Genomic DNA, 115,343 nt, shown 5'->3' with positions numbered 1-115,343 from the left:
ACCAGCAAGGGAAAAACGTAACACCATATTGTCGAGACCGAACAGCAAACGGAAAAGTAAACCGATTACCAACATCAAACCGACATGCAAGCCACTCAGCCACGCTGCGTTTAAATCATGCGCCATCAACCAGCCCAGCCCAAGTCCAATCAGCATCCCTAACCATTGACGCCCGGAAACGGGTAAGCGTGATAAAAGCTGCATTAGCCCGACCACCAACCCAGCTACACAGATAAACACCAGAGTCACTTCAGAAAAACTGGCATACAACGGTAAAAATGTCTCACTGACTGTTTCACGTTGCATCAACCCGGCTGTTGGAAACCACCGCCAATATTGTTCTGAAGCAAAAAAACCAATAAATAGCACCCCGGCCAACATGCTGGGTACCGACCACAAGCCCAATAGGAAAATATTGGAACCCACATCAAAGCGACCGCCTCGCTGTCTGGCCGCCTGAACGCCAATACCAACAGCCAGCGCATAGATCAAGGGGATTGAGATAACATTTAACAACAAGGTGATGGGTAATCGTTCCTCGAGCATCGTGGTCACCGGCCGACCATATCGAAAACTGGTGCCCAGATCGACGCCTTTCCATAATGAAAAACTGCCCAAGGAACCATCTGCTTGTTGCTCAAAACCAATTGGCGAAATGCTATTTAACCACCGCAGATATTGCACCGGTGCGGGTTGATCAAGGCCATAAAGCTTATTGTAATAGGCCTCTAAAGCCTGTCGACTTTCTGGCTCCAACTCCATGCCATCAACCAGCGTTTGGGCAGTAATGCCGCCAGGTGCGGCTGCCATCACCACAAACACAACCAGTGTGATCCCGAACAAGGTCGGAATCATTAACAACAAACGCCGTATTAGATAATTCAGCATTATTGTTAACGTTGTTGTTGCATAGCGGTAGGCACGTAGATTTCCACTGGCACCGACATCAGATTCAAACCAAGGCTGGTTTTTTCAAGATTATGGATACGCTTATCCACAAAGGCCATGGTGTTGCGACGGAACAAGAAAGTATATGGCTGATCCTCAACCAACATCTTCTCAGCTTGATGCCAGTATTGCATACGCTTCTGTTCATCCACCTCGGCGCGGGCTTTATCAATCACCGCATCTAATGCTGGATTTTCATAATTGATAAAGTTATCGCCTCCTTCTACTGTCTGACTTGAATGAAACATCTGATAAATGTCGATCTCAACTCCGGAAGTCCAGGCAAGCGTAATGGCATCAAAATTCTTGTTCTGAATATTTTCGACCATGATCGACCATTCGGTTGGTTTCGGTTCCAGCACTATCCCTGCGCGCGCATAAATGTCACGCAAAAAGAGCACCATGCGCCGCGTGTCATCACTGTCCTGAAAAAACGTCAGTTCAAATTCGAATGGCTCTCCATCCGCTGACTCCAGCACCCCGTCACCATCCCGATCGGCATATCCAGCTTCTGATAACAGCGTTTTAGCTCGTTCTACATCATGGGGGATACGTACATTTTGCGGATCATGCTGACCGGAGCCCTCCATAAAGGGGCTGATAGCAGGTTGGCCATAGCCCAGAAAAATTTCACCGAGAATACGATCCACATCCGTCAGCAATGACATTGCCATTCGCACCCGTTTATCGGCAAATCGCGTCGCTTCACCTTGACGTGCTTGATTCCAGGCAATAAAGCTGTAACCCGCCGTTGGACTCAGGTATTCAAAATCCTGACTGCGCTCAGTGATAGCCGCGTCCTTAAGCAAGGTTTCATATTCACGTGGCAACGCACTGTAAACATCAATATCGCCATTACGAAACGTCGTTAACCGCGCACTGTCATTTTCGATGATCCGCCAGATAATCCGATCAAACGACGCATCGACTGGCGCCCAATATCGTGGATTTCTGACTAATTCGACCACACCTTGATCAGGCGTCCACGTTGTCGGATCTGCCAACCGATATGGCCCGGACCCCATCAAAATTCCCCGGCTTTCATTAAACTTTTGGGGTGCGTCAAGATAAGGGCCATAGAAATGGGCTGGCAAAATATCAATACTGCCGGCAAGTTGCAGGCTGTTGAAATAGGGTTCACTGAACACAAATTCGACGGTGAGTTCATCAATCGCAGTCACACTGGCAATACGTGATAAATAGGCGCGAGATCTGGGCGCCGCGATCTGTTCATTCATGATGAAGTCGTAGGTAAACACGACATCTTCAGCGGTCAGGGGCTCACCATCAGAAAAGGTGATGCCAGAACGCAATTTGAAAGTGATGATCAAACCATCATCAGAAATCTGCCAGTTCTTGGCCAGCAGGCCACTCCACTCAAGCGTATCTGGATCTCGGGTAAGCAAAGATTCCAGTACAAAACTTTGCACATCAGCCGAATAGGCATCCGCAGAAACCAGTGGTGTTAAGGTTTTTAGTCCGGTTGCAAATGCCAATCGTAACCAGTCACCCTGAGCGTAATCAGGTTGTTGCATCGCCGCATAAGCACGCGAAAATGCTTTGTCAGGGCCACTTTCTGCATTGATATTTTCAGCTTGTCCGACGGCAAACTGACCACTGCGTAATGTTTGTTCTAATTGCCGTAATACCTGCCGACTGTTACGAATATCGGTCGCTTGTTCGGTCATGATGCGCTGCATGGCATCCATTCGCGTCCATTGCCTGTCTACCTGAACCATCAATAAAATGAGTAATACCACTAAAAAACTGACCGCAGACCAAAAAGCGAATCGGCTGATGCCGGTTTGTCGGTTTTGCATGTTTTCTTCTTCCTGCAATGAAAATACAGCGTCTTAAGTCCGGACTCATAGACCGTTAGTGACGCGTTCAGGTTCACGTAAAGTTATTGTCAATTGAATCCTTGTTCGTACGATCGTACCGAACAGGGTGTTTAAGTCAGGGACTTGCTCCCACAAAAACGTTATCTGAGAACGATGCTAATTCCGGTTTATTGTAATGCTACCGGTGCTGGTGCTGGTGCCGCGATATTAGTAAAGATCCGGACAATTTCACCGTTTTTGAATAACACATGAGTTCCGGGCTGATCTACTGGGTAAATAAGCCACTTGTGATAAGTATCTGAACTACCATCACGGCGACTTCGAATATGTTCGCTGATATAGGCCGGCTTCCAATTTGGCGTGCAGCCCGCCATCACTTCATCAAGTGTCATCCCCACCAGAATTTTATTGTCACCACAAGCCACATCGGGTACATCACGACTGCCGCCAGCCTGGGTGACTGTGCTGGTCAGGATCAGGCTAATTCCAAGCATCAGTAATCGTCCCATCCCAGTTCTCCCTTTACAAAACCGTTAATATGCGTTGTGCTGTCTGCTATCGTCAACAGGCAACCGTGACGATCCCGCAAAATTTTACGTTACAGGCAATTTTCAGAGGTGCTGTATGTCAGCCAAATCACGCCGGCCGATTTATCTGTCTTATAGTGGTCCGCAATTATTGGCAACGTCACTGCTCAATAAAGGAACCGCATTCAGCGCAACTGAGCGTCGTGATTTTAACCTCGATGGTCTGCTACCCGCCCGCTTTGAAACCCTCGAAGAACAAGCCCATCGTGCCTATCTGCAATACCAAAGCTTTGCCGAACCAATCAACCGCCATATTTATCTGCGTATGGTGCAAGACACTAATGAAACGCTGTTTTACTATCTATTGAATAAACATCTTGCCGAAATGATGCCCATTATCTACACGCCAACAGTGGGTGATGCCTGCGAGCGATTTTCGGAAATTTATCGTCGAGCGCGGGGGTTATTTATCAGTTATCCGGACAGGGATAATCTGGATGCTATTTTGCATAATGCTACCAAGCGTCATGTCAAAGTCATTGTCGTCACCGATGGCAGTAGAATACTGGGCTTAGGTGATCAAGGCGCCGGCGGCATGGGCATTCCCATTGGCAAATTATCACTTTATACCGTCTGTGGTGGCATCAGCCCGGCTTATACGCTGCCAATTTTGCTTGATGTCGGCACCGACAACCCTGAATTACTCCATGATCCGCATTACATCGGATGGCAACATCCCCGTATCAGTGATCAACAATATGACGCGTTTGTCGAAAAATTTATCTGTGCCCTGCAAACACGCTGGCCCGATGCACTGCTTCAATTCGAAGATTTTCAGCAAAGCAAGGCACTGCCACTGTTGCAACGCTATCAAAACCGACTTTGTTGCTTTAATGATGATATTCAAGGCACAGCCGCCGTAACCGTGGGTACGCTGCTATCAGCCTGCCGAATCCAAAACCAGCCTTTGTCAAATCAACGCATCGTCTTTGCTGGTGCTGGTTCAGCCGGGTGCGGTATCGCCGCACAAATTATTCGCCAAATGCAGCAGGAAGGTTTGTCAGAAGCCGATGCCAAAAAACGTATTCTGCTCATAGATCGGCAAGGCTTACTGAGTCAGGCCATGTCCAACTTGCCTGATTTTCAGTTACAACTGGCGGCATCAACGGATGAACTCGATCAACTTGGTTTGGCATCCGGGGCTGACTTGCTCACCGTGATTCAAAAAGCGCAGCCTACTGTCTTGATTGGCGTATCAGGTCAACGCGGCTTATTCTCTAGGACCATTATCGAAACAATGCAAGACAATTGCCCACAGCCCATTATTTTCCCTTTGAGCAATCCTTCCAAACAAATTGAAGCAACGCCAGAGGAAATTATGCAGTGGACACAGGGTAAAGCCCTGATCGCAACCGGCAGCCCTTTTGCACCAGTACAAATCGCACAGCAGAATTACCATATCGCCCAATGCAATAACAGTTATATTTTCCCGGGAATTGGTCTGGCAGTCATCATTGCCGGGATAAAACAGATAACCGATAACTTGATGATGACAGCCAGCAATGTACTCGCAACCGCCGCCGCGAATCAAACCATCGATCAGGGTTTATTACCGCCAATCACGGCGTGCCAGCAAATCAGCCGTGATATTGCTCTGGCCGTTGCCCAGCAAGCAATCAAGGACAATCTGGCACCGCCACAAACGCTTGCCATGCTCGAGGCCGCATTAGAAAAACATTTCTGGCAACCTGCTTATCGTTCATACCGACGCACTAGTGACTGATCGTCACCATGCAAACTTATTTCTGACGCATTTCAGCACCGACGCAGGTAACATTTGCTATTATCTTGCCGTCATCTAGACCTGCTTAACAGCAGAAACATTTTTTAATTGAAGAGAATGCTATGCCAGAAATCAAGATTGTAAAAAACCTCAGCGAAGCACAGCTACAAGAAATGGGTGTGCCAGGCTGGGATATTTGGGATTGCCCCGTTACTGAATTTCGCCTCGATTTTGACGAAACCGAAAAGGCTTACATTCTGGAAGGTGAAATTGTAGTCACTCCGGATGGTGGTAGTCCGGTAACGATTGTCCCTGGTGACTATGTTGAATTCCCAACCGGTCTGAAAAGTATGTGGAAAGTGACCAAAACACTGAAAAAACATTACCACTACGACTAAACCCAACAAAGGCATCTCAGGATGCCTTTTTTATTTCAGTCAATTTACTCAAAGTGTTTATCTGGTCTTATTGCCTTTTCTGGCTCGGCATCGCATGATAAGTCTTTGCATCATTCACATAGGGAGCCGCCCGTGACTGAATCAAGCGCGTTATTATCTATCAGCAAAAAAGAGCGCAAAGCCTTAATCAAATTGTCTGAGACCGCCACACCGGATGCGCCTCGAGCCAAAGCAATATTGGTGCTTGCAGATGGAGTGACACAGTCAGCTGCAGCAGATGCAACGGGCCTGACTATATCGCAAGTGCGTTATTGGCAAGGCCGGTTTCGAACACGCCAACTGAATTGCTTTAGCCACCTCAATGAAAACGTCGCGGAAAAATCCAAAAAAAATAAGAAGAAGGTAAAAAAGTCCGAAAAGACGACAAACAAAAAAACAGATAAAAAAGACAAAAAGAAAAAATCTAAAAAATCGTCAAAAAAGAAGAAATAATTTTATTGAACCGTCGCTAGCGCGCCACGTTAAATATTCTTTGACTTTCGTGGCAAAGCGCTATAGGCTTAATTCACCTGCAAGTTCAGCTATATTTTTGACTGCACGTTCGATGTTTTCTTTTTAGCGTTACTCCTAAACGGTTATCGTCCTGTCTTCAAAAACCCCGCGTCACTTTCAGCGTTATCGCCTGCAAAGGCATTTTATTAAAGATTTAAACAGGACACGATTTATGTCAGCTACTGGTACCGTTAAATGGTTTAACGAAGCAAAAGGTTTTGGATTTATTGAGCAAGAAAATGGTCCAGACGTTTTCGCACATTTTCGCCAAATCCAAGGCGAAGGCTTTAAAACACTGAGCGAAGGTCAACGCGTTTCATTCACTGTGACGCAAGGTGCTAAAGGCCCTCAAGCAGAAAATATCGTTGCGCTGTAATTTTTACTGCAACGGATACAAAAAAGCCCCGACTTTCGGGGCTTTTTTTTGCATGAAAGTATCAGCTTACGCGGTTGCCAGCTCAATTGCTTCCGAGGCTAAGCGGGTAATTTCTTCCCAGTTTTCTGCATCAACCAGACTGGCCGTACACATCCAGGATCCGCCTACACAAGCGACATTTTTCAGACGGTAGTAATCCTTAACATTTTTCTGACTAACACCACCTGTTGGACAAAAGGTAATCTGAGGAATTGGCGCACCAATTGATTTCAACATCGGTACCCCACCTGCGGCTTCAGCAGGGAAAAATTTCATTGCTGTTATGCCTTTTTCCAGCAAACGCATTGCTTCACTCGGGTTAGCCACACCGGGCAACAATGGCACACCTGTTTTCAATGCCGCGTCAATGAGTGTCTCTGTCGTTCCCGGGCTGACAATAAATTCTGCACCGGCATCAATAGCCGCATTCAGCGTTTCAATATTGATAATCGTACCGGCACCGACGATTGCATCAGGTACTTCCGCTTTAATTTGGCGAATCGACTCCAGTGCTGCGTCTGTTCGTAAGGTGATTTCCAACACTTTTAAGCCACCTTTTACCAAGGCTTTAGCAAGTGGTACCGCATGTTTGACATCATTGATGACCATCACCGGGACAATCGGTGAGACCTTCATAATGTCATGAATCGTTCTGCTCATGATTACCTTCCTGAATTATTCGACATTAAACATATTGATCGCGCCCTCTTCTGCTGAGGAGACGCCGGCACGGAAGCTGTCAAACAGCTCACGACCACAACCATAATGGTGTTCTGTGTTTGCCATCATGCATGACATACGGGCATTGAATTCATTGTCATCAACCAACACATTCATAATGCCTTTTTCGGTATCGAGATGAATCATATCGCCATCTTTCAGACGGGTAAGCGGACCACCTTCCGCTGACTCAGGGCACATTTGAATGGCAGAAGGCACTTTACCGGATGCGCCTGACATCCGGCCATCAGTAACCAGCGCAACTTTAAATCCACGATCCTGTAATACCCCGAGTGGCGAACTTAATTTGTGCAGTTCTGGCATACCATTTGATTTAGGACCCTGGAAGCGCAGCACAACAATCACATCTTTTTCCAGCTCGCCCCGCTTAAAGGCCGCAACGGCATCATCTTGATCATCGAAAACCATGGCTGGCGCCTCGACAACGCGATGTTTTGGTTCTACCGCAGAGATTTTTGAAACACCACGACCCAAGTTACCTTTGATAACGTGGACACCACCAGTTTTGGCAAACGGATTCGCGACACTCCCAATCACTTCCAAGTCGAGAGATTTTTCCGGCGCATCCTGCCAAACTAACTTGCCATCAATAAGCTTCGGCTCTCTGGTATAGTTTTTCAGCCCTTTCTGGTCAGCAACGGTGATAATGTCTTCGTGCAATAAGCCCGCTGAGATCAACTCACCAATCAGCACGCCCATACCCCCAGCAGCCTGAAAATGGTTTACATCGGCACTACCGTTTGGATAAACCTTACTCATCTGCGGAATAATTTGAGATAAACGGTCAAAATCATCCCAATTAATCAAAATACCTGCCGCACGAGCGACCGCTACGATATGCATCGTGTGATTAGTCGACCCGCCGGTCGCTAACAGACCAACAATGGCATTCAAAATCGCCTTTTCATCGATCATATGCCCAATCGGACGATAATCATTACCAAACTCGGTAAATTTGAGAATTTGTCTGGTCGCTTCTTTGGTCAACTCATCACGCAATGGCGTATTTGGATTAATGAAGGTGCCGCCAGGCAAGTGCAAGCCCATGATCTCGACCATCATTTGATTACTGTTTGCAGTACCGTAAAATGTGCATGTACCAGGGCTGTGATAAGATTCTGACTCGGCTTTTAATAACTCATCACGACCCACCTTGCCTTCCGCATAGAGCTGACGAATGCGCACTTTTTCTTTATTTGGCAGGCCACTTGGCATCGGCCCTGCTGGCACAAAAATAGTTGGCAAATGGCCAAAACTCAGCGCCCCAATCAGCAAACCAGGAACAATTTTGTCACAGACGCCAAGCATCATCGCCGCGTCAAACATGTTATGGCTAAGGCCAACCGCGGTTGACATGGCAATCACATCTCGGCTGAACAAGGACAAATCCATGCCTGGCTGACCTTGAGTGACGCCATCACACATAGCCGGTACACCACCGGCTACTTGAGCCACACCACCTGCTTCGCGTGCGGCTTCCTTGATAAGCTGAGGAAAATCTTTATACGGCTCATGCGCTGAAAGCATGTCGTTGTAAGACGTAATAATACCAATATTGGCCTTGGCACCAGCAGCCAGATCGTCTTTCTCCGAGGCTGGGCATGCGGCAAAACCATGAGCCAAGTTACCACACCCCAAAGTCAGACGATGCGGGCCTTTATTTGCCGCTTCGTTAACTCTGGCCAAGTATGCTGAACGGTGTTTTTTACTGCGCTCAATCACTTCATTGGTGAGCGAATCTAATACCGGGTGAACCATATTACTCTCTCTCGTAACTCTTTAGTGTTATCGAAGTGGCGGATTCTGAGGCCACTTACTCGTACAATGCAGCAGCGTTAATCCATTAGAACTGTCATGACAGAGGCGTAATTATAGCTGCTGACAAAGAATTTGGCACGATCAAAGCAATCATCGCAGTCATAAACAGCAAATTTCAAGCCCACTGAAAGTCGATTTTCTCATCAGGTACCAACCAGCCATCATCGCACTCTGCCAGCCTGCAGCCACGAACCAGTTCAGGTATCATAAGCGACTTTTTGACGCCCTGAAAAAGCGTCTGATTAAAGAGACTTTAGAATGCATGATAACGTTTATCGGCGCGAAATACGCTCATTTGTACGACGCGAAGGACGCCTGACACCCGGACAACAAAAAGCATTGGATGCGCATTGGGCAACATGGGGTATCGATGAAGTTGGTCAGCAACTGGATTTACCCGGCTTGTTTGGTCGTGATAACCCCAAAGTACTGGAAATTGGTTTTGGCAATGGTGCCTCCCTGGCTCAAATGGCGGCGGCACAACCTGACTTTGACTTTATCGGTGTCGAAGTGCACCGTCCCGGCGTTGGCCAACTATTAAAGTCGATTCATGAGCTTGATCTCAGCAATGTTCGTGTTGCTTGTATGGATGCGGTTGTTTTGTTACGTGAACGCATTGCGGATGCCGCATTGCAACGTGTTCAACTCTATTTTCCGGATCCATGGCATAAAAAACGTCACCACAAACGACGTATTATCCAACCCGATTTTATTCGACTTATTTCCAGCAAATTATCTCCTGAGGGACAGATCCATCTGGCAACAGATTGGCAAGATTATGCTGAACAAATGTTGCAGGATTTAGGAGCATCCCCGAATTTTAAAAACCTTGGTAACGACGATGGTTTTATTCCACGCCCGGACTATCGCCCCATCACAAAGTTCGAACAACGTGGTCATCGGCTAGGGCATGGCGTCTGGGATTTATTATTCGAAAAATGCAATTAAAGCTTGCACTGACAGATCGCTTGGATTAGGTTAGGCGAATACCTTACCTTTTTTCGAGATTTGCGCGCCATGTCATTGTCTAAATTAAGTTTATTTTTATTGTTTTCTCTGGGGGCAAGTCAAGCCAGTGCCGCCGGTTATGCGCTGATAGAACAGAGTGTGACTGGCCTTGGTCGTGCCTTTTCTGGCAGCGCGGCAGTTGCCGATGATGCGAGCACTATTTTTTTCAACCCTGCTGGCATGGCAGCGCTTGAACAACGTGAGATGGCACTGGGTTTGAATTACATTGCGCCAACCGTTGATTTTGATAATGCCGATTCAAGTCTCCCCGACGGCAGCGCATTGACTGGGGCTGATGGGGGGGATCCGGGTGAAAATGCCATTTTGCCAAATCTGTATTATGTCCACCCTCTGGGCAATGGATGGACAGCAGGCATAGGCATCACCTCACCTTTTGGTTTAGTGACCGATTATCACGACAACTGGATTGGTCGCTATCATGCTCGAAAATCAGATTTAAAAACGGTCAACATTAATCCTTCCATTGCCTTTCAGGCCACTGAAAAATTAGCTTTAGGAGCTGGTATCAGTTTGCAATACGCCGATATTGAGCTATCTCAGGCTGTTGATTTTGGCGCGGCTATTGGGCAATCTCAGATGCTGGATGGTCAGGCCAAAGTCTTGGGTGATGATTGGGCTTGGGGATTCAACCTTGGCCTGACTTATCAGTTCACACCAAAAACCCGACTTGGCTTGAGTTATCGCTCCAAGATAAAGCATGATTTAGAAGGAGACGGAAAATTTCGAATTCCATCCGGTGCTGAACCTATTGCTGCTGCCGGTGGCGCAGAAAACGGTAAAATATCTGGCAGTGTGACGTTACCTGAAATTGTGTCATTGGCATTGCATCATCAGTTTAATTCAAACTGGGCGATCATGGCCGATGCCACCTGGACGCGTTGGAGCCGGTTTGATGCCTTGATTATTGACTCCCCTGTTGTGGCCTTGAACAGTGAAAAAACGCAAGATTGGGATGACACCATGCGCTACGGTATCGGAATAGAGTATACGCCTGGTAACCAATGGCAATGGCGCGCCGGCATTGCTTATGACGAAACGCCGGTTCCTGACAGCACATTACGCACCCCCAGAATTCCAGATCAAAATCGTAAATGGCTAGCGTTTGGTGCGACCTATTCTTACAATGAAAATATCAAGATCGACGCTGCCTACGCGCATTTATTTGTGTCAGACAGCCACATTGATGATGTGAACGATAATGGCTACCGACTAAATGGGACTTATCAGACCCATATTGACCTGTTTGCGGTACAAATGCGGTGGATACTCAATTAAACCCAACACAGGTAGATGTGATTGCCCCTGACGTTGCGGGCAGTTTACCTGGTCTTTTCTTTGAACGTTTGGCGCGTTGTCCCGATAACACAGCGTACCAGTATTTTGATGCAGCGAGTCAGCGTTGGCACAGTCTCACCTGGCAACAAACAGCTGAGCAGATTAGTCGATGGCAGCGCGCACTCGCTTCGGCAGGACTAACTCCGGGTGAGCGCGTCGCATTAAATCTGCGTAATTGCCCAGAGTGGGTTTACTTCGACATTGCAGCGATGAGTCTGGGGCTAGTCACTGTGCCGCTTTATCCTGAAGATCGGCCGGACAATATGGCCTATATTTTGGAGCAAACGGACAGCAAAATCCTGTTACTTCAATCAAAACGACAATGGCAACAGCTAAAGTCTGCTTTGACAGAACAACATGCCATTGAAAAAGTGGTCATTCTAAATTTGGAAAAAGATGAAGAAGGCGATATTGCTGTTTTGGATAGCGACAGATGGTTAGACCGTTATCCACACCAAACGCTGATTAGAAAAGATTTGGATGGCTATAAATTAGCTTCCATTATCTATACTTCGGGCACCACGGGACGGCCTAAAGGCGTCATGCTCAGTCATCAAAACATGCTCTCAGTAGCCTATGGTGCGCTGCAGTTTTTTGATGTTTTTCATGATGATGTGTTTCTCTCCTTCCTCCCCTTATCACATACCTTGGAACGCACGGGTGGTTATTATCTACCCATGATGGCTGGTGCCAGCGTTACCTACTCGCGGGGAGTAGCAAAATTGCCGGACGATTTACGGCAAGTAAAACCGACTATCCTGATAGCTGTACCACGGCTTTTCGAACGTTTTTCTGCACAACTAAACCAGCAATTAGCGACAAAGTCCTGGTTTCAAAAATGTTTATTCAAACTAGTGATTCACGCCGGATGGCGACGATTTTTATGGCAACAAAAGCAAGCTAACTGGCATGTGATTCAAATACTTTGGCCGATATTAGGAAATAAAATTGCGGACAAATTCCTGCAACGTCTCGGTGGGCGTCTACGATTAGCCGTCAGTGGAGGCGCTGCTTTGCCCGGCTATGCGGCAAAACTGTTTATCGGACTCCAGTTACGACTGATACAAGGCTACGGACTGACTGAAACCAGCCCGATTATCAGCGTTAATCCGCCTGAAAAAAACCGTCCGCAAAGTGTTGGCCCGCCGATCCCAGGTGTCACCACCAAAATCGACCCAGAAAATCAGGAACTACTCGTTGATGGTCCAGGAAAAATGCTGGGCTATTGGAATAATCATAAAGCCACTGCCCAAACGATTGATGTCGATGGCTGGCTGCATACTGGGGATCAGGCAAAGTGTGACGAACAGGGTTATATCCACATTACTGGTCGCATCAAGGATATTCTAGTGTTAAGCAATGGCGAGAAATTTCCGCCGTCAGACATCGAAAATGCCTTGTTACAGGATCCCCTGTTTGAGCAAGCGATCGTCGTTGGTGAGGGTCAATCCTATCTGGCAGCCTTATTGGTATTAGATGGTGAGGCCTGGCAGGCACTGGCACAATCATTAGGACTTGATCCAATGCGATCTGACAGCTTGCAGGATAAAACCCTACAACAGACTGTATTGAAGCGGTGTCGGAATTTGTTGCGAGACTTTCCCGCTTATGTCCGTATCCGCAGAATAGCGTTGACATTACACCCATGGACCATTGAAAACGGTTTACTTACGCCCACAATGAAAGTACGTCGCGAAGCGATTATCAAACGCTACCAAGCGGATATCGATGCGTTATTTGCCGCTGATTCAGCTTGAGACAGGAAGTAGCTCAGGGATTTCCCGCATCACGGCTTCGACCGTATGAAACGAACCAAAAATCAGCACTCTATCACTCGCCTCGGCTTGTGCCATCGCAATATGATAGGCCTGCTGCACGCTCTCAAAAACATCATAGCTGGCGTTGGGTATCACCGATAGCAAGCTGGCGGCCAACGTGGCACCAGATTGACCACGCTCGCCTATCAAGCCACCCACGAACCAACGGTCAATTTGATTTTCGAGAGCAGCAAAAACCGAGCTGGCATCTTTGTCACGCAACATCGCAACCACGGCGAATGTGTTTCCCGCACAAGGCGTTTCACGCAAAACCTGACAAAGGTTTTCGGCGCCTTGCTGATTATGCGTCACATCAAAAATACGTTGAACTGGTCCGGGAATAATCTGAAATCGGCCTTGCAATGAGACCTGTTGCAAACCAGTACGAATAGCCGCCTCATTCAGCGCCGGCAGGTGATGTTGTAATAAATGGATAACGGCCAACACAGCAGCGCTGTTTTTTAATTGATATTGGCCATGTAATGCCGGTAATGGCAAGTTGCGCATTGTTGTCTCATCACCCTGCCAATGCCACTGATTGCCTTCAACTTGATAGGTAAAATTTAATCCGGCCTGGGTGACGGGTGCCTGTAAACGCTGTGCGATATTTAAAACCGATTCAGGAGGATGCGCTTCACTGCAGACAACAGGACGCCCAGAACGCATAATACCGGCTTTTTCAGCGCCAATTTTTTCTCTTGTATCGCCCAACCAATGCATGTGATCCAGAGCGACAGGCGTTATCAATGCGACATCGGCATCAAATAAATTGACGGCGTCGAGTCGGCCTCCCATGCCAACTTCCAGAATGGCAACATCCACTTTTTGTTGACAAAAAATCCACATCGCCGCCAACGTGGCAAACTCAAAATAAGTCAGCGATATGTCCCCTCTCGCGTCATCAATGGCTGCAAAGGCATGACAAATGGTCGTATCGCTGGCCGGTTCTCCATCGATAACAATACGTTCGTTGTAAGATAATAAATGAGGGGAAGTATAACTCGCTGTTTTGTAGCCTGCCGCACGACAAATAGAGGACAGCAACGCAACCGACGAGCCTTTGCCATTGGTGCCAGCCACCGTCACAATCTTGAAATTTAGTGCAGATTCACCATGCAACTGTTTCCAGACAGTCCGAATTCTAAGCAGGCCCGGGTCAATTTCTTTAAAATGAAGTGTTTCCTGCCACGCCAACCAGGCTGACAAGTTATCAAACCGCATATCGGAAATCAGATCAGGCGACAGCGCGTTGCTGCATCATGCTCAACAGATTGTGTAATCTGTCTCGCATTTGGCGTCGATCAATGATCATATCAATCGCGCCGTGACTGAGCAGGAACTCGCTTCTCTGGAAGCCTTCCGGCAGTTTTTCACGCACAGTTTGTTCAATCACGCGAGGGCCGGCAAAACCGATCAGCGCTTTTGGCTCGGCAACATTCACATCACCCAACATAGCCAAACTAGCCGAAACACCGCCCATGGTTGGATCGGTCATTACCGAGATGAATGGAATTTTAGCTTCTGCCAATTGCGCCAAAATGGCACTTTGTTTTTGCCTATTTGCATCAACGAAAACAACCCTTCTTGCATTCGCGCGCCACCGCTGGCAGAAAAACAGACTAATGGGATTTTCTTGGTTAAAGCCATTTTCGCTGCACGGACAAACTTCTCGCCAACGACCGAGCCCATAGAACCGCCCATGAAAGAAAAGTCGAAAGCCACGACAACAACTGGCAGCCCTTTCAATGTTCCTTGCATCGCCAGTAAAGCATCATTTTCGCCCGTGGACTTTTGCGCTTGTGCAATTCGATCTTTGTAACGCTTACTATCCTTAAAACGTAAGGTATCAACGGGCATGACTTTGTCTGCCAGTTCATAACGATTTTCTTCATCAAGGAAATGCCCCAGACGTTGTCTGGCATTGATTCGCTCATGATGAGTACATTTGGGACAGACCATTTGATTACGTTCTAATTCTGCCCGGTAAAGAACGTTGCTACATTCAGGACACTTGCACCAAACTCCCTCAGGTACAGATCGGCTGCGTGCTGTCGTGCGAATTTTCGATGGAATTAAGCGTTCAAACCAACTCATTTTTTATTCCTCAAGTTTCAGGCGCTAGCCAAATCACGGGCATTAATCGCATGCCGCATTTCAGCAAGCATGGCTGCTACAGCGGCAGGAAGTTCCTGCGGCCGATTGGCATGCTCCTCAATACAACGCACCAGCGTACTGCCAACAACCACTGCATCGGCTACTTCGGAAACTGCCGCGGCAGATTTACCATCACGGATGCCAAAACCTACGCCCAATGGTAATGCGGTCACATTGCGTAACACACTTAATTTCGCCGATACCTCATCAACATTCAAAGCCGCTGTGCCGGTGACGCCTTTAATAGAAACATAGTAAATGAAACCACGCGCATGCTGAGCGATTAATTTCATACGTTGTTCCGATGTTGTAGGTGCCACGAGAAAGATGGTGTCAATCTCATGTTTTTCTAATTGCTCACGAAAAAGGTCTGATTCTTCTGGCGGCATATCGACAGTTAATACCCCGTCCACCCCGACCACACTGGCTTTTTCAGCAAAAGCTTCATAGCCATAGGCTTCGATCGGATTGGCATATCCCATCAAGACAATCGGAGTTGTTTGGTTTTTATCCCGAAACTGTTTCACCATCTCCAACACATGATTCAAAGACACATCGTTTTGCAAGGCGCGTTCACACGCTTTTTGAATGACAGGCCCGTCAGAGCTTGGGTCAGAAAACGGTACACCTAGTTCAATAATATCCGCCCCGGCATCGACGAGTGCATGTAGCAGTGGCACTGTTACCCAAGGTTCCGGGTCGCCTGCTGTCACATAGGGAATGAGCGCCGTCTGGCCGTTGGCTTTTAAATCTTTAAAACATTGATTAATTCGACTCATTCACTACCTCAAAAGCTTAGACCGGCCATCGCCGCGACGGTATGCATGTCTTTATCACCTCGACCTGAAACATTAATCAGAATACTTTGGTCAGGGCGCATTGTTGGTGCCAGTTTACTGGCATAGGCAAGCGCGTGGCTGGTTTCCAAAGCCGGGATTATGCCTTCTGAACGCGTCAACTCGTGAAACGCTGTCAAGGCCTCTTCATCGGTTACAGAGACGTAATTTGCTCGACCAATATCTTTCAACCAAGCGTGCTCTGGTCCAACACCTGGATAATCCAAGCCGGCTGAAATCGAATGCGTTTCAATAATTTCACCTGCCGAATCTTGCATTAGGTACGTCCGGTTACCATGCAAAATACCTGGTGTTCCGGCACATAATGGCGCAGCATGTTTACCGGTTTCAATACCCTGTCCAGCCCCCTCAACACCATACATGGCGACCGCATCGTCTTCAATGAATGGATGGAATAGACCGATGGCGTTTGAACCACCGCCGATACAAGCAACTAATGCATCTGGCAATTTTCCTGTGCGCGTTAACATTTGTTCTCGGGCTTCACGCCCAATCACCGACTGAAAGTCTCTTACCATGGCCGGGTAAGGATGGGGGCCGGCTACCGTGCCAATGATGTAAAAAGTCGTATCAACATTGGTCACCCAATCACGCAATGCTTCATTCAGGGCGTCTTTTAATGTTTTAGAACCGGAAGTGACCGGAACAACCGTAGCCCCCAGCAACTTCATTCGATACACATTTTGTGCCTGACGCTCAACGTCTTCCGCGCCCATGTAGACAACACATTCAAGCCCTAACCTTGCTGCCACTGTGGCGCTAGCAACACCATGTTGCCCGGCGCCAGTTTCTGCAATAATCCGGGTTTTGCCCATACGTTTAGCCAGTAATGCCTGACCAATCGTATTATTCACTTTATGTGCCCCAGTGTGATTCAGATCTTCTCGTTTCAAAAAGATTTGAGCGCCACCCAATTTTTGGGTCCAGTTCTCTGCCAGATAGATAGGTGATGGACGGCCAACATAGTCTGCCAGGTCTCGATCCATTTCTGCTAAAAAATCCGGATCAAGACGATACTGCTGATACGATGCATCAAGCTCTGCAATCGCGCCCATCAACGTTTCACCGACAAACCGACCACCATAAGGGCCAAAATGACCATTGCTATCCGGATAGTGACGATAATAATCTTTACTTAAATTTTCAGCCATTAGCGACCTCTTGCATGAATGCGCTTATTTTAGCGTGACTTTTAATTCCCTTGGCAGTTTCTACACCACCACTGACATCGACCGCATAGGGATTAACATCGTTAATCGCATTGCGAACATTATCTGGTGTTAGCCCCCCAGCCAGAATGACCGGCTTATCAATGGGAGAAATCCTTGACCAATCAAAAGTTTTACCAGTTCCACCTGGTACACCGACTTGATAACTATCTAACAATAAACCTGCAGCATGCTGATAAGTCACAGCTTGCGTTATCAACGAAACATTTTCCTGCATGCGAATCGCCTTTAAATAAGGCAATCCGTAAGAGGAACAATCATTGGGCGATTCATCGCCATGGAACTGCAACATACTGACCGGGACATTATCCAGAACTTCGTTAATTAATGCCGGTGATGCATCAACAAACAAGCCAATGATGGAAACGAATGGTGGTAAATCGCGGGTCAACTCGGCCGCTTGCGCCACCGTTACAGCTCTGGGACTGGGTTCATAAAAAACCAGCCCCAGTGCATCAACGCCCATTTCTATTGCAAATTCAGCATCTTGGCGGCGCGTTATGCCACAAATTTTGACCCGGGTTCGCATGCTTTGTTATTGATTCAAACTAAACAGGTATCTACTTTACCAGAGCACCGGGAAAGCGGACACTGTCGGTAAAGAATATTCGGGGGGATAGCATACTTCTGTCAGGAATAATCCTTCTGGCGGCGCGGTAACACCGGCGGCATCCCGATTACGACTCGCCAGCACCGTGTTGACCCATTCTGGTGGATATTTGCCTTCCCCCACCGCCATTAAGACACCCATGATATTTCTGACCATGTGGTGTAAAAATGACCGCGCTTCAACGTCAACGGCAATACAATCACCTCGCCGGATAATTTGGATTTGGTCGAGAGTCTTGATGGGGCTTTTCGCCTGACATTCTTTTGCCCTCAAAGCCGAAAAATCATGCTGCCCCAGCATTAACGAAGCGGCTTGTTGCATACGGGCAATATCAAGCGGTTTATAAAACCACCACATTCGCTGATGATGAAGTGCGCTTCGGCAAAGTCGATTTAACACGAGATAACGATAACGTCGTTTTGTCGCAGAGAAGCGGGCGTGAAATTGTGTATCAACTGCCTTGACCCAGTTAACAGCGATGTCATCGGGTAAATTGGTATTAATACCCAGCAGCCAGTTCCGGTCTGCGCGGCGCGCCTGCGTATCAAAATGGACGACCTGATTCAATGCATGCACACCCGCGTCTGTTCGCCCAGCCGCTGATACTGTGATATCGGCATCCGCAACGACAGAAACAGCTTGTTGCAGGCTTTGTTGCACAGTCCGTTGTCCCGGCTGGGCTTGCCACCCATTGAATCGCGACCCGTCGTACTCTACTCCCAAGGCAATTCTCACCAGCCGTTCGTCTCTCAACTTATCGTATCGAGTAGTGCCTGAGCACGGTGTTTTTGCTCGTCACTTCCCTCGCTGAGAACTTCTTGCAAAATGCCCTTGGCGCCCTCAGCATCATCCATGTCAATATACGCCGCAGCCAAATCCAGTTTGGTTTCCGCTTCATCAATTTCGTCAAATCCGCTCAAGTCAAAATCCAAGTCCTGCTCTAGATCGCTTAAATCCAACTCGGAAATATCGTCTTCTTCTTGCGTTTTACCTACTGGCAATGGGTTTTGCTCTGCAGTCTCGGCCATAAACGCGGCCAGTTCATCCGTATCTGATTCCTTATCCGCAGCATCATTGTCATCGAAATTAATATCTAACTCGAGCGGTTCATGATCTGTTTCATCAAGCCGTTCTGCATCAAAAGTATCAGCTGCTTGCGAGGTCATATCAGCGTCAGACGTCGATGCCGGTTGTGTCATTTCATCTTCTACCTCAGCATAATCCTCAATATTAAATTCAAGGGGTATGTCTGTTTTAACTTCCTCTATTTCCTGAGCAGGCTCGTCCGGTTGCGTTTCGGTATCCGCTACCTCATCAATAGCGAATGAATCATGCTCAAACGTATCATTCAGACTGACTTCATCAGTTTCTAACGGTAACTCAAACCGTGCATCGTCCGGTAGTAAAATGGCGCCCCACTCACGAATATCCTCCCACTGCGGATCATCAACTGACAAATCTGACGCAGTAAGTAAACGATCAAAGGCGGAAGGATCTTCTAGCTTAAACAATACAAAGAGCTGCTTAGTAATGATGGCCTTATCATCAGGAGCCAGATGCAATGCTTTTTCCAATGCTGTTTTTGCCTGACTGTAATCAGCATAGCCAACAAAAATATCCGCCTGCGCCACCCACTCATCAACTGTTTTCGTTGGTGGGACTTCAACATCCGGTGCTGGCTCTGGTTCGAGAGGTACGAACTCATCGGCAACATCCGGTTCAATTTCATTATGTTCATCAGCATTAAAAATCGGTTGCTCCTGTTCGATCACCTCATCCCAGGTCACCACCTGTCGCCGACGGCGAATCAGCATCCAAATTAGTAATAACAACAGCAATAAACCCAACAGGATTTCAACCATAAACTGTTGAACAAAACCAGCTGCACGCTTTGCAGTACCATCGCTAACCACAGCGGACAACATGTGCTTGGCCTTATCCACGCCCGTCAAGCTCATTTCGTTTTCGTTTGCTTCCGCTGCCAGCGCATTAGCATTATCCGACGTGGTGCTCTTCAGTTCTGCTTCGGTTGAATTTGCTTCGGTTGAATCTGCTTCGGTTGAATCTGCTTCGGTTGAATCTGCTTCGGTTGAATCTGCTTCGGTTGAATCTGCTTCGGTTGAATCTGCTTCGGTTAAATCTGCTTCGGTTAAATCTACTTCGGTTGAACCTACTTCGGTTGAACCTACTTCGGTTGAACCTACTTCGGTTGAACCTACTTCGGTTGAACCTACTTCGGTTGAACCTGCTTCGGTTGAACCTGCTTCGGTTGAACCTGCTTCGGTTGAACCTGCTTCGGTTGAATCTGCTTCGGTTGAACCTTCAGATACCCTATTGTCACTCGAACCAATAGCCGAGCCTGGTACCGCTATGTCTTCAAGAACACCATCTTCCAACATCGCCTGAAGCCTGGCTAGATCGGCATCTTTAAGCGATAACAAGCGTCGCATGGTATCAATTTGATCCTCCATCGCATCCATGCGCGATTTAAAATCAATATTTTCTTGCGTTTGCGCTTCAATAGTCTCTTCGGCAAGGGTTAGCTGCTCGGTAAGCCGCTTGATATCGGGATCCCCGGTTTGTATTGGATCCGCGTCGTTATTACCATCTTGTTCGCCTGCAACGATTTCCAGTCGCGATTCTGCTTCAAGAGAGGTTGCTGTATTCGACACCGAAGATGGCATATCTTGTGATAAATCGGCATTCTGACTTTCTGCATCCGCATTGCCAGCATTTTCTTCTACACGTTGATTCGGGCTTACATTGGCCGCTGTGTTCGGGGTGACAGTGGGCACAGATGGCTGAGCACGGTTTTGCCACGCTTGCGTTTGCGTTCTAACGGCTTGCGCAGCCTGCGCAGCCGATAGCATCATAGCTGCTTCTATGCTGGGCATTTGTAAAAGAGCATTGGCCTGCAGACCATTAATATTGTTGTCTTTAAATGCGCCAGGGTTCGCTTTCAAAATCGCTAGCATTTGTTGCTGTACGGTAACTGATGCCGCGCTTCTGGTCCGTTCCGCAATTCGCCAAAGTGTATCATTGCGTTTGACCTGATAAGTCGCGGGCGGTACTGACGACGAAGCAGGCGGTGCGCTTGGTGGCACAGCAGATGGTGTGGTGACAGTCGAAGCAGACGATGATGATTGAGCGGGCCGGCTCATCACCATTTCTGGCGGATCCAATAGCACCGTATATTCTCGCAAGATTCGACCTTGACCAGCTGAAGCACTGATTAAAAAGTCAATAAACGGCTCTCGAACTGGTGCAGACGAGGTGATTTTTATTGTCGCCATTTCCCCTTGTTCGACTATTTCAAAAGCCAGTTGGGTCAATAACAGCGAACGTTCCAGCCCCGCTCGATTAAACTCCGCGGTCGAAGCCAGAACAACGTCAAGATTACCCTGTTCATCAGGTCGCAATGCAGTAACCGGTATTTCCGCCTGGAAAGGCTGGTTTAAAGCAGATGACACCGCAATCTGTCCCAAACCAAATCCCCAACTACTCGCCGGAAACATCAAGCTGAACACTGTTATGACCACCGTCCGCCGCATCTGTGTTTGCCTCATTTCCTGCCCTTCCCTGTCGACGTTATTTATTACAGGTATTTTTCTACCAGAACTTCTGCAATTTGCACACTATTTAATGCCGCACCTTTGCGAACGTTATCCGCCACCACCCAGAGATTGATGCCTTTAGGATGTGAAATATCTTCACGAATTCGACCTACATAAACAGGATCCTGACCTGAACAATCAGTGACGGCAGTTGGATAACCGCCATCCTGCCGCTCATCCATTAGCACAATACCGGGTGCCGCTCGATATAGGTCCTGTAACTGTGCTGTGGTAATTTTTTCCCGCGTTTCGACATGCACGGCTTCGGAATGACCATAAAAAACAGGGACACGCACAGCAGTCGGATTCACTTGGATCGCCTCATCGCCCATGATTTTCCGGGTTTCCCAAACCATTTTCATTTCTTCTTTGGTATAGCCGTTATCCATAAATTTATCTATTTGTGGAATCACATTAAACGCGATTTGCTTGGGATAAACCTCGGCATTGGCTGATCGACCATTGAGCAAGTCAGCGGTTTGTCGTGCCAATTCATCCATCGCAGGCTTACCACTACCCGAGACCGCTTGATAAGTGCAGACGTTAATGCGTTCAATACCCACCGCATCGTAAATAGGTTTCAGTGCCACGAGCATTTGAATTGTCGAACAATTTGGGTTTGCAATGATGCCGCGTTGTGTATAACCCGCAATGGCATCCGGATTGACCTCTGGCACAACTAACGGAATATCATCGTCATAGCGAAACTGCGAGGTATTATCAATAACGACACAACCTGCTGCAGCCGCCTTGGGCGCGTAAATTTCGGAAACGCTGGCACCGGGCGAAAAAAGTCCAATCTGGACTTTTGAAAAATCAAACGTCGCCAAGTCTTCAACGATTAACGATTTATTGCCAAATGATACGGTCGAACCTGCCGAACGCTCGCTGGCCAAGGCATACACTTTACCTACTGGGAATTGACGTTGATGCAGGATTTCCAGCATGGTTTCACCAACTGCACCTGTAGCACCAACAACCGCAACATCTATTTTTTTACTCACATTACACCTTAAAACTTAATCAATTAAAGGGCAGCTACCACGGCATCACCCATTTCACTGGTAGAAACCAACGTCATGCCTTCAGAGAAAATGTCTGCTGTCCGTAACCCCTGATCCAGCACCCGACTCACAGCCTGTTCAATACGATCCGCTCTGTCAGCCTCACCCAACGTATAACGTAGCATCATAGCAGCTGACAGGATCGTTGCCAGTGGGTTGGCTTTATTTTCTCCAGCAATATCAGGCGCACTCCCATGGATTGGCTCATACATGCCTTTTCGATTGGCATCGAGCGACGCAGATGGCAACATGCCGATTGAACCGGTCAACATAGATGCACAGTCAGACAAAATGTCACCGAACATATTGGTCGTTACCATCACATCAAACTGTTTTGGCGCACGAACTAACTGCATTGCAGCGTTATCAACATACATATGCGTCAGTTCCACATCAGGGTAATCAGCAGCAATACGCGTCATCACATTGCGCCATAACTCCGTACACTCAAGCACATTGGCCTTATCGACTGAACAAACCCGACTCCCCCGCTTGCGTGCAATTTCAAACGCAACCCGACCAATACGCTCAATTTCACTTTCACGGTAAATGAGCGTGTTAAACCCTTGCTGCTCTCCATCATCCAAGGTTCTGATACCGCGTGGCTGGCCAAAATAGATGCCGCCGGTCAGTTCGCGCACGATCATCAAATCCAGTCCGGCAACAACATCTGGTTTCAAAGTCGAGGCATCTGCTAGTTGAGGATACAAAATAGCGGGGCGCAAGTTTGCAAATAAATTTAGCGCCGAACGCAGTCCTAATAAGCCTTTCTCAGGACGAACACTGATATCCAGTGATTCCCATTTGTAGCCGCCTACAGCCCCCAGCAGAATGGCATCTGCTTGTTTCGCCAGCGCTAACGTTGCTTCTGGTAACGGTGAACCGGTCTCATCGTAGGCTGCACCGCCCACTAAGCCCTCGTGCAAGTCAATACTAAGCCCTTCTTGCTTAAGTACATTCAATACCTTAATGGCTTCATTCACAATTTCCGGGCCTATTCCATCGCCGGCCAATACTGCAATATTTTGAGTCATAAGTTGTCTTTAAATTTATTGATTTTCAGAAAATAACCATGGCGCATCCTGTTGGCGCCGGGCTTCGTAAGATTTGATTGCATCCGTGTGTTGGAGCGTCAGGCCAATATCATCGAGCCCTTCCAGCAAGCAATGTTTCTTAAAGCTGTCAATATCGAACGCTATTGCTTCACCGTCTGGCAGATAAATATGCTGCTCAGGTAAATCAACCGTCAATTGATATCCAGGTGTTGCCGCCACAGCAGCAAACAGATCATCAATATGCTGTTCGGCAAGCGGTAAAGCTAAAATGCCATTTTTACTACTGTTACTAAAGAAAATATCGGCAAAGCTCGGCGCCAGGATGACTTTGATACCAAAGTCGGCCAGCGCCCAAACAGCATGTTCGCGACTGGAGCCACAACCAAAGTTTTCACGCGCCAGAAGAATGGTACCACCTGCATAACGGCTTTGATTCAAGACAAAGTCAGGATTTACGGGGCGTTGTGAACAGTCCTGTCCGGGCTCGCCGTGATCCAGATACCGCCATTCATCAAATAAGTTGGGCCCAAAGCCACTTCGTTTAATTGACTTCAAAAATTGTTTTGGAATAATCGCATCCGTATCGACATTTGGTCGATCAAGCGGGATGACAATCCCGGTTTCTACCGCAATTTTTTGCATAGTTTCCTCAAGTTGAATCTAATTGGTCGCGTTTTAAGGCGCTACCGTTACGCCACCTTCAGCAGGTAACGTCTCACGCAAACTCTCGATAGGGTGCGTTGTGTCATTAACCGTCAATGATTTCAGAACCACGATTTCGACTCGGCGATTTTGTGCCCGGCTTGTCGGGCTATCGTTCGGCATCAAGGGCCGCGTGTCGGCATACCCTTCAACCATCAGTCGGTCAGGCGAAAGTTGTTGATAGGTCAATAATTCATGAACAACCGAGGTAGCACGTGAACTCGACAACTCCCAATTGGAGCGATAACGTGATGTGTTGATCGGGATATTATCGGTGTGACCGGCAACTGCGATCAAGCCATCAGTATCCAATAACACATCATGAATGGTTTTCAGAATTGGAATAAAGTCGGTATTAATTTGTGCATCACCAGAGGGAAACGACCCTTTTTCACGGATGCGAATGACAATTCGATTTTCCTGGTTTTCGACTTCAATCAGCCCATCAGCTATTTCTGCCTGCAATGCTTGTTTAAACTTTTCGGCTTCTTCCGCGGTTTGCCGCGCAATTTCCTGGGCAGCCGCTTCGGCATCCATGGTGACTTTCAAGACCTCACGCGGATCATCAATCGTTTGCTGTTGCACCACGTTGATGGGAGTAGGTCTCGGCTCTCCCGGACTAAACTCTTGCGCAATAATACTGGTGCCCATCGGTATTTCTATAGCAGGCACATCTCGTTGAACGCCAAAGGCCTTTTCAAGGGAATCAACGACCATTTTAAATTTCATGGCATCGATCTCTGCAAACGACAGCAACAAAACAAAAAAACACATCAGCAATGACATTAAGTCAGCAAATGTCGCAATATACGCTGGCAAAGCGCGCTTTTGATGCTGAGCATGACGTTGCGTATTTGCTTCTGACACGTGCAATTCCTGATTCAGGCAGCTTCGGCCGCCAAGTCTTCACGTTCCCGATCAGATGCGGGCAGGAAATTTTTCAGTAATTCTTCCAGCACTTTCGGATTCTGGCCTTCCTGTATGCCCATCACACTTTCGATAATGATATTTTTGATCATCAGTTCTTCACTGCTACGTAAAGCCAGCTTGTCAGCAATCGGTAAAGCAAACATATTGGCAATCATCGCGCCATATAACGTCGTAAGCAGTGCAATAGCCATAGCAGGACCGATTGCTCTTGGATCAGACATATTTGACAACATTTGCACCAGTCCGACTAAAGTCCCAATCATGCCCATTGCCGGCGCGGCATCGCCAATTTGCTGAAACAATTGCTGGCCAATTTGATGTCGGCTGACCGTACCGTTCATTTCGGTCATCATCGCTTTACGAACAACACTCGGATCATGTCCATCCACCAACATTCTGACACCCAGCGCCAAGGCGGGGTTGCTAACCTCTTGACGCTCCAGAGCTAGTAAGCCTTCTTTGCGCGCCACACTAGCCAGCTGTACAACTTCTTCAATGACATCTTGCGGCTTCACGCTGCGATTTAAGAAAGCGCGCGTCGCGGTTTTAATTGAATTGATGAATTGCTTCAGAGTAAATCGCATCATGACGACAGCGAAAGTACCACCAAGCACAATCATGAATGATGGCATATTGATGAAGGTACTGGCGGCTGCGCCAAACGCAATCGTACCGATTATCAAAGACCAAGCCAGAAGAAATCCTATCAGCGTTGCCAAATCCAAGACTCTCACTCCTTAAGCTGATGATGGCAAAAGCGTATATTCTAAACAATGCATCACAAATCCGACACAATCACAACAGCATCATGCTTTTTTATGATATCGACGTCGCTGATAAATGTGCCAAGCTGGAACAAGCCCAGCTATTAAAATCAGTACAGTTAATCCGACAGGCCACCAGACTGGCGTATTCCAATCGGTTTGTAATTTTTCGCGAAGCGCCAAATCAAGCCGCTGATATTTAATCGTGTTATTTGCCATTAAATGCGTTTTAATATTTTTATTCCAGCGATGATAAAGCGTGTATTTACGTGGATGATACCCCCATATCCATGGCGCATCACGACGTAACACTTCCAGCATGTCATCAATTATTTTCTGCCTTTCTAGCGTATTCGGCAAAGCACGCATCTTCTCAAACAAGGCATCAAAATCGGGATTCAGATAGTTCGCCGCATTTTCTCCTGCATACAGACTTTTGCCATTCGGACCATACAGCAGAAATAAAAAATTTTCTGGATCTGGATAATCGGCATTCCACCCCCACTGAAAAATTTGCGCAGAACCGCGACGCATTTTTTCCTGAAATCGATTGTAATCTGTGCTGCGAATAATCAGCTGCACATTGAGTTTGGCAAACTGTTTGCGCACCCAGTCAAGTTGCGACCGAGAATCAGGGCCCCGCGCCGGCACATCAAAATAGAGCACTAAGGGCGCACCGGTTTTTGCATCTCGACCGTCAGGGTAACCCGCCTCAGCTAATAAGCTTTTGGCCTCATCAAGTGAACGGGTACGCGGTTTTTCACCATCCCATTCGTACACATAAGGATCGATGCCCGATTCTCCTTCGCGATAGCCAAAAATACCAGGCGGAATTGGTCCTTGCGCCGGAATGCCTTGTCCGTTTAAAAAAATCGCAATGTTTTCTTCCTGATCAACGGCGATAGCCAAGGCGCGACGAAGCAGACGATTTTTTTCTGTCAGCCCGCCCACTACCGGGTCAAGCATATTGAAACCAATATAAAATGTAGACGCGCTGACTGCCGACTCCATGGCAACCCCTTGGGAACGCATTTGTTCGCTGAGTCCAAAATCACCCGAGGAAGATAAACTGACCGATTGTTCAAAACTATCCGAAGTCAGTGCACTGTAGTCATAGTAACCTTGCAAAAATTTATTCCAGTAAGGCGTGCTCTCCTTTTCCAAGGTAAATACCACGCTATCGATAAACGGCATGGGTTTGCCGGCATCATCCAGTAATCCCGCGGCTTTATCACCTGGTGCGCCTTCAGTTGGATATCGCTCACCATGGTAATTAGGATTACGCTTCAGCACCATGCGCCGATTTGGATTGTTTTCAGCAAGGTAATAGGGACCGGTACCAACAGGAAACCAATCCAGGGTAATATTTTTCTGCTGCAGACCAGGCTGACGATAAAAGTGATCTGCTTCCCATGGGATCGGTGCAAAAAATGGCATCGCCAACCAATATTCCAGTTGTGGATATTGGCCGTAAACCGTAATTTCGTATTGATAGTTATTCAATACGTTGACCCCGGCTAACGGCACATCTCGTAAATCAGTCTGCGGATTATGCGAAAACGCCTCCACAACCGTCTCTGCAAAGGTACGTAATCCAACGATATGCTCGCTCATCAGGCCAAGAATAGGTGAACTCACCGCTGGATGAGCCAAACGTTTAATCTGATAAACATAATCCGCCGCGCGCAATTCACGACTGCCGGTGAAAGCAAAATCATTCAGGTGTTCAATCTCCTCCAAAGCTGATGCGGAGAGCTGGTGGTATCTGAGGTTGCCATTCTCATCACGCGCAAAAGCCGGATGTGGTTGAAACGCAATGCCGGGACGAATAGTTATCCGATATCGACTAAAATGAATTTCATCTGGATTAGCATCCGCTGACAGCTCCGCTCCATGTTCGTCCAGCCAGGTTAGTTCCGGCATGGTCGCAGCCGTCAATGGTTGCAACTGATAGGGTCGTTTCAAATAATGATATTGGAGTGGTGGCTCATACACTTGCCCGGTGATAATCGTTTCATTAGCGCTGTATGATCGCGCAGGGTCTAAATGTTTGGGACGTAAATTAAATCCAGTATATAACACCGCTTCAGCGCTATCTTGTTTCGGATAAGGCGAGTTCAATCTGCTCATATCACAAGCCAACAACATACAGCTGAAAAGCATCAGAAACAGGAATTTTGGATACATGGGCAATTACTTTACGCAGGTTTTTATACAAAGACTATAACGGCCTATCCGATCCCTTTGCACTTCACGACAAGACTAAAATCGGGTACTTTAAGTCGCTTTATTATTGCAGGAGAAAGTCATGGGGTTTTTACAAGGCAAAAAAGTGCTTATCGTCGGCATTGCCAGCAATCGTTCTATTGCAGCCGGCATTGCACATGCCATGGCCAGAGAAGGCGCCGAGCTTGCTTTTACCTATCAAAATGAAAAACTGAAATCCCGTGTAGAAAAAATTGCCGAAGAATGTGGTGCTGATGCCAATTTAATTTTCCCCTGTGACGTCAGCTCAGATACCGAAATCAATGCTGTTATTGACAGTTTGTCATCTCACTGGGATGGACTGGATAGTATTGTGCACTCAGTCGCTTTCGCGCCACGTGAACAGTTACAGGGCAGTTTTGTCGACAGCGTTACCCGTGAGGGATTTGCTGCTGCCAACGATATTAGTGCTTATAGTTTTGCGGCATTAGCTAAAGCCGGCAAGTCAATGTTAGCTGGTCGCCAAGGTTCATTATTGACGCTCAGCTATCTGGGAGCGGAAAAAGCTATCGAAAACTACAATGTGATGGGCGTTGCCAAAGCCGCATTGGAAGCCACTGTGCGTTACATGGCCTACTCCTTGGGGCCCGAGGGCATTCGGGTCAATGCGGTATCGGCTGGCCCAATCAAAACGCTGGCGGCAGCCGGTATTGGTGACTTTGGCAAAATGCTTGCGTATGGCGAACGAAATTCACCATTACGTCGCAACGTCACAATTGATGAAGTTGGTAATGTCGCCGCCTTTTTGTGCTCGGATCTCGCATCAGGTATTACCGGTGAAATCACCTATGTTGATGCTGGCTACAACATTGTTGGTATCGGCGACAAATAAACCTGTTTTCGTATAATTTGTTATTTACAACGGGGCAGGTTTTCTTGCCCCGTTTCGTTTTTGGCTAAGGAGCAGCACTTATGAAGACCAGGCATGCCTATCTACTGCTACTGGGAATTATCATCGGCGCCTTGGCTGGCATTCTTACTGGCTGGTTCCTGCCTGACATCAGCCAAAAAATCAGTTGGGTAGGTCAATTTTTTCTCAATGCCCTGAAAATGTTGATCATCCCGCTTATCATCGCTGCGGTTATCAGTGGTATCGGTACCATGGGCGATCTTCGACGGCTGGGTCGGCTTGGCAGCATGACGCTGGTTTATTATTTCACCACGACTTCTGTGGCCGTTATGATTGGTCTTGTTGTGGTTAACCTGATCCAGCCAGGTGCTGGCATGAGTCTCGACAATGCTGAAGTTCCCGCACATATTCTTGAAAAACAAGGTACTGGTATCGCCGATATTGTACTGTCCCTTATCTCACCAAATCTGATTGCTGCTGCCGCAGACATGCAACTGTTACCACTGATCGTTTTTTCAATATTGTTTGGTTTGGCATTATGCACTTTAGGCGACAGAGGGCGCCACGTCTTTATGTTTTTTGATGGCGTCAACGAAGCCATGATGACCCTGGTTAACTGGGTCATGTATTTGGCACCGATTGGTATCTTTTCTCTGATTGCCAGCCGGTTAGGTCAAGCTGGTGGCGGTGACGCCTTTTTTGCCGAAATTCAGGCCGTGGGCTGGCATGTGGTAACGGTGCTGACCGGACTTGGTCTGCACTTTATTTTTCTGATGGGCCTGTTGATGTTACTGACAGGTCGGGGTATGCAATACTTGGCCGGTCTGTCCCGAGCGTTGTTTACCGCCTTTGGTACGGCGAGTTCAACCGCCACACTGCCACTGACAATGGAAACCGTCCGTGCTCAAAATGTTGATGACAAGGCAGTCAAGTTTGTCTTGCCACTGGGCAGTACCGTCAACATGGATGGCACCGCTCTTTATGAAGCCGCAGCGGTCTTATTCATTGCCCAGGCTTACGGGCTGGATCTGAGCTTTGCACAGCAGTGCCTTGTGTTTATCACTGCCACACTAGCCGCCATTGGCGCAGCCGGTATTCCTGAAGCAGGACTGGTGACGATGGTTATTGTGTTATCTGCTGTGGGTCTGCCCTTGGACGGCATTGCGCTACTGCTGTCAGTCGACTGGTTTTTGGATCGCTTTCGGACAACAGTCAATGTCTGGGGAGATAGTGTTGGCGCTGCTATCTTGGATAAACATGTCATTAAAAAAGGCGCTTGAAGCGCCTTTTTTAGATTTAACATGCTGTAATGTTACTGTTCGGGTGCCCGAGAAATCCGTTCATCATAAATCTCAATATCGGCTTTTTCTCTGAGACCTGCAATAAAGGCTTGCGTCTCGGTATTCGTATTCAGGCGCGTCAGACTGGCTTCCATTCCATCGCGTTGTTCCGTGCTGACAGCTTCAAGATCGCCTGAACGCACATCCATTAACGCAACTACAATATAATTCCCGTTTTCAGCGGTAAACCCTTCATAACTGACGTCACTGCTGCGAGGCATAGAGAACGCCGTCGAGAGAATCTGCTGACTGATTTCTTGATTATCCCGACCATAGAAAGTGGCAGCCTGCCACTGTCCATCAGCAAATACCGTCTCTGGTTCAGCGCCTGCTTCTAATTCGGTAATTTTTTCCTGGCCCGCTGCTGCCGCAGCTTCGGCAGCGGCCTGATATTTCAGATTTTGTTCTATCGCCGTTCCAACAGAATCAAAAGGCAGTACCTGCGCTGGTTGATAGCGCGCCTTGCGTAACACCACGGCATCCATGAGGGACAACTCAATAACCGTGCTATTCATATCATGATTCAGAACATCATCACTAAAGGCAGCCTCGATAAATGCGGGCTCTGCCATCAAATCTTCACCTTTACCTTGTTGCGTGAACAAGCTGGTTGTCTGAATTTCAAGCCCTAAAGCTTCGGCTGCGATATCCAGACTTTCCGGGTTTTCGTAGGTAAGGTTGGCTAATTGCTCAACCTGTTCAAAAAACTGATCACGCGCCTGTTGTCGACGATAAGCCGCTTCGACTTCATCACGCGCTTCTGAAAAATCTGCGCCTGCAGGAACATCAATTTCTGTCAGCTTAATCAGATGATAGCCAAATTCAGTTTGAACTGGCTCACTGACTTCACCTAAATCAAGTGCAAACACGGCCTCTTCAAAAGCAGGGTCCATGACCCCCTTACTGAAAAACCCCAGATCTCCGCCGTCTTCGGCCGAACCAGAATCCTGAGAATGTGCTTTTGCTAATTCGACAAAATCAGCACCATCGGCTAATTGTGTCGCCAAATCAGCGATTTTTTCTTGTGCGTTGGTGTCATCACCTTCAATCAGAATATGACTGGCTCGACGTTGCTCAGGACCAACAAATTGCTCGCGATTATCGGCATAAAAACTTTTCAATAGGGTTTCATCTACCTCTACATTGTCAGCCAACTTATCTCCCGTTAACCGCAAATAATTGACCGCAATCTGTTCTGGCGCCGTATAAGCTGCCTGATTCGCATCATAATGGTCACGCGCTGCGTTTTCCGGTAATGAGACATCTTCGAGATAGGCTTCGATTGACAACACGCCAAAAGCAATCTCACGCTGCTGTTGCTCGAGTCGAAGTAGACGTTCGACTTCATGAGTCGAAGTAACTGTTGACCGTTCCAAGTTCTGTACCAATTGACGGCCGATCAGATCATTTTTCAGTTGCGCTTCATACGCCGCCGGGCTATAGCCCGCTCTCGCCAATACGGTTTGATAATGCGCCATGTTGAATTGCCCATCCACCTGAAAAACTTCCGTTTGACGGACAATATTGGCAATTTCGCTATCCGCTATCCGCTGACCAAGCTCATCAGAAGCCTTTTCCAGTAAGCGCTGATCGATGAGATCCTGCACTACTGCAAAGCGCATACTGCTCCCTTCAAACATGGCTGGATCAAACTCCTCGCCCATGCTGCTCCGCATTTGATCCCGATATTGTTGAAGTGCCGCCTGTAAATCTGATTGACTGATGTCTTCACCATTGACTGTCGCCACAGTCACACTGGACTCTCCTGTCAGATAGGAGTCCAGCCCCCACAGCGCAAACGGAATACTAATCAGACCTACAATTAGCCAAGCAACCCAGCCCTGAGCTTTTTCACGAATGTAATGCAACATATGAGCGAACCTTCGTATTAACGTCGATGTTGAAAATGAGGCAAAAAAAAAGGCGCATCGAATGCGCCTTTTCTCGTATTGGCGGAGCGGACGGGACTCGAACCCGCGACCTCCGGCGTGACAGGCCAGCATTCTAACCAGCTGAACTACCGCTCCTGTTTATCTCTGGTGGGTGCTGAGGGGTTCGAACCCCCGACCCTCGCCTTGTAAGGGCGATGCTCTCCCAGCTGAGCTAAGCACCCAAGAAAAACGACTAGTTTACAGCATCCTTAAGTGCTTTGCCAGCCTTAAATGCAGGAATTTTAGCAGCGGCAATTTTGATTTCTTCACCGGTGCGGGGATTACGGCCAGTACGCGCAGCACGCTCGCGCACAGAGAAAGTACCAAAACCAACCAGAGTAACTTGATCGCCTTTGCTCAATGCCTTTGTGACGGCGCCTGTCATACCATCAACAGCTTGAGCAGCTTTTGCCTTGGAGATATCCGCAGCTGCAGCAACTGCATCGATTAATTCAGATTTATTCACAGCTTAATTCCTCATGTCGTTTCTATCGTTTTATCCTCGAGTCCCAATAGCCGCTAATCCTCGGGCCGTATTGGTTGTGAGTATCTAACTACAGCAAAATCAGTGTGTCAAGACAGCTTAGCTGGCAGAAATGGTGAATTTAAAACCGACAACCTTGATTCAGGTTGCCTTCATTCCAAAAGGACATCCCATTTATGGGGTCAGTGTGCTTTTCTCCTGCTCCGCCAAGATTTTCTGCAAATGAACATACTGTGATACGGAAATCGTTTCCGGACGTTGCGATGGCTCAATACCTGCCGCCTCAAACACAGCTTGGGAAACTATATTTTTCAGTGTGTTAGCGATTGTTTTTCGACGCTGACTGAATGCTTGCGTGACCAATTTGTTTAACGCGCCAAGTGCCTTGTTATCTAAATTAAAGTGTGATGCCGGTCTTAAATAAACAATAGCAGAGTGCACTTTAGGCACGGGCTCAAACGCTTCCGGCGGCACAGACAAGAGTTGTGCTGTTTCGCACTGACACTGAATCATAACCGACAATCTACCGTACTGCTTACTGCTCGGTGTTGCACAAATGCGCTCCACAACTTCCTTTTGCAGCATAAAACACATGTCTTCGATAATATCGGCATGCTGCAGTAAATGAAATAAAATCGGCGTTGAAATATTGTATGGCAGGTTGCCAATAACGCGCAGTTTTTCATCATTCTGCTGCAATTGCCGAAAATCGACTTTGAGCGCATCAGCCTGATGGATTCGAAACTGGCTTTCCTGCTCATATTGCGCTGTCAGCAACGGCAATAAATCCCGATCTAACTCAATGACGTCAAGACGGGCACCTGATGCGAGTAACGGTCCCGTCAATGCGCCTCTGCCTGGCCCTATCTCAACCAAATGCTGACTTGCCTCAGGTGCAATAGCGCTAATAATAGCGTCAATAATGCCTGCATCCTGGAGAAAGTTTTGGCCGAACCGTTTCCTGGCTTTCGGGTAAGCTGGTTTCATTGCTGATTGTCTTGTTTGTCAGCAAGTTCGCTTGCCAGGTTGACCGCAGCGCGAAGGCTGGACACTTCTGCCTTACCCGTTGCGGCTAAATCCAAAGCCGTGCCATGATCAACAGAGGTTCGAATAAAAGGTAAGCCGAGCGTAATATTCACAGCATCTCCAAAGCCCTGATGTTTAAGTACTGGCAACCCTTGGTCATGAAACATCGCCAGGACCACATCATAGTGTGACAAGCGAGACTGAACGAATATCGTATCTGCCGGCCAGGGTCCAGACGCTGCGATGCCTCTCCGCTGCGCTTGCTCAATAGCTGGGGTAATAACCTGTATTTCCTCTTGCCCCAGATGCCCATTCTCACCGGCATGTGGATTTAATCCACATACGGCAATACGCGGTGACGAGTAACCAAACTGGCTGACCATCGCTTGGTGAATAATCTCAATTACCTGACACAGTTCAGAATAAGTAATGGCCTGACTAACAGCGGCTAAAGGCAGATGTGTTGTTGCCAGAGCAACACGTAATGACGGCGTGGCCAGCATCATGACCACTTTTGAAACCGCTGCTGCCTCGGCAAAAAACTCGGTATGACCACTAAAAGCATGGCCCGCATCGTTAATAATGCCTTTATGCACTGGTGCCGTCACCACTGCCGAAAAATCCCCACGCAAGCAGCCTGACGCAGCTTGTTGCAGCATGGTCAAGACATAGCCTGCATTACGCCTATCCAGTTGTCCGGCCACCACCGGTGCCGCCAGTGGAATCGGTAAAACCTTTATCATACCGGCACGTGAAGGCGTGGCTGGCATTGACAAGTCAACTGCCACGATTTGCACATCCAGATCTAATTGTGCCGCACGCTGCGCAACCAAGTCAGGATCAGCCAGAACTACGAGCTCATTAGCATGTTCAGATGCTGCCAGCATCGCGACAAGATCCGGGCCAATACCGGCCGGCTCACCAGCGGTGATCGCCAGTCGTTGAACAGTCATTAAGATTCGCGGTATTCAACGTAAGCTTCGTCACGCAGCGCACGTAACCAGCTTTCCAGTTCTTCTTCAATTTTGCGCTGACGCAGTTGTTCACGCGCCTGATTTCGATTGAATTCTTCAGCCATATTTTGTTCACGCCGATCAAACACTTTAATCAAGTGCCAGCCAAACCGGCTTTGAAAGACACCACTTAATTCACCAGGCGACAAAACATCCATTTCTTCTTCAAATTCCGGCACCATGACTCCAGGGCTCGTCCAACCCAAGCTGCCACCATCAATCGCTGAGCCGGTATCATCTGAGTGCGCCCGTGCCAATTCAGCAAAGTCATCCCCATTGACAATTCGCTCACGTAGTTGCTGTAAGCGTTGCTGCGCTTCTTCATCAGTAACCAGTTCTGAGGTTTTAATCAGAATATGACTCGCCAAGGTTTGCCGGACAAGATGCGTTTCTTCAGACTTTTTCTCGGCAACACGAACCAAGTGAAAACCGCTGCCACTGCGCAAGACCTGACTGATTTCACCTTCAGCCAGAGTCGGTACCACGGCTGCAAACAGTGACGGTAATTCGCCTTGCTTACGCCAGCCTAATTCGCCACCTTCAAGCGCATTTTGCCCATCAGAATAACCCGCCGCTACTTCAGAAAATTCAGCACCATCAGCCAACAAGGTCTGCACTGATTCCAGTCGCACCTCAGCGGCCTGCACCTGTTCGGGTGATGCCGGCTCCGGCAAACTGATTAAAATATGCTGTAGCCGGAAAGACGCTTCGGTATTACCTTGCAAAGACTGCGTCGCCAAAAAGTTTTCAATTTCACGGTCTGACACCACAATACCGTCTTCAACCTGCGCTTTACGTAACCGGGATACGATCATTTCCTCTCGAATGCTGTCACGAAAATCAGCAAAATCGAAACCATCCGATTCCAGCACATCGCGAAACTCGCGCAAGGACAAATTATTATTCTGCGCGATCTGCATCAGCGCGGCATTCAGCGCATCATCCGAAACGCGAATACCATTCTGTTCAGCACGCTGTAGCTGAACCTGCTGCATGATCACTCTTTCCAAGACCTGACGTCGAAGAATTTCTGGTGGCGGCATTGCGCCATCGCGTTGGCGGATCTGCTGTCGAACCGTTTGAATTGCTTCCTGTAGCTCGCTTTCCAGGACAACATCATCGTTGACGACGGCGACAATTCTGTCCAGTGGTGCTGCCAAAACCGACCCGGTTAGCAACAACCCAGCAATTAGATACTTAATCATGAAAAATCTATTTCCTCGTTTTCAGATGGCTGATGCCACAGACTCGATAAATTGCATGTCTGCATCGCCTGCTGTTTGAGATTTAGCTATGATACCGAAAGTTACGATTATTCGTAGCCGATTATGCTTTCCTGCAGCAATGAGTCAGTGCTGTTACCAAAGCTACCTAGCCCTTTAAGCTGTATTTCAATAAAAAATGCCGTATTGCGATCATCACTATTAATGTCGTTGATATAGTCACGGAATACAAAACGGGTCGCCCAACAACAACTGTTGTATTGAACGCCAGCCAAGGTTTCCAAGGTTCGCTGATCATCCAGTGAGCGATAGTAACGACCAATGACACTCCAGGTATCATTGATTGGCAGGCTGGCTGAAATATCAACCTGCTCAAGACCGATTATATTACTGTAGGCCGTATCCAGTTCGCCCTCTCTCCGATAACGATGGCCGATATTAAATATCGCGCCATTATCGCCACGGTAACGCAGTTGCACCGAAGACAACGTCGTTTCATCAGCATCTGGATTCCACTGAATTTGCCCGGAGGCAGTCCAATTTTTGGTGATCTCTGCAATGACTTCAGCGATGTAATCCGAATCGCTGCGGTCATCACGTCGTTGATTCGTCTGCAAGCCAACATCGCGATCAGAAAAATATTGGATTTGTCCCAAGGTCAAAGCAAATTTCTGACGACCCGTCGTTGCATCAATAATTCGGCTAGTCAACGCCAACGACAATTGATTGGCATCCCCCACGCGATCGGGACCAGTAAAGCGATCGTGACTAAACAAACTGCCCATCGTGAACGTTCGCATCGTCGTATCAAACAACGGAATATCGTCTTGATTGCGTTCAGGAATATATAAATAGAAAGCACGCGGTTCTAAGGTTTGAATATAGCCTTTATTTGCGAAAGTTAACGGTCGCTCAAAAACCAGGCCACTATCCAGACTGACAATAGGCACCGTACGACTAATATTTTCTTCTTGGTAAGCTGGCTGGCGATCCACATTATCTAAATTGTAATAACTTTGTTTTACCGCAACTCGCGGTGTCATAAACGCCCCAGCGTTACCCCATGGCAAGCTGATAGCGGGTTCAAAGTCAAAGCGCTGCCCAGTCACCCGATCATCACTATCAAAAGCGGTGAATTCGGTATCAAGCTCATAGGTCAAGCCTAATGCCTGATCAGGTAAAAAACCGCGAAGCGTCAGTTGTGGCAACATCTGATAAGGCTCTTCCACATCCAAAAACAAGGTCTGATAGCCTTGTGCGCGGGCGGCAAAGCGCCAAATATCACCATGATAATTTACCTGAGCTAAACGGCGCAGATGGGTCGTACTGCTGAGACTGAGATTGCCACTAAAATCTTCAAGATAATTTCTATCGGACGTGTAGTTGTAATCAATGTAATTTGACCAGCGATCACTGAATCGACCCTGCTGTTGCCAGGTAAAATGTTTTCTATCTTCCTGATAATAGGGATTCGTTACTTCACCATCACGACGTAAATTATCACTTCCTAAATAGCCAACATCAAAAAGCCCCTGATTATTGCTGGTTAAATAACGATATTCCGCATTAAGCATCATGCCCCTATCGGACATATAGCGTGGTGTCAGAGTTGCATCCTGGTTTGGTGCAATATTCCAATAATACGGTGTACTGACATCAAAACCGGTTTCGTCACTATTCCCAATTGAAGGGACTAAAAAGCCTGATTTACGTTCGTCATTCAAAGGAAAACTAATATACGGTGTATAAAATACCGGCAAGCCACCCATGCGAAGAACAACATCCCGGGCACGGCCGACAGCCTCATCATGATCCAAATCAACGTTATCGGCTTCCAGAACCCAGAATTCATCCTCTTCAGTACAGGTGGTGTAACTGGCATTTTTTAATAAAGTACGGCGCACTCCTTGCCGGAAAACATGGCTGGCTTCACCCCGAGCATTTTGTTGACGCAGTAAATAATCAGCATCGATCATAGCGCCCTGATCTTCTTGTAATGACCATTCAGCCTGGTCAGCACTCACCTTGATTTCGCTATCTCGAAGTGTGACGTCACCTTGCGCTGTCACTTCTTGGTATAAATGATTATAAGTAGCACGATTGGCATTCAGCTGCTGATTACCGCGACTTACTTCGACATTACCGGTAAAAACCGACGTCCCTTGTTCAACAAACTGGGCATCATCGGCATCCACATTAACCTCACTCTCTGCCGGTGCGATTAGCGATTGTGGCATAAACATATCGGCATCTAGGACATCACAACGGGCAGGCAGGATATTACGGTCAAAAGCGGCGGCCAGAGGGCTATAACTGGCAAAAATGCCGGCTGAAAGTAATATCAATTTGCGCATGAACATCCCCGAGCTGCGAATACAAGCCGAAACGGCATCTTTTAGAACCAGAAATTCAGGCCTAATTTATCGCATAATCACGCCTTTTCATCAAATACCCAAGCAACTAATAAAGAATTCATACGACACATCAACAACTTAATGAAAACCATCAAAACAACATATTTGTCATCACCGTCGACCACCACAGCCATCAGAATTTTTTTTGTCATATTTTGTTGACACTGCGTACGGTAGTCCCTAAGATATGCGCTTCCTTTCGGGGGCTATAGCTCAGCTGGGAGAGCGCTTGCATGGCATGCAAGAGGTCGGCGGTTCGATCCCGCCTAGCTCCACCAAAACCGAAAGAAACGTTTTAGGTCCCCATCGTCTAGAGGCCTAGGACACCGCCCTTTCACGGCGGTAACAGGGGTTCGAATCCCCTTGGGGACGCCATATATAAAAAAGCACTTCGCCTAATCGCAAGTGCTTTTTTTATGCCTGAATTTTACCTGTAAGCTGTTGATTTACTGAATAGCAAAAACACTGCTTTGTTGCCCTGATTGCGAATTAATTCACACGACGCATCATCACAAAACCAATAATCGCGAACATCAGTGTCGGCAGAGACGCGGCCAGCCATGGCAGAATGCCAAATACCAGACCTAAATGTTGAAAGCTTTGATTGAATAAATGAAAGCCAATCCCGGTCAGGGTTCCCGCTAAAATTCGGGTGCCAACGGGTGAGCTGCGTAATGGTCCAAAAATAAAAGGAATCGCCAAAAAGACCATGACAACAGCACTGAGCGGCATCATCAGTTTACTCCAGAATGCCAGCTGGTACTGGTTAACGGATTGATGATTACGCTGCAAATAGTGAATATATTCAAGCAAATCCCAAACCGGCAAAAATGCAGGTGGCACAATGACCACATTCAACATCCCCGGATTAAGCTGTGAGTGCCAACGGGCATGAGCAACCGATCGGACTTCAACCCCATCCGTGTCCAGATAACTTTGCACAACGTTATTTAACACCCAGCGCTCATTCACATAGCGGCCACTGGCAGCACGGGTAACAACGCGCAGTTGGTTATTATCATCAAATTCGTAAATTTTGATGCCTTCAAACTGACCATCTTCGCCAATACGTTCAATATGATTAAAGTGATTACCATCTCGTGTCCAGAAGCCGTATTCCGATTGGTGGCCTTCAGTGCCTGTTTTCGCCGCATTTTGTATGGATAATGCTTGTTGCTCAGCAACAGGCCTTAACACTTCTCCAACAAACAAAGCTGCCATTAATAAAATCAGTGCGACTAGCATGACAGCACGGTTAATAAACCCGACTGAGATGCCCGCTGCTCGCATTGCGGTGAGTTCACTTTGAGTTGCCAGCGTACCCAGGCCCAGTACACTGCCCAACAAGGCGGCAACCGGAATCAGCGCATAGATACGTTCAGGCATGGTCAGCAGTATGTACATGAAAATCTTCGACAAGCCGTAGTTGCCCTCACCGAGATCATCCAATTCAGTGATAAAGTCAATAAAACTGTATAAGGCCAACAGCACTAACAGCACCAGAAAAGTACTGCTTAAAATGGTTTTAGCAATGTAGCGGTGCAGAATCATCTCATTGACCCTGTGCTTGACGTTGTATGCTCAGGTAATGCCGAAGTTGATAGCGATTCACCAACAACCACCAAAGACCCAACATAATGAGATGCACCCAAATTTGTCCTAACCAAGGGACTAAATCACCTTTTTCAACCCAGGCACGGCTGACGCCCAGTAGATTGCTGTATACGATATAAATTAAAATTGCAGGGAATAAGCCAGCATACCGACCTTGTCTTGGCCCGGCGTGCGCCAGTGTCATGGCCAGCAGCCCCAAAATTACCGTCATCAGCGCGCTACTGATTCGCCATTGTACTTCTGCCAAATCTTCAAGGTTACCGCGCTGCCATAAAACCGCGGTTGCCGTTGCTTTTACTTTTTCACGATATTGCTGCTGACCACCTTGCTCAACCAACAAACTATGGGTGGCATACTCGGCAATAGTAAAATCTAGATCGCCAGCTTTGCCCTCATACCGGTAACCTTCTTCCAAAACTAAGTATTTATCACCGCTTGAAGGCTCGACATCAAAGTGGCCACGGGCCGCGCGAAAAATTAATGGTTTGGGTTCACGTTGAATTTCGATAAACACATTTTCCATGTGTGTTCTATCCGCGCTCAGGCCTTGAGAATAGAACGTCCAGTCCCCCGCCTGACTCTCTTTGAAACTCCCCGCAACCAGCCCCGTCGTATCGGCTGTCACCTTGGCTCGCTGCTCAAGCTGATAGCGTCCCGCCAGAACATCAGGCACGATCCACAGTGATAACAACGCAATCACAATTCCCATGATTCCGGTAAAGATAAGTACATTGCGCCGAATGCGATTCCCCGCGATGCCACAAGCCGCGATCACTGTCAGTTCATTGTCCGCACTCATTCTGCCCAGCCCCAGCAACACGGAAAGAAATACGGCTATCGGTAACAGCACCGATAAGGCGCCCATTGAGTTCAACCAAAGCAAATTAAAAATGACTTCCGCGGGTAAATTACCAACCGCCGCATCAGCAAGATAACGGGCAAATCGGGTGGCAACATATATCAGCCATAACACACCAACCACAGCCAGCAGGTTAAGACTAAACTCGCGCAGCATATAACGGTCTATTAAACCGAACTGTTGAGAAAATAATTTTCTAAGCGTGGGCATTATCGGCAGGTCTTGGTTAGAATAGTTATCACAAGGCGGCTGGCAAAAGCGCAGTCTAAACCATCTACAGCCACAGGAGAAATGCATGCAATATTTTGTTACTCGTGATGAACTCACTGCTCTGCAGACGGACTGCATTGTCGTAGCCGTCTATCAAAATGGTCAGTTAAGTTCGTCAGCAGAAGCGTTGAATAAAGCAAGCCAAGATAAGTTGAGTCAGTATTATCAGCGGGGCGATATCACCGGCAAACCGGGCCAGCTATTACTGTTACAAGATTTGACGGGTATGCAAAGTCCACGCGTGCTGTTAGCGGGCGCTGGTGAACAGAATAAAACCACTGAAAATGATTACAATACGGTGACCAACGCCGTTGCGAGATGGTTAAATACGAGTGCAGTCCAACATGCTGTGAGTTGTTTAGCCGAGATCCCGGTCAGCAATCGTCAAACTGATTGGAAAGTCCGTCAAGCCGTCATCAACACGGAAACCAGCCAATACCACTACCATCAAACCAAAAGCCAATTCAAACCGGTAGAAAAACCGCTTGAAAATTTGGGTTTCCCGAGCACTGACAGTGAGGCATCAACACTAGAATCCGCCTGTCAAACTGGCGCGGCAATTGGCCATGGCATGAATCTCGCCCGCGAGTTGGGGAATTTGCCCGGTAATGTCTGCACACCAACTTACCTGGCCAACCAAGCATTAGACTTAGGTGAAAAATACAACAACCTGGTCGTCGACGTGCTCGAAGAAGCCGATATGGCTGAGTTGGGTATGGGTTCCTTACTCTCTGTTTCCCGAGGCAGCCGTCAACCCGCCAAGTTGATCACCCTGAATTATGGTGGCGGTGGCAATAGCAAACCTTATGTGCTGGTTGGTAAGGGCCTGACATTCGATGCAGGTGGTATTTCCTTAAAACCTGCGCCGGGCATGGATGAAATGAAATACGACATGTGCGGCGCCGCCAGTGTTATTGGCACACTGCAAGCCGTGGCAGAATTACAGCTACCCATCAACGTCATCGGTGTTGTGCCAAGCTCCGAAAACTTGCCTGATGGCGATGCGAATAAACCGGGTGATGTTGTCACCAGCATGTCAGGACAAACCATTGAGATTCTTAACACCGATGCCGAAGGCCGCCTCATTCTCTGTGATGCGCTAACTTATAGTGAACGGTTTGACCCCGCGACTGTCATCGATATCGCCACGCTGACTGGTGCCATCATTGTGGCGCTAGGCAGCAATGCCACAGGCCTGATGAGTAATGATCAGAACTTTGCCGATACGTTGATTGCAGCAGGCCTGGAAAGCCACGACCGAGTCTGGCAATTACCCTTATGGGATGACTACCAAAAACAGTTAGACAGTAATTTTGCCGACATTGCCAACATTGGTGGCAAAGAGGCGGGCAGCGTCACTGCGGCGTGCTTCCTGTCACGCTTTACCAAAAAATTCACCTGGGCACATTTGGATATTGCTGGTACCGCATGGAACAGTGGTAAGGATAAAGGCGCAACCGGTAGACCTGTTCCATTACTCATGCAATATCTACTGAATCAGATTGCAGACTGATTCATGACGGAAATTCTTTTTTACATTTTAAAAGAAAGCGCAGAAAGTCGGCCGGCATTTGCCTGCCGACTTGCTGAGCAACTCTGGAAAAAAGGTAAAAAGGTACTAATTCATACCGAGAATGCAGCACAATCAACCGTTATTGACCAGCTCCTATGGGACTTTCGTGCTGATAGCTTTGTCCCACATCAGGTGCTTGAGGCATCTGAAATACCGCCTGTTCAACAAGTCTTTATCAGCCATCTCGACTCGCCGCCACCGCAGTTAATGGACGTCTTGATAAACCTCAATCCCAAACAACCGTTATTTTTCAGTCAATTTGAAAAGTTAGCTGAAATTATTGATGCGGATCCGTCGGTCAAACAACATGGCCGGTTACGCTACAAATTTTATCAAGAACGTGGCTATCCAATAGAAACCTATAATCAATAAGCCTTTCTGGCCTGCCCCGCCAGCGCTTAAGCAGGTATAATGCCCTGCTTATTTCACGACTCAGCCAATAACAACACCATGGAAAAAACATACAGCCCTGACGCGATCGAACAACGCTGGTATCAGAAGTGGGAACAAAATGGTGAATTCAAGCCATCCGGCGAAGGCTCACCCTACTGCATTATGCTGCCACCACCGAATGTGACCGGCAGTCTGCATATGGGCCATGGCTTCAATAACACCATCATGGACACCCTCACCCGTTACCACCGTATGAAAGGTGATAACACCTTGTGGCAGCCGGGTACCGACCATGCCGGTATCGCGACACAGATGGTCGTCGAACGTCAGGTCAACGCGGAAGGCAAAACCCGCCATGAGATGGGTCGTGTCGATTTCACCAAACGCATCTGGGAATGGAAAGAAGAATCCGGCGGCAATATCACCCGTCAGCTGCGCCGTCTCGGTTCCTCGCTGGACTGGTCGCGTAACCGCTTCACCATGGATGAGGATCTGTCAGAAGCTGTCAAACATGTGTTCGTCAAACTCTATAAAGAAGGCTTGATCTACCGCGGCAAGCGTCTGGTTAACTGGGATCCGAAACTGCATACCGCTATTTCTGACCTGGAAGTGGAGAACCGCGAACAGAAAGGCCATATGTGGCACCTTCGCTACCCACTGGCCGATGGCCTCAAAACTAGTGAAGGCAATGACTACATCGTCGTTGCCACCACGCGTCCGGAAACCATGCTCGGTGACACTGGCGTTGCGGTTAATCCTGAAGACCCACGCTACAAAGATCTGATTGGTAAAGATATTATCCTGCCTCTGGTGAACCGCCGTATTCCTATCGTCGGTGATGATCATGCGGATATGGAAAAAGGCACCGGTGCCGTTAAAGTCACCCCAGCCCATGACTTTAACGACTACGAAGTCGGTAAGCGTTGTGGCCTGCCGATGATCAATATCTTCACCTTGAATGCCGATGTGCGTGATATTCCACAGGTCTTCAATACCGATGGCAGCACCAACACTGAGGTTGAAGCCAGTGTTCCAGAAGCCTACCGTGGTCTGGAACGCTTTGCAGCGCGTAAAGCGATTGTTGCTGACTTTGACGCTGCAGGTCTGCTGGAAGAAATTAAAGATCACGACCTGACTGTACCTTATGGCGATCGTGGCGGCGTGGTCATTGAACCCATGCTGACCGATCAATGGTACGTTGATGCCAAAACGCTGGCGAAACCCGCGATTGAAGCGGTTGAAACTGGCAAGGTCCAGTTCGTACCGAAGACCTACGAAAACATGTACTACAGCTGGATGCGTGACATTCAGGACTGGTGCATTTCGCGTCAACTGTGGTGGGGGCACCGTATCCCGGCCTGGTATGACGAGCAAGGTAATGTTTACGTCGGTCATGATGAAGATGCTGTTCGCGCCGAAAATAATCTGACTGCCAATGTACAACTGACGCAGGATGATGACGTTCTCGATACCTGGTTCTCCTCTGCCCTGTGGCCATTCTCAACCTTAGGTTGGCCAAAAGAAGATGAGGCTGTGAAGACCTGGTATCCGGGCAATGTGCTGGTCACCGGTTTTGACATCATCTTCTTCTGGGTTGCCAGAATGATGATGATGGGCATTCACTTCCTCGGTGAAGTGCCATTCAAAGAAGTGTATATCCACGGTCTGGTGCGTGATTCGCACGGCCATAAGATGTCGAAATCCAAAGGTAACGTGCTCGACCCTATCGACATCATTGACGGTATCGATCTGGAGACTTTGGTACAGAAACGCACCTCAGGCATGATGCAGCCGCAACTGGCTGCAAAAATTGAAAAAGCCACCCGTAAAGAATTCCCGGATGGCATTGAACCACATGGTACGGATGCACTGCGTTTCACCTTTGCCTCTCTGGCCTCTACTGGTCGCGATATCAACTTCGATATGAACCGTATTGCCGGTTACCGTAACTTCTGTAATAAGTTATGGAATGCCGCGCGTTATGTGTTGATGAATACCGAAGGTCAGGACACCGGTATCGACAATGATGATGTGGAGCTGAGCCTGGCGGATCGCTGGATTATTTCCCAGTTGCAGACCACCGAGCAGGAAGTCACCAAAGCGATCGACAGCTACCGCTTTGACCACGCGGCACAAGGCATTTACGAGTTTATCTGGAATAACTACTGTGACTGGTACTTAGAACTGTCTAAACCGGTTCTGACCTCAGATACAGCCTCAGAAGCCGCCAAACGTGGCACCCGCCGTACCTTGGTACGCGTATTAGAAGCCACCTTGCGCATGACCCACCCTTTTATGCCATTTATCACTGAAGAAATCTGGCAAACCATTGCCCCACTCGCCGGTAAATCTGGCGATACCATTATGTCTCAGGCGTATCCGATTGCTGATGAAAGCAAGGTCGACACAGCGGCTGTGGCGGAGATGGAATGGGTGATGAACTTTATTACCGGCATTCGCTCGATTCGCTCGCAAATGAATATTGCACCGAAAAAAGCGTTGACGGTGTTATTGAAAGACGCACATTCAGACGATCAGGCAAAACTGGACAACAACCGTAACTTCCTCAGCCGTCTTGCTAACCTGGAATCTATCGAACTGCTACAGGGCGATGCACCAGCTGCCGCCACCGCACTGGTTGGAAAAATGGAAATCCTGATCCCGCTGGAAGGCCTGATTGATAAAGAGGCCGAGATTGCCCGTCTGGATAAAGAAATCGTTAAAATGACGAAAATTATTCAACAGTCCAGCGGCAAATTAGCAAATGAAAATTATGTTGCCAAAGCGCCGGCAGACGTCGTCGCCAAAGAACGTGACAAGCTGGCCGAGTTAGAGCAGGCGCTCTCACAACTGACTCAACAACGAAACGCATTGAATTGATAATACACTTTGAATGAACCATCGCACTGACGTGTAGTCGATAACCACATAAGTTGCCGGTGTTATAGCCGGCATCGATTTGTTGTAATGATGGCGATGACTAATTTGACTGACACCATGCTAAATCCTGCCGACAGCGAAACCCGATTGAATCTGCAATTCAATAATCGTTTTGTTAGAGAGCTGCCTGCTGATCCCGATATGGAAAACGTGCGCCGACAAGTTTTGGGGGCATGTTATTCGTTTGTTAATCCCACCCAAGTCCGAGCACCTTATCTGATCGCCTACTCGCCAGAGATGGCGACAGATATTGGATTAAGTGCTGATGATTGTGAAGACGAATGGTTTACTCAAGTCTTCGCTGGCAATGAACAACTTGCCGGCATGCAACCTCATGCGCAATGCTACGGTGGCCATCAGTTTGGAAACTGGGCAGGTCAATTGGGGGATGGCCGAGCAATTAATTTAGGCGAAGTGCCCGATCAACATGGCATTTTGCAAACACTACAACTCAAGGGGGCCGGTGAAACACCCTATTCCCGAAGTGCCGATGGGTTAGCGGTGTTGCGCTCTTCGGTTCGTGAGTTTTTATGTAGTGAAGCCATGTTCCACCTCGGTATCCCAACAACGCGAGCACTTAGCCTGATTGGAACGGGCGAACAAGTGATGCGGGATATGTTTTACGACGGCCGCCCTAAATCAGAACCTGGTGCGGTGGTTTGCCGCGTAGCTCCCTCGTTTCTTAGAATTGGCAGTTACGAAATTTTTAGTGCTCGCCAAGACGTCGAAAATCTAAAAAAACTGGTAGATTTTACGATTTGTCATCACTTTCCGCACCTTGGTGAACCGAACCACGAAACTTACCTGCGCTGGTTTAGGGAAGTCTGTGAACGCTCAGCCAAGCTGGTTGTCGACTGGATGCGTGTTGGTTTCGTTCATGGCGTGTTAAATACGGATAACACCTCAATTTTAGGACTGACCATTGATTACGGTCCATATGGCTGGATTGATGATTACGACCCTGACTGGACACCAAATACCACCGATGCCGACCTCAAACGCTACCGGTTTGGTCACCAAGCTCAGATTATGCAGTGGAACCTGCTGCAGCTTGGGAACGCGCTTTACCCGCTAATCAACGAGTCGGAACCCTTACGGCAAATTCTTAACGATTTTGTTGACGATTACACTCAAAAATGGCAACAAATGCGTGCTGACAAATTGGGGTTAAAACAGTATCACGAGGCCTCAGATAAAGCGTTAAATCAACGTCTTCAACATATTTTGTTGCTGACCGAAACCGATATGACCTTGTTTTACCGGCAACTTGCCGAGTTGCCTTGCGAGTCGGACACCATCACTGATGCAGAACTGTTATCGATAATTGAGGTGGCTTGGTATGCGCCGAAGAGCGTGAGTCAGAATGACAAAACAGAAATCGTTGCATGGTTGCGTCAATATCAACTTCGCGTTCGTGAAGAAGGTACGTCTGATGCTGAGCGTAAAAAAGCCATGAATCTGATCAACCCCAAATATGTATTGCGAAACTACTTGGCACAACAGGCCATCGAACGTGCAGAAAAAGGGGACTTCAGTGAGATTAAAACACTCCTGAACGTCTTGCGACACCCCTACGATGAGCAACCAGCCTATCAAGAGTACGCCAATAAGCGACCTGAGTGGGCACGCCATAAACCCGGATGCTCAATGTTGTCTTGCAGTTCCTAAATCAGGAGTTAATCATGAAAATCATGTCACCGACTGTAGTCCTCGGACTCGGTTTATTCGCTGGCACAGTTCAGGCTGCGCCACTGGATATGGATAAGATTGTTGTCGACCCGATTGTCACTGGACTGGGTACACCATGGGGAATGGCTTTTATTGATACACACCATTTGCTGGTAACTAGCAAAAGCGGCGCGCTGCATCGTGTTGATATTCGCACTGGCGAAAAAACCGCCATCAAACAGACGCCAGACGATATCATCATAACCGGCCAGGCTGGCTTTTTAGACGTTGCGGTGGCGCCGGATTATACTGACTCTGGCTGGATTTACTTTACCTACAGCAAAGCGATTGACGGACAAGGTGCGACCACCCTCGCTAGAGCCAAACTGACACAAAATAAACTGACCGGGTGGCAGGATTTGCTGGTTACCGATTCGCGTACCGGCAAAGGCCAGCATTATGGCAGTCGTATCGTTTTTGATGCGCAAGGACATGTCTTTTTTGGCATCGGCGATCGGGGTGAACGTGACCAGGCACAGGATTTATCGCGGCATAATGGCAAAGTCTTAAGACTCAACCTTGACGGTAGTGTTCCGAAAGATAATCCATTTGTCGGACAGGAAAACGTGCGTCCCGAGATTTGGAGTTACGGGCATCGTAATCCACAAGGCTTATTCTATAACCGAAAAACCAATTCCTTATGGGAAATTGAACATGGTCCCCGGGGCGGCGATGAAATTAATCTCATAAAGCCCGGACAAAACTATGGTTGGCCTGAAGCATCGCAGGGCAAAGAATATTGGGGACCGGTTGCCGTTGGCGAGCCAGAAGTTGCGGGCATGGTCAATGCGAAAAAAGTTTACATTCCTTCGATTGCCCCCAGTGGTCTCATCCAATATCAGGGCACAGCATTTCCATCACTGCAAGGCGATTTACTAACGGGCGCAATGGCACTACAACATTTGAATCATATTGAGCTTGATGGTCAGAATCCGGTCGAAGAATATCGCTATTTTGAAGACAAAAAGGCGCGCATTCGCAATGTTATCGAAGCCGGCAATGGCTATCTCTATCTTGCTACTGATGCGGGCGAAATCTGGCAAGTCAAGCCAAAAAACTAAGCATTGACTGGGCCGGCCGCTAATCTAGCTGTCGGCCCAATCCCTGCCGATAGGCCTGAATACCCGGCCAAAGTGCCGTTATGATTGCTGCCAGCAGAACTGCCAATAGCAATGGCAACGTATTTAATTGTATTAGCCCATGTGGCAGATACAGACCAAATGTCTCTAGCAACCAGTGGCGCAGTAAACTGCCCATTGGCCAGAGCACTGCCATCGCCAACAGGATGGCTGCCAGCGTGATCAGTAACGCCTCAATTTGTAGCAACATAAACAAAAACCAACGCGGATAGCCGAGCGCCCTTAACACCGCCAGCTCTTGACGTCTCTCCCGCATTGATAGCAGTAAAACATTTGCCATCCCGGTTAAAGCGGCCAATAAAACCAGCCATGCTATCACTTGCAGACTTTGCTCTACCCCACCCAACATCGACCATAACTGACTTAAGGTGGCACCCGGCAAAATTGCCTGTAATGGTGCCCCCGTGTAAGCATTTATCTGCTGTTGCACCCGAAACGTCTGAATTTTTGAAGTCAGTCCAAGCATAACTGCCGTGACTTCCTGACTTTGCCCAGCAGTAGTTGCACTACCCGGCCAGTTGGCATGAATCGCATCTAAACCATCCAGACTCACCAGCACGGATCTATCTAATGGCGTACCTGTCGGTTCCAGCACGCCCGTTATTGTAAAAGGATGCGCATCATGCCGGGCAAAACTGACATCGGTCATGCCATGCGCCAGCGTTATCTCGTTGCCAATTTGATAATTCAATTGTCTTGCCACTTCTGCACCGATAACGGCGTCTTTCACGGCTGAAAAAGCTTGTCCACTTTCAAATTTAAGTGGCTGTTTATCTGCATAGCGAAAGCGGTTAAACAGGGTTGTTGAGGTCCCAACAACACGATAGCCACGGTGTGAATCGCCGAGCGACAGTGGAATCAACCAGTCAATTTCCGGCATTGCTTGCAACATCGCATAGCTTTTACCACTCAAATTATGAGATGGCACACCAATATGAAAAATTGAATACAGCAACAGATTGGTTTGCCCCGTCCGCGGACCAACAATTAAATCCACATCTGAAACCGCATGCTGAAAATAACTTTTGGTTTGTTGCCGGATACTATCAACGCTAACCAGCACGAGAATACTGACGGCCAGCATCATTACGGTCAATAAAACACTGCCCGCCCGCGACCACATGCTGTGCCAGGCAAGTTTAATTAACATGGTCATACCCACTCCGACTGAAACTGCGTCATCGATATAGGCGTATGGAAATAGCCTGCCAGGGTTTCATCATGACTGACAAATACCAGCGCTGTGTCCGTCGTCTCAAGTTGCTGCATCAACAAGCTCATAAACTGGTCACGGTGTTGCTTATCCAGCGCAGAGGTTGGCTCATCAACCAATAATAACGCCGGCTGATTCAACATGGCTCGGGCAATGGCCACGCGTTGTTGCTGCCCCACACTTAACGCGGCAGCCTGGCGTTGGAGCAAGTCACCATTTAAGCCGAGATTTTCCAGTAACGTAACGGCTCGATGTTGCCACTGCGAAGCCGATTGTTCTGAAAAATGGCCAACCAGTCGTAAATTGTCCAGCACGCTTAAATAAGGAATGAGGTTAAATCGCTGAAAAACCATACCGATATGCCGTCGTCGGAACGCATCCCGGTGGTGGCCTGACAAAGCATTGATATGTGTTCCGGCAATTTCAATATCGCCATGCGTGGGGATAATCAGCCCGGCTATCAGGCCTAACAATGTCGATTTTCCACTTCCCGAGGCACCTTGAATGAAGATGGTTTCGGCCGGTTTCACCTGCCAGTCGGGAATTTTAAGCAGCCAAGAGGGGTCTCTCTTATGCTTGAAAGCGAGTTGTTTAATGTGCAGCATCATGATTTTCGTTTGCTGAATAAATTAGGTTACGCCATGCTATCTGTTTTCTGTATTTGAGACTGGTTATGTTTCGATTGATTCCAACGCTGACGTTTTTATTCTGCCTCTGTTTTACCGCTATCGCGGACAACTTTACGCAAATAGACTGGATTGACCTGCTTCCAGCGGATGATTTGGCTGCTTTGGAAAACCCGCCCGCTTATCTGGATGACATCGAAGATGGCAGTTTGGAAGATCAGCTTGCTAACAGTATGGTCGGAGCACTGGAGCAATCAACCAAAGCGGATGACCCTTATCAACAGGCACTCGTCTCACAAAATGTCGTGGCAGATTTTGATAACCGCGATATTCGTCTGCCCGGTTTTATTGTGCCGGTGAATATGGATGCTGAACAACGCGCCACGGAGTTTTTTCTTGTTCCCTATTTTGGTGCCTGCATTCACCTGCCTCCACCACCGCCAAATCAGATTATCTATGTCTATCATGAGGCCGGTATTCAGATTGATGAAATCTATACCCCCTACTGGGTTGAAGGCCGGCTAAGTACAACGCTGACCGAAAATGATCTGGCCGTTTCAGCGTATGCTATGCAGGCCGAAAATATTACCATTTACACTGAAGAAAAGTGAGTTTAAGGCCGCTGACAAACTTCACACAGACCATGTAACTCCAGCTGCGGACTATTGAGCTGAAAATGCTGTTGGTCAATACTGTGCTGCAAAGCATTAAACAGGGTTTTATCTACGCCTATCTCTTGTACAGAGTGACAACCATCACAAATCAGGAATTGGGGCGCCTTGTGACTATGACTACAGGTTATGTGTTCGCAGGCAATGAACTTATTCGTGGAGGCAAGCTTATGAACCAAGCCTTGGGCCATCAAAAAATCCAACATTCTATAAACCGACATGGCTGGAATGGTCTCACCGGTCTTTTCCCGATAGTGCTCGACAATTTCATAGGCAGAACAAGGTACGCCTGCTTCCAGTAAAATCGCCAGCATTGTGCGTCTTTTACTGGTCAGTCTCGCTCCTTGTTGCTGACAGGTTTGATCTGCACGCGTCAGCACCGCTTCAATTTTTGTCATTGTCACCATATTGAGTTACCAGCGTTGATTTGGCTTGGCTGGGGTCAGTTCAAACGCCTGTTGCCCACGATTATTGATTAATTGTACGTGAATTGATTGTAACCGGGGATAGCGTGCAAACAAGTTGGTCACCAAGCCGGTAATCGCGTCACCTTCAGCACACTTTAAATGGTAGGTCGCCTGCAGTTCAAAATGCCCATGCTCATCATGCTGGTGATCATGGCCGTCATGATTATGTTCGTGATGCCCGACAAAAGGCTGGTTCAACTCGACCCCGTGTTGAACACATTGGCCATCAACCAAGGTAAACACCGCATCCACAGATTGCATACTTTCTCGCAGCGCCGTATAGCGTTGTTTTTGCGCATCAGTTGCCGGCACGTGTTCAAACCCAAGCAAGTTATCCAGCGGCGTTTGCCACTCGGCAAATGCTTCACCTTGCTCAATGACAATATTTAATTCGGCCTGCCCATGAACATGCGCCGCGGCCAAATTGTCGTCAGTGTGTGCATGATCGTGTGCCTGGACAGAAAAGCCGGACAAAATCAGTAAGCTGACCAACACTATCCTGTTTCTGAACCTCGTCATTAAGCCGTTTCCTTAATCTGCAAAGTCTAATGTTAACAGCAAACGTGGCTGATTCGGACATGCCGGAGGGGATCGGTGGACAATTCCGGCCACAGGACTTTCCGGCCAACTATCCCCTTTTAGCAGTAACACATCACTCGTATTCGCAGTACGAATCTGATTCTCGAATTGGTAAATTCCAGATTGGCTATCAGGCAGTCCGGCAGCACCCGCCCCTAATTTACAACGATCAATGTTATTTTCATCCAACCATTGCGTGCCCACGCCATGATAAGCCGTGACCAAACGACAAGCGAGCTTGTCTGTATGAAATCGTGGGCACATCGTGGCGCCAATTTTTTCCAAACGAAGACCAACCTCATGTAAATCAAATAAGTCGGCAAACAGCGATATCAGTCTTTGAATATCGAACAACAAAAGGCTTTCAGAGGGTAATCGGAGATAATTACCCAGTGACATTAAAGTGATATTTGATGACACCTGCTGCCGGATGGCTAATGCAGGACGTGATAGCAGCGATTTAATATCTATCTCAAAGCGCGCGTCTGGCTCACGCAGCCACTGAACAAGATTCACTTCAGGACGATAGATTTCGGTCAGATCGACAAGGCGATTTATTTGCGTTGTTTGGGGATACACATCCAATGTCCGGCAGGTACTCGCTAACATAAAACATTCTCTTGTCGTGGCAAGGCATTCATTAGCCAAGCAGGCTTATTGTCATTTCTCCAAGGCCGTCTCAGCAGCTAATTGATATTCTCTTGGGGCTGGCGTCCCGGCATGACTATTAAAAAGGGGGTTATCCATTCACTGGTTCAATAATGACTGGCCCAAACTGCCGCATTAACAGCAAATTCCAGCCATGCGCAACAATCAATAAAATCGCCGCAGGCACAGTCAACAGTAATTCAAATCGTTCGGGCACGACTAACGAAGTAATAAGTGCGGTAATCGCTAATATGGCGAGAACAATCGGCCAATGTTGACGGTGGAACCGATATGCCGAAGGCAAACTGAGTAAAGCCAGCATCACGACGGGTACCAACAATAAACGATGCGTCCACTCTGAACCCAACCACTCCCCCACAGCGCCCATGATGCCCATACCGATAAGCATGGGCGTCAGAATACAGTGCAGTAAACACGCCCCTGAAACTAACATTGCAAATTTATCTTTCATAATCTCTCCATAAATTATGATACATCATATCATTATTTAAATGAGAGACAATGCCATGCTGACAATTTAGCGGAAAATACTGACCTCTAGCGCGCAGCATGCTGATAAAGGCTAGCCGCTGTTTAGATAAAATTTTGATAATTTACTTATTAAAGTTCAGTACTATGATTTCTATCAAGCAGCTCAGTTATGCTCTCAGTGTGGAAGACACACTTCATTTCAAGCGGGCCGCTGAAGAATGCAATATCAGCCCCTCAGCGCTTAGTACGGCCTTAAACGAGTTAGAAAAACAGCTAGGTCTGAAAATTTTTGAGCGGGACAACCGGAAAGTTCTGGTGACCCCAATCGGCAGGCGTGTCTTACTGCAAGCGCGATTTATTATGCTTCAGGTCGATGATCTTCAGCATTTTGCCGATAATCAGAAACTGCCTTTCAGCTATCCCATGAAGATTGGCCTGATCCCCACGATCGCACCCTACTTACTTCCTAAACTATTACCACTACTCAAAAAACAATATCCACTCGCCCGCTTACAGATTGTCGAAAACCAGTCTTTACAACTGGTTGATTTGGTTAAACGAGGTGAATTGGATGCCGCCGTACTGGCGCTCCCTTTTCCTTGTGATGGCCTGCTGACGTTGGACTTTTGGGAAGAGGATTTTTACTGGATTGCACCAAAAGGAGAACGCTTTACCGATCAACAGGACATTACCGGTGAACAATTGGCCCAGTGTAATTTGCTCTTGCTTCAGGAAGGACATTGCCTAAAAGATCATATTGTCGATGCTTGCAATCTCGCCAAGCAAAGTGACAATCAAAGCTTCAACGCCACCAGTCTGAATACCTTGATTCAAATGGTGTTGTGTCACCTAGGGACGACACTGATTCCAGCCATGGCGGTCGATCAATTAACTGCCCAGCACGAATCCCTCTCAGTGGTACACCTCAAGGCGCCGGGACCGCATCGACAGCTTGCCTTCATTATCCGCCCTAATTTCACGCGATTATCTAACATTGAAACGCTCATTGATTTAGCCAAGCAATCATTACGCACTCAGCTCAATCAAAATAATTGAATACGAAAATCAAATTATTCAAATTTACTAATCAATCGAGGCATATCAATACTGAATCTTGCTCCACCCTAACTTTTAATAATTTGGAGAGAGATCATGAAGCTAAAAAAATCGATACCCTTGGCAACCGCAATCGCACTGGTTGTCTCAACAGGTAGCATCGCTGCCGAAGGCCAACTTAAGTCCCCATCTTTCTGGTGGCCCAATCAACTTAATCTGGCTCCCCTTCGCCAACATGCCGACATGTCCAACCCAATGAATGCAGATTTTAACTATGCTGAGGCCTTTAACTCTCTGGACTTGCAAGCAGTCAAGAAAGACATCAAAGTGGTTCTGACTGACTCTCAAGACTGGTGGCCTGCTGATTTTGGCAACTACGGTCCCTTCTTTATTCGCATGGCTTGGCACAGTGCTGGTGTCTATCGCATATTTGATGGCCGCGGCGGCGCTTCAGGTGGTCAACAACGGTTTGAACCGCTTAACAGCTGGCCGGATAATGTCAATTTAGACAAAGCCCGCCGACTGTTGTGGCCCATCAAACAAAAGTACGGCAACAAAATTTCCTGGGCGGATCTGATGGTACTTACTGGTAACGTTGCCTTGGAGTCAATGGGCTTTCAAACCTTCGGCTTTGCTGGGGGACGTTTGGATGACTGGGAACCCGAACTGGTCAATTGGGGTGAAGAAAAAGAATGGCTCTCTGATGCGAAGCGCTATCACGGCGACAGAAAACTCGATAAACCGTTAGCCGCTGTTCAAATGGGCCTTATCTATGTGAATCCAGAAGGTCCGGGCGGCAATCATGATCCACTTGCTGCAGCAGAAGATATTCGGACTACTTTTGGCCGTATGGCAATGAATGATGAAGAAACCGTCGCCCTGATCGCCGGTGGACACACTTTTGGTAAAGCGCACGGCGCCCATGATCCCAAAGAATGCGTCAGTGTAGAGCCTGCTTCTGCAGGCGTTGAAGAACAAGGATTTGGCTGGAAAAACCAATGCGGTACTGGCATGGGGGCGGATACCGTAACCAGTGGACTGGAAGGTGCGTGGACAATTACGCCGACGGCATGGAGTATGAATTACCTGCAAAACTTGCTTAATATGGAGTGGGTTAAAACCAAAAGCCCGGCTGGCGCCACGCAGTGGATACCAGAAAATGCCGATCAAATGAAATTCGTGCCAGATGCACATGATCCAGATAAACGGCATGCCCCGATCATGTTTACAACAGATATTGCCCTCAAAGAAGACCCCAAATACTTGGCCATTTCGGAACGATTTCTGGCTAATCCGGAGGAATTTGATCTGGCCTTCGCCAAAGCCTGGTTTAAACTCACGCATCGCGATATGGGACCTCGTGCCCGCTATCTTGGCCCGGAAGTACCGCAAGAACAGCTGATTTGGCAAGATCCGTTACCAGAAGTGACCCATCCTTTGGTAAACACCGCCCAATCTGAGCAACTCAAATCGCAGATCCTTGATTCCGGTTTAGATATTTCAGCGTTAATCAGAACAGCTTGGGCATCTGCCGCCAGTTTCCGTGGTACCGATATGCGCGGGGGTGCCAACGGCGCGCGTGTTCGACTGGCACCGCAAAAAGACTGGCCGGCCAATAGTCCGGATGAGCTGTCAGAAGTACTGGCCGCACTGGAACAAATCCAGACGGATTTCAATGCTAACTCAAATAATAGTCAGATTTCGCTGGCCGACGTGATTGTGCTCGGCGGATATGCCGCGCTTGAAAAAGCTGCATCGGATGCTGGTCATGAACTCAGCATCCCTTTTGAGCCCGGACGGGTTGATGCCAGCAAAGAACAAACGGATGCAGATTCTTTTGCGGTACTGGAACCCACGGCCGATGGTTTTCGTAACTATTTCAGTGAGGACAGTCAGCTCTCGCCAACCGATATGCTGGTTGAACGCGCGGTGTACCTGAATTTGTCCGTACCGGAAATGACCGTTCTCATCGGCGGAATGCGTGCATTAGACGCCAACACCGACAGTATCTCTCATGGTGTTTTCACCGATAACCCTGGCACTCTGAGCAATGACTTTTTTGTCAATCTGCTGGATATTTCAACTGAGTGGAAAAAATCCGATCAGGGGCCAGGACTCTATGACGGCTTAGATCGTGACACTGGTGCCGTAAAATGGACCGCAACCCCAGTTGATCTCGCCTTTGGCTCTAATGCCGAGCTGAGAGCGGTGGCTGAAGTGTATGCCGCTAATGGCAATGAACAAAAGTTTGTTCAGGACTTCGTCGACGCCTGGGTTAAAGTGATGCGGCTGGATCGGTTCGATCTGGCAGCGCGTTAAGCCCGTTTACTCAACTATTAATCTATCTGGCGTCCAGTTAGTTGGACGCCAGATAAACTTATCTCAGCTTCTGAGCGGTATCAAAACCGATATTCAGCGGTGAACCGGAAGGTGCGTGGTTCAATAGGATGAAAATGAATGTCCTCAACCCCGCCACTTGGCTCACCCGCCAGACGTGACGCATAGAAATAGTCAATATCACTGTCATTGCTGTCAGTCAGATTGAGTACATCCCCTCGGAAAGTCCAGTTATTAACACGATAGCCGACGCGTAAATTCCAGATTGTGCTGTCATCAGATTTAACAGAACCATCTTCAATTAAGGGACGCTCGCCAAAATGGCGCACCCGAAGACTGCCAAACCAGCCACTTGGGAAATCGGCGGTTAAGCCCGCTTGAAAGACGTTTTTTATAGCGCCAGGGATTTCATTACCTTCAGGCGCATCGTCTTTAAACTCCGCATCGGTATAAGCGTATTCCAGATCCAGACTCCAATGGTCATCAAGATGATAATGCATCGTTAATTCGACACCCTTACGTTCCGATTCGCGGCTGGCTTCGGTATTACCCGCATCACCAACAAACACCAGTTCACTGTCGAGTTCCAGTGTCCATAATGCCATCGAAACCGATAGTTTATCTGTGATAAATCCGCGTAAACCGGTCTCGTACCCAAAAGATCGAACCAACGGATCAACCGTTGACACACCGTTGCCATCAGCCGGGTCGATATTTATCGTTGTGCCACGCGCATCGTTGGAATGAAAGCCTTGGCCTGCAGAAATATAGGCTTCCCACTCGTGATTAAAGGCATAAATGACACTGCCTTTAAAAGACAACAAATCATCATCCGTTTCACCACTGTTGCTTGATAAATCTACCCCATTGCGATTCACCCCGACCCGGTCATCCACATCAAAATGATAATAATCATAGCGAGCCCCGAGCACCGTTCTCAGCTGGTCATTCCAGACAATACGATTTTCCCAGAATAATCCCGTACTAAGTTCTTTCACTTCATCACTTCGTGTTACACCAAGCCGTTGTCGGGCACGAGTATGATAGAGACCGACTTCATCAATATCATCAACACGCAGATCCAGCCCGAAACGGTTGGTCATCGCCTTGCCAGCCAAATCGCCATCCAGCAGATAACTGAGCTGACCACCATAAATCAGGCGATCATCAACTTGTTCAAACTGATCGCCATTGACTTCATCATCAAGAAAATAAGTAAAGTTAGACCACAGGTTCATATCGTAATCAATCAGATAGGCTGATGCCTGCCAGTTTCCCTGCTGCCAATCAAGGCTGAAACTGTAACGACTGGACTCCCCGCCAACCGTATCATCAATTGAACCCAATTCACTGATCTGACCTTGGTTCACCGCCCTTTCGGGAATCTGATCCGCACTATTCCAACTATTGTCATAAGCCATAAAGGTCAGATTCAAATGCCCATCGGTCAGCGGAATCGTATGCTTTAAAAGTAAATTTAATTTGTCCAGATCTTCATCAATATCAGACCAAGGCCCGTGATAACGATTCCCCTCAATCGCATAAGAAGTGGTACCACCAGCAAAGCGAATGCTATCCATGACCAGTAAACGATAATAATCATCATGACCAACAGTCATACTTGCCAGGCCTTGCTCAAAGGCATCGGCAGTATCGATTCTGGCACTGCCCGCCCCACTAAAATCACCAACATCCGCGTAATACGCGCCTTTTTTATAAGTCAGTTTGCTGATAGTTTCGGGAATAACAAAATTTAAATCAGAATACCCCTGACCATGGCCATGGGTTCGCATATTGACTGGCATACCATCAACAAAGGTCGCAAAATCCGTCCCGTGGTCAAGGTTAAAACCACGCAAGAAATACTGATTTGCCTTGCCGGTGCCGCTATGCTGTGTGACCACCATACCGGGTACCATTTCCAGCACCTCACCGGTACGCAACATCGGTCTCAGCGAAATTTCCTTTTGCCCGACTACGCCTTCGGACGCAGAAACGGCATCCCCGACCAAATTAATCTGCCGACCTTCAACTGTCAGCGTCTCCAATTCATGTGATATTGCCGGCTGGCTGACGGCAAGCAAAATAAGTGAGGTAAGTTTTTTCATTTTTCCATTAATTTCAGATGCGTGGGTTGCAACAGCATACAGCATGACAAGCTTGTCATTTGATTGACACGAGAGATATTCCTGTTAAGCAGCGCTTTTCCTTATCCGCTCTTAATCAGGATCGTTATGTAGCAGGTTCCGACCAGGAACTGCAGCTTAACAAAAATATAAATAAGAATCATTTGCCTTTAGTGAAAATTTCTACCACAATGCTAATTCCTTGTTTTAATTCGTCGAATTCGAGATGGAAAAGATTTCAGCCCAGTTGCCTAACTTTAGCCAGTCATCCCACGCAGATGCTGATGCCATTTCTCAACGATGGAAAAACACCATTAACGATGGCAACCATGCTTATCAAAAACAGCACTATCAACCTGCAAAAAGCTATTACCTTGCTGCTTGCCAACTTGCCATGCAAATGAACGTCATGATTGATTACAACGACACAAGCCTGTCTATGCTGGCCATTAGTTACCAAAATCTGGCCGATTTGTATTTTCGTCAAAAAGACATGGATTTGGCACTCACGACCTATCAGGCATTACATGCTACCCTGCTGGAAACGCACCAGCATCAGGAAAAAACACACCAACATGACTTGTTAATTCAGACTGTGATACGTAGAGTTTGTATTGAGCTAAAACACATTACCCAAGAGCTTGGTATTGATACGCCCCGCTCGCGGCAAATTATCAAGGCAATGACACATTCGCCTGAAAAATACCGGCTCACTGAACCCCTAACCTTGAGGAGTCAATCATGATTCAATCATTCAAGCGTCTTGCTGCCTTGTCCCTGCTTTGGTTTGCTGGAATGCAATCTGCTTTCGCCCATCCAGGACACGACCATAGTGCATGGACCAGCGGTCTGATTCACGCGATTTTTTACCTGTCTATTGTTGGCGTTGTGTCCGCCATTGCCTACAGCGTTCACAAAAAAATCAAAGCCAAAAAGAATCAATAATCCTTGATTAAGAGATCAAAAATGATATTGCACCGAATACTGACAAAGTTGATCCCTGCGAATGCGATTGAAAATGCTGCCGCACATTGTGATATTCCTTGCAAGATCTATGATCCGTATAGTGCGCAATATGCAGCCTTGAGCGTTATCCGCTTCATGGATCAAATTACTGAACTCGACACAGGTGATAACCTTTCTAGCGCAGACTTAGTGAAATTGGCTCGTTTGACGCAGGAGAAAGAAACGCACGCCGAAATAGCCAAGCATGAAATCCGTGTCATTTGGGGTGACTATTTCAAGCAACCACAAATTGAACAATTTCCGCATATTCACGAATTGGCACATAAAATCATGCTGGCGGGCTCTGCCTGCAAACAAGGTATCGAGCGCGATAAAGGTCTGGATTTATTAAGTCTTATCAATGAGTTTGCGGCTGCATTCTGGGCGACCAAATCCGTCGAAACCTACTCAGCAACCTGCCCATTCCTACCAAGTGAAAGCGTGGTTTACCCAAAGCTGAATGCTTAAATTAATCCGCGTTACCGGTGACAGTATGCACCCAGGACTACAGCATGGCGATTTCGTCATGTTGTGGTGCTGGGGGCGCATCAAAAAAGACGATGTCATCGTTGCCAACCATCCAAATTATGGGCGAATTATTAAACGTGTTCGCGAGCACCACTTAGATAACTATTTTCTTGAAGGCGACAATCTGGTTGCCAGCACCAGTGCAGCCAAACTCGGCAGCGTCAATCGTCAGCAAATTGTTGGCAAAGTCATCTGGCGTATCAAGCCATGTCGCAAAATATATCGTTCAAAGTCTGTTTAATAACGAAATGAATAGACGCTGGTTACAGGCATGTGGTGGCTGAAAGCCACTTAATAGGTTATCGTCACAATCGTAAATTGCTTGTGTTGACCGGCCACCTGAATCACCGCTTCATCATTAACGCTTTTGCCAAGTAGTGCCCGTGCCAAGGGCGAATCAACACTGATATTCCCTTTTTGATGATCAATTTCATCTGGACCAACAATGCGATACTGCACTTGTTCATCACTCTCCGTTTGCAGACGAATCGTGGCAGCAAAGAAAACCCGATCTGTATCGTCCGGCGGTTCATGCACAACCGTCAGGTCGGGAATCCGTTTTTGTAAGTAACGAATGCGTCTATCCAGTTCTCGTAATTCTTTTTTTCGATAGATATATTCTGCATTCTCACTGCGGTCACCCTCGGCTGCTGCAGCGGCCAACGCACGCACCACTTCGCGACGACGTTGCCAGCGTTCACTGAGCTCTTGATTGAGCTGAAACAGTCCTTCAGGTGTGATGTAGGGTGCGCTGGCCATTAATCTGGATATAAATTGCGGCGTAAATGTTCCTCAGCGATCGTCGCCTGCAGGTGCGCACTGATTAACCGCATATCTTTTTCTGCATTTTCCAAACAGCTTGTACCACCGGGTGATGGAGTCATATTAAAAATGATGCCAGTACCCGGATTGATTTTGGCCTCGCCAAGCATCAATTTACGATGCGTTTTATCGATTAGCTGTGGACGGATTCCACCGAAACCTTTGGCGAAAGAAATGTCTTTAAACTGCAGCGAAGGGACGATTTTTCTGGCTTCTTTCAAAAACAGCCAACGCCGTAAAATCGGCACTTCATATAGAAAGTTTTTAACAATATAACGGCGAATATCTTTGATTTTAAATAAATCCCACATCACCTTAAAGACACGCCCATCCAGCTTGAGCACACGCAGAAATTCAACAAAGGTTTTCGCGTTATATCTTTCTAATAAGGGGAGTAACAAGGCTGTGGGCCCAAAACGAGTTTTGCCATCTACCAGTACATCCGGATCACCATGCACGGCAGCAAACGGTAATTTATCATTTTGCACGGTATAGACCTTGCCGCGCAGTACCTGAGGCGTGAAATAAAAACTGCCGGCCACCGGCAGACAGGAATATTCCAATCCATAGCCCATTTGCTGTGCCAGTAATAAGCTGTGACCACCAGCAGAAACGACCACTGATCGGGCTTTGATAACGTTATTTTTGCTAATCAGTGTAAACAATCCATCCTGTTCAACGATATCCTCTACCTGACAATTGAACTGGATCTTGAGTGACTTATTGCTTGCTTTCTGTGCTTCACGGACAAACGCTTGAGAGAGTTGTTGATAGTCAACCGCACTGTAATCATCCAGCACCGCCAGCGCCACACACGGCTCTGGTCGCATACTGCCGTTAACCATCACTACGTTCGGTTCAACCCCGACAATATCCGACTTTTCTAACAGTTTCATTGCTGGAAACACGTCTCGAAAACTCTGATACCGCTGGCGTAATTGTCGGCATTGACTTTCGCCCACACCAATTACCATTTTGGGGTATTTAAAAATTATCCGGCCTGCTTCCGGCAGACTGGCAGCAAATTTAATCAACATATTGGCAGCGGCTTTTACCTTGGTCGCTTTTTCCAATGTGTAATTGGTCTCGATATCACCGCAATGGATGGTTTGACTATTATTGCGACTGTGTGAATTAACTTTGGCTACACTGTCATACTTCTCAACCAGCACGATATCAGTGATATCCGTATATTCAGCTAACATGTAAAGCAGGGCTGTCCCGCACACACCGCCGCCGACAATGGCAACATCATGAATCTTTTCAGTCATAGGAAATCCAGCAGAAAACAGTGGCGAATTTTAACAAATTCCGATTTCTGGCGGGTGCTTTTCTGCCGGCAGCTAATCTCCCGTCTGATCCTTACCGGCAAATCGTGGAATGTGCGATAGGATCTGTTGTAAATCCTGCTTACTTTTCTCCGGTATTGATTGAAATGCGGATGACTGCTGCAAAGACTTGATTTCTGCCATCAGTTTTTGGGTTGTTTCGCTATCTGGCAACGGCACCTCTGCGGCTGAATCCAGATCCTTACCATCAACTGACGCCCCCGACTGTTTCTGCAAATCACTCATTTCTTTAACTAAATCAGCCATCGCTGCATGCTCTGGCAACGCCGGCATATCCTTTTCGTTATACAGTGCCATCCCTGATAACGTCTCTTCCCGCTCAGCTTCAGCTGCTGCTTTTTCAGCCGCCACTGCGGCAGAAAAAGGATCTTGCGGCTCGTTTTGTTGTGAATCTATGGACTTTTCTGACATCTCCCCTTTCGTCAGGTGCTGGTCGCTAGGTTTATTTTCTTGTTCAAATACCGCATCCTCCTGCGAAGGGAAAGTGACATCTCCAGTTGCCACGGCCTCTCCCCGATTAACATCGCTTTCGATTGTCTGATCAGTCATTTCCGGCGGGTTAAAATCCGTCATTGTGTCAAGTTGCTGCGTCGCACTTGCTGAGTCTGTGGCTGAGGGCACAGTGTCATCTACCGGCTGTTGCAATACTTCCTGGCCACTGTCTCTGAAGTCTGGTTGCGGCGGCGATGGCCATTCAGTCTCCGAGACAACGGCTAACGTGTCTTCACTATTGTCTTGATTAACCGGATCGAAGCCATGCGATGTCAATGAGGTTTTGGCTGGTGTAATTTCATCATCCTGGTGATCGTCAGCAACATTGTTGTTTCGCTGATATGCGAATTGCGCTATGTTGTCTGTCTCTGCTTGACTTGTTAGTGCCGTAGCATCTGGGCTTGTTTCAGCTATTGCTGGCTTTGCCGTGCGCAAGGCCGCCGTTCTTTCTCTTAATCTCGAGCGAAGACGTTCCAGGTTAAGATCGGTTTTCTCCTGATCGATCTTTGCTGGCAGCACCTGCTGGTCAGGTATCTCCTCATTGGATACTGTTTCTGCGCTAACCGCCATCAGCTCTGACAGGCGTTCTGCTTCAGTCTGATGCGCGGCTTCGGCTTCGGCTTCGGCTTCGGCTTCGGCTTCGGCTTCGGCTTCGGCTTCGGCTTCGGCTTCGGCTTCGGCTTCGGCTTCGGCTTCGGCTTCGGCTTCGGCTTCGGCTTCGGCTTCGGCTTCGGCTTCGGCTTCGGCTTCGGCTTCGGCTTCGGCTTCGGCTTCGGCAAGAGTGTTGTCAGTTGGCTGTTTCAAGTCAACTTCATCCAACTCAACCCACTCTTCAGCAATAGCGAAGCTTGGTTCCTGATTCACGGTTATTTGTGATTCTGGCAGGTCAGACGCTGACTCAGCTGTTTGACTATGAGTCGACGTGTTTAGTCCATAAACCGGGGGTGGGGTCGGATTCCACTGCCTATTCGCAAACTGCTGTAAGCCTTTTTTAACCGGTTTGGTTGACGTGTCTTGAACAGGCTCGGAAGCATTGGCGTTACTTGGTAAGGACTTACCGTAAATATCCGGCACGTTCGGCTGCCAGTTACTTTTTGCATAGTCTGTCAGACTGCGTTTCGTTTTCGGCGTTGGCAATATCTTGTCGTCCGCAGCTTGTTCTGCGTCTAATTGCTGATCGCTATCTGCCATCGCCTGCGTTGATTCAGTTATAGTTGGAATCGCGGTCTCTGCTTGTTCGGATGATATTGTTGCTGGTTGCGCTGCCTGCCTCTGGTCTGCGCCCATATTTTCATCTGTTGTTGCCTCATTTTGTAAGCTGCTTTGCTCAGATTGCTCTGCGTCGGTAAGCTCAACGTCAAATCCATCCAGCAGCTGTTCCACTTCATCTGAATACAACATTTGCGTTTCATCTGTCTCCAGACTCTCGGCGGTAATCTCTATTTCAGGCTCAGATTCTAAATTTGTTTGCACATTCTCATCGGATACGTCGTCACCAAGCTCAGCTTGCGCCGCCTCTGTTTCGTTTTGCAACACGTCCAGTTGTTGGCGGAGCTGTGTGACCATTGCTGTCAGTTCGGCATTTTCCGCGGCTAATTCCCGCACCTGTTGTTGACTGGTATCAGGTTGTTTTACAGGCAGTAAATTAAGACCGGCGTTCAGTAATGATTCGACTTGGTCTGGCATGGCATGCAGTAATTTGCCATCTTGGTTTACGAACATCGCCATCAGGTTTTTATGCAGGGTTCGTTCCTGTTGCTGAAGCGCCTCTACTTCTGTTTCTAGATCCTGACCACTAAGCTGATACTGCGTTTGCAACATGACAGCCAATTGTTGACGGCGGCCTTCGCGCTTTTGCTTGATAAGCTTGACTGTTTTCGCGCTGTCATTCCGCATTTGCTTATTCTGACGTGCCATTCTGACCAATAGCCAAAGTAATAATAAGCCAAAGATTGCGGCCAACTCATAGGCAAGCCATTGAAATACGGGATCAGTCAAAGCCATTTATAAACTCTCCGCTGGCGAAGTAAATCGTTGGCTTCGCCGCCATAACAGAATACCTATAATCAATAAGCCAGCGAGAAGCACATTACCGATCAATAAAATCATGCTTGGAGACAAAGCAGGTCGGTCCAAATCAACAACGGGATTACCGGCTTCTGATTGTGGCGCTTCCACCGACAAAACATCACTTTGTCTGATTACTGGCTCTTGATCGTCGCGTATGATTAGGGGTGCCGGCTGCAAAAATACAGGGCGTCCTGCAGGCGTATCGCCCCGAACTTGGACTTCCAGCTGATAATCGACGCCAGACGCTAATGCAGACAGCGTCAATTGCCACTGATTTTCACTTTGCAACGGGATTGCATAAGAATATTCATCCCCATCCGGACCGCGTAATAATGCCGTCATAGTGAGACTGGCAGGGACCAAAAGACGCGCATCGGCTTGCACCTGCAACCGATGACTTCGGCTTTCACTGTCAATTTGCGTCACGTTAATATCCAAGGGCACCGCAACGACATTCACCGATTGCCGTCGTTGTCGCTCAAAAGTTGGTCCGGTTGCCGTAATGACAATATCATTGCGTCCCGCATTAAATAAGCCGCCCAACTCACTAGCAAAGCTTGTTTGCGAGGGAAGTCGCTGTAACGGCGTAACACGACGGTTGCCCTCGGCATTTTGTTGCATGAGTTCAACCTGGACGAGGTTTAGAAAATCTTCCCGCACAATGACAGCGTCTTTTTCGATTAGCGTCGCTGCAATATCAAAGCGTTCACCAACCAGAATATTATTAGGTAGCTCTGCTGTTTCCAATTGTAAATCCGTCACTACCATCACCCGGTTATCCGGATCTAATTCGGCATCGATATGCCATTCCCCTGCTTGAGGGTTTTGAATAGTAATCAAGTCGTAATTGTTTTCGCGATGCCAACGAACCGCATCATCAGGGGTCGCTTCGGTTAAGATGTTTTGATCCGGCGTAATCAAACTGGTCGTAGTTGATGGATCGGCACGAAATGCCAAAACCGTCATCTCTTTGACCTGATTATCTATACTGAAAAAATTGTCGACCAAAGGCACGCTGTCCCTCGGTACCGACTGTTCAAACAAATGTAAAAATACCCGTTCAAGCTGGTCCGCTGTGTCAACCTGCCGATACCAGCCATTAGATGCCATCGAGAGTTGTTTTAATAAGTCATGATCTGCCTCGGACGATAGTGCGATAGTGTGGATTTTGAACTGGTGTTGAACTAATTCGGGCAGTAAATCATCCAGAATCCGCTGCCGCGACTGTTGGCTGCTTTTATCACCTGCCTTTAAATCAACCAAACCATCTGACAACAAAATGATACTGCGATTAGCTGATTTAATATCCTCAACGTTAGCAACCGCTTTTTTAAGTGCCTGTTCAATATTCGTATACAGGCCTCGGGAATGGATTCGATCAGACTGGGAATGCGCGGCCTGCCGCCAGTCTTCGGTCACTTTTTGCCACGGCACCAGACTATTTACCTGCGCCGCAAAAGTCCACACACCAGCCTGATTATTCACTGGCATCAGACCACTTAGTAACCGGAGTCCCGGCGCTCTGAGGTTGTGCGGATCGTTTTGCTTCATGCTGCCGGAAACATCAATCACCACCCGCAGATCACTTTCCGCCGCAACCACGCCAGCCAGCATCAGGCTTAGCAACAGACTGCCAAGTAAATAAAATCGCCGCATCATTTTTATCCCTTTTTCCTAGCCGTCAAATTTTCGGCACACGGATATCCATGGCAAGCGCTATGCAGATTTTATGCCGCTTATCAATGTCTCTCTAGGCAGCTAGGCTAAATCGAGGCCACGTTGTAACTCCGCTTGAATATCTGCAACTGACTCCAAACCAACGGATAAGCGGATTAAGCCGTCAGTAATGCCACTTGCCAGTCTGTCTTCTGGTGAAACCCGGCCATGCGTGGTGGTCGCAGGGTGGGTAATGGTGGTTTTGGTATCCCCCAGATTGGCTGTAATGGATAACCATTGGGTGGCATTGATCGTTTTCCATGCCGCCTCACGCCCACCTTTCACCTCAAAAGCAATAATGCCACCGAATGCTGACTGCTGCCGTTTGGCCAGCAAATGCTGAGGATGTGTTGGTAAGCCGGCATAAAATACCTGATTGACCTTCGGATGTGCCGATAACCACTGTGCCAAATGCATCGCGCTGGCGGAATGTGTCTGCATCCGGATTTCCAGAGTTTCCAGTCCTTTCAGAAAGGTCCAGGCATTAAAGGCGCTCATTGTAGGACCTGCTGTTCGCAAAAAGCCGTACACCTCCTCACCCACTGTCTGTGCATCGCCAATCACAGCACCACCAATGCAACGCCCCTGTCCATCCAGATACTTAGTCGCGGAATGGATCACAATATCTGCGCCCAGTTGCAATGGCAATTGCAATGCAGGCGTACAAAAACAATTGTCAACCACTAACAAACAGCCGTGTTTTTTGGCTAACGCTGATAATGCAGCGAGATCTGCTATCTCATTGAGCGGATTGGAAGGCGTTTCCAAAAATAACATCTTTGTATTAGGCTTTATTGCCTGCTCCCAAGCCGCTATATCAGTGAGTGGAACATAATCCGTGTGCAAACCAAACCGGCTGAGATATTTGTCAAACAGGACGCGTGTCGTCCCAAAAATGCTTCTTGATGACACAATATGATCGCCGCTGACGCACAAACTCATGAACGTTGACAGAATCGCAGACATCCCGGAAGCCGTGGCAACGCAAGACTCACCACCTTCTAATTGCGCCAAACGTGTTTCAAAGGTGCGCACTGTAGGATTAGTAAACCGAGAATAAATATTGCCAGGCTCATCACCACCAAAACGGGCTGCTGCCTGCTCGGCACTGTCAAACACAAAACTGGACGTCGGAAAAATAGGCTCGGCATGTTCCCCTTCGTTTGTCCGTTGGTGGCCGGCTCGGACTGCCCGGGTTGCGAAACCCTTATCTGAAAATTGCTCGCTCATGGTGACTCTGTTACCCAAATAGTCAGATTTTAACGGTTTTACCTGCCTGATAACCAGTCGGCATCAAACATAAGCGCTTGTTTTTCAGAAAACATTCAAATTTGACAAAAACAGGCACCACTTCTATAGTCAGCGCCTCGTCACAGGTGCGTTCTGCAACAGCAGCGCGATAATCGGGAAGACGGTGCGACTTAGGTCAATGCCGTCACTGCCCCCGCAACGGTAATCGGGTCAACCGGCATCACAAGCCACTATTAAATTTAATGGGAAGGCGATGCTGTCAGATATCCCCGAAAGTCCGGAGACCGGCCTGTTACGTCCTTCATGTTGCGGCGGGCGAACTAGAAGCCAAAACCCGACTGCTGTTGGTGGCGCCTCGTTGCACATGCTTTTCAGATCATGCTATCGGTGGGATAGCGGCATCGAGGATTTTCATATGTTTATACAGCGCTCTCTACTCGGCCTGATGATTGGCTCCGCTCTTTCCGGCATGGCAAATGCCAATACCGAACTGGATCAAATTGTCGTCACCGCCACCCGTACACCAACGTCTCTTGACCAAATTGGCAGTGCCGTTTCGGTTATCACTGCTGAAGATATCCAACAACGCCAGTTTATTACGCTTTCAGATGCCCTGAAAGATTTGCCGGGCATGCATGTCGTTGCCTCTGGCAACCGAGGTTCTCAGACGTCTTTATTTATCCGTGGCAGCAACTCCAATCACACTTTAGTGTTGGTTGATGGCATTGAAATGAATGATCCCAGCTCGCCTAATGGCGGGTTTGACTTTGCTAACTTTTTATTAGATGACGTGCAGTCCATCGAGGTTGTCCGAGGCTCACAAAGCGTGCTTTACGGTTCAGATGCAATTGGCGGCGTCGTCCATGTGCGAACCAAATCCGGCAGCGGCAAACTGCAAGCACGTGCCAAGGCTGAAATTGGCACCCATTCTACGCATCATGAAATGCTTGCCGTCTCCGGCTCGGTAAATGATTTTTCCTATGCCCTGACGGGTGGTTTTTTTGAATCTGATGGGGACAGCATCGCCACCCGTAAGCGTTTGGCGCCAGGCAGTGACCGAGATGATGATGGTTATCAAAACGGGATTTTATCAACCCGTCTCGGCTGGCAACCCACCGATAAGCTTAACTTTGATTTCAGCGCCCGATTGATTGAAACAGAAAATGATTTGGATGGCGGCTTTGATTTTTCAGGCAATACTGCGGAAGACCCGGATGCCATTAATAAATCACGGCAGTTGTTTCTGGGTGGCAGTATTAATGGCAACTTCTGGCAAGGTGCCTGGCGGCCAACATTAAGCTGGCAACGCAGTGATATTGAGCGTAAAAACCGTAATGATCGGATTGATCCCTTCGGCACGCTGGATCGGACAGACTATCGCGGTCAAAAAAATAAACTCGGCCTGCAAAATGATTTGCATCTGCTTGATAACCATTTGATTACTATTGGCGGGGAATACGAAACTGAAAAACTGACCGCTGATGGTATGACTGACTTTGGTGGCTTTATTCAAACCCAGCAGTCAAGTGAAGAGCAATCAACCCGTGCTTTCTATATTCAAGATCAAATTCAGTTATCAGATGCGCTAACAACAACGTTGGGATTGCGTCATGATGATCCCGATTCCTTTGGTTCAGAAACCACCTATCGCGCGACGCTCAGTTATCAGCTTTCAGATCAGACACGACTGCGTGGTGGGGTTGGTTCTGGCTTTAAAACACCCTCATTGTATGAACTGTATGGCTTTACGCCGAGTAACTTTGGCAGTGCCTACCGGGGTAACCCGGATCTGAAACCAGAAACCAGTGATAACTGGGAAATCGGCATTGATCAACAATTCTGGAATCAACGTCTTAGTACCTCATTGACCTATTTTCAGAATGACATTGATGATTTAATTACCACGGTTTTTCTGCCCAGTTTTGATAGCACTAGTGTCAACGAAAATGAAGCCGAACTTGAAGGACTTGAAGCTGAATTTTCACTGGCCGCAACCGACACACTGGATGTAGATGTTAACTATACTTACACCCGAAGCGTGAATGAAGATGATCGACAGCTCTTGCGTCGTCCTCGGCATAAAGCAGGACTGTTACTCACTTGGCAGCCGAGCCAGCCATTAGTATTTACGGGTAATCTGCAATATGTTGGACCAAGAAAAGATGTCGATGGTGTTGGTGCGCGTATTAACCGGGGTGGATACAGCGTTGTCCATGTCACTGGTTCATATCAAGTCAATTCACAATGGCGCTTGTTTGGCCGAGTTGAAAATGCAACCGATCACAATTTTGAACCCGCCTACGGCTTTCAGGCTGCGGGCGTAACTGCCATGATTGGCACTGAAATAAAACTGTAACAAAAGCAATGAAACGGGCATAGAAATGACCGATAAAGCACAGCGCCATCAGGCTCGAATGCAAAAGCAAAAGCAGATTGTCGATGCACAAATCCAGCAGGCAGATAACGATAAAGGCCTGCTGCTGTGTATTACCGGTAATGGTAAAGGCAAAAGCTCATCTGGATTTGGGATGGTGGCGCGCGCGCTGGGTCATGATATGAACGTCGGTATTGTTCAATTTATTAAAGGTGCGATGAGCACCGGCGAAGAAGCCTTTTATCGGCGATTCCCTGATAAGGTGGCCTACCATGTTGTCGGAGATGGCTTCACCTGGGATACCCAAAACCTGGAACAAGACAAACGCTCAGCCGAACAAGGCTGGGCGATTGTCAAATCCTTACTGGCCAATCCTGACATCAACCTGATTCTGCTCGACGAACTCAACATTGTGCTGAAAATGCAGTATCTGCATAGCAATTTGGTTCTGCAAGACTTAGCAAAACGACCGAGCATGCAACACGTCATTATCACGGGTCGCGGTGCACCGCCTGCTATTATTGATGCTGCCGATACGGTAAGTCGTATCGACGATGTGAAACATGCTTTTCGGGATGGCATTCGTGCCCAAAAAGGCGTTGAGCTATAAATAATGCCTCAAAACAGTGCATTGAAGTTACTCACATTTTCTGTGGATAAGTCTGTGTTTAAGTTCCGAGTTAGTCGCTAAGTCATTCAATTCATTGCCTTGGTCACAAAATGGTTAAAAAATGACCATTTTATTAAAACCTTTAATTATCAATTAGTTATAATTGATTTTAGCAAGATCAAGCAGTTAGCTTTCGTATTACAACATCGTGTGAAGTATTTGTGAAACAAGTGCATAACTTGCTTACACATTTTAAGGTGAGACGTAAAAAATAACGTTGGTAACACAAGGACTTGGCGAGGAGTGTTCACTCCCCACCAGATTAACTAATCAGACAGATGCTGTTTCGTTAATAATTTCCAGACTGAGCTCATCATTATCAAGACAAACCCGGACATGACCACCATCACTGAGCTTACCAAACAACAGCTCATCAGCAAGTGGCCGTTTGATTTTCTCCTGAACCAGTCTGGCCATGGGCCGGGCGCCCATTTGAATATCATAACCATGCTCAGCCAGCCACTCACGTGCCTGATTATCAATTTCTATTGTCACATGTTTATCTTGCAGCAGCATTTCGAGTTCGAGAACCGCTTTGTCGGCAACCCGCAAAATGGCATCCCTTTCCAGCGGTTTAAACTGGATAATGCCATCGAGACGGTTACGAAACTCCGGCGTGAAAGCACGTTTTAACGCTTCCATGCCGTCAGTGTGATGCATTTCCTGCTTGGTAAAACCGATGCTGGCACGATTCATTTCCTGCGCACCGGCATTGCTGGTCATGACCAGCACCACATGCCGGAAATCGGCTTTTCGGCCATTGTTGTCAGTCAATGTGCCGTGATCCATGACTTGCAAAAGCAAGTTAAATACGTCGGGGTGCGCTTTTTCTATCTCGTCCAGAAGCAATACGGCATGAGGTTGTTTGATAATGGCATCAGTAAGCAGCCCACCCTGATCAAAACCCACATATCCTGGCGGCGCACCAATTAAACGTGACACGGTATGCGCTTCCATATACTCAGACATATCGAAACGAATCAAATCCACACCTAGAATATGTGCTAACTGACGCGTCACTTCAGTCTTACCGACACCCGTTGGTCCGGCAAACAAGAAAGCCCCCGTCGGCTTCTCTGGATGGCCAAGCCCTGAACGCGCCATTTTGATTGATGAACTCAGCGCAGAGATGGCCTCATCCTGACCGAAAATAACGTGTTTAAGGTTGGATTCAAGATTTTGTAAACTATCTCGGTCAGCTTTACTGACTGTTTTTTCTGGAATACGCGCAATCTTGGCAACAATTTGTTGCACGTCGCCGACGCCAATCATTTTTTTACGCCGTGATTTAGGCAGAATACGTTGCGCCGCCCCCACTTCATCTAAGACATCAATGGCTTTATCAGGTAGATATCGATCATTAATGTGTCGTGCAGATAATTCCGCGGCCTGAACGATAGCAGCATTGGAATAGCGGACATTGTGATGCGCTTCGAGTCCTGGTTTCAGCCCTTTCAGAATTTCCACGGTTTCAGAAATTGAGGGTTCTGGAACATCGATTTTCTGGAATCGACGGGCCAGGGCACGATCATGTTCAAAAATGCTGCGATATTCCTGATACGTGGTTGAGCCAATGCATTTTAATTCACCGCTGGATAACAACGGTTTTAACAGGTTTGCGGCATCCATGGCACTGTTCCCGGCACTACCCGCTCCAATCACCGTATGAATTTCGTCAATAAACAGAATCGCATGATCTTTTTGTCGGATCTCACGCAGCAATGCTTTAAGCCGCTTTTCAAAGTCGCCACGATATTTGGTACCGGCAACCAAAGCGCCCATATCCAGCGCATAGATAACCGCATCTTCTAACACGTCAGGCACATCTTCATTGACAATTCGACGTGCCAATCCTTCTGCCAAGGCCGTTTTACCCACCCCGGCCTCACCAACAAACAAGGGATTATTTTTCCGACGTCGGCATAACACCTGCAAGGTGCGTTCAATTTCATGCGCTCGACCAATGAGCGGATCGATACGTCCCAATTTAGCCTCAGCGTTCAAATTCGTGGCATAGAGTTCCAGCGGACTTTTACTTTCCGTATTGGTCGCCTCTTCACTTTCTGCTTTTTCAGCTTTAGTCTCGGCGGCTGTCTCACCTAGACTATTATGGCTAATGGCATTCACCACATCCAATCTGGAAATGTCCTGTTTTTGCAACAAGAAAACTGCTTGTGATTGCTGCTCAGAAAAAATCGAAACCAGCACATTGGCCCCGGTGACTTCTTCACCGCCAGAAGACTGCACATGCATCACTGCACGCTGCAGAATTCGCTGAAAAGCAAGTGTCGGCTGCGTTTCTCTATCTGTGTCTTCCGGGAGTGTCGGTAAATTATCAGCCAAAAAGTCGGTCAAATCCTGACGCAATGCAACGACATCAACTTCACACGCCTTCAATACGGCAAGGGCTTGTCCGTTTTCCAAAAGGGCTAACAGCAAATGTTCGACCGTGAGAAATTCGTGAGAACGCTGCCGAGCATAGTTAAAAGCCTGGCTGAGTGTCTGTTCCAACTCTTTGCTTAACATAACCTTATCTCACCTTTTTCATCACAGGCAGGACTATTCCTGCTCCATCGTACACTGCAACGGATGCCCATGTTGCTGTGCATAACTATTCACCTGCTCAACTTTCGCTTCGGCAATCTCAAATGTAAAAATGCCACAAAGCGCCTGCCCCTCAGTGTGGACTAACAGCATGGTGCGCGTCGCCCGTTCGCGATTCATATCAAACAGGGTTTCCAACACCTCAACCACAAAATCCATTGGGGTGTAGTCATCATTCAACATTAACACCCGATATTTAGGCGGTTGTTTCAGTTCTGGTTTGGACGGCGCGACAGCAAAGCCATTGCCTGCCTGCCAATCTGGTACCGATTTATCCGTCATATCAAAATTCAGTTCGCTGCATCAACCATTTTTTTGAGTTCACCAGACTCGTACAGTTCCATAATAATGTCACAACCGCCGATCAACTCACCGTTAATATAAAGCTGTGGGAAAGTTGGCCAGTCTGCATAACGATGCAAATTGGCACGCACATCCGGATCAGCCAGTACATTGACATAAGCAAATTCTGAACCACACGCGGCCAGTGCCTGCGAGGAACGACTCGAAAAACCACACTGCGGAAACTCCGGGGTGCCTTTCATAAATAAAATTACCGAATTGCTTTCGATAGCTTCTTTGATGCGATCCATAACGTCCATAGTAAACCTCATTTATTCATTGATTATGCAGATGGGGATCTGCAACCATTAATTCAAGATTACGCCTGTGATGGTTGGCTCTGCAACAAGCTGATTACACCATCAAGGCCAACATGATTGAATGCGGTATCAGCTTGTTGTTGTACTTTGGGTTTGGCATGGTAAGCGATACTTAGCCCTGCTTCTGCCATCATCAGCAAATCATTGGCGCCATCGCCCATGGCGATAGTCTGGGATGGTGAAATAGCCAGTTCCCGGCATCTGGCCAGTAAAAAATCGGCTTTGGCTTGGGCACCACAAATATTGCCCACAACTTCGCCCGTTAATTTGCCCTCTTCTACACCTAACTGATTGGCCTGGGTAAAATCTAGTCCCAAACGCTGTTTCAACTTATCCGTAAAAAACGTGAACCCCCCGGATACCAGGGCTGTTTTAATATTCATTTTCTGTAACCAGGTGAGCATCTTCTCTGCACCCGGGTTCAACCGCAATCGCTCCGTGTAAACCGACGCCAGACGCTCCTCCGGCAACCCGGCCAACAAGCGGACCCGCTGCCGTAGCGAGGCTTCAAAATCAAGTTCACCTCGCATCGCCGCTTCCGTAATGGCTGCCACCTGCGGCTTAAGGCCAAGGCAATCTGCAATTTCGTCAATACATTCGATGCTGATTAAAGTGGAATCCATATCCATCACCAGTAATCGAACTGTAGCGGCGTTAAAGTCAACCGGTAACAGATTGATATCAAAGTCGTGCTTTTGTCGTAGCATCGCAACTTCGGCTGGCATGATATGCGTATCAATCAGTGCATCCTCTGCTTGCCACCGTAAGATGCCGTTAACCTGCTGAGCAATTTCCGTGGCGGAAGATTGTGTTAAAGCTGCGCCATGAAGAATTAATGTCGCCATTTTTTCTGCCTCAAAACAAAAACGGCGAGTCTGCTAAAACCCGCCGTTATTTGAGATTAACGCTGCATCAAAACTGTGGTTTGACTGGCGCCGCCTTGAAACGAGCCACGCTATCCATGATTTCCTGATGCGCCGCTGCCTTGTTCTCCCAACCATCAATTTTGACCCATTTGTTTTTTTCCAGATCTTTGTAATGCTCAAAGAAATGGGCCAACTGTGACAACAATCGTTCCGAAACATCACTGATATCTTTAATATCGTCGTACATTTTATCGTGTGGTACAGCAAGTACTTTGGCATCTTCACCTGACTCATCCGTCATTTTCAGCATGCCAACCGGGCGACACTGCACGACTGAACCACTAATCAGGGCATAAGGACTGATAACGAGCACGTCTACCGGATCGCCGTCATCCGATAGTGTATGCGGCACATAACCGTAATTGCATGGATAAAACATGGCGGTGTTCATAAAACGATCCACAAACAACGCACCCGTCTCTTTATCGACCTCGTACTTTACCGGATCTGAATGCGAAGGAATTTCGATGATAACGTTAATATCGTCAGGGACATTTTTACCGGAACTGACGCGGTCAAGATTCATGTTGTGTGTGCTCCCAGAAGCGTGATGATAAACCTATCATTATAAAAGAAAACGCAAACTGGATAAACTGAAACCTGTTTTATGACACACTAAAACCGCTAGCCCAATTTAAATTATTATTTAGGCAATGCGCCAATGAAAACGCTACCGCACTGGCTGTTAAGCAACTTTTTCTGCTACCGTTTTAGCTCGGTGGCATGATAACTCGGCACAGAACCGATTAACCGATCAGCCCTACCTTATCCGGTACATACAACCAACGTAAGCCCGCACCTAATCAGAGCATAACTCCAATCATCCTCTGTCGCATGACGCCCCCAACGACCACAAAAAATCGTCAATCAATGCCATCAACCTGCTACCAGCGAATTATCCCCGCTCACTTTACAAGCGAATTAATGGGGGCGTATAAACAAGCCTTTATCGTCAATTTTCTGTTTCAGGAGTACGTCGTTGTAATTATCGTTCTATTAGAAGACAAAGGAGTCTGCCAATGTGGTCAATTAATCTGGTCCCGGTTTTACTGGGCGTCGCAGGACTTATCTGTGCATTATTGATTTATAACAAGGTCAAATCTGCCTCTGCCGGCTCAGGAAGGGTGGTAGAAATTGGTGACCAGATACATCTTGGCGCCATGGTATTCATGCGAGCTGAATATCTGAGATTGGCTATCTTTTGTCTTGTATGCATCATCGCTCTTGGGCTTTCTGATTTAGGCTGGCATACCGCGCTGGCCTTTTTTGTTGGTGCAATCGCGTCTGCAAGTGCTGGTTTTATCGGCATGTTTGCCGCAACCAAAGCCAATGTCAGAACCGCCATTGCAGCCCGCGATGAAGGTGCACCTCAAGCCCTGACCATCGCATTTTTTGGTGGTTCCATTATGGGCCTGACGGTTGCCTCTATGGGCCTGTTAGGACTGGGGATTTTATATCTCATCTTTGGCGGTGACCCGCATACCGCCCACACTATTCATGGCTTTGGTATGGGCGCGTCCTCAGTCGCGTTATTCTCTCGTGTTGGCGGCGGTATTTTTACCAAAAGTGCCGATGTTGGGGCCGATCTGGTCGGTAAAGTAGAAGCAGGAATCCCTGAAGATGACCCCCGAAATCCGGGCGTCATAGCTGATAATGTCGGCGATAACGTCGGTGATGTTGCCGGCATGGGCTCCGACATTTTCGAGTCTTATTGTGGCGCCATGATTGCCGGTATCGCGATAGCCGCCACCATGACAGCCGTTACCATCAATCAACTCGGTGGCGGCTCGCAGCAAACCCTCATGTTCATGCCTTTGGCGCTGGCTTCCCTTGGTTTGATTTGCTCCGTTGCCGGTATCCTCGCTGTCAAAGCCTTTTCCGCAAACAGTCCTGCTGCGGCTTTACGCTATGGCACATTAGGCGCATCGGTTATTTTTATTGCCTTATCCTATCTGCTGATTCAATTGCTTGGTGCCAGTGCTAATCTCTGGTTTGCTGTGTTATCTGGCGCAATTGGTGGCATTATCGTTGGCCTGGTGACCGAGTATTACACAGGTGGTGCGCCAGTCCGAAAACTGGCAAAAGATGGTGAGACAGGCCCTGCAACCGTCATTATTGGTGGCTTGGCACTCGGTATGCAATCGGTCGCGATTCCCGTTTTGACTATTGCTGCCATTATTTTTTCTGCCAGCTACTTTGCCGGACTTTATGGCGTTGCCATTGCTGCTATCGGCATGCTTGGCACCGTTGGTATTACCATGGCCATTGATGCTTACGGCCCGGTTGCTGACAATGCCGGCGGGATTGCCGAAATGTCTGAAATGGGGGCTTCCACGCGTGAAATTACGGACTCACTGGATGCGCTTGGTAACACCACCGCCGCGATTGGCAAAGGCTTTGCTATTTCAGCAGCGGCATTAGCTGCGTTAGCTATTATTAGTGCTTACATTGAAACCATCAATGCCGAAAGTGGCGGCAATTTACAACTTTTAATCACGAACCCTGTCGTTCTGGTCGGGATGTTTGTCGGCGGCGTTTTCCCATTTCTGGTCAGCTCCATGACCATGACTGCCGTTGGTGATGCCGCGTTTGATATGATTCACGAAATTCGCCGTCAGTTCAGGGAGATTCCCGGTTTGATGGATGGCACCGGCAAGCCGGATACCGCTCGCTGCGTCGATATTGCAACACGGGCGGCGCTTCGTAAAATGATCCTCCCGGGCACCTTGGCGGTCGTCGCACCGATTGTGATTGGCTTTGGATTAGGTCCTGCTGCACTAGGCGGTATGCTAGGCGGCGCCTTGGTCGTTTGTGTGCTGATGGCATTAATGATGGCGAACGCCGGTGGTGCCTGGGACAATGCCAAAAAACATATCGAACAAGGTCAATTAGGCGGAAAAGGTTCTGAAGTACACAAAGCCAATGTCGTCGGCGATACGGTTGGTGATCCGCTCAAGGATACCTCAGGCCCCTCTATGAATATTTTGATCAACGTGATGGCGATTGTCAGTCTGGTCATTGCCCCACTTTTGGTCTGAGACTAACTCGGCTTTCATTTCAGGCCACCCCACCGGTGGCCTTTTTTTTGCGTTTTACTAAGAGATTGAATTTTTAATGAACGTTGTGCCCCCTTCTGGTCATCGACAAATCTGGCAGATAGCAGGTCCAATGATTCTGGCTAATTTATCGACCCCGGTTCTCGGTCTGGTCGATACGGCCGTTGTCGGGCATCTGGAAGCCGCCCATTATCTTGGCGCGGTGGCGATTGGCAGCATGATTTTTACGTTGTTGTTCTGGAGTTTTGGTTTTCTCAGAATGGCGACGACGGGGCTAACGGCGCAGGCCAGTGGCCGCCGAGATCAGTTTTCGATTAACACTGTATTGGTGCAGTCCTGTCAGCTGGCCTGTCTTATCGCGGCTGTGATTTTAATCCTGCAATGGCCTTTGCGTGAAATAGCACTATGGCTCGTACCCGGCTCAGATGCGGTGATGGTCTATGCCAGCATCTATTTTGATGTGCGCATTTGGGCTGCCCCAGCTACATTGATTAATTATGCGATCATCGGCTGGTTGATTGGTTGTGAGTCAACACGTCAGGCCTTGTTGCTGGTACTGGTCATCAACGCAGTTAATATTCTGCTTGATGTGATACTGGTGTACGCCTTGAATATGCATGTCGCCGGCGTGGCACTGGCGTCCTTAATTGCAGAGTATGTCGGGTTATTGGTAGGCGTATTGATTATTTTAAATCCGCGTCGCTATTCTCTAGATTGGCGCCAGCTTGTTCGTTGGCAATCTTTGCCCGTACTCAGACCGAGCCTTATCGTGCATGGCAATTTCATGATTCGCACCCTGTTGTTGATTTCCTGCTTCGCTTTTTTTACCACGCAAGGAGCACGTCAGGGCGATACGATTCTGGCTGCAAATGCCGTATTGCTGAATTTCATTACTTTTATGGCATTTGTGCTGGACGGATTTGCTAATGCCACCGAAGTGCTCACCGGTAAGGCCATCGGCAATCGTTCAGTCACGCATCTTAAGCAAGCATTAAAACTGACCGCCTTCTGGTCCGCTTTAATGGCGGTGAGTTTTACGCTGGTATACGGTTTCGCCGGTAAGCAAATCATTGATTGGCTAACCAGCATTGAACTGGTCGCAGCACAGGCGAAACAACACTTGGTCTGGGTGACATTGGCGCCACTCGCCGGGGTGTTATCGTACTTGATGGATGGCTTATTTGTTGGCGCCACTTTCAGCCGAGAAATGCGCAATACCATGCTCTTTTGCGTACTTTTCGTCTATTTGCCGGCATGGTGGGTGCTTAAAGGCTTTGGTAATGATGGTTTGTGGGCGGCGCTATTGCTCTTTTTGCTGGCACGCGGCCTCAGCCAGAGCGCTTACATTGCTCGCATTATTGCCAAGGCACGTGCTGACTGACCGTCACTTATTTATCGTTTAGCTCAAAATGCTGCTGTTGCTTTGTCAATGGACACGGAAAGTGTAAGACCGTCGCACGAAGCTGAAGTCCACCTGAGTGCGGCTGCCCATAAATCGAATCACCAATCAGCGGTAAACCCGCAGCGGCGCAATGCCGGCGAATCTGATGTTTACGGCCTGAACCAATGGTCACAGTAACATGGCTCTGGTTTGACTCGGCATCGTAATGACAGCGCTGGATTGTTGTATTCGCCTCCCGCCCGTCCAATGGTTCAGCAAAATGTTGCTCATTCGCGGTCATTTGCCCAGACAACACTGCCCGATATTGCTTAAACATTTCTCGCTGTTGAAACAGGTGCGATAATTGGCCAGCCGCATGGTGATCATGGGCGATGATCATCAAACCACTGGCCTCTTTATCCAATCGATGCACCAGAAAGACAGGCCGCTTGGTCACTAACTCGGCAATCCTTAGTAAACTGCAATGATCGCCCCACTCAGTGCCTTGGGCCAAGATACCCGCAGGTTTATCCCAGACGGTATAACGCACTTTATCAGCTACTGGCTGAATCGCAGGCGTTGCTTGCGCCAGAATGACCGAATCATAATGCAGTTCAATTTGCTGTCCCGGCTGTAACGCCAGCGTCGCGCGTCGGACTCGGCGGACCTTTCGCCCATGGCGCAAACGGACAGCGCCTTTTTGCAGGCATTGTTTGAGTTGTTGTCGCGATAAATCGGTAAGTGATGCCAAGCAATCAATCACCGTTTGCCCTGTGTGGGTAATATTTTGCTGACATTTAAAGCGGCGATGTTGTTCTGACATTTCAACCATGACGTGCTTTGGCGTAGAATTAAGGTTTATACAGGAAATACGGCTATGCGGATACGTCTCCCACATTGGATTTGTTTTGCCTTAATCAGTTTCCTGCCCTTTTTGGCGCAGGCGGAGATTTATAAGTGGACGGATGAAAATGGCCAAATCAACTATTCCCAACAGCCCCCCCCAGATCGGCCTGCAGAACAAATACAAGCGCCACCGCCACCGCCTGTGGAACCGGATAAAGCGCAACAGGAAATCGATAATTTAATCGAAAGCCAACAGAAAGCAGCGCAACAAGAGGCCGAACAGCGCGAGGCCGAGCAAGCCACAGCGCGTGAACAACAATTACGTGACGAAAACTGTCAGATCGCCCGAGAAAACCTGCTTGCCTACCAGAATAATCCTGGTCGTCGCTTCATTAATGAGGCCGGTGAAGTAACAAGACCGACCGAAGAAGAACGTCAACAACGTATTGCCAACTATCAAGATCAGGTCGATACCTACTGTCAATAAAGGAGAGACGTTATGCCCTATCTCAACATCACCACAAATCAATCGGTTACCGATGAAAATGCCTTATTGAAAGCCGCCAGCAAAACGGTGGCCAGTGCCTCCGGCAAACCGGAAAGCTATGTCATGATTCGTCTGAATCACAACGTGGCCATGTCATTTGCAGGTAGTACGGATCCTGCCGCTATACTGGACTATCGTTCATTAGGCCTGCCTGCCGATCGCAAAGCATTCTCAGACGCGCTGTGCACCCTTATCGAACAACAAATTGGCGTCAGCGGCAGCCGTACCTACATCAGCATGACCGACAGTGAACGGCAAAACTGGGGATGGGATCACAGTACATTTTGATCCCGTTTGCTTGATGACAAGCCAACTCAAACCTTGACTATAGAACAGGAAATAAAGTCTTACATGCGTACTTCCAAGCTGCTAATCGCCACTTTAAAAGAGACACCGGCTGATGCCGAGATCGTCAGTCATCAGTTGATGCTTCGGGCCGGGCTAATTCGTCGCCTCGCTTCGGGACTCTACACCTGGTTACCGCTTGGTTTGCGTGTATTACGGAAAGCAGAAGCGATTGTTCGTGAAGAAATGAATCAGGCCGGTGCGCAAGAAGTGTTAATGCCATCTGTGCAACCCGCTGAACTGTGGCAAGAAAGCCAGCGATGGGAAAAATATGGCCCGGAATTATTGCGTATTACCGACCGACACCAACGGGACTTTTGCTATGGTCCGACGCATGAAGAAGTGATTACCGACTTGGTGCGCCAAGAAATTCGGAGTTACAAACAGTTGCCTGTCAACTTTTATCAAATTCAAACCAAATTTCGTGATGAAATTCGCCCCCGGTTTGGCTTGATGCGTGCCCGCGAGTTTTTGATGAAAGATGCCTATTCATTTCATGTGGATCAAGCCTGTTTGCAAAAAACTTATGATCAAATGCATGCTGCTTATTGCGCCATATTTAATCGTATCGGCGTCGACTTCCGTCCAGTTCAGGCGGATACCGGCAGTATTGGCGGTAATGCCTCGCATGAGTTTCATGTTTTAGCCAGTTCTGGCGAAGATGCCATCGCCTTCAGTACCGGCAGTGATTACGCCGCCAATGTTGAACTGGCTACCGCAATAAAGTCTGATGCCGTGCGTGCCGAGCCAAGTGCCGATTTGGCAACCGTCAGCACACCGGGAAAACACAGCATAGAAGCCGTCAGTGACTTTCTTCAAGTACCGGCCAAACAATGTGTTAAAACCCTGTTGGTTGAAGGCACTGAAGAAAATCCCGTAGTAGCGTTAGTTTTACGCGGTGATCATGAACTGAATGCCATCAAAGCAGAGAAACATCCTTTGGTCGCCAGCCCGCTGACTTTTGCGACACCAGAGCAAGTCCATGCTGCCTGTGGTGCACAAATTGGCTCTGTGGGCCCTGTAGGACTGCACATACCCGTCATTGTCGACCATGCTGCTGCTCAGCTTGCTGATTTTGTATGTGGCGCAAATATGGATGACCATCATTTCACTGGCGTTAACTGGCTGCGAGATTTACCTCTGCCTGATTCTGCAGATATTCGCAATGTGGTTGCCGGCGATCCAAGCCCGGATGGTCAAGGCACATTGGAAATAGCGCGGGGTATTGAGGTGGGCCATATTTTTCAGCTGGGTGAAAATTACAGCAAAAAAATGAATGCCGTTGTCCTCACCGAAACCGGCCAATCCAAAATTATGACGATGGGATGTTATGGCATTGGGGTGTCACGTATTGTCGCCGCCGCTATAGAACAACATCATGATGAACAGGGTATTATCTGGCCGCAGGCAATCGCCCCTTTCGAAGTTGTATTGATTCCGGTTAATGCCCATAAATCACAGCGTGTTCGCGACCAAGCAGAAACGCTCTATCAAGAGCTTGTTGACGCTGGTGTCGACGTTGTGATTGATGATCGTGGTTTACGGCCGGGTGTTGCCTTTGCCGATTGGGAGTTAATCGGTATTCCGCACCAATTAGTTTTAGGTGAACGCGGTCTTGATAATGGGGTTATCGAATACAAACAACGTGCAACCGGAGAAAAACAGGATATTGCGATAGCCGAACTGGTGACCACCCTCACTGGGCAGCTCCGTTAATTTTCATGACGCTCATTCGTGAACAGGACATCATTGACAGCGTGTTTGCCGCGTTGCAATTTATCGCCAATTACCACCCTAAAGACTTTATTGACGCGATGTATGCTGCTTACCAACGCGAAGCGTCGCCGGCAGCCAAAGATGCGATTGCGCAGATTCTGATTAATTCACGGATGTGCGCTGAAAATCAGCGTCCTATTTGTCAGGATACCGGTATCGTCAATGTCTTCGTTAAGATTGGTATGCGGGTAACCTGGGATACCGATCGAGATTTAACTGAAATCATCAACGATGGTGTCCGCCGTGCCTATCAGCATCCTGACAATGTGCTACGTGCCTCTATTGTTAAGGATCCTATCGGTAAGCGAAAAAATACTGGCGACAACACCCCCGCTGTTGTGCATGTTGAACTGGTTGCTGGCGATCAGGTTTCTATCGATATCGCTGCCAAGGGTGGCGGCAGCGAAAATAAAGCAGTTTTTACTATACTGAATCCAAGTGATGACTTAGTTGATTGGGTATTAAAAACCGTCCCTAAAATGGGCGCTGGCTGGTGTCCACCGGGCATGTTAGGGATTGGTATCGGTGGCACAGCCGAAAAAGCCATGCTGATGGCCAAACAAAGCCTGATGGAAGAAATCAATATTCAGGATCTCATTACCCATGGCCCGGTAACAGCAATCGAAAAACTTCGCGTCGAACTCTATGAAAAGGTAAATCAACTAGGTATTGGTGCACAGGGTTTGGGTGGCATGACAACCGTATTGGATGTCAAAATCAATGATTATCCTACGCATGCCGCATCTTTGCCTGTCGCCATGATTCCGAATTGTGCCGCAACACGGCATGTGCATTTTCACTTGGATGGCAATGGGCCAGCCGAGTTTATCCCGCCGTCATTATCAGATTGGCCCGACATCACTTGGGAAGCCGCGGAAAATACACGCCATGTCAATTTGGATACGCTGACGGCTGAAGACATGCATCAATGGCAGCCTGGCGATACCTTGTTGCTTTCGGGTCACTTATTGACGGGGCGCGATGCGGCACATAAAAAAATTGCTGACTTGATTGCAAATGGGCAACCACTACCCGCTGGCCTCGATTTTAAGGATCGGTTTATCTATTACGTTGGCCCCGTTGATCCGGTCAAAGGAGAAATTGTCGGTCCAGCTGGTCCGACCACGGCGACACGGATGGATAAGTTTACTGAAACCATGTTGGCGAAAACCGGCTTGTTGGGCATGATTGGCAAGGCAGAGCGTGGTGAGAAAACGGTTGATCTCATCAAAAAATATCAATCTGTTTATTTAATTGCTGTCGGCGGCGCAGCCTATTTAGTTTCAAAGGCAATTAAATCCTCTCGTTTAGTTGCTTTCGAAGAGTTGGGCATGGAAGCGGTTCGTGAATTTTATGTTGAAAACATGCCCGTGACAGTGGCGGTTGACAGCCTGGGGCAATCTGTCCATGAGACTGGCCCCGTGCAATGGCAACAGCGCATTGCCGGCATTCCAGTAAAAACCGTAATGCAATAAGAGGAACCTGCCATGGGCTTTGCCATTAGCTTACATATTTTAGCCACCGTGATTTGGGTAGGCGGGATGTTCTTTGCCTTCATGTTTTTACGGCCCGCAGCGGCAACGATGTTGGCACCTGAGCAACGGCTGCCACTATGGCGGAATATTTTTGGTCGTTTTTTTCCATGGATATGGGCGAGTATTGCCATTATCCTCATTACCGGCATCTCGATGATTGTCATGCTTGGTGGTTTTGGGGGACTTTCCGGCGTTGGCGTGCATGTCCATATCATGCTGTTACTGGGCATATTGATGATGTTGCTGTTCATGCACGTCTATTTCAATCCCTTCCGTAAACTGAAGTGGGCAGTGGCCGAACAGGATTGGCTAACCGCGTCTAATGCGTTAGATAATATTCGTAAATTTATTCGGGCAAATCTGATTTTAGGTTTGATCGTTATCGTAATTGGTATCAGTGGCCGCTACTGGTAAGACATGTCCGCCCTTATCACAATTTTGTTTGCATTGTCCCCGAGCTTTGCCGCTGAGATAAGACAAAGTCAATCTGCTGATGGCATTATCGAATTCAGCAACCAGAATATACCTGAGGGCAATGCTGCAACTTCGCACCGACAAACCATCATCTACAAGACCCTCAATAATCAGGGTGATGGGGTGATATTTTCTGACCAAAAACCGCTCTCGGGCGAATTCGAAGTGCTCCGCTACGACTGCTTTGCTTGTAATCCTGATTCATCTATTGATTGGCATACAATCGCCCTAAATACGCGGGATTATCATAATGAAATCAGCCAATTATCAGCAAAACATAATGTCGATCCCGCTTTAGTGCGTGCCGTCATTCATGCGGAGTCAGCATTTCGTGTTGATGCCCGCTCAGCGAAAGGGGCTCAAGGTCTAATGCAATTGATGCCCGGTACAGCCAAGGATATGGGCGTCAAAAACGCGTTTAATGCCAAAGAGAATATTGAGGGCGGCATTAAGTATCTGGCCTTGATGTTAAGCACCTTTGACCAGAACACACGGCTGGCCACCGCAGCATATAACGCTGGTCCCGGCGCCGTGAAACGGTATAAGGGCATACCACCGTATGAAGAGACCGAAGTTTACGTCGAACGCGTTGCTATCTTGCATCAGCGATACCGAAATAGCGCACGCTAGGGAAGTTTAAGCGTCAGCATGCCATCACGCTGGGTCATGTCCAGATGACGCATAAAACTCATGCCTAACAGAACAATCTCGTCAGACATATGGGCGTTAATATTCGCGCTAATCTCACTGAGAACAATACCGCCCAGTTGCACCGTCTGCAATCGTGTCTGATGCACCGTAATGATGCCGTTTGCTGTATTCACCCTGACAGCGCGACCGGCCACTAATCCGGCAGCACGAGCTACACCGGCAGGTATACTGATATGGGTGGCACCGGTATCCAATAAAAAGGTCACATCGTGACCGTTAATTTTTCCCGGTGCCACATAATGCCCTGCTCGATTACGTTCAAGTACGACCTGCGACTGTGGCGTGGCATTATTAAGATGTCGATTAGGATTATCCTGCCGGTCAATAAAGCCATTAAAAAATAACGTTAAGGATGCCATCAATAACAACCAAAATACGATGGCAAGTCCACTGGTGGCGCCGGTTTGTCTGCCCGATATACTCATCTTATTTCATCTGGAACCGTAGTCGCAGTGCGCTAAAGACGCAATACGGCAATCATAATCATCTATTAGTCATATTGGCGGCTTTGCTGACGACGCCGCTTTTCCCAGCGTTTTCGAGCAAACCGTCGCATATTCGGAATATCGTCCGTCTCATCAACAATCGACTTGCCAATCAGCGTTTCGAATATATCTTCCATGGTGACAATGCCCATCCAGGTACCATATTCATCAAAGACCATCGCCATATGCTGATGTTCACGCATCAACTGCGTCATGACCGATTCCACATCCATATGATCAGTGACAATCAACGGTGATTTCATCATGACATCCTGCATCAGCTTATCGTCCTCTACGCCGATAATATCGCGTCGAAATACGACACCGAGGGGAGACTCATCCTCGGCACTTAACACAGGGTAGCGAGAAAATTGGCCACGAGCATATTGCGACATAAACTCAGCGACGGTCTCTTCTGGATAAACATATTCACAGACCGTGCGCGGCGTCATGATGTCTCTGATTTTCATATCATGTAAATCGAGCACGTTTAAAATGACACGCGACTCATCATCGTCAAGCTCACCTAGTTCATGCCCTAACTGCGCCATGGCTTTAATTTCCTGACGTGTATCGCCCTGCTGCTCACTGGTATTATCAAGAATTTTCATAATCCAGTCAGACATCCAGATAAACGGTTTAAGCACTAAAATCATGGTGTTGAGCACGGACGGTAACAAGGGCGCAATAGAACGCCAATAGCGAGCTCCAATCGTTTTCGGCAAAATTTCTGACAGAACCAAAATCAAGATGGTCATCACCGCAGAAGCCACGCCCAGATAACCACTGCCAAATACCACCGTAACCTGCGCACCAACACCTAAGGCACCCACGGTATGAGCCACCGTATTCAGGGTTAGAATCGCCGCCAACGGCTGATCAATTTTTTCTTTAAGCCGATTTAGTTTGCTGTACAAACGCGGCCGCTCGGATCTTTGCTGAGCAATATAGCTGGGCGTAATAGATAATAGGGTAGCTTCGAGAACAGAACAGAGAAAAGAGGCAGCAATGGATAGTATCGCAAAGGCGATAAGCAAACTCATGAAATAGGGTCACTCAGGAAACAAACAAGGTTTAAGTCTAATCTTTCATGAAGTTGCTGTATAGCATCACACTATTTAATCAAATATCCAACCGACATTCATGGTCATACCAGCCGTGCCAAATGGCACCAATTCGACATTTGCCCGACGATATTGCCAACCAACCGCGGGCAAAATAACGGGAGCAATACCCAGACTATTGAATGGCACCTTATCCTGATATTCACCGCGATAACCATGTAACAAGCCAGCGGTTACCTTGATATAAACATTGCTGAACTGACTGACAGGCAGATCATAACGACTGCCGCCATAGACATACTGACTCTGTTGATCAAATGAATTTCGAAATGTTGCAGCACCGGCTAACCATTGCAGATCATCACGCCAGTCACCAAAATCTATCTGATAAGGGCGCGTCTGCGGTGCAAAGTAATACTCAAGATTAATCAATCGCTGGTGATTGTTATGATCTGACTCAGGATCATAATGGGCAGTCCAAACCGAGGTTTGCGCCAATAACCGGTCACCTGGCTGAATCAATCCACCAGCCTGCCCTGTTGAGGCAAACAATCCGATTTGCACAAACAGTAGTAAACGTAACATGAAAACTCCTGACACTGCGTTTATTGCTGATTTATTTATCAACTCTATGCGATTCCAGACAAACTGTCACGATGCTTGCAGCTGGATTACAATATCAGGCATGCACAAATTTGATATCAGCATACTGGGAAGTGGCTGGCTGGGCTTACCCCTGATCCGCTTTTTTCATGACACATACGGCTTGCAGGTGGCCGCGTCAACACGACAACTGCATCGATTTCCAGAGTTAGAATCGGCTGGTGCCCTCCCATTTCGTCTTGACGTGACCGCACCAGCGAAACATGAATTAACGGCTTTTCTGAATGGCCCTATCCTGATCATCAACATCACCTGTAAAGACGTTGCTGCCTTTGCTCAGCTGGCCAAGCATATCGCGGAGAGCCCGGTTTCTACAGTTTTGTTAATCAGCTCTTCTTCGGTTTACAGAAATCTGAACCGCGTGGTGACCGAAGATGAAGGCGCTGAAAACCCAGACAACGCGCTGTTTCAAATTGAGCAATGCTTCCGAGCAGAGTCTGGCTTTAAGACAACAATCCTGCGATGTAGCGGATTAGTTGATCAACGCCGCCATCCAGGTCGTTTTTTTCAACATGGCAAAGCTGTCCCCCAGGCTGACGCGCCAACAAATCTGATTCATCTTGACGATGTCATTGGCATGATTGATTGCATTATCCAGCAACAGTTCTGGGGTGACGTTTTTAATGCCTGCTCTGATACGCATCCAACGAAAAAAATATTTTATTCCTTTGCAAGCGCTTGCCTAAACCTGCCGCCACCAAATTTTGATGACCAAACAATTCCCGCATGGAAGCAAGTGAGTAACGATAAAATCAAACATCAATTAGGTTACCGTTTGATCCACCCCGATTTATTAAAAAGTGGGCTTAATGATGACTAGTACAGCGTGTGCTTGTCAGTCGGGTCTGGACTACAATGTGTGTTGTCAGCCTGTGCTCAGCAATCACAATAAAGCATCAATGGCAACGCAACTGATGCGCGCCAGATACAGCGCTTTTACCTTAGGAAAAATCGACTTTCTCTTACAGACTCTACATCCAGATAAACGCCAACCTGACGATCGGGAACATTTGGAAACAATCTGTGCAACAACCACATGGCTGGGGTTAACTATCCTCGCAAACACGCAACAAACCGACACAGCAAGCGTTGAGTTTGTGGCTTTTTATGATGATTCGCCACTAGGCCAACTTCATGAGCGCAGTCAATTTACTTATGAAACTGGTTTATGGTTTTACCGCGATGGCCTCATTTTGCCACCGGTATCGCTACCACGAAATGCCGTTTGTCTGTGCGGAAGTGGCTTGAAGTTTAAACGCTGTCATGGCCGTTAACCACCCAGATAACGTTTACGTTTGGCTGGTTTCAGCTGGTGTAAATCAACCATCACCAAGCCATCGACACAGTAACCAAAATCGGCATCGACGTTAAAATCAATAAACCGGACACCACCTGACTCACACACATCCGCATATTGTTTGTATAAGGTTGGCACCGTCATTTGCATATGGGCTAATTGATTTTTTAGCATTGCAAAATCAGCATCAGCATCATTTTTTTGCAGAACTTCCTGTGCTCGTGCGACTGATCCAGCATCAGCAACAAACGGAACCCGTGCGGTTGCCAACTGCTCATTATCTGGAAAATAATGCTGGTAGTAAGCCACAATCAACGCTTGCGCATAAGCAGGATAACTATTACTCAAGCTCACAGGACCAAACAAATAGCGTATTTCTGGATATTGCTTCAGATATGCGCCAATGCCATACCAGAGGTAATCGAGACTGCGCTTTCCCCAATATTTCGGACTGACAAAGCTTCGGCCCAGCTCAATACCCTGTTCAAAATACGGCTGCATGGCAGGCTGATAGTCAAATAATTCTGTTGAATAGATCTCGCCGCCTTGCCGTTTAATCGCATCGACCTCACCGATACGATAAGCGCCGGCAATTTCAAGCTCTTGCTCATCCCAGAGAATCAAATGTCGATAACTGCGATCATAGTGGTCAAGATCACGCTTTTTTCCGGTGCCCTCACCCACCTGACGAAATGTCATTTCACGCAGACGTCCAATTTCTTGCATGACGGCAGAATCCGACTGGTAATTAAATAAATAGATTTTTTTATTATCCGCCGTTTCCCCTAGCAATTGTGCCTGCTTAAGCTCTTGTTTAATGATGCGTCTATCTTGGGGATGCGCAACAGTTTGTTCCGTTAGAAAAAGCGGTTTCTTACCTTTAGCAAGACGATACAGGTGCCGCCGTAATAATTTTGCTTTTTCGGCTTTGACCAGTGGTAACGACTCTACTTGCGCGTAGGGGATTGGCTCTCCCACGCACATGCTGATCGTTTTTGAATTTTTGTTAAACATTTCATGCGCTAACATCATGCCGGATAATGGTTTATAAACCATAGAGGCACTATAAAAGAGTGAGGAATTTCTCGCGCCAACAAAAACAGGCAAAATAGGCGCGCCGGTTTTTTTTGCAAAATTCAGAAAACCACTATTCCATTTACCATCGCGCACGCCACTAGGACGAATTCGGGAAACCTCACCTGCCGGGAAGACAATAACAGCCTCATCTTGATTCAAACTGTCAATAATTCTGGCGACACTACTTTTACGCGTTGATTTAGACAGATTATCAACCGGTAAAAAAAGCGGCTTAAGTGCATCAAAATTAAGCAACATATCATTGGCGACAATTTTGACATCTCGGCGAACTTCACCAACCATTTTCAATAAAGAGAGGCCGTCCAAGGCACCTAAAGGATGGTTGGCAATAATAACTACGCGGCCTGTCGCTGGAATATTGCTACGATGGCGATTTGAAATGCTGTAACTGAAGTTGAAATAGTCCAGCACTTCATCGATAAAATCAAACCCGGTTAATTGCGAGTGCCGCGTCAGAAAGTGATTGACTTCCTGTTCATGGGTGATGCGCCGTAAAAACCGCAGTGTTGATTTTTTAAACCAAGGTTTACTACGTTCAAACTTGGGAAATTTTTCTTGAACCGCTTGTTCGATGTTCAGCATTGTTATGCTCTAAACAATTGATTAGCCAACAGTTTAGAGCAGTGATATTAAATATTTATAACAATGTTGTGACAGAAAAGTGACAGTTAGCAAATACGTTTAGGCCGCTTGTACCGGAATCGCATCACGCATGTGTGTGATGTCATTATGCTCATCGAGATAGACCAGCGTGGGCTTAAAATTTTCTGCTTCTTGTACATCCATGGTGTTGTAGGCACAGATAATAATACGGTCACCTGGAGAGGCTTTATGCGCTGCAGCGCCATTCACGGAAATAATGTTTGAGCCGTCTTCAGCGCGAATAGCGTAAGTGACAAACCGCTCACCATTGGCTACGTTATAAATATGAATTTGTTCATACTCACGAATACCGGCAGCAGCCAGCAGTTTCCCATCAATCGCGCAGCTTCCCTCATACTCTAACTCTGAGTGGGTAACACAAGCACGATGTAATTTAGCTTTGAGCAATGTCAGTTGCATGGCAGAGATATCTTGTTAATCAGCCTGATATTATCGCTTTTTAACGCTATTCAGACAAGGAGATTGGGATATTGTCAATAAGCCGAACCGAGCCAAGCCTCGCAGCAACCAAGACCCTTAGCGGTTTAATGTCGCTATCCCCGACATTTTCCAAATCATTTTCATTGCGAATTTCGAGGTAATCCACATCAAAGCCGGCCTTAGTCAGCCGCTCACGCGCTGCTTGACACAAAGCAGCATAATCACGGTTTGATTTTGCCAAAACGGCATCGCGTATTTGCACTAATTCTTGATAAAGCATGGGGGCTTTCTGCCGATGCTGCTCGGATAACCGGCTGTTGCGTGAGCTCATCGCCAAGCCATCTGCTTCTCGACAAGTCGGTGCAGCGACAATATTGAGTGACAGATTCAGATCCGTGACCAGTTTTTCAATGAGTAATAATTGCTGATAATCTTTTTCACCAAAAATGGCCATATCCGGCTGGATAACATTAAACAGCTTGGTTACGACCGTTGCAACGCCATCAAAATGGCCTGGACGTGCTAAACCACATAACTTGTCATCGACGCCTGGCACTTGAATTTTGGTTTGATTTGCTTGTCCCAGCGGGTACATCAGGTCTGGATCTGGGGTAAATAACAAGTCGCACTCTGATTGACTCAGTTGTTGGATATCTGCTTGGATGGTACGCGGATAGGCGGCCAAATCAGTCGGGTCATCAAACTGCAATGGATTGATAAAAATGCTGACAACCACTTTATCGGCGAGTGTTCTCGCTTTTTCCAATAGCGATAAATGACCGGCATGTAAATTGCCCATCGTCGGCACCAACGCAATAGTCTGTTGTTGTTGACGCCAACTTTTCAGACGGGCTCTTAACCCGTTCAAACTTGATTCTATTTGCATCAGAATTGTTGCTCAGCATTAGGAAACGTGCCCTGCTTGACCGCCTGCACATAATGCTCGATTGCCACAGAAACCTGGCCACCACTCTCTTGCAAAAAATCATGGCTGAACCGGGGACGCTTACCCGGCGTGATACCCAACATGTCATACAATACCAGTACTTGACCATCACATTCTGCACCAGCACCAATACCAATGACCGGGATTGTTAAACACTGTGCTATTTTGGCGGCTAATGCCGCTGGTACGCATTCTAAAACCAACATGTCTGCACCTGCTTGCTCAAGTTGTTGCGCCTCACGCAACATATTTTCTGCGTCGCTCTGTGCTTTTCCTTGAACAAAATAACCACCTAAACGATGCACAGACTGAGGGAGTAACCCCAAATGAGCGCACACCGGTATTCCTCTTGCTGTCAGTCCCTGAATAACTGGTACAAAATCTGCGCCGCCTTCCAGTTTCACCATTTGTGCGCCGCCTTTCGCCATCAATCGGGCAGCATTGCTAATCGCCTGATCAACGTTGGCATAACTCATAAAAGGCAGATCGGCGATAATGAATGCTTTTTGACTGCCGCGCACCACGCTTTGCGTGTGATAGACCATATCATCAACCGTGACAGGCACGGTGCTCTCCTGACCTTGAATCACCATACCAAGTGAGTCACCGACCAAAATCACCTCAACACCCGCTTGTTCAACGCGTTGTGCAAAGCTGGCATCGTAGGCAGTCAATACAGCAATCTTGTCATGTGCGGCTTTCATTTTTCGCAAATGACTTAATGATAAACGGCTCATGTTTTTGGTTCTTTAACGGGTAAGGGGTTGTAGTACTGACGCCCGCTTTGCAGGGTACAAATCTGATCCAGTAACTGCTGATAGTCAGCCTCGCTATGGACTAAATCAATCTGTTCTGCATTGACAATGAGTAATGGTGAGGCATCGTAGTAATGGAAAAAGTCGGCATAAGTATCCGCTAAGCGCTTTAAATAAGCATCTTCAACATGTTGTTCATAAGCAATACCGCGCTGGCTGATACGACTTTTCAGTACCGGTAGAGACGCCTGCAAATAAATGACCAAATCAGGCGTACGATGGTGCAAGGTCAAGTTGTCATAGACCATGTTATATAAGGCTAATTCATCATCATCCAGCGCAATCTGTGCAAACAGCCTGTCTTTTTCGATCATAAAATCCGCAATATGCAGTGCGGTAAATAAATCATCCTGCTGCAGCGTTTTCGCTAACTTGACACGTTGCATGAGAAAACTCAGCTGCGTCGGCAAGGCAGATTGCTTGGGATAAAGATAAAATTTTTCCAGAAAAGGGTTTTGCTCAGGGGCTTCCAGGAGCGTGTTACCAGAAAAACTCTCTGCTAATCGTTTCACCAGGTGCGTTTTCCCCACCCCAATCGGACCTTCGACGACAATATAACGATGAGGGAGATTTTTCATAATTTACCGTCTTTAAGCTTTTCACAGTGGGCATCAGCTAATGCCGCTACATATTGGCCTAAGTTTGCATGGCCGGGGATCAGAACATCACCCGCAATTTCATGTAATGGCCTGACCACAAAAGCCCGCGTCGTCAGTCCCGGATGCGGGATAGTGAGTAAGGGCTCCTGAATCTGCCTTTGATCATACAGCAAGATGTCTAGATCCAGCGTTCGTTCCCCCCAATGGCGAAGGCGCTCACGCCCATGCTGTTTTTCAATTTGTTGTAATGCCTGCAACAAGTCTAATGGTGATAAGTCGGTTTCAACCGCAGCAACCGCATTAAGATAATCGGGTTGATCCGCCGGTCCCATCGGTGGACTGCGATACAAACTGGAGGCAGCGATGTATTGCGTTTTTGGTAATGCTTTCAGGTTGCGTAGTGCCTGTCGAATCTGTTGTTCGGGATCTGCTAGATTACTGCCAAGACCAATATATACACGCATTATTCTGGTTTTTTCGCTGCAGGTCGACGCCGACGACGACGTCTGGATTTTCGCTTAGCTGGTGCGGCATCAGGCAAATTTTTCACCATTTCTGCTTGTTCTGTTGCTGAGGCTTGCTGAAAATTTGTCCACCATTCCGTGAGTGCTTGCAGTGGCTCACCTGCCTCAGCACGCAACGCCAAAAAATCGTAACCAGCACGGAACTTGGGATGTAAAAGCAACGCAAATGCCCGTTTACCTTGCCGTCGTGCCAATCGTGGTTGTAATGTCCAGATATCACGCGTCACCAGGCTGAATCGCTTGGGAATCGCCACCAGTTGAATTTGTTCTGCCAGAATATCACCCGCGGCGCGCTGTATGGCTGGCATATCACTCATTTTTTGACTCAGTTGCAGCCAGCGTTGTCGCAGTGGCGCCCACAAAATCGCGGCGAATAAAAAGGCTGGGGTCACCGGCTTCCCTTGCTGAAGTCGCCTATCGGTATTTTCTAAAGCCCCCATCAATAAACGGCGAGCCTCCTCATGCCCTTCTGTTTGCAAGCAAGCGGCCGTTTGTGGAAATAACGCTTCAAAAATTCCATACTGACAAAGAAGTTGATGGGTTTGTACTGCTTGACCACTAAGGTAAAGTTTAAGCGTTTCATCAAACAGACGTGCTGGCGGGATATCCTTGAGCAAGGCAGCAAGTTCGGTAATATGTTTTTCTGTTACGGATTCTAATGCCAAGCCAAGTTTCGCTTTAAAGCGCAAGGCCCGCAGCATTCTGACCGGATCCTCGCGATAGCGGACTCGTTGCTCCCCAATCAATCGAATCAACCCCTGCTGGAGATCCGCAATACCACCGGTATAGTCCACAATCGTAAAGTCAGCAATATTGTAGTATAAGGCATTGATCGTAAAATCACGCCGCCAGGCATCTTGTTCCAGAGTGCCGTAGACATTGTCCTGCATGATCCGGCCATCTTGCTGGTTTTCGGCTTCCGGTGGCGCCCTAAACGTGGCCACCTCAATAATTTCATTGCGACCAAAACGAACATGCACTAATTTGAATCGCCGACCAATCATGCGACTGCGTCGAAATAATTGATGAACCTGTTCTGGTAGCGCGTTGGTCGCGATATCAAAATCTTTGGGTTCGTATCCCAGTAAAATATCGCGAACACAGCCCCCAACCAGATACGCATCGTATCCCGCATCTTTCAGGGTATATAACACTTTTAATGCACTGGGGCTGATGACCTTACGAGAAATATTGTGCTCAGCACGACTCACGATACGTGGCGGCGTACCAGCCCCATCGCGCTGTTTGCGAGCCGTTGTGACCTGTTTGATTTTATCGATGACGTGATTAAGAGATAACATAAGCTGCAAATAATACCATGCTTAGTTTTATCGACGACAAGGTGAATGCGAAGTGTAGCTTCATGATAATAAACTCAGTTGCACGGGTCGAAATGATCGGCGATGAATTGCACTCGGACCTAACTTTTTTAAAGCTTCTCGATGTGCCGCTGTCGGGTAACCTTTGTGTTTTGCCAAATCATAGCCAGGATATTGCTGATCTAACCGTTGCATTTCCTGATCACGTGACACCTTGGCAAGTATCGACGCCGCCGCAATCGCCAAATCATGTTGATCGCCTTTAATGATCGTTTGCACAGGATAGGGCAGATCTGGTGCATGAATACCATCAACGTGAACTTTATCGGGCGTCACCATTAGTGCCATCACTGCACGCCGCATCGCCAACAGACTGGCTTGCAGAATATTAAGCTGATCTATCTCATGTACTTCCGCTCGCCCCATTGCCCAGGCAAGTGCGTATTGCTGAATTTGAGGCACCAATGCTTCTCGACGCTTTTCCGATAGCGTTTTGGAATCGGCCAGGCCGTTGATTGGATAGTTTGGATCTAGAATAACGGCTGCGGTCACAACGGGGCCCGCTAACGGGCCCCTGCCAACCTCATCCACACCAGCGATGAGCATTAATCGTTTTTACGCTGCATCATTTTCAGCACTAACTGCGCTGCATTATCTGCACCACCAGTTGGCCCTAATGCGCTGCGTACCTGCTGTTGAACCTTTTCAGCACGTTGTTTACTGTGTGGATGAGTCAATAAATCCGTCAGTAATTGATCCAGTCTCACCGCATTGACGTCTTCTTGCAGTAGCTCGGTTACTAATGGCTTATTAGTCATAATATTACACAAGCCCACATGCGGTATTTTGACCAGCCGTTTCAGAATTCGATAAGTCCAAGGGGATACTTTATAAACCAACAAATGCGGTGTGCCCAACAGGGCAATTTCCAGCGTAACGGTGCCGGATGCCGCCACGATAGCATCGCAGGCCTTGATCAAATCATAGAAATCGCCCTGCACAACCTGAACTGGCAAGCGAGTCTGCTCAATGAAAGTTTTGACGTAATCAAATGGAATTCCCGGTGCCAAAGGGAGCACCACACTCACATCAAAGTGGCGCTGTTGTATACGTTCAGCCGCAGCCAGCATGATCGGGAGCAAGGCTTCAATTTCACTGCGACGACTCCCCGGAAATAGGCCAATCACACGATGCTGAGGCACCAGGTTAAACTTCAATTTTGCCGCATCACTCGTCATCTCCGTGCTGACAGCATCGACTAAAGGATGGCCAACACAGGTCACTGGCACACCAGCCTGCTGATAAATCGGTTCTTCAAATGGAAATAACACCGCCATATGATCGACCGTTTTTTTAATTTGCTTGATGCGTCTTGGACGCCAGGCCCAGACTTTGGGGCTGATGTAATAAAGAACAGGAATATTCAGTTTTTTGGCTTGCTTGGCGAGCTTCAAATTAAAACCGGGGTAATCGACTAAAATCAATAGGTCAGGGCGTTCGCGCTTTAAACGACTGACTGTCTCATTGAAAATAGATTTAATCCGCGAGTAGCTTTTTAGGACTTCAAACAGTCCCATCACCGCTAATTCATCAAAGTCTTGAACAATGTCTGCGCCCGCAGCACGCATCGCTTCACCACCAATACCGCCAATGTACAGGTGAGGTGCACGACGTTTTAATGCCGTGATTAAACGAGCAGCGTGCGCTTCACCTGAGGCTTCGCCAGCAACAATGAATATCTGCCCGTTTTCTGACATGTCTATTCCTCCAGATAGCCCGCAAGTTCAAGGCCAAAACCGGAAACACCGGTTAACTTGGTCGGGGTGCCAATGACGCGCATTTTTCTAACACCGAGATCAGCCAGAATCTGAGCGCCGACACCAAATGTCCGCATGTCCCAACCTGTTTTAGATGAGGTTTGATTCTGACCCTGATCTTCTTGCTGATAACGGGCAATTTTCGCGGCAAGTTGTTTATTTTTCTCGGGCTGCCGCAAGACGACCAGCACGCCTTTACCCGCTTGTTGTATGCGCTGCATCACGGCAGGCAATGGCCAGTGTGTTGGTTCTCGTTGCGACAATAACAAATCACTCAAAGGATCAGCCATGTGTACCCGAACCAAGGTTTCATCCTCCGACTGAATATCACCATAAACCAAGGCCAAATGCACCTGCGCGCTCACACTATCCTGATAGCTGTGTAAAACAAAGTCACCATATTCTGTCGGAAAGTGACAAGATGACATCGATTTGATGGTCATCTCGTTTTGCAGTCGATAACTGATGAGATCGGCAATTGTGCCGATTTTTAACTGATGCTGGGCTGCAAACTCCTCTAGATCAGGCCGCCGAGCCATACTGCCATCATCATTCAAAATTTCAACAATAACGGCCGCAGGCGATAGCCCCGCTAACTGCGCTAAATCGCATCCTGCTTCAGTATGGCCTGCCCGAGTCAGTACGCCACCTGCTTGGGCTTTAAGGGGAAATATATGGCCCGGTTGCACCAAGTCTTCTGGCTTGGCGTCCGGATGCACTGCTTTTTGAATCGTGAGCGCGCGATCTGCCGCTGAAATGCCTGTTGTCACACCGTGTGCAGCTTCAATGGATACTGTGAAATTAGTCGCATGCGGGGTTTGATTATCGGACACCATCAAAGGCAAGCGTAGCTGTCTGGTATGTGCCTCAGTCAAGGTCAAACAAATCAGTCCACGACCATACTTAGCCATAAAATTAACCGCCTCTGAGGTAACTTTCTCCGCGGCCATGACCAGATCACCCTCATTTTCGCGGTCTTCATCATCCATAATGATGACCATTTTTCCAGCGCGCAGGTCAGTGAGAATCTCTTCCGTACTATTCAATTTCATGTTGAAAGATACCCATGCTGTTTCAAAAATTCCGGCGTCAATTTTTGGGGTGCATCAGGCAATAATCGCTCCAAATACCGTGCAATCAAATCCACTTCAAGATTGACCTTCGTTCCGATCTGATAATCTTGGATAATAGTCTCTTGCATCGTATGAGGAATAATATTAACCATAAAGCCATCACGGTTGACACTGTTCACCGTCAGGCTGACACCATCAATGCAGATTGAGCCTTTTTCAGCGATATATCGTTGTAAGTCAGCTGGTACAGCCACCGTAATTTGCCATGAACGTGCAACTTCCTGCATCGCTGTTATCCGGCCCAGTCCATCAACATGTCCGCTCACAAAATGGCCACCCAATCTGTCGCCAACGGCCAAAGCCTTTTCAAGGTTAACTTTATTACCTGTTTTTAAGCTTTGTAAGCTGCTGCGATCAATGGTTTCTTTTGACACATCAAACGCTAATTGCACGCCGTCACTCTGAACAACGGTCAAACAAACCCCATTAATGGCAATACTGTCGCCCAGTTTGATATCACTTCTATCCAGCTTGCCGATATCAATGTGTAAACGTAAATCGCCCCCTTTGGGTTGTAGTGTGGTTACCTGACCCAATGCGGCAATAATCCCGGTAAACATTTAAAAAGCCTCGTTATATATTGGTTTTGCCGTTATTCGCCAATCGCTGCCGATTGCGCGCATATCCGTAATGTCTAAATCAATATTTTGCGCCATCTGCAACATACCCGGCACCGAAAAAGCACCTCTGGCATTATCTCCCATAAGCTTGGCAGCAACATAGAAAATCAATTCATCAACCAGTCTGGCTTGCAAAAGCGCCCCATTAAGGATTGCCCCTGCCTCAACCATCACCTCATTCATCTCACGTTTGGCCAAAAAGTGCATCAGCGCACGGAGATCTACCTGACCATTTGCATTAGCAATATGCACGGTTTCTGTTGTTGGCTGTTCTGAGATTGTTTTGGCAGTGATGATTAACAGTGGATTCCCATCCAGCCTCATTTTTGCTTGCTCGGGGAACCGTAATTGACTGTCCACAACGACGCGCAATGGCTGTCTGACATACTCACTTTGATACCAGTCTGGCTCTGCTCGGACAGTCAATAAGGGATCGTCCTTTAAAATAGTACCAATCCCCGTTAATACCGCACTGCTTCTCGCCCTGAGTTTTTGCACATCTCGTCTTGAATCCAGACTGGTTATCCATTTGCTTTCGCCACTGGCCATGGCTGTTCGGCCATCCAGACTCATGGCAATTTTACTGCGAACAAAAGGACGACCCTGCTCCATTCGTTGAATAAAACCAGGGTTAAGTTGTGCGGCTTGCTCCGATAAGACACCGCATATGACATCAATGCCCGCCTTTTCTAAACGCGCAATCCCTTTCCCTGCCACCTTGGGATTAGGGTCCTTCATCGCAATCACAACACGTCGGATACCGGCTTCTATCAATGCATCTGCACAAGGGGGCGTTCGCCCAACATGACTACATGGTTCCAAGGTGACGTAACAATCAGCCCCTTTCGCCGTCGCGCCGGCTTTTGCAAGTGCATGCCTTTCCGCATGGGGTTGACCCGCAATCTCGTGCCAGCCTTCGGCAAGAATTTCATTATTTTTAACAAGGACACAGCCAACACGTGGATTCGGATCTGTCGTAAAAAGGCCTCGTTTAGCAAGCACAATCGCCCGCGCCATAAATTCCTGGTGGCTGGGCATTAGCACGCATCCCTTATTACGAGATTGCACATCATCGTCGCTGCTGAGATCGGCTTGATGAGATTATTGATCTTTCCCATCCTGCTGGTTTTCCATCCGCTCAATTTCTTCACGGAATGCATTCACATCTTGAAAACTGCGATAAACAGAGGCAAAACGCACATAAGCCACCTCATCCAGTTCACGAAGCGCATCCATCACCCAGTCACCGACCAAACGACTGTCAATTTCACGTTCGCCGGTTGCCCATATTTTGCGAGTGATTTGCTTTACAGCGTGATCAATGGCATCGGTGCTGACCGGGCGTTTTTCAAGTGCACGCATGATACCAGCACGTAATTTTTGTTCGTCAAATGCCTCACGCGAGGCATCGCGTTTCACTAATCTCGGCAGACTTAACTCCGCCGTTTCATAAGTCGTGAATCGCTCATTACAAATCACACACATGCGTCGACGACGAATTGCGTCACCTTCTGCAGATAACCGTGAATCCACCACTTTGGAGTCCGCCGCACCGCAGTAAGGACAACGCATCGTCAATCACTCACTATTAGATTAGTTGGCATAAACCGGAAGGCGACCACAAATATCGTTTACTTTGGACTTTGTCGCCTCAATTACCTCTTCTGCACCACGGCTATCTATCACGTCGCACATCCAACTGGCCAAATCAGTACAATCCTGCTGATTAAAGCCTCGTGTGGTCACTGCTGGCGTTCCAACCCGAATACCTGAAGTCACAAATGGTGATTGGGGATCATTTGGCACTGCATTTTTGTTAACGGTAATATGAGACGCCCCCAGCCAGGCATCAACCTCTTTACCCGTTAAACCGGCCTCAATAAAGCTGACCAGGAACAAGTGATCATCTGTACCTTTTGATACAACATCATACCCTCGCTCCATAAAAACCTTTGCCATTGCCTGGGCATTGACGATGACTTGTTGCTGGTAGGTTTTAAAATCGGGCAACATCGCTTCTTTAAAAGCCACCGCTTTAGCGGCAATCACATGCATCAGCGGTCCGCCTTGGAAACCAGGGAAAACGGCAGAATTTAATTTCTTCTCGATTTCCGGATTCGCTTTAGCCAGAATAAGTCCACCGCGGGGGCCACGCAAGGTTTTATGAGTAGTCGTTGTGGTGATATCTGCGATCTGAACCGGATTCGGATACAGACCGGCCGCTACTAATCCGGCAACATGCGCCATATCTACCAACAAGTAGGCACCAACAGAATCCGCAATCTCACGGAATTTTTGCCAATCAATGACACGGGAATAGGCAGAAAAACCGGCAACAACCATTTTCGGTTGGTGTTGTTTTGCTAGTGCGGCAACTTCATCATAATCAATTTCCCCTGTTTCGGTATTGATACCGTAAGCAATTGAATTATAGATTTTTCCTGAAGCACTGACTTTAGCGCCATGGGTCAGGTGACCACCATGCGCCAAACTCATACCAAGAATGGTATCTCCAGGCTGAAGCAGTGCTAAATATACCGCCGCATTTGCCTGTGAACCAGAATGCGGCTGCACATTGGCATAATCTGCACCAAACAGGGTCTTAGCGCGCTCAATGGCTAATGACTCAACCGTGTCAACATGCTCACAACCACCATAGTAACGTTTGGCCGGATAACCTTCGGCATATTTGTTCGTTAAGACACTACCTTGTGCTTCCATCACACGTGGACTGGTGTAATTTTCGGAGGCGATCAATTCAATATGGTCTTCCTGACGCTGCACTTCGTCAGTCATCGCTTGAAACACTTCATTGTCAAAGTCGGCAATGCGCATGTTCTTCTTGTACACGGTTTTCCCCTGTCAGGTTTTAAAATCACGGGGTATTGTATCCCACAACCGTATGTGCATCTATGTCAGAATGGCTTTTGTGAAGTCAATACAAAGGAAAAATTATGCGCATTGCAATTTTGGGTGGCGGACTCATGGGGCATGCCATGGCCGAAAGACTCGTGACATATCACGCTGACCTGATTGTTTACAATCGCCGTATTGCCCATATTGAAGTTTTAAAAAGCCAAGGTATTCGTATCACGGATGAGGTTAATAACGCCTTGTCTGGCGTAGACATGGTGATACTGACTTTAAGTGATGCCGAGGCGATTGAAGCGGTATTAAAGCAAATATCTCCCGAGAACTGGACAAATAAACTATTTATTCAGATGGGCACTATTAGTCCGAATCAATCTATCTCACTCGCACAATGGAGTATTGATAACAAGGCGCAGTATCTAGAATGTCCCGTTTTGGGGAGTCTACCGGAAGCACGCAATGGCGACTTAATCCTCATGGCCGGCGGTAATCAGGCTGACTACGAAGCAGCACGGCCACTACTTGAACTATTAGGCAAACAACCCGAGCGGATTGGTGAGGTCGGACAAGCCGCGGCAATGAAACTCGCAATGAATCAACTGATTGCCGGATTGACGGCAAGCTTTTCACTAAGCCTTGGCTTAATTGAAAGCCACGGTGTTGATGTCGAACAATTTATGACGCTACTTCGAAACAGTGCATTGTATGCACCTACATTTGATAAAAAACTGCCAAGAATGCAACAGCGAGATTTTGCCAACCCCAATTTTCCAACGAAACATTTATTGAAAGATTCACATCTCTTTCAAGATGTTGCTGAGCAAGGCCGGTTAGACAGCAGCAGTCTGCAGGGTGTGATTAAGCTGTTAGATAAAGCTATGGCAATGGGGCTTTCTGATACAGATTATTCAGCAATTTACGCCGCCGTCTCGCCAGACAGAAAATAACTTATCGTCATATAGCCCCGCAAGGGGCTATCAGTTTAAACGCTGAATAAATCCCGGCGAATGATTGTTTCAACCCGATCCGGGCCAGTAGAAATAATATCAATCGGTACCCCTGCCAATGATTCGACTTTTAGGATGTAATTACGCGCGTTTTCTGGCAGATCATCAAAAACGGTAATTCCCAATGTCGACTCTTGCCAGCCTGGCATATCAATATAGATCGGCTGACACCCCGTAAACTCGTCAGCACTTAGCGGCAAAACTTCGACACGTTGTCCCGCTCGCTCGTAACCAATACACAGTCGAATGGTTTCAAGTCCATCTAATACATCCAGCTTGGTTAGGCATAATCCAGTAATACTGTTAATCCAACTCGCCCGATTTAACGCCACCATATCCAGCCAGCCACAGCGTCGATCACGGCCTGTCGTTGAACCTTTCTCATGCCCTTTTTCAGCCAAATGTTTGCCAACTTGGCAATCTAACTCGGAGGGGAATGGACCCGCTCCTACTCGGGTTGCATAAGCTTTGGTAATACCCAATACGTAATCAATATGACAAGGACCAACACCCGCACCGGTTGCACTGCCCCCAGCCGTTGTATTAGAGGAAGTAACATAAGGATAAGTACCATGATCAATATCGAGCAGTGCGCCTTGCGCGCCTTCAAACATGACCTTTTCACCGTTAAGATGATACTGTTGCAATAACTCAGGAATATCAGCCACCATATTGAGCAAGGTATCGCGCATGGCTAGCATTTCTGATAACACCGCATCAAAATCAACCGGTGCAGCTTGATAATAATTAATTAACGCAAAGTTATGAAAACTGACAACTTCACGAAGTTTTTCTGTAAACCCGTTCCAATCTGCCAAGTCACCCACGCGCAATCCACGTCGTGCCACTTTATCTTCATAAGCCGGTCCAATACCACGTCCAGTGGTACCGATAGCGGCTTTGCCTCGACGTGCTTCCCGCGCCTGATCCAGGGCAACGTGGTAAGGCAGAATTAATGGACAGGCTGCGCTGATTTTTAACCTTTCTTTGACCGGAATGCCACTGGCTTCTAACGCATCAATCTCTTTAAAAAGTGCCGTTGGCGATAGCACAACACCATTGCCAATCAAACATTGGACATGACTACGTAAAATACCGGAAGGAATGAGATGCAAGATGGTTTTTTTTCCATCGATAACAAGAGTATGCCCGGCATTATGCCCGCCCTGAAATCGAACAACTGCCGATACATTATCGGTAAGTAAATCTACCACTTTACCTTTGCCCTCATCACCCCACTGAGAGCCGATCACCACGATATTTTTAGCCACTTACTTATCCCGTTTCAACCACTTGCCAGCGGTTTTCGATTTTAATTAATTGTTGATTACAGGCCGTTTCAGCACCCGACAGTTGATAAACAACGACTTTTCCTGCTTCTCTTAGTGCATCCACGGCGTGTTGCTGTTCAGGTTCATTACACCAGACAACCCCAATTTTCTCTGGCGATGCCGTAGCAGCAGGAAAACAACTAACCAGTTTTTTTAAATCCAGTGTAAAACCCGTTGCCGGTTGTGCATGACCAAAGTCTTCACCGATATCATCATATCGACCACCCAATGCAACCGCTTGCGAAGATCCGGGCTGATAGGCCGCAAAAACAACGCCGGTATGATAGTGGTAACCACGCAATTCCGCCAGATCAAAATTGACCGCCATCTCCGGCAAGCGATCTGAAAGTAGCACCGATAACTCGCGCAGACTGCGTAGCGCCGATTGAACACTCTCAGGCGCCAACGCTAGCACCTCTGTGGCTTTATCGAGAATGTCTGCATCACCATTCAATTCAGATAATGCCAACAACATCTGCTGATCTGCTTGCGCTAAATTAAATTCTTTCAGTAAGGCCTCAATTTCCGGCAGCGCCTTACGCTGCAGCGCCGTAAACAAAGCTTCTTCCTGTTGAGCAGTAAGGCCAGCCGCGTCGGCTAATCCTCGATAAATACCAACATGGCCAATATCTAATAATAAAGGTCCTTGTAAACCGCTGATTCGCAGTAACTCAATCATTAACTGCATTGATTCCATATCACTTTCAGCGCCGGCATGGCCATAGATCTCTGCACCAAGCTGGATAGGATTTCGAGAATTTGTCTGACCATCAGGTAAAGTATGTAACACACTGCCGATGTAACAAAGCCGCAAAATCGCTTCATCTGACCGCAGTCTGTGGGCAGCAATACGTGCCACCTGTGGCGTCATGTCTGCACGGATCCCCAGCAATCTTCCAGAAAGCTGATCAATCAACTTAAAGGTTTGCAGATCTAGTGTCTTGGCTGTACCAGTAAGCAGAGAGTCAAGATATTCCACAAGTGGTGGCACAACCAACTGGTATCCCCAGCTTTGCATCCGATCAACCAATAATCGGTGGAGTTTTTCGAGTTGAACTGCCTCTGTAGGCATCAACTCATCAATGCCTTCGGGAAGCAGCCAACTTTCTTGATTGATCATGAAATCAGTTTATCCAATAAAGAATTAGCAGCCCAACAACCATGCTGACAAGCCCAGTAACACGCAGCTGGGCATCAGTAAAAAGGCTGACTTTTCGTAATGCGTCACGAAACCCTGTGGGGCTTAAAAAAGGTAAAATACCTTCTATCACCAGCATCAACGCGGTCGCGATCCACAGGCTTTCCATCAACATGACATCATCGCGTCAGTGCTGACTCACTACTAAACCGGTTGAAAAAATCTCCCGTAGGTTCAATCACCAACAGATCTTCACCCTGGAAAATATTCTGATACGCATTTAAACGACGATATAACGCGTAAAAACTTTCATCCTGTGAATACGCATCGGCATATATTTCAGTAGCTTGGGCATCGCCATCACCCCGTAAATTTTCTGCCTGACGACGCGCTTCGGCAAGTAATACCGTCCGCTGCCGATCTGCATCAGAACGAATTTTCTCTGCTTCTTCCGCGCCTCGCGAACGCAGATCTTTCGCTACCCGCTCACGTTCCGCCTGCATCCTGGCAAATACAGATTCACTGACTTCTGAAGGCAGATCAATGCGTTTAATGCGGACATTCAAGATCTCGATGCCAAATTCACTGGCAGTTTCATTTGCTTCCTGCATCAACTCAGCGACCATTTGCTCACGATCGCCCGACACAACTTCCTGAATTGTCCGGCGGCCAAACTCCGCACGCAGACCATCTTTAATAATCTGTGACAAACGCAGGCGCGCATTTTCCTCGTCACCGCTCATTGCTCTGAAGTACTGCGCAACATCTTCAATGCGCCACAGGATAAACGAATCGACAATGACATTCTTTTTCTCACCTGTCAGATAACGCGCAGGCTGTGCATCCAAACTCAGGATTCGACCATCAAAGCGCCGTACCTGATTCACAAAAGGCATTTTGAAATGTAGGCCAGGTTCATAATCAGAGCGCTCAATTTGGCCAAGCTTCAGCAAGATGACTTTTTCACGCTCATCAACAAAAAATACGGAAGCACTCAGTAGAACCAAAATGACGACTGCCGTAAAAACATACAAGGTTAAACGTGATTGCATGATTAACGACCTCCTCGACTACGTGCATCAGTGCTTGCATTATTCGTTTGACCCGAAGGGTAATTGATCGAATCCAAATCTATCCGAGCGGGGCTGTTATTGGTTTGCAACGGGTTTGGACTGCGCTTGCCCATTCTGTCCAATGGCAAATACAGCACATTGTTACCGTTACTATCGACATCAACCATGACTTTATTGGTGCGAGAATAAACCGATTCCATCGCATCTAGATACAAGCGTTCTTCTGTAATCAAAGGGGCTTTATCGTATTCAGTCATAACCTGTAAAAAGCGACTGGTATCACCGTTAGCCTTTGCCACAACTTGGCTTTTATAGGCTTCTGCCTCCTGAATTATCCGGAAAGCCTGGCCACGAGCACGCGGAATAATATCGTTCGCATAGGCTTCCGCTTCATTCTTTTGGCGAACCTCATCTTCTCGGGCTTTCACCACATCAGCAAAAGCGGCTTGAACCTGCTCCGGCGGCTGAACATCTTGCATACTGACGCTAGTGACGGATAATCCTGTACCATGATCATCAAGCATTTCCTGCAGTATCTGCTCGGTTCGTGTTGCAACTTCGCTCCGTCCTTCAGTCAACACAAAATCCATATTCGACTGACCAACCACTTCACGGACAGCACTTTCCATCATTTGACGCAAAATGCTGTCTGGAGTCCGGACATTAAACAAATATTGCGCTGCATCTTTAACCCGGTACTGACCGGCAATTTTCAAATCGACAATATTCTCGTCATTGGTTAACATCAGCGCCTCAGACAAAATACTGCCCTCAGGCCGTGCACCGCTGCTTCGATAACCAATTTCAACAGTACGAATATTTTCAACATTGATCACTTCAACGTGATCGATGGGATAAGGGAAATGCCAGTGCGGGCCAGGCATCGCGGTAGTGTGATATTGACCAAAACGTAGCACCACGCCCCGTTCAGCCGGCTCAACAATATAAATGCCTGATAACAACCAAACAACAAAAAGAATTGCGACAATCAAGCCAACGCCTAACGAACCACCGCCATTAGAGTCAGCAGGATTAGGCGCATTTCCATTACGTTTGCCACCGAATACACCTCCCAGTTTTTGCTGGAAGTTACGGATCACTTCATCCAAGTCTGGTGGGCCTTCATTGTTACCACCACGTTTTCCCCACGGATCTTTATCACCGTTACCGGGTTCATTCCAGGCCATTTATGACTCCAAGAGATTTATAGTTAACGTCAACAGCGTTATTTTACGGACATAGTAGCCAATGGCAACCTAAACCCGTTATGGATTGACTGGTTGCGCATATGGCATGTCTGCAGGAAAGCGCTCCTGCAATGCTAGCCGAAGCAATTCAAGCCCTTCGCCCGTTTGGGCTGACAGCCAAACTCGTTGAATTTGTCCTTGTTGATCACGTTCTATGCGCGGTTGCAAATCGTTGGCTTTATCGATTTTGTTATAAATGGTTAATTGCGGTACTCCTTGAGCACCAATCTGCTCCAATACTGAATCAACCTGAGCCATGAGCTCATCACGATCAGGCGCCACGGCATCGACAACGTGCAACAGTAGATTGGCATCACGAGTTTCTTCTAATGTAGAACTGAATGACTCAACCAAATCATGCGGAAGTTGCCGAATAAAACCGACGGTATCAGCAAGAATAAGCGGCTCGGTGTCAACTAGCTGCATTCTTCGTAATGTGGGATCTAATGTCGCGAATAACCTATCATCAGCATATACCCCCGCCGCAGTCATCTTATTGAATAAGCTCGATTTACCGACATTGGTATAACCTACCAGTGATATCACAGGGATACCGCTTCGCTGACGGGAGCGACGTCCTTGTTCTCGTTGAGAACGCACTTTGTCGAGTCGTTTTTTTAACGACTTGATTCGTCCTCCTAACAAGCGTCTATCTGTTTCAAGCTGTGTTTCACCTGGTCCGCGCAGGCCAATCCCGCCTTTTTGTCGTTCCAAGTGAGTCCAGCCTCTGACTAGCCTTGTTGATAAATGTTGTAATTGCGCTAATTCGACTTGCAGCTTACCTTCATGAGAGCGTGCCCGGCGTGCAAATATATCCAGGATCAGGCCTGTACGGCCTAAAACACGGCACTTGAGTCGTTGTTCTAGATTACGTTCTTGGCTAGGTGAAAGCTCATGATTGAAAATAACCAGAGAAGCGTGATGCTGTTCGACAAACTCCCCGATTTCATCGACTTTTCCCGAACCCGCAAAATATTTTGCATCGGGTCGATAACGCTTACCGGCAATGACGCCAGCAATTTTTGCCCCGGTTGAATTAACCAATTCAAAAAACTCTTCTTGCGTCTCGTCAAAAGCCGGATCATTAAAATTCAGATGTACAAGAATCACCGAATCTTGCTGGCTGTCTTCGCTTAGCGCCGCTTTACTGTCAGGACGATCAAACAAATATTAACTCCTGTTATTCCTCAGCAGGCAGCGTGACATTACGAGCAGGGACAATAGTCGAAATAGCGTGCTTGTAGACCATCTGATTGACAGAGTTTTTCAATAAAATGACAAACTGATCAAATGAGTCAATTTGCCCTTGCAGTTTAATGCCATTTACCAGATAAATGGAAACGGGCACATTTTCACGTCGAAGGGCGTTTAAGAAAGGATCCTGTAAAGATTGGGCTTTGGCCATGGCGCTAACTCCAAATTTTTATTATTGTTAAAACAGCTCGTTGCTCTTGCATTCTAAGTGGCTGGACACAATCGTCAAGCATTATCGGTCTGCGCACTGTTCCTGTAGATAACTGATTACCGCTGCAACAGGCAAGTCACGACTACTATCAAACCAGACTGCATTGCGCTGTGAGCGACACCAGGTTAACTGCCGCTTAGCCATTTGCCGCGTCGCAATCACCGCCTTTTCCACGAGCTCATTTTCTGCATAATCACCCCGTAAGCATGACCATGCCTGACGATAACCAACGGCACGAATAGATGGTAATGCAGCGTGACAATCACCGCGCGCCATCAACTTTCGAACTTCTTCCAGGAAACCACTTTCAAGCATTTTCTGGTAACGGCGTGCAATCCGTTCATGTAATACAGAACGGTTAAATGGGGCCAAAACAAGATTAATCAAGCGATGATTTAGATTATTTTGGGTTTCATTTATGAGCAAGCTCATCGGCTTACCGGTCAACATGTACACCTCTAGAGCCCGCTGTAATCGTTGCGGATCAGTTGGCTTAATGCGACTTGCCGAGTCAGGATCAACTTGTTGTAAACGCTCGTGTAACGATGTCAGACCAGCACTAGCAACATCTTGATCCAATTGTCGACGTATCGACGGACTGGCAGGTGGCAGATCAGCCAATCCACGTTGCAAACTATTGAAATAGAGCATCGTCCCGCCAACCAGCATCGGAATATTGCCTCGCACCGTTATTGCATCCATCAGCGCCAGTGCATCAGCACGAAATTGGCCAACTGAATACACCTCTGTCGGCTCTAGTATGTCTATCAGGTGGTGTGGAACCTGTTGTCGTTCTTCAAGAGAAGGTTTAGCCGTCCCAATATCCATGCCGCGATAAACAAGCGCAGAATCAACACTGATAATTTCAACCGGCAGGGTTTTCGCAACCGCAAGCGCCAGCTCTGTTTTACCAGAGGCCGTCGGCCCCATTAATAAAATTGCCGGTGGCAGGGCCATCGTTGAATGAGTAATTAGCCCTGTTTCATGGAATCGAAAAATTCCATATTTGTTTTAGTTGATTTTAACCGATCCAGTAAAAACTCCATCGCTTCAACTGGTTCCATTGGCGCCAGAAGCTTACGTAAAATCCAGAGTTTCTGAAGATCGTCTTCACTGGTCAGCAATTCTTCACGGCGGGTACCAGATCGCGTTACATTAATTGCCGGATACATGCGGCGATCAGCCAACTTGCGTTCAAGCAAGGCTTCCATGTTACCGGTTCCTTTGAACTCTTCGAAAATGACTTCATCCATTCGCGATCCGGTCTCAATTAATGCGGTCGCAATGATAGTCAGGCTGCCACCCTCTTCAATGTTTCGAGCTGCACCAAAAAACCGTTTTGGTCTTTGCAGCGCATTAGCATCAACACCACCCGTCAATACCTTGCCAGAGGAAGGTGCCACCGTGTTATAAGCACGAGCGAGTCGCGTAATCGAATCTAGGAGAATGACAACATCATGTTTATGCTCGACTAATCGTTTCGCTTTCTCAATAACCATTTCTGCAACTTGTACATGACGTGTTGCTGGCTCATCAAAAGTACTGGAAACAACTTCACCTCTTACTGAACGTTGCATTTCGGTGACTTCTTCAGGACGCTCATCAATCAGCAATACGATCAGATCACTTTCAGGATAGTTCGCCGTTATCGACTGCGCAACTGCCTGAAGTATCATGGTTTTACCTGATTTTGGCGGCGCGACAATCAAACCACGTTGACCTTTACCAATCGGTGCTGCCAAATCAATGATCCGTGCTGTCAGATCTTCAGTACTGCCATTTCCTCTTTCCAATGAAAATCGTTCATTTGGAAATAAAGGTGTCAGATTTTCGAAAGGCACTTTGTTGCGGGATTTCTCAGGTTTTTCATAGTTGATTTCTTCAACTTTAACCAAAGCAAAATAACGTTCACTGTCTTTTGGTGGTCGAATTTTCCCCTTGATGGTATCGCCTGTTCTAAGATGAAAACGGCGAATTTGACTCGGTGATACATACACATCATCAGGGCCAGCAACATAAGAATCTTCCGGTGAGCGTAGAAAGCCGAAGCCATCTGGCAATAACTCCAACACCCCAGTGGTAAAAACATCCTCGCCCTGCTTGGCATGCGCTTTTACTAAAGCAAATATCAACTCTTGTTTTCGATTTCTTGCTAAGCCTTCCAGATTCATGGATAGCGCTAGCTCCATCAGCTCAGCAGCTGACTGGCGTTTGAGTTCTGTCAGATTCATGTATTACCTAAGTGGGATTTTAAATTTAGAAAAACCTTTGAAGCGCATTTAATCTCGGATGCGCAGATATTGACTGGGGAATTGGGATATTTTTTTGAACGTCAAGGATAATAACAATATTGTTTTACTACGTCCAGCATCATGATACCAAAATATGTGGAATTTTAACCGCAGAATACTTGTCGAAGGAACCAATAACCTAAAACAGGAGTTTTTGAATGTTACGTCTCTTAATGACAGTAGTAAGCTTAACGGCCATTTCCGCCTGTAGCTCTGTGCCAAAAACAATTCAGTCTGCACCTTCTGGTGATGTTCAACTCACCCAGGTTTTACAAGCAAAATCTGATAACGCTGGAAAAACAGTTCGTTGGGGGGGAGAGATCATTAAAGTTGAAAATAAAAACGATGCATCGTTAATTCAAATAACCCAGTATCCACTGAATCATTACGGCAGACCTATCACTTCGAAAAAAAGTTTGGGACGGTTTCTTGCCAGAACACCTGAATTCTTCGATCCCGTAGTCTACAAAGCCGGTACGCTGATTACTTTCTCAGGTAAGACAACCGCTGAAACCCAAACACGAAAAGTAGATGAAAAACAGTTATTGATGCCTGTCATCGACATAACTGACAGTTATCGCTGGCAGCCACGATATTATGGTCAACGGCACTCAGATTTTTACGGGGATCCTTTCTTTTCACCCTACAATAGCTTTTATTACAACAGATGGTACGGTAATCACTGGTATGGATCACGCTTTGGTTATCGTTATTACTATTGGTGATACGTTGACTTAATAATGCCTGCGCTAATCTTATTTCTTTTTGGCAACAAATTGTAAGCCAAATACATAAACACAGGACTCCCAACGTAGTTTGACAAAAAAAGGCCACCTTCAAAGAGGATGGCCTTTTTCTTATATACAAAGCTTGGCATTGGCTTCCGACACCTCACCCTTCGTGCGCCTATCGGCGTCCATTATCGCTCCCATGGATTAACGAATCTTCTTGGTATTGCTTAGAGTAAAGGTCAATACAACTCTCAGAGACAAAAAAATACCCGGTCCTCTCTGAGAGGCCGGGTATCTTTATATAAAAGCCTGGCAGTGTCCTACTTTCACATGGGAACTCCCACACTATCATCGGCGCTGAGACGTTTCACTACTGTGTTCGGGATGGGAACAGGTGGTGCCAACTCGCTATGGCCGCCAGGCATAACTGGTTTGCTTATCTTTCAATAAGCCTCGGAAAGTAACTTTGGCTGTGTAGCTCACAACGCATTTTGGGTTATATGGTCAAGCCTCACGGGCAATTAGTATTGGTTAGCTTCATGCATTACTGCACTTCCACACCCAACCTATCAACGTGGTAGTCTTCCACGGCCCTTCAGGGACTTAAAGTCCTGGGAAATCTTATCTTGAGGGGGGCTTCCCGCTTAGATGCTTTCAGCGGTTATCCCGTCCGTACATAGCTACCGGGCAATGCCATTGGCATGACAACCCGAACACCAGGGGTACGTCCACTCCGGTCCTCTCGTACTAGGAGCAGCTCCTCTCAAATTTCCAACGCCCACGGCAGATAGGGACCGAACTGTCTCACGACGTTCTAAACCCAGCTCGCGTACCACTTTAAATGGCGAACAGCCATACCCTTGGGACCGGCTACAGCCCCAGGATGTGATGAGCCGACATCGAGGTGCCAAACACCGCCGTCGATGTGAACTCTTGGGCGGTATCAGCCTGTTATCCCCGGAGTACCTTTTATCCGTTGAGCGATGGCCCTTCCATTCAGAACCACCGGATCACTAAGACCTGCTTTCGCACCTGCTCGACGTGTCTGTCTCGCAGTCAAGCACACTTTTGCCTTTGCACTAACCGCATGATGTCCGACCATGCTTAGTGTACCTTCGTGCTCCTCCGTTACGCTTTGGGAGGAGACCGCCCCAGTCAAACTACCCACCATACACTGTCCCTAGCCCAGATAATGGGCCGAGGTTAGAACTCCAAACATACCAGGCTGGTATTTCAAGGGCGGCTCCACGCAAACTGGCGTTCACGCTTCTATGCCTCCCAGCTATCCTACACAAGTAGGTTCAAAGTTCAGTGCAAAGCTGTAGTAAAGGTTCACGGGGTCTTTCCGTCTAGCCGCGGGTATACGGCATCTTAACCGCAATTTCAATTTCACTGAGTCTCGGGTGGAGACAGTGTGGCCATCGTTACGCCATTCGTGCAGGTCGGAACTTACCCGACAAGGAATTTCGCTACCTTAGGACCGTTATAGTTACGGCCGCCGTTTACCGGGGCTTCGATCAAGAGCTTCTTCCGAAGAATAACCCCATCAATTAACCTTCCGGCACCGGGCAGGCGTCACACCCTATACGTCATCTTTCGATTTTGCAGAGTGCTGTGTTTTTAATAAACAGTCGCAGCCACCAGTTCACTGCAACCCCCGTCAGCTCCGCGAGCAAGTCGCTTCACCTAATGAGGGCACACCTTCTCCCGAAGTTACGGTGCTATTTTGCCTAGTTCCTTCACCCGAGTTCTCTCAAGCGCCTTGGAATTCTCATCCTATCCACCTGTGTCGGTTTGGGGTACGGACGTCTGTTACCTGAAGCTTAGAGACTTTTCCTGGAAGCCGGGTATCAATCACTTCGTTTCTAATGAAACTCGTCATCATGCCTCAGCTAAGCTCTGCGGATTTGCCTGCAAAGCATGCCTACACATTTAAACCAACATGTCCAACAGTTGGCTGACCTAACCTTCTCCGTCATCCCATCGCAGTAACAGCCGGTACAGGAATATTAACCTGTTTTCCATCGACTACGCTTTTCAGCCTCGCCTTAGGGACCGACTCACCCTGCTCCGATTAGCGTTGAGCAGGAAACCTTGGATTTTCGGCGAGGGGGCCTCTCACCCCC

105 protein-coding genes, 4 tRNA genes, 2 rRNA genes, 1 pseudogene and 1 riboswitch (2 of these 113 running past the window's edge) are annotated in these 115,343 nt (G+C 47.6%); of the genes and pseudogenes, 37 read left to right on the top strand and 75 right to left on the bottom strand.

Annotation, left to right across the window (positions count from 1 at the left end; genetic code table 11):
• From Q7C_RS12175 to Q7C_RS12165, 3 genes are all read right to left on the bottom strand, one after another.
• Positions 1 to 888: the 5' portion of an ABC transporter permease gene (locus tag Q7C_RS12175; protein WP_014705082.1), read on the bottom strand. The gene continues 495 nt to the left of window position 1, outside the view; 888 of the gene's 1,383 nt are visible here — the first part of the coding sequence; its start codon is at positions 886 to 888; its stop codon lies off the left edge, out of view.
• 5 nt (positions 889 to 893) lie between these two features.
• Positions 894 to 2,768 (bottom strand): peptide-binding protein, encoded by a 1,875-nt coding sequence (locus tag Q7C_RS12170; protein ID WP_014705081.1) that lies wholly within the window; start codon positions 2,766 to 2,768, stop codon positions 894 to 896.
• Between the two features lie 188 nt (positions 2,769 to 2,956).
• Positions 2,957 to 3,298 carry a hypothetical protein gene (locus Q7C_RS12165; protein ID WP_014705080.1) on the bottom strand — a complete coding sequence of 114 codons (342 nt, stop codon included), beginning with the start codon at positions 3,296 to 3,298 and terminating at the stop codon, positions 2,957 to 2,959.
• Between the two features lie 115 nt (positions 3,299 to 3,413).
• On the opposite strand from Q7C_RS12165, the gene Q7C_RS12160 reads away from it, so the two are divergent.
• The 4 genes from Q7C_RS12160 (at position 3,414) to Q7C_RS12145 (ending at position 6,425) form a co-directional block, all read left to right on the top strand.
• Positions 3,414 to 5,099, top strand: a complete 1,686-nt coding sequence (locus tag Q7C_RS12160) for an NAD-dependent malic enzyme (protein WP_014705079.1) — start codon at positions 3,414 to 3,416, stop codon at positions 5,097 to 5,099.
• A gap of 122 nt (positions 5,100 to 5,221) precedes the next feature.
• Entirely contained in the window at positions 5,222 to 5,497 is a 276-nt protein-coding gene (locus Q7C_RS12155; RefSeq protein WP_014705078.1) for a cupin domain-containing protein, read from the top strand.
• Positions 5,498 to 5,518: 21 nt separating this feature from the next.
• A complete protein-coding gene (locus tag Q7C_RS12150) occupies positions 5,519 to 5,989 on the top strand; it encodes a helix-turn-helix domain-containing protein (RefSeq protein WP_050954409.1) in 471 nt (156 codons plus the stop codon).
• Between the two features lie 232 nt (positions 5,990 to 6,221).
• A complete protein-coding gene (locus Q7C_RS12145) occupies positions 6,222 to 6,425 on the top strand; it encodes a cold-shock protein (protein WP_014705075.1) in 204 nt (67 codons plus the stop codon).
• 66 nt (positions 6,426 to 6,491) lie between these two features.
• On the opposite strand, the gene Q7C_RS12140 is transcribed toward Q7C_RS12145, so the two are convergent.
• On the bottom strand, positions 6,492 to 7,124 hold the full coding sequence (locus Q7C_RS12140; RefSeq protein WP_014705074.1) for a bifunctional 4-hydroxy-2-oxoglutarate aldolase/2-dehydro-3-deoxy-phosphogluconate aldolase: 633 nt from the start codon (positions 7,122 to 7,124) through the stop codon (positions 6,492 to 6,494).
• 15 nt (positions 7,125 to 7,139) lie between these two features.
• A complete protein-coding gene (gene edd, locus Q7C_RS12135) occupies positions 7,140 to 8,963 on the bottom strand; it encodes a phosphogluconate dehydratase (protein ID WP_014705073.1) in 1,824 nt (607 codons plus the stop codon).
• A gap of 318 nt (positions 8,964 to 9,281) precedes the next feature.
• Between edd and trmB the strand changes: the two genes are divergently transcribed.
• From trmB to Q7C_RS12120, 3 genes are all read left to right on the top strand, one after another.
• Positions 9,282 to 9,971 (top strand): tRNA (guanosine(46)-N7)-methyltransferase TrmB, encoded by a 690-nt coding sequence (gene trmB, locus Q7C_RS12130; protein WP_014705072.1) that lies wholly within the window; start codon positions 9,282 to 9,284, stop codon positions 9,969 to 9,971.
• Positions 9,972 to 10,040: 69 nt separating this feature from the next.
• On the top strand, positions 10,041 to 11,327 hold the full coding sequence (locus Q7C_RS12125) for an OmpP1/FadL family transporter (protein WP_014705071.1): 1,287 nt from the start codon (positions 10,041 to 10,043) through the stop codon (positions 11,325 to 11,327).
• Complete coding sequence (locus Q7C_RS12120) at positions 11,312 to 13,144, top strand: AMP-dependent synthetase/ligase (RefSeq protein WP_014705070.1); 1,833 nt, start codon at positions 11,312 to 11,314, stop codon at positions 13,142 to 13,144. The genes Q7C_RS12125 and Q7C_RS12120 overlap by 16 nt, the downstream gene beginning before the upstream one ends.
• Here the strand turns inward: Q7C_RS12120 and folC are convergent.
• The 13 genes and pseudogenes from folC to Q7C_RS12055 all read right to left on the bottom strand — a co-directional run bounded on the left by folC (position 13,136) and on the right by Q7C_RS12055 (position 28,313).
• A complete protein-coding gene (folC, locus tag Q7C_RS12115) occupies positions 13,136 to 14,425 on the bottom strand; it encodes a bifunctional tetrahydrofolate synthase/dihydrofolate synthase (protein ID WP_014705069.1) in 1,290 nt (429 codons plus the stop codon). The genes Q7C_RS12120 and folC overlap by 9 nt on opposite strands.
• A gap of 13 nt (positions 14,426 to 14,438) precedes the next feature.
• Positions 14,439 to 15,298, bottom strand: a pseudogene (gene accD, locus Q7C_RS12110) (acetyl-CoA carboxylase, carboxyltransferase subunit beta).
• 17 nt (positions 15,299 to 15,315) lie between these two features.
• Positions 15,316 to 16,137, bottom strand: coding sequence for a tryptophan synthase subunit alpha (gene trpA / locus Q7C_RS12105; RefSeq protein WP_014705066.1), 822 nt, complete (start codon positions 16,135 to 16,137; stop codon positions 15,316 to 15,318).
• An 8-nt stretch (positions 16,138 to 16,145) separates the two neighbouring features.
• Positions 16,146 to 17,366: a tryptophan synthase subunit beta gene (trpB, locus tag Q7C_RS12100; protein WP_014705065.1), complete on the bottom strand. Its 1,221-nt coding sequence runs from the start codon at positions 17,364 to 17,366 to the stop codon at positions 16,146 to 16,148.
• Positions 17,359 to 17,973: a phosphoribosylanthranilate isomerase gene (locus Q7C_RS12095; RefSeq protein ID WP_014705064.1), complete on the bottom strand. Its 615-nt coding sequence runs from the start codon at positions 17,971 to 17,973 to the stop codon at positions 17,359 to 17,361. Before Q7C_RS12095 ends, trpB begins: the two co-directional genes overlap by 8 nt.
• A 36-nt stretch (positions 17,974 to 18,009) precedes the next feature.
• Entirely contained in the window at positions 18,010 to 18,789 is a 780-nt protein-coding gene (truA, locus tag Q7C_RS12090; RefSeq protein ID WP_041367189.1) for a tRNA pseudouridine(38-40) synthase TruA, read from the bottom strand.
• 14 nt (positions 18,790 to 18,803) lie between these two features.
• Positions 18,804 to 21,620: a FimV/HubP family polar landmark protein gene (locus Q7C_RS14115; RefSeq protein WP_083839471.1), complete on the bottom strand. Its 2,817-nt coding sequence runs from the start codon at positions 21,618 to 21,620 to the stop codon at positions 18,804 to 18,806.
• Positions 21,621 to 21,649: 29 nt separating this feature from the next.
• The gene (locus tag Q7C_RS12080) at positions 21,650 to 22,672 is read right to left on the bottom strand and encodes an aspartate-semialdehyde dehydrogenase (protein ID WP_014705061.1); all 1,023 of its coding nucleotides are present in this window, start codon (positions 22,670 to 22,672) and stop codon (positions 21,650 to 21,652) included.
• Between the two features lie 23 nt (positions 22,673 to 22,695).
• A complete protein-coding gene (gene leuB / locus Q7C_RS12075; RefSeq protein WP_014705060.1) occupies positions 22,696 to 23,766 on the bottom strand; it encodes a 3-isopropylmalate dehydrogenase in 1,071 nt (356 codons plus the stop codon).
• 15 nt (positions 23,767 to 23,781) lie between these two features.
• Positions 23,782 to 24,429, bottom strand: a complete 648-nt coding sequence (gene leuD, locus Q7C_RS12070; RefSeq protein ID WP_014705059.1) for a 3-isopropylmalate dehydratase small subunit — start codon at positions 24,427 to 24,429, stop codon at positions 23,782 to 23,784.
• 33 nt (positions 24,430 to 24,462) lie between these two features.
• Complete coding sequence (locus Q7C_RS12065; protein WP_014705058.1) at positions 24,463 to 25,356, bottom strand: flagellar motor protein MotB; 894 nt, start codon at positions 25,354 to 25,356, stop codon at positions 24,463 to 24,465.
• A gap of 14 nt (positions 25,357 to 25,370) precedes the next feature.
• Positions 25,371 to 26,144 (bottom strand): flagellar motor protein PomA, encoded by a 774-nt coding sequence (pomA, locus tag Q7C_RS12060; RefSeq protein WP_014705057.1) that lies wholly within the window; start codon positions 26,142 to 26,144, stop codon positions 25,371 to 25,373.
• Positions 26,145 to 26,225: 81 nt separating this feature from the next.
• The gene (locus Q7C_RS12055) at positions 26,226 to 28,313 is read right to left on the bottom strand and encodes an ABC transporter substrate-binding protein (protein ID WP_151194768.1); all 2,088 of its coding nucleotides are present in this window, start codon (positions 28,311 to 28,313) and stop codon (positions 26,226 to 26,228) included.
• 178 nt (positions 28,314 to 28,491) lie between these two features.
• Here Q7C_RS12055 and Q7C_RS12050 point away from each other — a divergent pair, with 178 nt between their 5' ends.
• Positions 28,492 to 29,280, top strand: a complete 789-nt coding sequence (locus Q7C_RS12050) for an enoyl-ACP reductase FabI (RefSeq protein WP_014705055.1) — start codon at positions 28,492 to 28,494, stop codon at positions 29,278 to 29,280.
• Positions 29,281 to 29,360: 80 nt separating this feature from the next.
• Positions 29,361 to 30,578: a dicarboxylate/amino acid:cation symporter gene (locus Q7C_RS12045; RefSeq protein WP_014705054.1), complete on the top strand. Its 1,218-nt coding sequence runs from the start codon at positions 29,361 to 29,363 to the stop codon at positions 30,576 to 30,578.
• A 32-nt stretch (positions 30,579 to 30,610) separates the two neighbouring features.
• Here Q7C_RS12045 and Q7C_RS12040 read toward each other — a convergent pair whose 3' ends face one another.
• From Q7C_RS12040 to Q7C_RS14015, 9 genes are all read right to left on the bottom strand, one after another.
• Positions 30,611 to 32,509, bottom strand: coding sequence for a SurA N-terminal domain-containing protein (locus tag Q7C_RS12040; protein ID WP_014705053.1), 1,899 nt, complete (start codon positions 32,507 to 32,509; stop codon positions 30,611 to 30,613).
• 79 nt (positions 32,510 to 32,588) lie between these two features.
• Positions 32,589 to 32,665, bottom strand: a tRNA-Asp gene (locus tag Q7C_RS12035).
• 10 nt (positions 32,666 to 32,675) lie between these two features.
• Positions 32,676 to 32,751 (bottom strand) — tRNA-Val (locus tag Q7C_RS12030).
• 11 nt (positions 32,752 to 32,762) lie between these two features.
• On the bottom strand, positions 32,763 to 33,035 hold the full coding sequence (locus tag Q7C_RS12025) for an HU family DNA-binding protein (protein WP_014705052.1): 273 nt from the start codon (positions 33,033 to 33,035) through the stop codon (positions 32,763 to 32,765).
• 192 nt (positions 33,036 to 33,227) lie between these two features.
• Positions 33,228 to 34,040, bottom strand: coding sequence for a 16S rRNA (adenine(1518)-N(6)/adenine(1519)-N(6))-dimethyltransferase RsmA (gene rsmA / locus Q7C_RS12020; RefSeq protein WP_014705051.1), 813 nt, complete (start codon positions 34,038 to 34,040; stop codon positions 33,228 to 33,230).
• Positions 34,037 to 35,032 carry a 4-hydroxythreonine-4-phosphate dehydrogenase PdxA gene (gene pdxA / locus Q7C_RS12015; protein WP_014705050.1) on the bottom strand — a complete coding sequence of 332 codons (996 nt, stop codon included), beginning with the start codon at positions 35,030 to 35,032 and terminating at the stop codon, positions 34,037 to 34,039. The genes rsmA and pdxA overlap by 4 nt, the downstream gene beginning before the upstream one ends.
• Positions 35,032 to 36,297, bottom strand: a complete 1,266-nt coding sequence (locus Q7C_RS12010; RefSeq protein ID WP_014705049.1) for a peptidylprolyl isomerase — start codon at positions 36,295 to 36,297, stop codon at positions 35,032 to 35,034. Before Q7C_RS12010 ends, pdxA begins: the two co-directional genes overlap by 1 nt.
• Positions 36,298 to 36,404: 107 nt before the next feature.
• A complete protein-coding gene (locus Q7C_RS12005; protein ID WP_014705048.1) occupies positions 36,405 to 38,669 on the bottom strand; it encodes an LPS-assembly protein LptD in 2,265 nt (754 codons plus the stop codon).
• Positions 38,670 to 38,746: 77 nt separating this feature from the next.
• A complete protein-coding gene (locus Q7C_RS14015) occupies positions 38,747 to 38,881 on the bottom strand; it encodes a hypothetical protein (protein ID WP_014705047.1) in 135 nt (44 codons plus the stop codon).
• A 50-nt stretch (positions 38,882 to 38,931) separates the two neighbouring features.
• Between Q7C_RS14015 and Q7C_RS12000 the strand changes: the two genes are divergently transcribed.
• Positions 38,932 to 39,007, top strand: a tRNA-Ala gene (locus Q7C_RS12000).
• A gap of 21 nt (positions 39,008 to 39,028) precedes the next feature.
• Positions 39,029 to 39,104: transfer RNA gene (locus tag Q7C_RS11995), tRNA-Glu, on the top strand.
• 114 nt (positions 39,105 to 39,218) lie between these two features.
• Here the strand turns inward: Q7C_RS11995 and lptG are convergent.
• Complete coding sequence (lptG, locus tag Q7C_RS11990) at positions 39,219 to 40,280, bottom strand: LPS export ABC transporter permease LptG (RefSeq protein WP_014705046.1); 1,062 nt, start codon at positions 40,278 to 40,280, stop codon at positions 39,219 to 39,221.
• Position 40,281: 1 nt separating this feature from the next.
• Complete coding sequence (gene lptF, locus Q7C_RS11985) at positions 40,282 to 41,412, bottom strand: LPS export ABC transporter permease LptF (RefSeq protein ID WP_041366727.1); 1,131 nt, start codon at positions 41,410 to 41,412, stop codon at positions 40,282 to 40,284.
• Positions 41,413 to 41,497: 85 nt separating this feature from the next.
• Here lptF and Q7C_RS11980 point away from each other — a divergent pair, with 85 nt between their 5' ends.
• The 5 genes from Q7C_RS11980 to Q7C_RS11960 all read left to right on the top strand — a co-directional run bounded on the left by Q7C_RS11980 (position 41,498) and on the right by Q7C_RS11960 (position 49,167).
• Complete coding sequence (locus tag Q7C_RS11980; protein ID WP_014705044.1) at positions 41,498 to 42,985, top strand: leucyl aminopeptidase; 1,488 nt, start codon at positions 41,498 to 41,500, stop codon at positions 42,983 to 42,985.
• A gap of 3 nt (positions 42,986 to 42,988) precedes the next feature.
• Positions 42,989 to 43,417 carry a DNA polymerase III subunit chi gene (locus Q7C_RS11975; RefSeq protein WP_014705043.1) on the top strand — a complete coding sequence of 143 codons (429 nt, stop codon included), beginning with the start codon at positions 42,989 to 42,991 and terminating at the stop codon, positions 43,415 to 43,417.
• Positions 43,418 to 43,495: 78 nt separating this feature from the next.
• Positions 43,496 to 46,318, top strand: a complete 2,823-nt coding sequence (locus Q7C_RS11970; RefSeq protein WP_041367187.1) for a valine--tRNA ligase — start codon at positions 43,496 to 43,498, stop codon at positions 46,316 to 46,318.
• Between the two features lie 96 nt (positions 46,319 to 46,414).
• Positions 46,415 to 48,046, top strand: a complete 1,632-nt coding sequence (locus Q7C_RS11965; protein WP_238532325.1) for a protein adenylyltransferase SelO — start codon at positions 46,415 to 46,417, stop codon at positions 48,044 to 48,046.
• A gap of 14 nt (positions 48,047 to 48,060) precedes the next feature.
• On the top strand, positions 48,061 to 49,167 hold the full coding sequence (locus tag Q7C_RS11960; protein ID WP_014705040.1) for a PQQ-dependent sugar dehydrogenase: 1,107 nt from the start codon (positions 48,061 to 48,063) through the stop codon (positions 49,165 to 49,167).
• Between the two features lie 19 nt (positions 49,168 to 49,186).
• Here the strand turns inward: Q7C_RS11960 and Q7C_RS11955 are convergent, their stop codons facing one another.
• A complete protein-coding gene (locus Q7C_RS11955) occupies positions 49,187 to 50,401 on the bottom strand; it encodes an ABC transporter permease (RefSeq protein ID WP_014705039.1) in 1,215 nt (404 codons plus the stop codon).
• Complete coding sequence (locus tag Q7C_RS11950) at positions 50,398 to 51,066, bottom strand: ABC transporter ATP-binding protein (protein WP_238532324.1); 669 nt, start codon at positions 51,064 to 51,066, stop codon at positions 50,398 to 50,400. Before Q7C_RS11950 ends, Q7C_RS11955 begins: the two co-directional genes overlap by 4 nt.
• A 65-nt stretch (positions 51,067 to 51,131) precedes the next feature.
• On the opposite strand from Q7C_RS11950, the gene Q7C_RS11945 reads away from it, so the two are divergent.
• Positions 51,132 to 51,695: a DUF3299 domain-containing protein gene (locus Q7C_RS11945; protein ID WP_014705036.1), complete on the top strand. Its 564-nt coding sequence runs from the start codon at positions 51,132 to 51,134 to the stop codon at positions 51,693 to 51,695.
• A 2-nt stretch (positions 51,696 to 51,697) separates the two neighbouring features.
• On the opposite strand, the gene Q7C_RS11940 is transcribed toward Q7C_RS11945, so the two are convergent.
• From Q7C_RS11940 to Q7C_RS11925, 4 genes are all read right to left on the bottom strand, one after another.
• Positions 51,698 to 52,162 (bottom strand): Fur family transcriptional regulator, encoded by a 465-nt coding sequence (locus Q7C_RS11940; RefSeq protein ID WP_014705035.1) that lies wholly within the window; start codon positions 52,160 to 52,162, stop codon positions 51,698 to 51,700.
• 6 nt (positions 52,163 to 52,168) lie between these two features.
• Positions 52,169 to 52,741: a DUF2796 domain-containing protein gene (locus tag Q7C_RS11935; RefSeq protein WP_083839470.1), complete on the bottom strand. Its 573-nt coding sequence runs from the start codon at positions 52,739 to 52,741 to the stop codon at positions 52,169 to 52,171.
• A 12-nt stretch (positions 52,742 to 52,753) separates the two neighbouring features.
• The gene (locus tag Q7C_RS11930) at positions 52,754 to 53,410 is read right to left on the bottom strand and encodes a DUF1826 domain-containing protein (protein WP_014705033.1); all 657 of its coding nucleotides are present in this window, start codon (positions 53,408 to 53,410) and stop codon (positions 52,754 to 52,756) included.
• A 130-nt stretch (positions 53,411 to 53,540) separates the two neighbouring features.
• On the bottom strand, positions 53,541 to 53,921 hold the full coding sequence (locus Q7C_RS11925) for a MerC domain-containing protein (RefSeq protein WP_014705032.1): 381 nt from the start codon (positions 53,919 to 53,921) through the stop codon (positions 53,541 to 53,543).
• Between the two features lie 164 nt (positions 53,922 to 54,085).
• Here Q7C_RS11925 and Q7C_RS11920 point away from each other — a divergent pair, with 164 nt between their 5' ends.
• Both Q7C_RS11920 and katG read left to right on the top strand, forming a co-directional pair.
• Positions 54,086 to 54,997 (top strand): hydrogen peroxide-inducible genes activator, encoded by a 912-nt coding sequence (locus Q7C_RS11920; protein ID WP_014705031.1) that lies wholly within the window; start codon positions 54,086 to 54,088, stop codon positions 54,995 to 54,997.
• Positions 54,998 to 55,093: 96 nt separating this feature from the next.
• Entirely contained in the window at positions 55,094 to 57,316 is a 2,223-nt protein-coding gene (gene katG / locus Q7C_RS11915) for a catalase/peroxidase HPI (protein WP_014705030.1), read from the top strand.
• A gap of 80 nt (positions 57,317 to 57,396) precedes the next feature.
• On the opposite strand, the gene Q7C_RS11910 is transcribed toward katG, so the two are convergent.
• Positions 57,397 to 59,442 (bottom strand): TonB-dependent receptor, encoded by a 2,046-nt coding sequence (locus Q7C_RS11910; RefSeq protein ID WP_041367178.1) that lies wholly within the window; start codon positions 59,440 to 59,442, stop codon positions 57,397 to 57,399.
• A gap of 244 nt (positions 59,443 to 59,686) precedes the next feature.
• On the opposite strand from Q7C_RS11910, the gene Q7C_RS11905 reads away from it, so the two are divergent.
• Genes Q7C_RS11905 through Q7C_RS11890 form a run of 4 tightly spaced genes read left to right on the top strand, consistent with a single transcriptional unit; the run spans position 59,687 to position 61,234 of the window.
• Complete coding sequence (locus Q7C_RS11905; protein ID WP_014705028.1) at positions 59,687 to 60,205, top strand: hypothetical protein; 519 nt, start codon at positions 59,687 to 59,689, stop codon at positions 60,203 to 60,205.
• The gene (locus Q7C_RS11900; protein WP_014705027.1) at positions 60,202 to 60,405 is read left to right on the top strand and encodes a hypothetical protein; all 204 of its coding nucleotides are present in this window, start codon (positions 60,202 to 60,204) and stop codon (positions 60,403 to 60,405) included. Before Q7C_RS11905 ends, Q7C_RS11900 begins: the two co-directional genes overlap by 4 nt.
• Positions 60,406 to 60,426: 21 nt before the next feature.
• A complete protein-coding gene (gene sodN / locus Q7C_RS11895) occupies positions 60,427 to 60,933 on the top strand; it encodes a superoxide dismutase, Ni (protein ID WP_014705026.1) in 507 nt (168 codons plus the stop codon).
• Positions 60,926 to 61,234 (top strand): S24 family peptidase, encoded by a 309-nt coding sequence (locus Q7C_RS11890; protein ID WP_041366724.1) that lies wholly within the window; start codon positions 60,926 to 60,928, stop codon positions 61,232 to 61,234. Before sodN ends, Q7C_RS11890 begins: the two co-directional genes overlap by 8 nt.
• Positions 61,235 to 61,284: 50 nt before the next feature.
• Here the strand turns inward: Q7C_RS11890 and greB are convergent, their stop codons facing one another.
• From greB to Q7C_RS11865, 5 genes are all read right to left on the bottom strand, one after another.
• Positions 61,285 to 61,752 (bottom strand): transcription elongation factor GreB, encoded by a 468-nt coding sequence (gene greB / locus Q7C_RS11885; protein WP_014705024.1) that lies wholly within the window; start codon positions 61,750 to 61,752, stop codon positions 61,285 to 61,287.
• Positions 61,752 to 63,086: an FAD-dependent oxidoreductase gene (locus Q7C_RS11880; protein ID WP_014705023.1), complete on the bottom strand. Its 1,335-nt coding sequence runs from the start codon at positions 63,084 to 63,086 to the stop codon at positions 61,752 to 61,754. Before Q7C_RS11880 ends, greB begins: the two co-directional genes overlap by 1 nt.
• A gap of 72 nt (positions 63,087 to 63,158) precedes the next feature.
• Positions 63,159 to 65,660: a coiled-coil domain-containing protein gene (locus tag Q7C_RS13720; protein WP_014705022.1), complete on the bottom strand. Its 2,502-nt coding sequence runs from the start codon at positions 65,658 to 65,660 to the stop codon at positions 63,159 to 63,161.
• Complete coding sequence (locus Q7C_RS11870) at positions 65,661 to 67,385, bottom strand: vWA domain-containing protein (protein ID WP_014705021.1); 1,725 nt, start codon at positions 67,383 to 67,385, stop codon at positions 65,661 to 65,663.
• Between the two features lie 99 nt (positions 67,386 to 67,484).
• A complete protein-coding gene (locus Q7C_RS11865; protein WP_014705020.1) occupies positions 67,485 to 68,672 on the bottom strand; it encodes an O-succinylhomoserine sulfhydrylase in 1,188 nt (395 codons plus the stop codon).
• 127 nt (positions 68,673 to 68,799) lie between these two features.
• Positions 68,800 to 69,000, top strand: a riboswitch (cobalamin riboswitch).
• 108 nt (positions 69,001 to 69,108) lie between these two features.
• Here Q7C_RS11865 and Q7C_RS11860 point away from each other — a divergent pair.
• Both Q7C_RS11860 and cobO read left to right on the top strand, forming a co-directional pair.
• Positions 69,109 to 71,049 carry a TonB-dependent receptor plug domain-containing protein gene (locus Q7C_RS11860; protein ID WP_014705019.1) on the top strand — a complete coding sequence of 647 codons (1,941 nt, stop codon included), beginning with the start codon at positions 69,109 to 69,111 and terminating at the stop codon, positions 71,047 to 71,049.
• 25 nt (positions 71,050 to 71,074) lie between these two features.
• Complete coding sequence (gene cobO / locus Q7C_RS11855) at positions 71,075 to 71,677, top strand: cob(I)yrinic acid a,c-diamide adenosyltransferase (RefSeq protein WP_014705018.1); 603 nt, start codon at positions 71,075 to 71,077, stop codon at positions 71,675 to 71,677.
• A 330-nt stretch (positions 71,678 to 72,007) separates the two neighbouring features.
• On the opposite strand, the gene clpA is transcribed toward cobO, so the two are convergent.
• The 5 genes from clpA to ppa all read right to left on the bottom strand — a co-directional run bounded on the left by clpA (position 72,008) and on the right by ppa (position 76,455).
• Positions 72,008 to 74,263 (bottom strand): ATP-dependent Clp protease ATP-binding subunit ClpA, encoded by a 2,256-nt coding sequence (gene clpA, locus Q7C_RS11850; RefSeq protein WP_014705016.1) that lies wholly within the window; start codon positions 74,261 to 74,263, stop codon positions 72,008 to 72,010.
• A gap of 33 nt (positions 74,264 to 74,296) precedes the next feature.
• A complete protein-coding gene (clpS, locus tag Q7C_RS11845) occupies positions 74,297 to 74,623 on the bottom strand; it encodes an ATP-dependent Clp protease adapter ClpS (protein ID WP_014705015.1) in 327 nt (108 codons plus the stop codon).
• Positions 74,624 to 74,631: 8 nt separating this feature from the next.
• Positions 74,632 to 74,943: a Grx4 family monothiol glutaredoxin gene (grxD, locus tag Q7C_RS11840; protein ID WP_014705014.1), complete on the bottom strand. Its 312-nt coding sequence runs from the start codon at positions 74,941 to 74,943 to the stop codon at positions 74,632 to 74,634.
• 59 nt (positions 74,944 to 75,002) lie between these two features.
• The gene (serB, locus tag Q7C_RS11835; protein ID WP_014705013.1) at positions 75,003 to 75,848 is read right to left on the bottom strand and encodes a phosphoserine phosphatase SerB; all 846 of its coding nucleotides are present in this window, start codon (positions 75,846 to 75,848) and stop codon (positions 75,003 to 75,005) included.
• Positions 75,849 to 75,915: 67 nt separating this feature from the next.
• Positions 75,916 to 76,455, bottom strand: coding sequence for an inorganic diphosphatase (gene ppa / locus Q7C_RS11830; protein WP_014705012.1), 540 nt, complete (start codon positions 76,453 to 76,455; stop codon positions 75,916 to 75,918).
• A gap of 493 nt (positions 76,456 to 76,948) precedes the next feature.
• On the opposite strand from ppa, the gene Q7C_RS11825 reads away from it, so the two are divergent.
• Positions 76,949 to 78,967 carry a sodium-translocating pyrophosphatase gene (locus tag Q7C_RS11825; RefSeq protein ID WP_014705011.1) on the top strand — a complete coding sequence of 673 codons (2,019 nt, stop codon included), beginning with the start codon at positions 76,949 to 76,951 and terminating at the stop codon, positions 78,965 to 78,967.
• Between the two features lie 76 nt (positions 78,968 to 79,043).
• Positions 79,044 to 80,366, top strand: coding sequence for an MATE family efflux transporter (locus tag Q7C_RS11820; protein ID WP_238532323.1), 1,323 nt, complete (start codon positions 79,044 to 79,046; stop codon positions 80,364 to 80,366).
• Positions 80,367 to 80,373: 7 nt separating this feature from the next.
• Here Q7C_RS11820 and Q7C_RS11815 read toward each other — a convergent pair whose 3' ends face one another.
• Positions 80,374 to 81,189, bottom strand: coding sequence for an RluA family pseudouridine synthase (locus tag Q7C_RS11815; protein WP_041367175.1), 816 nt, complete (start codon positions 81,187 to 81,189; stop codon positions 80,374 to 80,376).
• A 54-nt stretch (positions 81,190 to 81,243) separates the two neighbouring features.
• Here Q7C_RS11815 and Q7C_RS11810 point away from each other — a divergent pair, with 54 nt between their 5' ends.
• The 6 genes from Q7C_RS11810 (at position 81,244) to Q7C_RS11785 (ending at position 86,519) form a co-directional block, all read left to right on the top strand.
• On the top strand, positions 81,244 to 81,699 hold the full coding sequence (locus Q7C_RS11810; protein ID WP_014705007.1) for a DUF4124 domain-containing protein: 456 nt from the start codon (positions 81,244 to 81,246) through the stop codon (positions 81,697 to 81,699).
• A 12-nt stretch (positions 81,700 to 81,711) separates the two neighbouring features.
• Positions 81,712 to 82,047: a phenylpyruvate tautomerase MIF-related protein gene (locus tag Q7C_RS11805; RefSeq protein ID WP_014705006.1), complete on the top strand. Its 336-nt coding sequence runs from the start codon at positions 81,712 to 81,714 to the stop codon at positions 82,045 to 82,047.
• A 63-nt stretch (positions 82,048 to 82,110) separates the two neighbouring features.
• Positions 82,111 to 83,820, top strand: a complete 1,710-nt coding sequence (locus tag Q7C_RS11800; protein WP_014705005.1) for a proline--tRNA ligase — start codon at positions 82,111 to 82,113, stop codon at positions 83,818 to 83,820.
• A 5-nt stretch (positions 83,821 to 83,825) separates the two neighbouring features.
• Positions 83,826 to 85,355 (top strand): fumarate hydratase, encoded by a 1,530-nt coding sequence (locus Q7C_RS11795; RefSeq protein WP_014705004.1) that lies wholly within the window; start codon positions 83,826 to 83,828, stop codon positions 85,353 to 85,355.
• Between the two features lie 12 nt (positions 85,356 to 85,367).
• Entirely contained in the window at positions 85,368 to 85,829 is a 462-nt protein-coding gene (locus Q7C_RS11790) for a CopD family protein (protein WP_014705003.1), read from the top strand.
• Between the two features lie 3 nt (positions 85,830 to 85,832).
• Positions 85,833 to 86,519, top strand: coding sequence for a lytic transglycosylase domain-containing protein (locus Q7C_RS11785; RefSeq protein WP_014705002.1), 687 nt, complete (start codon positions 85,833 to 85,835; stop codon positions 86,517 to 86,519).
• Here Q7C_RS11785 and Q7C_RS11780 read toward each other — a convergent pair.
• The 3 genes from Q7C_RS11780 to Q7C_RS11770 all read right to left on the bottom strand — a co-directional run bounded on the left by Q7C_RS11780 (position 86,516) and on the right by Q7C_RS11770 (position 88,734).
• Entirely contained in the window at positions 86,516 to 87,025 is a 510-nt protein-coding gene (locus Q7C_RS11780) for a retropepsin-like aspartic protease family protein (protein WP_014705001.1), read from the bottom strand. The two genes, Q7C_RS11785 and Q7C_RS11780, sit on opposite strands and share 4 nt — an antisense overlap.
• 65 nt (positions 87,026 to 87,090) lie before the next feature.
• Positions 87,091 to 88,128 (bottom strand): CNNM domain-containing protein, encoded by a 1,038-nt coding sequence (locus tag Q7C_RS11775; RefSeq protein WP_014705000.1) that lies wholly within the window; start codon positions 88,126 to 88,128, stop codon positions 87,091 to 87,093.
• Positions 88,129 to 88,203: 75 nt separating this feature from the next.
• Positions 88,204 to 88,734, bottom strand: coding sequence for a hypothetical protein (locus Q7C_RS11770; RefSeq protein WP_014704999.1), 531 nt, complete (start codon positions 88,732 to 88,734; stop codon positions 88,204 to 88,206).
• A 100-nt stretch (positions 88,735 to 88,834) separates the two neighbouring features.
• Here Q7C_RS11770 and Q7C_RS11765 point away from each other — a divergent pair, with 100 nt between their 5' ends.
• Positions 88,835 to 89,632 carry a Rossmann-fold NAD(P)-binding domain-containing protein gene (locus Q7C_RS11765; RefSeq protein WP_014704998.1) on the top strand — a complete coding sequence of 266 codons (798 nt, stop codon included), beginning with the start codon at positions 88,835 to 88,837 and terminating at the stop codon, positions 89,630 to 89,632.
• Positions 89,622 to 90,086 (top strand): YchJ family protein, encoded by a 465-nt coding sequence (locus Q7C_RS11760; protein ID WP_238532322.1) that lies wholly within the window; start codon positions 89,622 to 89,624, stop codon positions 90,084 to 90,086. The genes Q7C_RS11765 and Q7C_RS11760 overlap by 11 nt, the downstream gene beginning before the upstream one ends.
• On the opposite strand, the gene olsF is transcribed toward Q7C_RS11760, so the two are convergent.
• From olsF to glyA, 14 genes are all read right to left on the bottom strand, one after another.
• Positions 90,083 to 91,789 (bottom strand): bifunctional ornithine lipid synthase OlsF, encoded by a 1,707-nt coding sequence (olsF, locus tag Q7C_RS11755; protein WP_014704996.1) that lies wholly within the window; start codon positions 91,787 to 91,789, stop codon positions 90,083 to 90,085. The genes Q7C_RS11760 and olsF overlap by 4 nt on opposite strands.
• A gap of 99 nt (positions 91,790 to 91,888) precedes the next feature.
• Complete coding sequence (panD, locus tag Q7C_RS11750) at positions 91,889 to 92,269, bottom strand: aspartate 1-decarboxylase (RefSeq protein WP_014704995.1); 381 nt, start codon at positions 92,267 to 92,269, stop codon at positions 91,889 to 91,891.
• Positions 92,270 to 92,315: 46 nt separating this feature from the next.
• Positions 92,316 to 93,176: a pantoate--beta-alanine ligase gene (gene panC / locus Q7C_RS11745; protein ID WP_014704994.1), complete on the bottom strand. Its 861-nt coding sequence runs from the start codon at positions 93,174 to 93,176 to the stop codon at positions 92,316 to 92,318.
• Positions 93,176 to 93,973, bottom strand: a complete 798-nt coding sequence (gene panB, locus Q7C_RS11740) for a 3-methyl-2-oxobutanoate hydroxymethyltransferase (protein ID WP_014704993.1) — start codon at positions 93,971 to 93,973, stop codon at positions 93,176 to 93,178. The genes panC and panB overlap by 1 nt, the downstream gene beginning before the upstream one ends.
• On the bottom strand, positions 93,970 to 94,629 hold the full coding sequence (locus tag Q7C_RS11735) for a deoxynucleoside kinase (protein ID WP_014704992.1): 660 nt from the start codon (positions 94,627 to 94,629) through the stop codon (positions 93,970 to 93,972). The genes panB and Q7C_RS11735 overlap by 4 nt, the downstream gene beginning before the upstream one ends.
• Positions 94,626 to 95,114, bottom strand: a complete 489-nt coding sequence (gene folK / locus Q7C_RS11730) for a 2-amino-4-hydroxy-6-hydroxymethyldihydropteridine diphosphokinase (RefSeq protein WP_014704991.1) — start codon at positions 95,112 to 95,114, stop codon at positions 94,626 to 94,628. The genes Q7C_RS11735 and folK overlap by 4 nt, the downstream gene beginning before the upstream one ends.
• A complete protein-coding gene (pcnB, locus tag Q7C_RS11725; protein WP_014704990.1) occupies positions 95,114 to 96,475 on the bottom strand; it encodes a polynucleotide adenylyltransferase PcnB in 1,362 nt (453 codons plus the stop codon). The genes folK and pcnB overlap by 1 nt, the downstream gene beginning before the upstream one ends.
• Before the next feature lie 60 nt (positions 96,476 to 96,535).
• Positions 96,536 to 97,099 carry a ribonuclease HII gene (gene rnhB / locus Q7C_RS11720; RefSeq protein WP_014704989.1) on the bottom strand — a complete coding sequence of 188 codons (564 nt, stop codon included), beginning with the start codon at positions 97,097 to 97,099 and terminating at the stop codon, positions 96,536 to 96,538.
• Positions 97,099 to 98,250, bottom strand: a complete 1,152-nt coding sequence (gene lpxB / locus Q7C_RS11715) for a lipid-A-disaccharide synthase (RefSeq protein WP_014704988.1) — start codon at positions 98,248 to 98,250, stop codon at positions 97,099 to 97,101. The genes rnhB and lpxB overlap by 1 nt, the downstream gene beginning before the upstream one ends.
• 2 nt (positions 98,251 to 98,252) lie before the next feature.
• Complete coding sequence (gene ribBA, locus Q7C_RS11710; protein WP_014704987.1) at positions 98,253 to 99,362, bottom strand: bifunctional 3,4-dihydroxy-2-butanone-4-phosphate synthase/GTP cyclohydrolase II; 1,110 nt, start codon at positions 99,360 to 99,362, stop codon at positions 98,253 to 98,255.
• Positions 99,359 to 100,003, bottom strand: coding sequence for a riboflavin synthase (locus tag Q7C_RS11705; RefSeq protein ID WP_014704986.1), 645 nt, complete (start codon positions 100,001 to 100,003; stop codon positions 99,359 to 99,361). The genes ribBA and Q7C_RS11705 overlap by 4 nt, the downstream gene beginning before the upstream one ends.
• Complete coding sequence (ribD, locus tag Q7C_RS11700) at positions 100,004 to 101,101, bottom strand: bifunctional diaminohydroxyphosphoribosylaminopyrimidine deaminase/5-amino-6-(5-phosphoribosylamino)uracil reductase RibD (RefSeq protein WP_014704985.1); 1,098 nt, start codon at positions 101,099 to 101,101, stop codon at positions 100,004 to 100,006.
• 63 nt (positions 101,102 to 101,164) lie between these two features.
• Positions 101,165 to 101,635 (bottom strand): transcriptional regulator NrdR, encoded by a 471-nt coding sequence (nrdR, locus tag Q7C_RS11695; protein ID WP_014704984.1) that lies wholly within the window; start codon positions 101,633 to 101,635, stop codon positions 101,165 to 101,167.
• 21 nt (positions 101,636 to 101,656) lie between these two features.
• Positions 101,657 to 102,913 carry a serine hydroxymethyltransferase gene (gene glyA / locus Q7C_RS11690; protein ID WP_041366723.1) on the bottom strand — a complete coding sequence of 419 codons (1,257 nt, stop codon included), beginning with the start codon at positions 102,911 to 102,913 and terminating at the stop codon, positions 101,657 to 101,659.
• A 104-nt stretch (positions 102,914 to 103,017) separates the two neighbouring features.
• On the opposite strand from glyA, the gene Q7C_RS11685 reads away from it, so the two are divergent.
• Complete coding sequence (locus Q7C_RS11685) at positions 103,018 to 103,881, top strand: NAD(P)-dependent oxidoreductase (RefSeq protein ID WP_014704982.1); 864 nt, start codon at positions 103,018 to 103,020, stop codon at positions 103,879 to 103,881.
• A 35-nt stretch (positions 103,882 to 103,916) separates the two neighbouring features.
• Here Q7C_RS11685 and Q7C_RS11680 read toward each other — a convergent pair whose 3' ends face one another.
• The 9 genes from Q7C_RS11680 to rho all read right to left on the bottom strand — a co-directional run bounded on the left by Q7C_RS11680 (position 103,917) and on the right by rho (position 112,426).
• Entirely contained in the window at positions 103,917 to 105,212 is a 1,296-nt protein-coding gene (locus Q7C_RS11680; RefSeq protein ID WP_014704981.1) for an adenylosuccinate synthase, read from the bottom strand.
• A gap of 4 nt (positions 105,213 to 105,216) precedes the next feature.
• The gene (locus tag Q7C_RS11675) at positions 105,217 to 106,392 is read right to left on the bottom strand and encodes an ATP phosphoribosyltransferase regulatory subunit (RefSeq protein WP_014704980.1); all 1,176 of its coding nucleotides are present in this window, start codon (positions 106,390 to 106,392) and stop codon (positions 105,217 to 105,219) included.
• Between the two features lie 4 nt (positions 106,393 to 106,396).
• Positions 106,397 to 106,585, bottom strand: coding sequence for a DUF2065 domain-containing protein (locus Q7C_RS11670; protein ID WP_014704979.1), 189 nt, complete (start codon positions 106,583 to 106,585; stop codon positions 106,397 to 106,399).
• 4 nt (positions 106,586 to 106,589) lie between these two features.
• The gene (gene hflC, locus Q7C_RS11665; protein ID WP_014704978.1) at positions 106,590 to 107,462 is read right to left on the bottom strand and encodes a protease modulator HflC; all 873 of its coding nucleotides are present in this window, start codon (positions 107,460 to 107,462) and stop codon (positions 106,590 to 106,592) included.
• Between the two features lie 2 nt (positions 107,463 to 107,464).
• Entirely contained in the window at positions 107,465 to 108,670 is a 1,206-nt protein-coding gene (gene hflK, locus Q7C_RS11660; protein ID WP_014704977.1) for an FtsH protease activity modulator HflK, read from the bottom strand.
• A gap of 78 nt (positions 108,671 to 108,748) precedes the next feature.
• Positions 108,749 to 109,897, bottom strand: a complete 1,149-nt coding sequence (gene hflX, locus Q7C_RS11655) for a ribosome rescue GTPase HflX (RefSeq protein ID WP_014704976.1) — start codon at positions 109,895 to 109,897, stop codon at positions 108,749 to 108,751.
• Positions 109,898 to 109,910: 13 nt separating this feature from the next.
• Positions 109,911 to 110,135, bottom strand: a complete 225-nt coding sequence (gene hfq, locus Q7C_RS11650) for an RNA chaperone Hfq (protein WP_014704975.1) — start codon at positions 110,133 to 110,135, stop codon at positions 109,911 to 109,913.
• 81 nt (positions 110,136 to 110,216) lie between these two features.
• Positions 110,217 to 111,152 carry a tRNA (adenosine(37)-N6)-dimethylallyltransferase MiaA gene (miaA, locus tag Q7C_RS11645; protein WP_014704974.1) on the bottom strand — a complete coding sequence of 312 codons (936 nt, stop codon included), beginning with the start codon at positions 111,150 to 111,152 and terminating at the stop codon, positions 110,217 to 110,219.
• Between the two features lie 14 nt (positions 111,153 to 111,166).
• Positions 111,167 to 112,426: a transcription termination factor Rho gene (gene rho / locus Q7C_RS11640; protein ID WP_014704973.1), complete on the bottom strand. Its 1,260-nt coding sequence runs from the start codon at positions 112,424 to 112,426 to the stop codon at positions 111,167 to 111,169.
• A 218-nt stretch (positions 112,427 to 112,644) separates the two neighbouring features.
• On the opposite strand from rho, the gene Q7C_RS11635 reads away from it, so the two are divergent.
• Positions 112,645 to 113,211, top strand: coding sequence for a Slp family lipoprotein (locus Q7C_RS11635; protein WP_014704972.1), 567 nt, complete (start codon positions 112,645 to 112,647; stop codon positions 113,209 to 113,211).
• Positions 113,212 to 113,524: 313 nt separating this feature from the next.
• On the opposite strand, the gene rrf is transcribed toward Q7C_RS11635, so the two are convergent.
• Together rrf and Q7C_RS11625 are read right to left on the bottom strand one after the other, a co-directional pair.
• Positions 113,525 to 113,639: ribosomal RNA gene (gene rrf, locus Q7C_RS11630) — 5S ribosomal RNA — on the bottom strand.
• 78 nt (positions 113,640 to 113,717) lie between these two features.
• Positions 113,718 to 115,343: ribosomal RNA gene (locus tag Q7C_RS11625) — 23S ribosomal RNA — on the bottom strand (it continues 1,267 nt past the right edge of the window).

The organism is Methylophaga frappieri (assembly GCF_000260965.1).
Taxonomy (GTDB): Bacteria; Pseudomonadota; Gammaproteobacteria; order Nitrosococcales; family Methylophagaceae; genus Methylophaga; species Methylophaga frappieri.
This window is presented reverse-complemented; position numbering and strand designations above follow the sequence as displayed.

Excerpts from the sequence above, each read along its gene's own strand:
- Q7C_RS12170 (WP_014705081.1), bottom strand. The coding sequence starts at position 2,768 with ATGCAAAACCGACAAACCGGCATCAGCCGATTCGCTTTTTGGTCTGCG.
- Q7C_RS12165 (WP_014705080.1), bottom strand. The coding sequence starts at position 3,298 with ATGGGACGATTACTGATGCTTGGAATTAGCCTGATCCTGACCAGCACA.
- Q7C_RS12160 (WP_014705079.1), top strand. The coding sequence starts at position 3,414 with ATGTCAGCCAAATCACGCCGGCCGATTTATCTGTCTTATAGTGGTCCG.
- Q7C_RS12155 (WP_014705078.1), top strand. The coding sequence starts at position 5,222 with ATGCCAGAAATCAAGATTGTAAAAAACCTCAGCGAAGCACAGCTACAA.
- Q7C_RS12150 (WP_050954409.1), top strand. The coding sequence starts at position 5,519 with ATGCCTTTTTTATTTCAGTCAATTTACTCAAAGTGTTTATCTGGTCTT.
- Q7C_RS12145 (WP_014705075.1), top strand. The coding sequence starts at position 6,222 with ATGTCAGCTACTGGTACCGTTAAATGGTTTAACGAAGCAAAAGGTTTT.
- Q7C_RS12140 (WP_014705074.1), bottom strand. The coding sequence starts at position 7,124 with ATGAGCAGAACGATTCATGACATTATGAAGGTCTCACCGATTGTCCCG.
- edd (WP_014705073.1), bottom strand. The coding sequence starts at position 8,963 with ATGGTTCACCCGGTATTAGATTCGCTCACCAATGAAGTGATTGAGCGC.
- trmB (WP_014705072.1), top strand. The coding sequence starts at position 9,282 with ATGCATGATAACGTTTATCGGCGCGAAATACGCTCATTTGTACGACGC.
- Q7C_RS12125 (WP_014705071.1), top strand. The coding sequence starts at position 10,041 with ATGTCATTGTCTAAATTAAGTTTATTTTTATTGTTTTCTCTGGGGGCA.
- folC (WP_014705069.1), bottom strand. The coding sequence starts at position 14,425 with ATGCGGTTTGATAACTTGTCAGCCTGGTTGGCGTGGCAGGAAACACTT.
- trpA (WP_014705066.1), bottom strand. The coding sequence starts at position 16,137 with ATGAGTCGAATTAATCAATGTTTTAAAGATTTAAAAGCCAACGGCCAG.
- trpB (WP_014705065.1), bottom strand. The coding sequence starts at position 17,366 with ATGGCTGAAAATTTAAGTAAAGATTATTATCGTCACTATCCGGATAGC.
- Q7C_RS12095 (WP_014705064.1), bottom strand. The coding sequence starts at position 17,973 with ATGCGAACCCGGGTCAAAATTTGTGGCATAACGCGCCGCCAAGATGCT.
- Q7C_RS14115 (WP_083839471.1), bottom strand. The coding sequence starts at position 21,620 with ATGAGGCAAACACAGATGCGGCGGACGGTGGTCATAACAGTGTTCAGC.
- leuB (WP_014705060.1), bottom strand. The coding sequence starts at position 23,766 with ATGACTCAAAATATTGCAGTATTGGCCGGCGATGGAATAGGCCCGGAA.
- leuD (WP_014705059.1), bottom strand. The coding sequence starts at position 24,429 with ATGCAAAAAATTGCGGTAGAAACCGGGATTGTCATCCCGCTTGATCGA.
- Q7C_RS12055 (WP_151194768.1), bottom strand. The coding sequence starts at position 28,313 with ATGAGCAGATTGAACTCGCCTTATCCGAAACAAGATAGCGCTGAAGCG.
- Q7C_RS12050 (WP_014705055.1), top strand. The coding sequence starts at position 28,492 with ATGGGGTTTTTACAAGGCAAAAAAGTGCTTATCGTCGGCATTGCCAGC.
- Q7C_RS12045 (WP_014705054.1), top strand. The coding sequence starts at position 29,361 with ATGAAGACCAGGCATGCCTATCTACTGCTACTGGGAATTATCATCGGC.
- Q7C_RS12040 (WP_014705053.1), bottom strand. The coding sequence starts at position 32,509 with ATGTTGCATTACATTCGTGAAAAAGCTCAGGGCTGGGTTGCTTGGCTA.
- rsmA (WP_014705051.1), bottom strand. The coding sequence starts at position 34,040 with ATGAAACCAGCTTACCCGAAAGCCAGGAAACGGTTCGGCCAAAACTTT.
- pdxA (WP_014705050.1), bottom strand. The coding sequence starts at position 35,032 with ATGACTGTTCAACGACTGGCGATCACCGCTGGTGAGCCGGCCGGTATT.
- Q7C_RS12010 (WP_014705049.1), bottom strand. The coding sequence starts at position 36,297 with ATGATTAAGTATCTAATTGCTGGGTTGTTGCTAACCGGGTCGGTTTTG.
- Q7C_RS12005 (WP_014705048.1), bottom strand. The coding sequence starts at position 38,669 with ATGCGCAAATTGATATTACTTTCAGCCGGCATTTTTGCCAGTTATAGC.
- Q7C_RS14015 (WP_014705047.1), bottom strand. The coding sequence starts at position 38,881 with ATGACAAAAAAAATTCTGATGGCTGTGGTGGTCGACGGTGATGACAAA.
- lptG (WP_014705046.1), bottom strand. The coding sequence starts at position 40,280 with ATGATTCTGCACCGCTACATTGCTAAAACCATTTTAAGCAGTACTTTT.
- lptF (WP_041366727.1), bottom strand. The coding sequence starts at position 41,412 with ATGCCCACGCTTAGAAAATTATTTTCTCAACAGTTCGGTTTAATAGAC.
- Q7C_RS11980 (WP_014705044.1), top strand. The coding sequence starts at position 41,498 with ATGCAATATTTTGTTACTCGTGATGAACTCACTGCTCTGCAGACGGAC.
- Q7C_RS11975 (WP_014705043.1), top strand. The coding sequence starts at position 42,989 with ATGACGGAAATTCTTTTTTACATTTTAAAAGAAAGCGCAGAAAGTCGG.
- Q7C_RS11970 (WP_041367187.1), top strand. The coding sequence starts at position 43,496 with ATGGAAAAAACATACAGCCCTGACGCGATCGAACAACGCTGGTATCAG.
- Q7C_RS11965 (WP_238532325.1), top strand. The coding sequence starts at position 46,415 with ATGACTAATTTGACTGACACCATGCTAAATCCTGCCGACAGCGAAACC.
- Q7C_RS11960 (WP_014705040.1), top strand. The coding sequence starts at position 48,061 with ATGAAAATCATGTCACCGACTGTAGTCCTCGGACTCGGTTTATTCGCT.
- Q7C_RS11955 (WP_014705039.1), bottom strand. The coding sequence starts at position 50,401 with ATGACCATGTTAATTAAACTTGCCTGGCACAGCATGTGGTCGCGGGCG.
- Q7C_RS11950 (WP_238532324.1), bottom strand. The coding sequence starts at position 51,066 with ATGATGCTGCACATTAAACAACTCGCTTTCAAGCATAAGAGAGACCCC.
- Q7C_RS11945 (WP_014705036.1), top strand. The coding sequence starts at position 51,132 with ATGTTTCGATTGATTCCAACGCTGACGTTTTTATTCTGCCTCTGTTTT.
- Q7C_RS11940 (WP_014705035.1), bottom strand. The coding sequence starts at position 52,162 with ATGGTGACAATGACAAAAATTGAAGCGGTGCTGACGCGTGCAGATCAA.
- Q7C_RS11935 (WP_083839470.1), bottom strand. The coding sequence starts at position 52,741 with ATGACGAGGTTCAGAAACAGGATAGTGTTGGTCAGCTTACTGATTTTG.
- Q7C_RS11930 (WP_014705033.1), bottom strand. The coding sequence starts at position 53,410 with ATGTTAGCGAGTACCTGCCGGACATTGGATGTGTATCCCCAAACAACG.
- Q7C_RS11925 (WP_014705032.1), bottom strand. The coding sequence starts at position 53,921 with ATGAAAGATAAATTTGCAATGTTAGTTTCAGGGGCGTGTTTACTGCAC.
- Q7C_RS11920 (WP_014705031.1), top strand. The coding sequence starts at position 54,086 with ATGATTTCTATCAAGCAGCTCAGTTATGCTCTCAGTGTGGAAGACACA.
- katG (WP_014705030.1), top strand. The coding sequence starts at position 55,094 with ATGAAGCTAAAAAAATCGATACCCTTGGCAACCGCAATCGCACTGGTT.
- Q7C_RS11910 (WP_041367178.1), bottom strand. The coding sequence starts at position 59,442 with ATGAAAAAACTTACCTCACTTATTTTGCTTGCCGTCAGCCAGCCGGCA.
- Q7C_RS11905 (WP_014705028.1), top strand. The coding sequence starts at position 59,687 with ATGGAAAAGATTTCAGCCCAGTTGCCTAACTTTAGCCAGTCATCCCAC.
- Q7C_RS11900 (WP_014705027.1), top strand. The coding sequence starts at position 60,202 with ATGATTCAATCATTCAAGCGTCTTGCTGCCTTGTCCCTGCTTTGGTTT.
- sodN (WP_014705026.1), top strand. The coding sequence starts at position 60,427 with ATGATATTGCACCGAATACTGACAAAGTTGATCCCTGCGAATGCGATT.
- Q7C_RS11890 (WP_041366724.1), top strand. The coding sequence starts at position 60,926 with ATGCTTAAATTAATCCGCGTTACCGGTGACAGTATGCACCCAGGACTA.
- greB (WP_014705024.1), bottom strand. The coding sequence starts at position 61,752 with ATGGCCAGCGCACCCTACATCACACCTGAAGGACTGTTTCAGCTCAAT.
- Q7C_RS11880 (WP_014705023.1), bottom strand. The coding sequence starts at position 63,086 with ATGACTGAAAAGATTCATGATGTTGCCATTGTCGGCGGCGGTGTGTGC.
- Q7C_RS13720 (WP_014705022.1), bottom strand. The coding sequence starts at position 65,660 with ATGGCTTTGACTGATCCCGTATTTCAATGGCTTGCCTATGAGTTGGCC.
- Q7C_RS11870 (WP_014705021.1), bottom strand. The coding sequence starts at position 67,385 with ATGATGCGGCGATTTTATTTACTTGGCAGTCTGTTGCTAAGCCTGATG.
- Q7C_RS11865 (WP_014705020.1), bottom strand. The coding sequence starts at position 68,672 with ATGAGCGAGCAATTTTCAGATAAGGGTTTCGCAACCCGGGCAGTCCGA.
- Q7C_RS11860 (WP_014705019.1), top strand. The coding sequence starts at position 69,109 with ATGTTTATACAGCGCTCTCTACTCGGCCTGATGATTGGCTCCGCTCTT.
- cobO (WP_014705018.1), top strand. The coding sequence starts at position 71,075 with ATGACCGATAAAGCACAGCGCCATCAGGCTCGAATGCAAAAGCAAAAG.
- clpA (WP_014705016.1), bottom strand. The coding sequence starts at position 74,263 with ATGTTAAGCAAAGAGTTGGAACAGACACTCAGCCAGGCTTTTAACTAT.
- clpS (WP_014705015.1), bottom strand. The coding sequence starts at position 74,623 with ATGACGGATAAATCGGTACCAGATTGGCAGGCAGGCAATGGCTTTGCT.
- grxD (WP_014705014.1), bottom strand. The coding sequence starts at position 74,943 with ATGGACGTTATGGATCGCATCAAAGAAGCTATCGAAAGCAATTCGGTA.
- serB (WP_014705013.1), bottom strand. The coding sequence starts at position 75,848 with ATGGCGACATTAATTCTTCATGGCGCAGCTTTAACACAATCTTCCGCC.
- ppa (WP_014705012.1), bottom strand. The coding sequence starts at position 76,455 with ATGAATCTTGACCGCGTCAGTTCCGGTAAAAATGTCCCTGACGATATT.
- Q7C_RS11825 (WP_014705011.1), top strand. The coding sequence starts at position 76,949 with ATGTGGTCAATTAATCTGGTCCCGGTTTTACTGGGCGTCGCAGGACTT.
- Q7C_RS11820 (WP_238532323.1), top strand. The coding sequence starts at position 79,044 with ATGAACGTTGTGCCCCCTTCTGGTCATCGACAAATCTGGCAGATAGCA.
- Q7C_RS11815 (WP_041367175.1), bottom strand. The coding sequence starts at position 81,189 with ATGTCAGAACAACATCGCCGCTTTAAATGTCAGCAAAATATTACCCAC.
- Q7C_RS11810 (WP_014705007.1), top strand. The coding sequence starts at position 81,244 with ATGCGGATACGTCTCCCACATTGGATTTGTTTTGCCTTAATCAGTTTC.
- Q7C_RS11805 (WP_014705006.1), top strand. The coding sequence starts at position 81,712 with ATGCCCTATCTCAACATCACCACAAATCAATCGGTTACCGATGAAAAT.
- Q7C_RS11800 (WP_014705005.1), top strand. The coding sequence starts at position 82,111 with ATGCGTACTTCCAAGCTGCTAATCGCCACTTTAAAAGAGACACCGGCT.
- Q7C_RS11795 (WP_014705004.1), top strand. The coding sequence starts at position 83,826 with ATGACGCTCATTCGTGAACAGGACATCATTGACAGCGTGTTTGCCGCG.
- Q7C_RS11790 (WP_014705003.1), top strand. The coding sequence starts at position 85,368 with ATGGGCTTTGCCATTAGCTTACATATTTTAGCCACCGTGATTTGGGTA.
- Q7C_RS11785 (WP_014705002.1), top strand. The coding sequence starts at position 85,833 with ATGTCCGCCCTTATCACAATTTTGTTTGCATTGTCCCCGAGCTTTGCC.
- Q7C_RS11780 (WP_014705001.1), bottom strand. The coding sequence starts at position 87,025 with ATGAGTATATCGGGCAGACAAACCGGCGCCACCAGTGGACTTGCCATC.
- Q7C_RS11775 (WP_014705000.1), bottom strand. The coding sequence starts at position 88,128 with ATGAGTTTGCTTATCGCCTTTGCGATACTATCCATTGCTGCCTCTTTT.
- Q7C_RS11770 (WP_014704999.1), bottom strand. The coding sequence starts at position 88,734 with ATGTTACGTTTACTACTGTTTGTGCAAATCGGATTGTTTGCCTCAACA.
- Q7C_RS11765 (WP_014704998.1), top strand. The coding sequence starts at position 88,835 with ATGCACAAATTTGATATCAGCATACTGGGAAGTGGCTGGCTGGGCTTA.
- Q7C_RS11760 (WP_238532322.1), top strand. The coding sequence starts at position 89,622 with ATGATGACTAGTACAGCGTGTGCTTGTCAGTCGGGTCTGGACTACAAT.
- olsF (WP_014704996.1), bottom strand. The coding sequence starts at position 91,789 with ATGCTGAACATCGAACAAGCGGTTCAAGAAAAATTTCCCAAGTTTGAA.
- panD (WP_014704995.1), bottom strand. The coding sequence starts at position 92,269 with ATGCAACTGACATTGCTCAAAGCTAAATTACATCGTGCTTGTGTTACC.
- panC (WP_014704994.1), bottom strand. The coding sequence starts at position 93,176 with ATGCAAATAGAATCAAGTTTGAACGGGTTAAGAGCCCGTCTGAAAAGT.
- panB (WP_014704993.1), bottom strand. The coding sequence starts at position 93,973 with ATGAGCCGTTTATCATTAAGTCATTTGCGAAAAATGAAAGCCGCACAT.
- Q7C_RS11735 (WP_014704992.1), bottom strand. The coding sequence starts at position 94,629 with ATGAAAAATCTCCCTCATCGTTATATTGTCGTCGAAGGTCCGATTGGG.
- folK (WP_014704991.1), bottom strand. The coding sequence starts at position 95,114 with ATGCGTGTATATATTGGTCTTGGCAGTAATCTAGCAGATCCCGAACAA.
- pcnB (WP_014704990.1), bottom strand. The coding sequence starts at position 96,475 with ATGTTATCTCTTAATCACGTCATCGATAAAATCAAACAGGTCACAACG.
- rnhB (WP_014704989.1), bottom strand. The coding sequence starts at position 97,099 with ATGCTCATCGCTGGTGTGGATGAGGTTGGCAGGGGCCCGTTAGCGGGC.
- lpxB (WP_014704988.1), bottom strand. The coding sequence starts at position 98,250 with ATGTCAGAAAACGGGCAGATATTCATTGTTGCTGGCGAAGCCTCAGGT.
- ribBA (WP_014704987.1), bottom strand. The coding sequence starts at position 99,362 with ATGAAATTGAATAGTACGGAAGAGATTCTCACTGACCTGCGCGCTGGA.
- Q7C_RS11705 (WP_014704986.1), bottom strand. The coding sequence starts at position 100,003 with ATGTTTACCGGGATTATTGCCGCATTGGGTCAGGTAACCACACTACAA.
- ribD (WP_014704985.1), bottom strand. The coding sequence starts at position 101,101 with ATGCCCAGCCACCAGGAATTTATGGCGCGGGCGATTGTGCTTGCTAAA.
- nrdR (WP_014704984.1), bottom strand. The coding sequence starts at position 101,635 with ATGCGTTGTCCTTACTGCGGTGCGGCGGACTCCAAAGTGGTGGATTCA.
- Q7C_RS11685 (WP_014704982.1), top strand. The coding sequence starts at position 103,018 with ATGCGCATTGCAATTTTGGGTGGCGGACTCATGGGGCATGCCATGGCC.
- Q7C_RS11675 (WP_014704980.1), bottom strand. The coding sequence starts at position 106,392 with ATGATCAATCAAGAAAGTTGGCTGCTTCCCGAAGGCATTGATGAGTTG.
- Q7C_RS11670 (WP_014704979.1), bottom strand. The coding sequence starts at position 106,585 with ATGTTGATGGAAAGCCTGTGGATCGCGACCGCGTTGATGCTGGTGATA.
- hflC (WP_014704978.1), bottom strand. The coding sequence starts at position 107,462 with ATGCAATCACGTTTAACCTTGTATGTTTTTACGGCAGTCGTCATTTTG.
- hflK (WP_014704977.1), bottom strand. The coding sequence starts at position 108,670 with ATGGCCTGGAATGAACCCGGTAACGGTGATAAAGATCCGTGGGGAAAA.
- hfq (WP_014704975.1), bottom strand. The coding sequence starts at position 110,135 with ATGGCCAAAGCCCAATCTTTACAGGATCCTTTCTTAAACGCCCTTCGA.
- miaA (WP_014704974.1), bottom strand. The coding sequence starts at position 111,152 with ATGGCCCTGCCACCGGCAATTTTATTAATGGGGCCGACGGCCTCTGGT.
- rho (WP_014704973.1), bottom strand. The coding sequence starts at position 112,426 with ATGAATCTGACAGAACTCAAACGCCAGTCAGCTGCTGAGCTGATGGAG.
- Q7C_RS11635 (WP_014704972.1), top strand. The coding sequence starts at position 112,645 with ATGTTACGTCTCTTAATGACAGTAGTAAGCTTAACGGCCATTTCCGCC.